This window comes from Providencia sp. PROV122 (assembly GCF_028482365.1).
GTDB classification, from domain to species: Bacteria; Pseudomonadota; Gammaproteobacteria; order Enterobacterales; family Enterobacteriaceae; genus Providencia; species Providencia stuartii.
This window is the reverse complement of record NZ_JAMPQI010000004.1, coordinates 1-115,343: the sequence shown is the minus strand read 5'-3', so window position 1 is coordinate 115,343 and position 115,343 is coordinate 1. Positions and strand designations below refer to the sequence as shown.

Sequence of the window (115,343 nt, the reverse complement as noted above, 5' to 3'; positions counted from 1 at the left end):
CTTATCAACACTTTTAGCTTTGAAAATACGATGCGCAACTTTGCGAATACACTCGACATTCGATTTTTTGGACGAAATGCCCTTAAATGAGGGGGATGTCAGAAAGCTAAGCCGCTATTATTGGTACTATTTTTTGTTGGTCGTAAGGTCATGAGCCGCCGCAGATGGATTAAGATCTTTGCCTTGCTCTGCTAACCATAACTGTAGTTGCTCAGTGGCAGGTATCAGGTTATAGGCTGAATGTGTGGGTTCAATATGCTTTTCACCATACTCTACCAATTTGTTATCAAGGAAAATAAAGTGTTGAACAGTATTTTGCATTTTAAGCATGGTGGGGCGCTTGGTATAGAGCAATAGGGTGGCATTTTCTATCGTTGCTGAATCAGAAGGTTCCCCCATAATAGAAACCACTTGTTGCGAAGTCATACCTGCAATAACTAAGGTTAACTTATTGTCAGCAGAGTATCCTATCACCGAAAATAGTAGGGAGAAGATACAAAATAGCGCTTGGATTGCTCGCATGATTAAACCTTAGTCATCTGTTCGAATATCAGATCATAGAATACAAAGTGATATTTAAGGAATTCATATTTTAGTTTCATACATATAACACAGATAATTGTGACCACTTTTCATTATACAACTGTATTGACGCTTTAACTAACATCTTGGCGTTTAGGTTATCGGTTTTACTGAGCTGTTTTAGCGGGGAAGCTGCATAATGGATGTTTACAGCTTTTACTTAGGAAGATAATTAGTTTTCTGGTTTTAATTCGTCCATACAGCCAAAGTTCTCTTGCGGGTTATTTATATACATCGGACCTATCATGCTACAAATAATAAAACAGAGCAGCATGACACACATTTGTCCAACCTTGACTCGGGATAGTTTACCATTAACATGGCATTTTTTACCTGTCTGATATCGATATCTAGATATAAGCTAAGACGTTATCATCGCAATAAATCAAACCTTAGTGTTGATATCAAGGGTCGACAACCATATAAAAACTGATAACGTTCAAGCTGAAAAGTCAGATTGGCTCGCGGCTAATACGGATAAATTTATCAGCCCAACGTTTAGGGTCGCTTTCTAACGCGATATCCAATGCGTGACTCAATGAATACAGTGTTGGTGTTGGAAGCACGGATTCCGGTTGTAAATCAGGGTGGTTAAGTACGGTTTCAGGCGGACCATCAGCAATGATTTTACCTGCTGATAGATGAATAACCCGCTTGAAATGGCGAGCAACAAAATCAAGATCATGGCTAATGGCGAGTAGCGTCGTGCCCATCGTACGCTGTAATGCCAACCAACGCTCAAAGCAAGCGAGCCAACGTGCATCAAAGTCACGAGTAGGTTCATCTAATAGCAGCACTTTGGGGGAAATCGCACTCAGGCTGGCGACAGCCACCATACGCCGTTGACCTGCATCTAAATCAAGAGGGTGACTATTGGCAACATCTTGCAAATGGCAACATTCAAGGGCTTCCAACGTCCGTTTTTCTATCTCTGATTGAGATAGCTTTTGTCGTTTAAGGCCGAACGCGACTTCATCTTTTACTCGACTATGGAAAACTTGTTTTTCGACCTCTTGGAATAAAACACCAATTTGACTGGCACGTTGTATAGCGTTCAGTGCGGCAAGTTTTTGGTGATTAAAGTGGATTTCACCTTGTGTTGGGCGCAATAGACCCGCAGCAAGCCGCAGGAGTGTCGATTTTCCAGCACCATTGTCACCAACTAATGCAACCCATTCGCCTGCTTCGAGACGCAAACAAAGCTGTGAAATGGTCTCTTGGGTACTTTTAGGCCAACGATAATCAATATGTTCAAAAAGTAGCATAATACTCCTTAAATGCCTTAAGCAATGCGTTGTTATCATTGGGAATGTCAGTAGGCCAAGCATTTTGATTGATTAAATAACCAAGTGCACGCCAAGCATCGGGCATATTAATGGTGGTTTGTGCCGCCGAAAAAAGTTTTTTTCTATCAGTACCTGTGGCGATGACGTTACCTGCATCTAATAACATCAGTTGCTCACAAAAACTCATCGCAGGAAGTAGTTGGCGCTCAAACAGGATCACACTGCAATTGGTACGTTGAGAATAGTGTTTCAACGCAAGTAGCAGGGTATGGGCGGCTTTTGGTGTGAGGCGACTAAATGCCTCATCCAATAATAATAACTTAGGCTGCATGGCGAGTGCGCTTGCGATGACAACGCGTTGGGCTTCTCCACCTGATAAGGTCGCGGGGTGTCGATGGCGTAAAGCTTCGCAGTCCGTAAGCGCAATGGCTTCGTTAACCCGCTGCCTGATTTGTGCTTCAGGTAACCCAAGGTTTTCAGGGCCAAAGGCAATTTCTTGTTCCACATTGAATGTGCAACCGGATAATTGTAATTGTGGTGATTGTTGGATCAGTTGGCGTTGCGCACTGAGTATTGCTAAGTGGCCTTGTGATATGGGTTGTGATAAAACCTCAGCGACACCACTAAATTCACCTGTAATCAATTCAGGTAACCAACCACAGAGCAGTTGAGCGAGTGTACTTTTACCGCTACCGTTGCCCCCTAAGATGGCAAGCCACTGTCCTGCTGCTAATTGTATATCAATAGGGCCTAAGGTGGTTGATCCCGCACCTTTGTGGGTAAAACATAGTCGTTGTAAATTTACCACCACCAGTCGATCCCTCCTTCAATGATGATAATGACTAAAATGGCATAACGACAAATGGCTTGAAAGAGGTTGTCTTTTGGGGCGCCCAACGTTGTTCGCTGACTCACGGCACGAAAACCACGCATATCCAAGGCAGCTCCACGGATAGCCAGTTCACTGAGTGCTTGGGTCGCGAGTGGCAGTATCAATGCCGGTAATGACATAAATCGTTGTAACAGATTGCCATCAAGGGGGACACCTCGTGCCAACTGTGCCTCTTTGATACTGCTGATTTGTTGCCGTAGTTGTTCAACAAACAAGAGTGGCCCAGCTAATAAATATGAAAAGCTGGTTGGTAAACGGCTAGCAAATAGCGCTCTAATCAATTTTTCAGTCGACACATACTGTAGCCACAGTTGTGCACTACTGATAATGGCTAAAAGCCGAAACCATAAAGCCAAGGCTTTTTGCTGCTGTGTTGCAACAGAAAACTCGCCTGTCAGCCAGTAGGTTAGCCAACCACTATGGATCAGCCATAGCCCTAATGCCATTGGTAGCATCAAGCCAATAACATAGCGATAGCGGTAACGTGCTTGGCGCCATGCGAGTAGCATAGCAAAAGTCACCAGGCTGACGACAATTAACGGCCAGTCAAATGGTAATAGAACAACAGTAAAGCTGAGCCAGAACCATAATGTCAGCGAGGTAAAAGGATGCATATTTATCTTACTCGCGCCATATTTGGAAAGTTTTGTTGTGCACGCAGCGGTAAGCGACGCACTAATAACCACGCAATGAGTGCCGACACTATTTTATCTGCAATGTTGGCTCCTAGTACGGTAATGGCAACAGATTCAAGTAGGTTTTCTCCCACAGCATGGAAGTAAGCGACGAAAAAATCGGCTCCGCTACCTGTTGTACCTGCAAATAAATAAGTACGGATAGGCACAGCAACTAACATCAATGCTAATGTAATGACGATGCCGGAAAAGATAACTCTAGGTAACGTCCGAAAAAATCCAGCATGAGCGAGTAACCCTGCACTGAGGCCTATCATCATCGCAACAGGGGCAAAAGCGGCGGCAATTGGGCCACTGAGTAATCCCCATAATAGATTGGTTAATAATCCGGTTAATGCAGCGATCCAAGGGCCGGCTAATAAAGCACAAATGATTGTGCCAATTGAATCAAGAAAAATTGGCAACTTAATGCTTGAGCTTATTTGCCCAACTAACATGTTAATAGCGATTGAAAAAACAATTAACGCTAAAGTACGGCTCGAAAGAGTAGATGATTTTGGCATGAATACACCGCTCCTTAGCGATGAACAGAAGAATGGGAGTTGTGGGGCGTGCGTTCAGAAACTGCTAATTCGTCATATCCAGATAATTCGCAATATTGACGAGTGAAAGTGATATGCTCTAATTCCCCAATAACAAGCTCTAACGTTGTTCTAACGGTACAGTCCAGCATCATATGCCCCCCTTGCACATGACCATTTTCATCTGAAATGGCTAAATGCAAATGTTCGCCTTCGCTATCTAATGTGCCGATAAGTGAAACAATTTCGTATCGACCAACAAATTGATCGGTTGTCTCTTTTCCTGCAAAACGCAAATTAACGCGAGTTAAGCTACCAACACAGCCAGCAATGAAAGCGGCTTTTAAGTGGTTCTGCTGAATAAAATGACGCAGTGTTGGAATAACATCCTCGCCGGGCCGTAATCGCAGGGCAAAATAGCGCGCATTGGAGGCGGGAGGGAAAGCTACATTCATATGAGTGATCCTAATTATATGACGACTTGAATATAAGGTGATTTGTCAACTCGGCGAAATACAGTGATATCGTCAGTGATAATAATTTTATATTGACCTCATATTATTATAAGTAACAATCAAGGAGATATCAGTAACGAAGTGTTTTCTATCGCTTATTTAATTGGAATTGCGATTAATTTGCGTTAAGTGAAAAACAATCAGTTAAAAAACAATATATCCACTTAATTAATAAGGTTAAAATGTTGAACATCTGTGTTAGTTCAGAGTGCTAAGCAGGCGATGACGTGGTATGAATAAAAATAATTAAGTCAATTGTAACGATTTTGAGTTTAAACTGTGACTAAACCGTTTATTTGCTGATTATAGAGGTGATTATGCGTTGGCAAGACCGTCGTCGTAGCGACAATATTGAAGATAGAAGATCAGAAAATTCATCAGGGGGTTTTCAAGGTAATGGTCGGGGGATGCGAATTCCATTACGAGGAAAAAGTGGCGTTGTTATTCTGATTGTTATTGTCGTAGCTGGCTATTATGGCGTTGATCTCACGGGGTTAATTACCGGAGAGCCTATCGGTAATCACTCTTCGCAACAAGCCCAAAATCGTACCATTAGCCCACAAGAGGCACAGTTAGCCGACTTTACGTCAGTGATGCTTGCTTCCACAGAAGATGTTTGGCAAACGGAATTTAAAAAGCTAGGCAAACAATACCAGCAGCCTAAATTAGTCATTTATCGCAATGGTACTTCGACAGCGTGTGGGCAAGGTAAAGCATTTATGGGGCCGTTTTATTGTCCAGCTGATAATAAAGTTTATATCGACCTGTCATTTTATAATGACATGAAAACCAAATTAGGGGCTGGTGGTGAATTTGCGCAAGGGTACGTCGTGGCTCATGAAATCGGCCATCATGTGCAGCACTTATTAGGCATTGAACAGCAAGTAAGAAAATTACAGCAAGGTGTAAGTACAAAAGAAGCCAATAAACTGTCGGTGAAACTTGAATTACAGGCCGATTGTTTTGCGGGTGTTTGGGGGCACAATATGGATAAAGAGGGCATCTTAGACGATGGCGACTTACAATCCGCGTTGAATGCGGCTCAGGCAATTGGTGACGACAGACTACAGCAGCAGAGCCAAGGTCGCGTGATCCCAGATAGTTTTACGCATGGCACCTCACAACAGCGCTATTTTTGGTTTAAAAAAGGGTTTGAGACGGGAGATATCAATAGCTGCAACACCTTTTCAGCGCAAAATACATTTTAAGGAGGCTCAGATGAAGCTCAGCCATAGCGTTAGTGGGGCGATTAGAACTTTCAGCTATTTTATGGCAAGTGGTTCACATTACATGCTCGAGGGGATTGATTATTTGTCGCTGTATGGCGAGGAGCCGAGTGCTATTGAACAAGCGTACGCAATATTTATCAATACACTGGAAATTGATGAGGCAGGGGAAGTATTGAATTTTACTCATGCGCAGAAAAGAGCAACGGATTATATTCGAAGTTACTGTGATGCTTCTTTTAACGTTGACCCTCCTTTTGAAGAGTGGGAAGTCGCTCTATATTAATGTATGACCTGCCCAAATATCATTTAAAGATAGAGGTTAAAGTGTTCCATTTGACGCGTACCATATTGATAACCACGCTTTTATTTTTCGGGTTGATAAATGCGTCAGCGAAAACCCATTATACCATTGATGATCTATCAACGGAGGGGATGTTAACGCTCTCCATGGATTTACCTAAATCCGAGCAGGAACAAAAATTGATCGTGAGAGGGGAAGCGTGGGGGTTAAAACCGCAAATTAACCATCCTCAGTGCCAAGGTACGTTGTTAAAGAAAAATACCGAAAATGAATGGATTGTGCCTATAGGTTGTGAACGGGTTTCGTGGCATGTCCTCCCTAATAAAGTTGCAAAAGGGCATGTTGACGCCTCGAAGCAAGCGACTATTTTCATTACCAGTGAATATCAAAACAAAAAACAGATATTGCTTTCTGAGCCTACGTCATTATTGCGCTTAGTCAATGATGAAGAAGGGATTATTCGTGCTGCCGATGGGATCGCTATCTATGGCGCGAAAGCTGAAAATACAAGCGCGTGGTCGGTTCCTGCCTATTATAAGGCGCCTGAATTTTATTTAGTGGGGGATATTCGATTGCAACAAGTGGACTTAACGAATATGAAAGTTCGCTATTTTAGTGACAACGTCACGTTAACCGATCAATATCAGCTAAATGGTTATCACCAACAAGCCTTAAAGTATTTAACCAAAGCGTTATCAATTTCACCTCAAGACAAGCGTGATAATACATTGTTGGTGATTTGGCTCGGCAGTAATGAAGAAAATGGCTTTATTGGTGGGGCGGCGGGTGGTCGCAGTTTCGTGGCTAACTATTTATACTCTGATAAAAAGGATGATAAAAACATTAACCTCAATAATGCAAAAACCCAACTTGTTATCGCCCATGAGCAATTTCATCAACTTATTGATATGGTAAGGGAAAATAAATCAACGCAGCCAGCTTGGGTTGAGGAAGGCCTTGCCCAATATTATGCTTTGAAAGCATTAAAACAGATGGAAAGCCAGCCACAAATTGTTTCGTCAATTGAATCTGCAATGATGCCATTAAATGCTCCAGTGACACATACTTTTATTGAACTAGATAAGCGATTTAAAGCAGGGGATCGCTCTGTTTATGCTGAGTTCTATTCTCAAGGCGCTACATTTTGGCGAAAATTAGATACTATTTTACAGAAGGTCGCCAATAATCCATCAGGATTAGACCCGTTCATTACTGAATTAATGACATTACCTTCCGAGTCGAATGGTGATTTACCCGCATCTTTCAAAAATAAAATGTTCGCTATCGGAGGAGAGCCTGTAAATATCTTATTTCAACAATATATCGGGCAATAATATGCCGTGACGTTTGCTTCTTATTCGGTGAGCCAATAACATAAGCCGTACTTTTTATCTTTCGCTAATTTTATAAGCAAAAGCAGCACGTTTTACAGGGAATACAATATGAGTCAAGTCGATCCTACCTTGATAATTTTACTGGTTTTAGCGGGTCTTGGGATCATCAGTCATAATATGACGGTGACATTAGCTATGTTATTTTTGCTGGTGGTGCGGATCACACCTTTAAATAATTTCTTTCCTTGGGTAGAGAAATATGGGTTAACGATTGGGATATTAATATTAACTATTGGTGTGATGGCTCCTATTGCTAGTGGTAAAATTTCAGCACAAGATGTATTAGGTTCCTTTTTAAATTGGAAATCACTGCTTGCTATTGTGATCGGGGTGTTAGTTTCTTGGTTGGGAAGCCGTGGTGTTACGTTAATGTCACATCAACCTTCAACAGTAGCAGGCCTACTTGTTGGCACGGTTATCGGCGTAGCACTCTTCCGTGGTGTTCCTGTTGGTCCTCTTATCGCAGCAGGGATCTTGTCATTATTGATCGGTAAATCTTAGCGGGTATATGAATTATTCACTTCCTAAAATCTGTGCTCAACTTAATGATTGTGGTCATCGGCGCTTGTTGGTGCTCTCTGGTGAGAGCTTGTGGATAGATAAACGATTAAATGAAATTCAATCAATTATCGCGGGTGATTGGCAGGCCCTTTCATCAACAATAACGGGGGCATTGCCCGTTAAAAATGCACATTTATTATTAGGCAGAGAGTTTTTACATGGGGTCTTTGATGCAAGAGAAGGTTTGCATAGCGAGGCTCTCGCTATGCTTGCTGGGGCATTAAAGGCTGGGAGCTTGCTGGTTTTATGTACGCCACCACAAGCTGAGTGGGCGTATTCATTGGATAACGATAGTATTCGATGGAATGAGCAAAATGGCATGATCGCCACGCCTAATTTTGTGCATCATTTACAGCAGTTGATACAGGCGCAATCTGACGTGCTGGTTTGGCAACAAGATAAGCCAGCGCATTTTTCTCTTTTACCCGAAAAAGAGCATTGGCAACCACCTTCGGGTGAGGCGACACCGGCTCAGCAATATGTACTGGAACAGTTGTTATCCGCAAATGACGGTGTTTGGGGGATCATCGCTCCCCGTGGGCGAGGGAAATCGACCCTTGCAGGAATGTTGATCCGCAACTGGCAAGGGGAGTGCTGGTGCTGTGCGCCTGCTAAAGTCGCGATACGAACACTAGAAAAATCAGCCGGTCAGTCGCTCAATTTTTGGGCGCCAGATGAATTATTACGTTACTGTAAGAAGAATGGTGACATAAAAGCTGACTGGTTGATTATTGATGAAGCGGCAGCGATTCCAAGTTATATTCTGCGCCAACTGGTCAATTATTTTCCACGTGTTTTATTAACGACAACGGTGGATGGCTATGAAGGAACAGGGCGAGGCTTTATCAATAAGTTTTGTGCGCAATTGGGCGGTTTTACTGCTCTCGATTTAGTCGAGCCTATCCGCTGGGCTAAGCATGATCCCCTTGAACATTGGCTCAATCAGGCATTATTACTAGAAGAGCCTGAAGGTGTAAACGATCACTCGCCATTACAGCTAATTGAGCCTATCAGCCAGCAACAATTAGTTGATGATCCTAAACAACTGAAAAGTTTTTATGGATTACTCACCAGTGCACATTATCGAACATCCCCTCTCGATCTTCGTCGGTTACTTGATGCAAGTCGCCAGCAATTTATGTTGGCCAAATCGGCGACGCAATTGATTGGAGCCTTATGGATGGTTGAAGAAGGTGGGTTAGATAGCCAACTAAGTTGGCAAATTTGGGCTGGTCTCCGCCGCCCTAGGGGGAGTTTAGTGGCCCAATCCCTTGCTGCTCATTATTACTTCCCTGAGGCGCCTCAGATGTCATCACTACGTGCAACGAGGATCGCGGTTGAGGCTGCTTATCGCCGACAAAAAATTGGCTCACAACTGCTTGACGCTCAAAAACAGCAGGCCGTTTACCAAGGCAAAGATTTTTTATCAGTGAGTTTTGGTCTGACACCGGAGTTATTACGTTTTTGGCAACAAGCGGGTTATCAATTAGTACGTGTTGGTGAACACCTTGAAGCAAGCAGTGGATGTTACACGGCGATGGCGATTTTACCACTGTCATCACAAGCACAACGCATGTGTGAGCAAGCCAAACACAACTTGCCAAGGGATCTCTTTTGGCGTCGTGACCTTGAGCTATTTCACTTGCCGACATGTGACAAACAGCATTTAACGCCCGAAGATTGGATTGAACTGGTTGGATTTGGCTTTTATCATCGTACGTTGGCAGCGAGTAGTGCGGCGATACAACGTTTATTAGCGCATCAAGAAGGTGGGTTGAAGCTGCTGCGTTTCTATTTTCAACTACAGTTATCTTTGGAAGAGATTTGCCAACAGCTATCATTAACGGGGCAAAAAGCGTGGTTACAACAAGCAAGGGCAGAAGTTAAAGACGTTGTGCAACGTGACCACCCTGAGCTTGTTAAAACGATAGCGCAAAAAATTAGCCCTTCTTATCTTTAGGCCAATCATCGTTATCATCCCAAAGATGATTGTTATCTTTATGAGGGGGAAGCTCGGGTTTATTATCAAGAAATTTTTTATGATCTACTCGCATCATCTCTTTGATAGAATTCCAGATGACGCCAACTAAAATCAGTAGGATCACCCACCAATAATCTGCTAACCAATGCATATGTCGCCTTTGTGCTTGCTAATAAGAGGTGATTAAAAAGGTGGATGAAAAGTTGAAACTTTTACAGGCACACATTTGGCATCACATTACTATTTGAATTTCGATAGGGTATACCCTAGTTATTGGGTTTATTTAATCATGTTTTTGAAGCCGTTGGGAGAGCCATTTTGAATATAAAAAAAGGATTGTTGATCCTAATAGGTTGGCTCGCGGTAATATTAGCATGCTTAGGCGTTGTATTGCCGGTACTGCCAACAACCCCCTTTCTCTTATTGGCGGCATGGTGCTTTTCTCGCTCATCACCGCGTTTTCATCACTGGTTACTTTATCGTTCATGGTTTGGTGGCTATATCCGACATTGGCAAACGTATAAAGGTTTGCCAAAAGGCGCTAAACCTAAAGCGATAGCCGTGATATTAGTTACGTTTACGATTTCAATTTGGGTTGTGAACTTTTGGTGGTTAAAGTTAGGTCTATTTGTCCTGTTATGCTGGCTAGTGATTTTTATGTATCGATTACCGGTGATAGATAAACCTGTACCGAATGATAATAAAGTATGATGGTGTTAAATGAAAAAGCGCCAAGAGATTTGGCGCTTTTTGAGGCTATTCTGGAATTTTAATGTAGCGATTAAAAACATATTCTAGATTCGCTAATAGCCAATCTTTGCCCAAGATAACTTCTTCTTGTAAAACAGATTGAACCACTTGAGGGGTCAACAGTTGCTCAGCGTCATGGGATAAGGGCCAATAGCTAATATGCCAAGGTTCATAGGCAACACCTGCATTTTTAGCGGTGAAAGGGCGGTAGAAGTCATATGTGGCCATATTGTCACTTAGCCACTGATTCAGCTCAGCAAAATAGCCGCCTTGTTCGTATTCCCATGGCTCAAGTTGCAGTGATTGCCCTTCAGGGAGACGCAATGGGTCATAGACGTCAATTTCCGTGCCCCAATGGTGGCGGCTTGCGCCCGGCAGGGCGGACCAATGCAAAATAGCTTCACATAATTCGCCTTCGCTTAATACGCTAATATCTAGCGGATTACTTTGTTTATCAAGAACGGGGCGCTTTCCGGTAAACTTCTCATTCCAAATCAGTTGCTGACGTGAAAAATCACGGAATGCACTGGCGGATTGGAGCTTGAAGCCAGCCTTCGCCGCCGCTTGTTGCATGGACAAAAATGCTTTTGTCGCATTAAATTGTAGGCGGTGATTACCGCCTAATGTCACGAGATGGTCGGTTGAACGGCCGGTGAGCATGGCGATGGTCATCATAGTAACAGTAGCTCCATTATGCGTTCATAAATCCGTGCCAGTTGCTGTAGGTCATGTACACTGACACACTCGTCAACTTTATGAATAGTGGCATTGAGTGGCCCTAATTCAATGACCTGTGCCCCCATTTGAGCAATAAAACGCCCATCAGATGTCCCACCACTCGTTGAGAGCTCTGTAGTGCGCCCCGTGAATTCATGAATGGCTTGCACGGTGGCGTCGACTAATTTCCCTGTACGGGTTAAGAAAGGCTGGCCCGAAAGCTTCCATTCAATTTCATAGCGTAATTGATGTCGTGCTAGCATCTCTTCAACACGCTCACGGATGATTTTGTCGGTTAATTCTGTGCTAAATCGGAAATTAAACTGAACGAAAAACTCACCCGGAATAACATTTGTCGCACCAGTACCCGCATGAAGATTGGCGATCTGCATACTGGTCGCGGGGAAAAATTCATTACCTTGATCCCACTGTGTTGATACAAGTTCTTGTAAAAAATTTGTCGCTCGATGTACTGGGTTATCGGCAAGGTGCGGATATGCGACATGCCCTTGCGTGCCTAAAATCGTTAAATTCGCCGTGATAGAGCCTCGGCGGCCATTTTTAACGATATCACCGAGTTGAGTTTGGCTAGAAGGCTCACCCACTAAACAGTAATCTAACCGCTCATTACGTTGCATCAACGTTTCAACGACCTTAACCGTACCATTTGTCGCCTTTGCCTCTTCATCGGACGTGATTAAAAAGGCTAACCGACCACGATGATCGGGATGTTTTTGTACAAAACGCTCGGCAGCGACGACCATAGCTGCAACGGAGCCTTTCATATCCGCTGCACCACGACCATAAAGGTGTTGGTTGATAATGGTTGGTATGAAAGGGGGCGTTTGCCATTTTGTCTCATCCCCAGCGGGAACGACATCCGTATGGCCTGCAAATGCTAAGGTCTCGCCGTCGGCACCTCGATAAGCCCAGAAATTAGCCGTATCATTAAATAACATTTTTTCAACGGTGAACCCTACTTTTTCGAGTCGTTCAATTAATAATGCCTGACACCCTTGGTCATCAGGGCTAATTGATGGGCGAGAGATGAGCTCTTGAGCGAGTTGTATAACAGGACAATCCATCACTGCGCTCCGGCTTATTGAGTAAATTGTTGATATTCATCAGCAGAAAAACCGACAAGATAGCGGTTGTCTGCTGAAACGAGAATTGGGCGCTTGATCATCGCAGGTTCAGCCAATAACACTTTTTTGGCGCTTTCAGCATCAACAACGGCATTTTTTTCAGCATCACTGAGTTTACGCCAAGTTGTGCCTCTTTTATTAACTAAAACTTCCCAACCGAGCTGAGCGATGAACGTCGATAATAAGGCATCATCAATCCCCTCAACACGGTAATCATGAAATTGATAATTAATGCCATTATCTTCCAAGTAGCGACGCGCCTTTTTGATCGTGTCACAATTTTTAATACCATACATAATGTAAGGGGAAGAAGTGCTGTTTGACATAAAATTTTCCTTTGATGATTTACTGTTAGCCCTACATAATGCGCGAAAATCTATTCAGGATCTAGCTTTCTGTGGGAAAGAAAAGTTAATCTAATGATTAAATTAATAGTTAATTAAATTATTTCATAATAAATTAATTATAGTAAATATATTATTTTGCTCTCATGTATATTAGACTTGCTTCTAATCGGGAGCGTACATTTAGTTTTTTAAGTAAATTACGGATGTGCACTTTTACTGTTTCTTCTGAAATAAAAAGTAATTGGGAAATTTCCCTATTTTTTAATCCAGCCGCCATTTCATGCAATATTTCGCATTCTCTGCGCGTTAATGATGATAATGGGTCATTAATTTTATGGCGATTAACGAGATATTGATAGACTTTTTCGCTAAATACATGGTGCCCAGCCGCTGCTTTTCGCATGCTATTCATCAGCATATCAAGTTCACTATTTTTAAGCAGATAGCCTTGTGCGCCTGCATCAATAGCATTGTAAATATCTGTTTTTAAAGCTGAAAATGATAAAACTAATAAATACGACTTAAGGCAGCGTTTACGTGATAAGCGAATTGTTTCGAATGTTTTAGTACCATAAATATTGATATCAGTTAGTATTATGTCAGGTTGTAGTTTGTCAGCAATATCAAGTGCTTCAGAGCAATTACAGCATTCAGCTGCGACAGTGAAATATGCATCTGAGTCGATAAGGTGCCGTAAACCATAGCGATAAATAGGATGTTCATCAATAATCATAACGGTTTGGGAAGACATAGTAGATTCCTTTTTATGCCTGACAATAATAAAAGAGGGCAGCTTAATAGCAAACACGCCATTACATTAAATATGTTATAGCCTTCAGTTTTCACCTTTATTACTATTTTTTAATGCTCATTGTATTTAATTATTAATTTATATAATTAATATTCAGAACTCCGAAATAGAAAACCAAAAAAATAATAACTCGATTTTTATATGATTAAAATTATCAAAAGTAATTATATCTATAATATATAATTGGCCTTCAAGTATATTGGTTGAGTGAGAGTTTGAGGTGATATTTTAGGCTAACTCGTATTACTAACTGATGTAACCGAAAGAATTTTCTGGAAATTGTCATCAAGATCATGATTTGCTTGTCTGAACTGTTTATACTGTTTACTGCTTTTACCCTACCTACTTTGAAAGGACTTGATGATGGATGATAAATTAAAACAAAGTGCTCTTGATTTTCATGAGTTTCCTCATCCAGGAAAAATAACTGTAACACCGACTAAACCATTAACGACTCAACGCGATTTGGCTCTTGCATACTCACCAGGGGTTGCGGTTCCATGTCTTGAAATCGCCTCAGAGCCACTATCAGCGTATCGTTATACCGCGAAAGGGAACCTTGTCGGTGTGATCTCAAACGGTACAGCGGTTTTGGGATTAGGTAATATTGGGGCCTTGGCGGGTAAACCCGTTATGGAAGGGAAAGGGGTGCTATTTAAGAAGTTTTCTGGCATTGATGTGTTCGACATCGAAGTTGATGAAACCGATCCCGATAAACTTGTTGATATTATTGCTTCTCTTGAGCCAACTTTTGGGGGTATCAACCTAGAAGATATTAAAGCGCCTGAATGTTTTTATATTGAGCAGAAGCTGCGCGAAAGAATGAATATCCCCGTGTTCCATGATGATCAGCACGGAACCGCAATTATTTGTACGGCGGCGGTGATCAACGGCCTTCGTATTGTTAAAAAAGATATCGGTGATGTTCGCCTAGTCGTTTCAGGTGCAGGTGCAGCGTCAATTGCATGTATGAACCTGCTTGTTGCACTAGGTTTAAAACACGAAAATATCACAGTCTGCGACTCCAAAGGGGTGATTTATAAAGGCCGTGATGAAAAAATGGATGTCACAAAAGCCGCCTATGCCATTGAAGATAATGGCGCAAGAACCCTTGCGGATGTGATCCCAAATGCAGATATTTTCTTAGGTTGTTCTGGTCCTGGTGTGCTGACCCAAGACATGGTGAAAACCATGGCGAAAGACCCGCTTATTTTAGCACTTGCTAACCCTGAACCTGAAATTTTACCGCCATTAGCAAAAGAAGTACGTCCAGATGCCATTATTTGTACAGGCCGCTCTGATTATCCTAACCAAGTGAACAACGTATTGTGTTTCCCGTTCATCTTCCGTGGCGCGTTGGATGTTGGCGCAACGACCATCAACGAAGAGATGAAACTCGCTTGTGTTTATGCAATTGCTGATTTAGCGTTGGCAGAGCAGAGTGAGGAAGTTGCTTCTGCTTATGGCAACCAAGACTTATTCTTCGGCCCTGAATACATTATTCCGAAGCCTTTTGATCCACGTTTGATAGTTAAAATTGCGCCAGCAGTGGCAAAAGCGGCGATGGATTCAGGGGTTGCTACACGTCCAATTGCAGACTTTGATGCTTATATCGAAAAACTGAACCAGTTTGTCTATAAAACAAACTTGTTTATGAAGCCTATCTTTTCACAAGCCAAAAAAGAGAAAAAACGTATTGTTTTGGCAGAAGGGGAAGAAGAGCGCGTATTACATGCGACACAAGAGTTGGTTTCCCTTGGCTTAGCATTCCCAATTCTAGTTGGACGCCCAAGTGTGATTGAGAAACGTATTCAAAAACTTGGCCTGCATATTGAGCTAGGGAAAGATTTTGAAGTGGTTAACAATGAAAACGACCCACGTTTCAAAGAGTACTGGCAAGAATATTACCAAATCATGAAACGCCGTGGTGTTTCACAAGAGATGGCACGTCGTGCGGTGATTGGTAACCCCACTTTAATCGGCGGTATCATGGTACTTCGTGGTGAAGCGGATGGTATGATCTGTGGAACCGTTGGTAGTTACAGCGAACACTATAGCGTAGTAAAAAATCTGTTCGGTTTCCGTGAAGGCGCTCATGCAGCAGGGGCGATGAACGCACTATTATTACCAACGGGTAACACGTTTGTTGCCGATACCTATGTGAACGAAGATCCAACACCAGAAGAGCTAGCGGAAATTACCTTAATGGCAGCCGATACGGTGCGCCGTTTTGGTATTGAACCGAAAGTGGCACTGTTATCCCGTTCCAGTTTCGGCTCTTCTGATTGTGCATCCGCACAAAAAATGCGTGATACATTAGCGCTGGTCAAGGCTCAAGCGCCGCATCTTGAAATCGATGGCGAAATGCATGCCGATGCTGCATTGATTGAATCTATCCGTAAAGATGTCATGCCTGATAGCCCACTAAAAGGGTCAGCAAACTTGTTGATCATGCCAAATATGGAAGCGGCACGTATTAGCTATAACTTATTACGTGTAACAAGCTCTGATGGTGTGACGGTAGGTCCGGTGTTAATGGGGGTTTCAAAACCTGTACACATTCTCACCGCGATAGCTTCTGTACGTCGTATTGTTAATATGGTGGCATTGGCTGCTGTTGAAGCACAAACACATCCACTATAATTTAACTTAATATCTAAAGGCCTCTAAATTTTAATATTTAGAGGCCTTTTTAATTGAAAATCATTCTCATTATCTGTATTTTGGGTAATCCTGTACTCAATAGATGGAAAAGATAATGATATCAGTAACATTGAAGGCAAAGTCCTCCCTTATCGCAATGGCGCTATTGTTGGTTGCGGGTTGTGCACAGCAAATAGAACAAAAGCCGGTAGAGCTAGATAGTCAGCTTACCGGGCAAGGGCAAATCATTGACTTACAATCAGGCCAATCCATTACACCTCAACAGCTTATTGAGCAGTTATCTCAATCATCTCGCGTTATTGTCGGTGAAAAACACGACAATATGTATCATCACCAAATAGAGCAGTGGCTGGCTCAAGAGATGCACAAAACGCGTCCACAAGGCTCAGTGTTACTTGAAATGCTCCAACCAGATCAGCAAAAAAGTATTAACTCAGTGAAAGCACAAATGCAGGGAGATCCGTATATTCGCGATGAAAAATTGCAGTCGTCGATTAAATGGAATAGTGGATGGCCGTGGGAGCAGTATGGCGAGTTGACTAAACAACTATTAAAAGCCCCGTACCCACTACTTTCAGCAAATTTGAATAAGGAAGAGGTCAAGGAAGCATACAAAAATCCACCAGTATTAAATGGCGTATATTCGACTCAACCTGTCGTGCAGGAGTTGATCAGTAAGACGATTGAAACCTCTCATGACGGCAAATTAACACCGGAGCAGGTTGAAAAGATGACGGTTATTCAGCAAATGCGTGATCGTCGTATGGCTAAATCACTGTTACAAGCACCAACCCCAGCCTTGTTGTTTGTGGGGGGGTATCATGCGACACGAGCTATTGGTGTACCGTTACATGTGCAAGATCTGGCTCCTGATGCTGAATTTACTGTGCTGATCATTTCAGAAAAAGGGAATGCTATCGATAATCTTCATGCGGATTATGTTTGGTATACGCCTAGTGTAAATCAAGCGGTTGAAAAATAATCATTTTATAATTATTTGTAATGTAATTGTGATAATGAAACAAATTTGAATAAAAATAGTTTTCATTTGCATATGTAATTGATTATCATTTGAGTTTTTAGCACAGCAAATAAGATTAAAATGAGTACGATTACATTTGAGCACTACCAGAACCAAAGTATGAAAATGGGTAGTGCGGTTATTGTTGCAATTGCATTACATTTTTTAGTTATTGGACTTTTTTTACGCAGCTCTGACGTTCAACAGTGGGATAATCCCGTGCCACCACCATCCGTTGTGGTGGAAGTTTCCATGGAAGCGGAAGCTAAACAGGTCACAGAAGTGAATATCGGCCAAGTGCAGGAGGTCTCTGTGGCAAGTAAAGCCCAAGAAGCTGAACCTGAGCAGTCTGAGCTACCTACCGCACCCGTAAATGAAAATGCTGAACTGTTAGTAACCAAAACCGAAAAGAAAAAGCCGCAACCGACGCCTAAAAAAGAGAAGAAAGAACCGCCTAAAAAGCCTATTAAAAAGCTTGAAAGTGATAACTCAAAATCAAATTCAGCGCCTGTGACTAGTGATGCTGCTGCATTGAAACAGAGCAATAAGATTGCGGCTGATTTCAATAGTCAATCACAATCGCAACTGGATGCAGAAAAAGCGTGGCAGGCTCTCGTTCTCGGCCAATTGAATAAATTTAAACGCTACCCTGATGATGCTCGGCGACGTAACCGCACAGGAATTCCTGTGGTTGAATTTGACGTTGATGCGCAGGGCTATGTTATTAAAAGCTCACTGATTAAAGGGTCAGGAACTCGCTCTCTTGATAGGGAAGCCGAAAAAGTCCTTTCTCGAGCACAACCACTTCCCATCCCTCCAGCCGAAATGCTTAGGAATGGCAAAGTTACGGTAAGAATGCCAATAGACTTCACACTTGAAAACTAACGGTTAATCAGGGTAACAGAATGATTATAAGAACAGATTTATTGTCAGTATCCACTCGAATCGCTAAATTCTGTCTAATAGCATTTATTGGACTACATGCAGGCCATGCCCTTGCGGAGGAACAGATGTCAGCACCAAAAGCGAAAAAGCAGCCATATACAATGACGACACACGGTGATGTGCGTGTCGATAACTACTATTGGATGAGAGACGACCATAGAAAATCACAAGAAGTTATTGATTATTTAGAAAAAGAAAATGCCTATAGTCAACAGCAACTGGCGTTGGGCCAGCCATTAAAAAAACAGATTTATGATGAATTACTTTCACGCATGAAACAAGATGATGAGTCTGTACCTTATGACTTTAATGGCTATACCTATCGTAGCCGATTTGAAGCAGGTAAAAACTATCCTATTTATGAACGCAGACCTGTGAATAGCGAAGGAGAGTGGCAAACACTGGTTGATGGTAATCAACGAGCGGAGGGGAGCGAGTACTACCGTTTAGGTGCGCTTACCGTTTCACCAGACAATAAAATCGTGGCGATTGCGGAAGATAGAGAGGGTCGTAATAACTATGCGGTCTCTTTCCGTTCATTAGACAGCCAAGCGTGGAAAAATGATGAGTTAACGAATACATCGGGCAATATTGTTTGGGCCAATGATAGCAACACTTTATTTTATGTAAATAAAGACCTACAAACCTTGTTACCATATCAAGTGTTCCGCCACCAAATCGGTGAACAACAGCATCAAGATGTCATGATGTATGAAGAAAAAGATGATACTTTTTATGTCAGCATCTCTAAATCAACTTCCAAAGATTATATTTTTATTGGAATCACAAGTACTGAGACGTCGGAATATCGCTTAATTGATGCAAACAAGCCACATAATGAGGCTAACGTTTTCCAACCTCGTAAAACGGGCGTTGAATATTATCCTGATCATTTTCGCGGTCAATTTTATATTCGTTCGAACCATCAACACCCATTGTTTGGTCTGTATATCACAAGTCATGATGGCAAAAGCGATTGGGAGACTTTAGTCGCTCCACGTGATGATGTGGATTTGGAAGATTTTGAGCTATTTAACCAATGGTTAGTACTGGAAGAGCGGCAAAACGGTTTGGTTAATCTCCGTCAAATTAATTGGCAAACCAAAGCTGAAAATTATGTCCGTTTTGATGATCCCGCTTATATGGCATGGATTGATAACAACCCAGAGTCTGATACCGATAAGTTGCGCTATGGCTATTCATCAATGACGACACCTTCTTCTGTGTATGAAATTAATATGCAGACACAAGAAAGGCAGTTATTAAAACAGCAAGAAGTGAAAGATTTTGATAAATCCAAATATCAAAGTGAACGTTTGTGGGTGACGGCACAAGATGGTGTGAAAGTTCCTGTTTCATTAGTTTACCGAAAAGATTTATTTAAAGAGGGGCAAAATCCATTATTAGTCTATGGCTACGGTGCGTATGGTTACAGCATTGATCCCTCATTCAGCTCTTCACGTCTGTCACTGCTAGATAGAGGCTTTGTGTATGCGATTGCCCATATTCGCGGTGGTGGTGAACTGGGTAAACGGTGGTATCTACAAGGGAAAACAGTGAATAAAATGAACTCATTCACTGACTTTGTTGACGTGACAAACGCACTGATAAATCAGGGTTATGGAAAACAAGGCCATGTCTATGCCATGGGAGGAAGTGCAGGTGGACTGTTAATGGGAGCCGTAGTGAATATGGCGCCTGAACTGTATGAAGGGGTTGTCGCTTCTGTTCCATTCGTTGATGTGGTGACGACAATGTTAGATCCATCAATTCCATTGACCACCGGTGAATATGACGAATGGGGTAATCCTGAAAATGAAGAGGCATATTGGCGTATTAAGGCTTATAGCCCTTATGATAATGTCAAAAAACAAAAATACCCTCATATGTTAGTGACAACGGGCTTACATGATTCTCAAGTGCAATATTGGGAGCCGGCAAAATGGGTGGCAAAATTGCGTGAATATAAACAAGGAGATTCATTATTATTGTTAGAGACAAATATGAATGCAGGGCATGGTGGTAAATCAGGCCGCTATAATGCATTGGATGATATTGCCCTAGATTACAGCTTTATTTTAATGCTGGAAGATAAAAAACATTATTTTCCACAATTGAAAAACGAATATACTAATAACTAATTATTGTAAAATGGTTCGGCTATTGTTTCTTAACGATAGCCGAACAGTTGCATGGCAAAATTAAAGCATTAAATTTTATTTGGATGCATGTGAGCGCATGTTTAATTATCGCGTTTACAGGAATGGTTTAATGAATAATAAATTAAAAATAGTAGGAGCCAGCTTATTATGTGCTGGGCTTCATAGTATTGCTTTTGCAGAAGATACACAGCAACAACAAAATAAAGGTATCGTACAATTTAGTAAATTAAAAATTTCAGGTACTGAGAAACAAACGCCATTAGTTAAAGCCTTGGAAAAGCCTGGGGCATTTAGTGCAGTAGGTACGCAAAATAAACTGGAAGGATTAGATAAAATTATTCGTACTATGCCGGGAACTTACACCCAAATGGACGCGAGCCAAGGTACAGTCAATGTCAATATCCGCGGTTTGAGTGGATTTGGTCGTGTTAATATGATGGTGGATGGTATTAGCCAAACATATTATGGCATTTCACCGAGTAACTACACCCATGGTCAACAACCAAATAATGATTTTGGGGCATTAATTGATCCCAATTTTATTGTTAAAGTTGAAGTTGAAAAAGGGCAGTTAAATGGTGGAGAGAGTGTCAATGCACTTGTAGGTAGCGCTAATTTTAGAACTATCGGTATTGACGATGTGATTTTTGATGACAACTTATATGGCTTAAGAAGCAAAGCCCGTTGGGGGGATAATGGATTAGGCTATAATGGCATGGTTGCCGTTGCAGGGAAAACGCCAGTTAATACCAATGATGGATATTTAGGTGGCTTAATTGCAGTCAGTGGTCATAATATCCCCGCGAATTATAAAAATGGAGCAGGTTATGATAGTGATGATTTTGCCACTGATCATACTTTTAAACAAAAACCCCAATCGCAACTCACCAAATTGAAATATAAACCTGATGATAGCCATGAATTAGAATTTAGTGGGCGTTTTTATCAAAATAAATTAACTCGCCGTAAAATAAATAGCGAGGATTATTATCTTAAATATAAATATACGCCACTTAATGAGTTAATTGATACTGAGCTTATTATTAGTCATGGAGAGAGTAAGCAGACATTTGAAGGGGATTCATTGGGTTGGGCATTACGTCAAGGTGAATCCAAAAATAATGCAGATGGGATCAATCTTGCCAATACGAGTCGTTTTTCTTATGGGGAGACGGACTATGAATGGAAAATAGGTTCTAAGCTGTTAAAAAATAAATATGAACGTAAAGTAAGTTCGGTATCTGACCAAAATACAATCATTTATAACCAGTTCTCACCCAGTGGCACATTAGACTTAATGAGTTTGTATACGCAATTCAATGCTAAATATGATATTTACTCAGCCACTTTTAATCTGAATTATGCACATTACAAGCTAAAAGGGTTTAAACCCGCTTGCGATGATGACGTTAAATGTTTTCCTCAAGGCGACGCATCAATAAACTTAAAAGAGGGAGGCTTCAACCCGGGGGTATTGCTTTCGGCAGAAATCATTCCTGAATTTCAACCTTTTGTAAGTTACGCACACTCAATGCGTGCACCAAATTCCCAAGAGGTATTTTTCTCTCAGAATGGCGGTAACTCAATGAACCCATTCTTAAAAGGAGAAAAAGCGCAAACATGGCAAATTGGTTTCAATAGCATGAGACCTGATCTCATCGTGCAAGATGACCAATTCACGATGAAAGCGCTTTGGTTCCATACTAGAATTAAGGATTATATTACCAGTAAGCCTTATTTGTTGTGTCGACCAAGATCATACGCTGAATTTACATGGTGTTTGATGAATGAAAGTGTCTGGGATAAAGAGTTCCCGGATTTTATGCAGAAAAGTTATATCTATATGAACGATCCACGCGAGGTCAACTTACGGGGTTATGAATTACAAGCTAATTATGATGCAGGCGTTTTTTATTCAACATTATCTTATACCAAAGAGACGGGTGACCAGCCTAATTCGATAGCCAGCGTTGCTGATTTTAGTGCGGGGGATTTTACTGAGTTACCAGACTATTATTTGACGCTAGATACAGGTGTTCGGTTATTAGATGAAAAGTTGACATTAGGCTCAGTCATTACCGTTACAGGGCCAGCAAAGCGTATTGGCGTTGAATCATTAGTTGATAATAATGGTGATGCATTGAAAGATAAATATGAAAAGCAACCGACAGTTATTGACTTGTATGCTGATTATGAAATCAATAAAAATGTCACATTGATGTTTACAGTGAATAATGTGACCAATGAGGTTTATTCTGACGCCTTGAACCGTTCAAATTCGACGGCCATTATGGAAGTGCGTGGTAATAATAACGCAACGGCAAGAGGGCGTTCATATATGCTAGGTGGTGTCGTTCGCTTCTAACTCGTAATCAATATCAGGGTATCAACGTGTTGATACCCTTTACGCCTATTTTAAAACAGAACGAGGTGCACGTTTCATTTTCATTTTAGTGATATCAGTGACTTCACTTTCTACCCACCCATCATTTAGGCGTGTTTTAAGCTTTTGGCCTAATTTCACCTGAGAAGTTTTTTTCAATACTGCACCGTCAGAGGTTTCACTAATACTAAAGCCACGAGCCAATGTAGCCAGTGGGCTGACCGTTTCCATTTTTGAACAAGCGACCGCAAAACGCTGCTTATAGCTATTCAGTAACTCGGTCATCATATTCTGTAAATGGTATTGTGTCTGTTGTAGCGACCGATGTTGCCGTTGTAATTGAGGCCGCAAGTCTTGTTGTGACAGCCGACGTTGTAATTGATCATGGCGTAGCTGAGCGGTTTGCAACCGCCTTGTGATAGTTTGGGTCAGTTTCTGATTAAGCAGGCTCAATTGATGTTGTTGCCTTGCTAAACGGAGTTGTGGATGTTGTTGCTGTAAGCGATGCTGTAAACGACTAAAACGTTGCTGCTGCCCTGCAAGGTAATAATCCATCGCCATTTCAAGACGCTGTTGAGCAGAATGTAATTGGCGAATTAATTCCACTTGGTTACGGCTAACCAATTCAGCGGCAGCCGAAGGCGTCGGAGCGCGAACATCGGCCACAAAATCGGCGATCGTGATATCCGTTTCATGACCTACCGCACTAACAATAGGTAATCGGCTAGCAAAAATAGCTCTAGCGACAATTTCTTCATTAAACGCCCATAAATCTTCTAATGAGCCACCACCACGCCCCACAATCAGTACATCACACTCACCTCGTTGATTGGCTAACTCAATCGCTCGGGCAATTTGTGCAGGAGCTTGATCTCCTTGAACGGCTGTTGGGTAGATCACAACTGGGAGTGATGGGTCACGGCGACGTAAAATATGCAGAATGTCGTGTAATGCAGCGCCTGTTGCTGAGGTAATAACACCAATGCATTTTGCAGGGGAGGGTAAGGGCTGCTTATGTGTTACATCAAATAAGCCTTCTGCGCCTAGCATTTGTTTGAGTAACTCAAAACGCTGCTGTAGCAGACCTTCGCCAGCCGGTTGCATGCTTTCAATGATAATTTGATAGTCACCACGAGGCTCATAAAGTGTGACACTTGCCCGTACTAAAACTTGTTGACCATTTTGTGGACGAAATGTGACGCGTGCATTTTGTCCGCGAAACATAGCCGCACGAACCTGAGCTTTGTCATCTTTTAATGTGAGATACCAATGACCAGAGCTAGGTTGCGAAAAGTTTGATATTTCGGCTGTCAGCCATATTTTACCCATTTGGCGGTCTAGAAGTTCACGGACAGCTTGATTGAGTTTGCTGACAGAATAAATTCCACTATTTTGTTGAGTCGACATGTGAGCTAGATCAAATTCTAAAACAATGACTTAATTGGTTGATACTAACCTAGTCAGAGGAGTTATCAAGTTTTTTTTCAAAAAAGGACTGGAGGCAATCGGTTTCGGTGTGTATAATGCCGCGGCAATATTTTATACCTTTCCATAACGCTGCCTGGTGAGATATTGCCTATGTTACGCATAAAAAAAGAAGCTCTAACTTTCGACGACGTATTGCTCGTTCCTGCACACTCAACCGTATTACCAAACACGGCCGATCTATCAACCCAACTGACTGCAACTATCCGCCTGAATATTCCTATGCTTTCTGCAGCGATGGATACAGTGACTGAATCTGATCTTGCGATTGCACTGGCTCAAGAGGGTGGCCTTGGTTTTATCCACAAAAACATGTCTATTGAGCGCCAAGCGGAAGAAGTTCGTCGCGTGAAAAAACATGAAAGTGGGGTTGTAACTGATCCGGTTACCGTTACCCCTGAGACAACGATCCGTGAAGTTCAAGAAATGGCAGAACGTAATGGTTTTGCTGGTTATCCTGTTGTGGCTGCGGATAAATCGCTCGTGGGGATCATTACAGGTCGTGACGTTCGTTTTGTTACCGATTTGGATCAACCTGTCACTGCGGTAATGACACCGAAAGAGCGTCTCGTTACGGTAAAAGAGGGCGAAGCTCGCGAAGTTGTACTGCAAAAAATGCACGAAAAACGCGTTGAAAAAGCCCTAGTGATCGATGATAACTTCCACCTGTTAGGCATGATCACAGTTAAAGATTTCCAAAAAGCAGAACGTAAACCAAATGCTTGTAAAGACGAACAAGGTCGTCTGCGTGTTGGTGCGGCAGTTGGTGCTGGCGCGGGCAACGAAGAACGTGTTGATGCGCTGGTGGCTGCGGGAATCGACGTATTATTGATCGACTCTTCACACGGTCACTCTGAAGGTGTATTGCAACGTATTCGTGAAACACGCAAAAAATACCCAGACTTACCGATTATCGGTGGTAACGTCGCAACGGCTGAGGGTGCAAAAGCACTAGCGGAAGCGGGTGTGAGTGCCGTTAAAGTGGGTATCGGCCCTGGTTCTATTTGTACTACGCGCATTGTGACGGGGGTCGGTGTACCGCAAATTACGGCAATTGCTGATGCTGTCGAGGCATTAGAAGGAACAGGTATCCCTGTCATTGCCGATGGCGGTATTCGTTTTTCTGGCGATATTTCTAAGGCGATTGCCGCAGGGGCAGCCTGTGTTATGGTTGGCTCCATGTTTGCAGGAACAGAAGAATCTCCGGGTGAAACTATCCTTTTCCAAGGACGTAGCTATAAAGCCTATCGTGGTATGGGCTCATTAGGCGCAATGTCTAAAGGCTCTTCAGACCGTTACTTCCAGTCTGATAATGCGGCTGACAAATTAGTTCCAGAAGGGATTGAAGGGCGCGTTGCTTATAAAGGCCGTCTAAAAGATATTATCCATCAACAAATGGGTGGATTACGTTCCTGTATGGGGCTGACAGGTTGTGGTACTATTGATGATCTTCGTACTAAAGCCGAGTTTGTCCGTATTAGTGGTGCGGGTATCCAAGAAAGCCACGTACATGATGTAACCATCACTAAAGAGTCCCCGAACTACCGTCTGGGACAATAACAGATAATGATTCAGGGTAGCTCCGTAGTTAATTACGGAGCTACCAATTTTTTATTTTTGACTTGAATTTTTGGAATTCTCCTCAAATGACAACAAATATCCATAAGCATCGCATTCTTATCCTTGATTTCGGCTCACAGTACTCACAACTGATTGCTCGCCGTGTTCGTGAAATTGGCGTTTATTGTGAACTCTGGGCGTGGGACGTTTCAGAAGAGCAAATCCGTGAATTCAATCCAAACGGTATCATCCTTTCTGGTGGCCCAGAAAGCACCACAGAAAATGATAGCCCACGCGCTCCTGAGTATGTATTTAATGCAGGTATACCCGTTTTAGGTATCTGCTATGGCATGCAAACCATGTCAATGCAACTTGGTGGTGCCGTCGAGGTTTCTGGTGAGCGTGAATTTGGTTACGCAAAAGTTGAAATCACTGAGCAATGCGATTTGTTCCGTGATATTCAAGACTCACTCAACGAAAATGGTACGCCAGTGCTGGATGTCTGGATGAGCCATGGCGATAAAGTGACTGCGATCCCCGCGGATTTTAAAACTATCGCAAGCACACCAAACTGCCCATTTGCAATCATGGCAAATGAAGAGAAAAAATTCTATGGTGTTCAATTCCACCCAGAAGTAACACACACTTACCAAGGCCTCAATATTCTGAAGCGCTTTGTGCAGGATATTTGCCAATGTGAAGCTCTGTGGACGCCAGCGGCGATTATTGATGATACTGTAGCACGCCTCAAAGAGCAGATTGGCGATGATCATGTGATTTTAGCACTGTCTGGCGGTGTCGATTCTTCTGTAACCGCTTTGTTGTTAAACCGTGCGATTGGTAAACGACTCACGTGTGTATTTGTTGATAACGGCTTGTTGCGTTTAAACGAAGCTGATCAAGTGATGGAGATGTTTGCAGGTAAATTTGACCTAAACATTATCCATGTGAAAGCAGAAGATCGTTTCCTGAGTGCATTAGCAGGTATTCACGACCCAGAAGCAAAACGTAAAGCGATTGGTCATGTATTTATCGATGTGTTTGATGAAGAAGCTTCAAAACAAACGCAAGTTAAATGGTTGGCACAAGGTACTATCTATCCAGATATTATTGAATCTGCGGCGTCAGCGACAGGTAAAGCGCATGTCATTAAATCTCACCATAACGTCGGTGGGTTACCAGAAGATATGAAGTTAGGCCTAGTTGAGCCATTGAAAGAGCTGTTCAAAGATGAAGTTCGTAAAATTGGTCTTGAACTTGGCTTGCCATACGACATGCTATATCGTCACCCATTCCCTGGTCCAGGCCTCGGCGTACGTGTTTTAGGTGAAGTGAAAAAAGAGTATTGTGATCTTCTGCGTCGTGCCGATGCTATCTTTATTGAAGAGCTACACAAAGCAGAGCTTTATCACAAGGTTAGCCAAGCATTTACGGTATTCCTGCCTGTGCGTTCTGTTGGTGTGATGGGTGATGGTCGTAAATACGATTGGGTTGTTTCTTTACGTGCAGTTGAGACAATTGACTTTATGACCGCACACTGGGCTCATTTACCATATGATTTCTTAGGCCGTGTTTCAAACCGCATTATCAATGAGGTCGATGGGATTTCAAGGGTCGTGTATGATATCAGCGGTAAGCCACCAGCAACGATCGAATGGGAGTAGGGCTGGCTATAAATAGCAAATTAAGCCTTTCCAACTAACTTTAATGCCAGTCAGTTTATTGACTGGCATTTTTTATTGAGTATATGACTTCTATTTTTAAGGCCGTAATTCTATAACATCGGCTATGTCCTAAAAATAAAAGCTATTACCAATAAAATGGCGGTATTCCAAAACAGTCTAGCCGGAAGTGCTTACAAGGGCATGATGAGGTCAATCTAATCGACAAATGAGATACTGGCCGTTGTAAGCGTCCGGCAACCGTAGAGGGCGAATTTAATGGCTTTGTTATGAGCCATTGGTAATCGCACCCATGACAGTTTGAAAGAGTTCTTCTGCCCGATTAGTGGAGCCAATTGCACCTCTTTCTCTTGCCATTCTCTTGTGCTCTGGTAAATCTGAGGACGCATAGATCATAAAAGGAGTTTTGTCTCCCATTGCGCGTAATCTTTCTAATAAGACATAACCTTCTTGCGCTCCTTCTTTGCGAGCCATATCCGAAATAATAGCTGCAAACTTATTTGTTTTTAACAATTCCAAGGCTTCGTTAGTTGAAAGAGCTAAAGCGAACTCTATTCCCTGTGCCTCAAATGCATGTCTTTCGTAAACATTATTTTCTGGTCGATCATCCACCCATAAAATACGATTTCGCCATTTTTCATGCTTATTCTGCCGTTTTGCATTGGATACAACATTGACGATTTTTTGCAGCTGGCTTTCAGTGACCTCTACACTATTTTCAGGCTGTTTTGCTGCGGCGGCAGCCAATGATGCTGCTGTAGCTATTTGTGCTCTTAAAAAATTATTTTCATCTTTGAAATCTGACGGACCGTAAAGCTTATTATGGTGTTTTGCAACAAGCCAGAGAAAGCCAAGAAACACAATGACAGGAAAGAAAACCATGAAATAAATAAGGAGAGCTATATGCTCTGATAAGCTATTACCAAAGCCAACGACGAAAGAGGCAAATCCATAAACGAGAACAATAAAAAGTGCAATGATACCAAGAGGGCTTTTGGTAAATCCTATTGCAGTTTCAGCAAATTTCTCTGGTTTCATATCCATCCTCGGTATTGCTTATTACACAGTTAAGTTGTATTAGATTAGGCATGATCTGACAATTACCAGCTATTTATAAAGGTATCTGTCAGATTACATCTGGATTAAGTTTTTCTCAGCCCAGATGTACTTTCCATCAAGTAACGTTTTCATCGGCGTCCGGCCACAGCACATTTTCCCCTAATGGGTTCGCTCATTATTATAGTGAACCAGCCATTCATCAAGAACCGATTGTGACACTTCAAGATTATCATATGACTTTTTGCAGAACGCCACCTGATAAATTTTGTGCCTCTGTCTGTATCCTCAGCATTGTCAGGCTCTGTGGAGTGAGTGACCTCGTTCCCATAGACGACTACGTTATCCACAAAAGCAGGGAAACACAGTGATAGCTGAAGGAAAAACCAAATTTCAGGGTGATTTATCAGTCAGTTTATTCACCATGGGCGATTCACGTTGAATGGCTCTGGCAAGCGTTACATGACACGATAACCGCAGTCATCAGTACTGTTCGATGAGGCAACTGCTGCAAAAGGTACGTGACTTTATGAAAACTGTTAGCCCATTTCCTAGAGGGAAAATATACTGGCAAAAGTATAGCGATATTAGACGCTGCTATTTAGAATCCTCTGCTTGGTCTAAAGCCTACTAAAATATCGACAAGTAGCAAAAAATAAAAAAATTCTGCGTATGGTATGGATGATGGTACTGAGAAAATCCACCTTTCTAACTAGCTGTTATGTTAATGAATATTCTTATCATTGATAATTGAGTGGGAATAATTTAGCTATTGTTGATAACAGTTTTTAGTTGTCGATAAATTCAAAGGCATCAGTTACTTACTGTTGCTTTTTTTGTTTTTAACAGTCTTTAATCGTTGATAATTACCGATAATTTTGACGCTATCAGAAATAATAATGGCTAAAAAGGGCGATCAAGCTATTGGTAGTATTAAAATTAAGAATCCAATTGAGCTTAGTTACTTAGAAAATTTAGCGAATAATGCTTTAATTATCTACGTAGTCAAAAAAACTCTTAGCCTTAATATATCGCCTATATTCTTATAGTTCATTGTTTAGACCATCAAAGTCGACTTCACCTGTTATTTTATCAATATCAAAAAAAGCAACAACGGGAGTGGTTGCTGGATCACCACCTCCTCCTCGACAGTGCGACGACTGGTGATCTTCACGTACTAATAAACGAAACCTATTATTATCATTTATACCTTCATAAAAGTGGCAGGAATATTCTACATTCATCCAGAGCGAAACAACTCTAATCGCTAAATCAAGGCTGGATGGATTAATATCATTGCGATAACTGTCACCATGATTTAACTGCCATAACCGCTCTTTTTTTATCCATCCTCTAACAATTTCACCCGTTGATGTATAATAATTAACAAGAATAAATGTACCTTCAGCATCTTCTTGACCTGAAACTTGGTCTCCAGGGATAACAAATACGTCGTCAACGATGCATGAGTCATCAGGTGCTGAGTAAAAATTCGCTTTTTTATTACCGATAATTTGATAGTGATTATTCTTTACAGGAAAACTAATACCGATTTGTTGTTCTTTTATATTCGCACACTTTTTAGAGGTTGTGATTTTACTTTTCAGACTTTGAAAAAATTGTGCTTGTACCCATCCTGTGACAAATTGATTATTTATATCTCGATAACGAATATATAAATACTCTACACCCTTTATTTCACCAATTTCACGGAAGACTTCTACTTGATCACCTGAAATAATAAATGTTGCTAATCGGCAATTCTTATCCGGTGCAGAATAAAAATAAGCTCTACTTCCGTCTTTGACTACCATTGTTTGGTAATTAAACCCGGCTTCAGCACCATATATAGAAGCGATAAGATCGCATTGCTCATTGGCATGTAATGATATTGAAAATAATAACAAAAAATATAAATAGAACCGTTTCATTTTATTCTTTGAAATTCAGAATAGGGAGTTTCCTTTTTATCAAACATATAATGAATTTGCTTTAGGATTATGATTAGTTATTGCTAAAGTACGCTAAACTCCCATCTGGGCTAGTTTTTCCATCTGGTGAATAATGTTCCTTATTTTCTACAGAGAAGGCTCTAAAACAGACGTATAAACTTTTGTGATCCAAGAAGAATAGACAACACGTCAGGCTAGGGGAGGTCTATTTCAATAAATACACCTGCCGCTATTGTACATAGAACAAAACAAGCAATCGTAGCGTAGAGATAATCGTGCTCACGTAAAAATAGCACTAGCATGAGTATGACTCGAGCAACAGGAAGAAAAATAAATAAAATAATACCTATTTTTATGATGGGATAACCGCCGAATGATAATGGGAAATAGGCAGCAAGTGCATTGATAATAACGCCGATGGCTATCAGTACTGTCGCAAACCATGTACCATACCAGAGCAAATTCGCAATAAGTTGATCTCGTATTTCTATATTTCTTGTGAGCTTCTTCATTCTACACAGACTCAGCCAAAAGTTGGATATCAAAAGCACTTAACAGCATTTGAACTGCCAATAGTGCGAGAATGATGACGAAAAAGATCCGCAATTTTTCCGCTGGTAACCACATCAGTAAGCGCGCGCCAATGAGCGCACCAATAACCGAGCCTAAAGTGATAGGCCCCGCAATATCAATATCGATATCACCACGAACAAAATAAGCGCAGGCACTGGCAGTCGCAGTAACACCGATCATAAAGTTTGATGTGGCAGAAGAAACTTTAAGAGGGAGTCGTAAAGCAGAATCCATCGCAGGAATTTTAAGAACACCAGAACCAATACCGAGTAGTGCGGAAAGTAAACCTGCACCGTACATAAGTAACATACCGAGTGGTAAATGCCCTATTTGATAACTGACTTCTTTTCCGACACGGTCAGGGTAGCTGGCGTGTAATTGTAATCGACTTGCCCAGCTTGTAGGTGGAGAGGTGACATGATGTGTTTGATGCCTTCGAGTCAACATTTGTTTAGCAGAAAGCCCAAGAATAATAGCGAATAGCCCATATAACACTGGCGTTGAAATTATTCCGATAAGAAACACACCCGTTAATGCTCCAATCGTTGTAGCCGTTTCAAGAACGATGGCCAATCTTACATTTGCAAGGCGTCTTTTAAGAAAGGGAGCAGCACTCACACATGAGCAAGCAATCACAGAAATAAGACTTGCTCCGATCGCAATATGAATATCAATACCAAAGATGAATATCAGGATGGGTACAATAAAGATACCACTTGCCATACCTAATACACCGCCAAGGGCGCTTGCGCTAAACGCAGCTAAAACTAGCCATAAAGATCCCATGACTTAATTTCCCTATCATGAACGGTCACGTGGACGTCGAACCAAGCGAGTCACAAAACGAATTAGATCGCCACGGTAATAGAGTTTTTCGTAATCAATAGGGCGATGCCCATGAGTATAGGATGTACGTTCAATCATAAAGACAGCACCCCCCGGCTGAATATTGAGAGCCTGTGCGACTTCAGCAGAAGCGGTAACCGCTTCAAGTCGATATTCTGCTTCGGTCAGTGGTAAGTGATATTTATCTTCCAGTAGAGAAAAAATTGGCTCAACATCAAGGTTATGCGTAGTGATTTTTTCACCAATCTCCTGTGGTAGGTACGTCTCATCAAAAGACATTGCGACACCATCGGCTAGACGGACGCGTTTAATTTGCATCACCAAGCTGCCTGTTGAAACTGAAAGCTGCTTAGCGACATCAGCTTTAGCGGGCACGACCTGTGTTCCGAGCAAACGAGCCGTTGGTGTACGGCCTAGAGCCAACATATCTTCAACAAAGCCTGTCAATTCGGTCAACTCTTGTGTGATTTTAGGCTCTGTGACGAAAGTGCCTTTGCCTCTTCGGATTTCGACTTGCCCACGAGAAACTAGGTTTTCAATAGCCTTACGGATAGTCGTGCGGCTGACATTGAACCTTTCGACCAATTGTTCTTCGGATGGGAGCTGACTACCGGGGGGTAAAATACCGGTAGAGATGTCAGCTGCTAAAGCCGCTTGGACTTGAGCATAAAGTGGTGTGTGTTCTTGTTCAATTTTCATTCGCTAATCATGACATCATGATGTCGTAATGTCAATTTACTAGGCGTAAGATAATTGAAGATTGAATTTTTTATTAGGTGATTAAGAACAAGGCTAAGCATCATTAAAGAGGCGATAAAATACAAAGCGTTAGCTAAGAGAGAGAGTATGGATAGATGGTTTTTACGCGTGAAGAAGTATTAATCGAATGGTCGGAAAGTGATTGCCGCCTTATTAAATGTTCAACCTTAAATTCGCGTTTACCTCGTCGATTAATGACTTTGGCACATCCCATTCCTTTGCTAACGTTGGCCATTTCGAGACATGTTCAATCGTTTCATCGATGACTGCATTACCGAAGTCATCGGGTAGGGAGTCTGCGATTAAACCAGAAAAGCCTTTAAAGGTGTTAAAGTCTAATTCTGGGAAGCGAAATATTGTTGAAGACAAAGGCATTTTTAAAGGGGATAGTTCAATCCCTTTTTTGAGAAAACTGGGTTCGTATTCAAAAGCACCAATCTTTCTCTCTGTATCAAAACTGAGTGCACCGATGGTTTGATTATGATAACTTCCATTACCATTCAATGTGCTCTTCTTCATTCTCTTGTCGCTGACCAGATGCTCTTTGGCGCTTTTTTCCTTGTAATTTAGCTAGTTGTATAGGTGAAATAGGTTGTGCAGGTAAAAATAAATCAAGTTGCTCCGTTAAATTTAAAGCCTGCATGATAGCGATAAAAATTTCTAGTTGCGCTTTACCTTTCTCAGCATTGATAACTGTTTTACGTGCGACACCAGCAAATTCTGCGACCTCAGATTGTGTTAGGTTTTGATTCAAGCGAGCCTGTTTTAATCGTTCTCCAAGTTGCTCTGCAAGTGCAATAGCACTTATTTTATTATTCATATAAAGACCCTATTTGGTGACTTTAAATGCAAAAATAACCGATAATGTAACTATTATGGTACTTTATTTTTATTAAGTAAAGGTTGCTGGTAGTGTAACCAAAAAAGAACTTTAGCATAAAAATACTCATTTAAAGTAACTAAAATGGAACTTTATAAAGATTAGTTTATTTGTTGTTGATAAACCGCGTAAAGGCAAACATGCTTGAAAGCCCCTTAATTGAAAAGGGGCGGATGGACTAGATAACTTTTACCGTGCAAAGGGGTAATTAAGTTATCGGCAGTGAACTATTCTGAGGAAATGCTTCACCAACCATTTGTTCGCTTTTTAGCCATAATGCTTTGGCGAGTTGTGGGTCGATAGCATAAGTGCGAAGACCGAAAAAACCCGGTCCATCATTAACTTGTGCAACTTGGCAATCTTCGCAATATTGACCACCAATTTCATCCGCATCAGCGACGGCAGCAGCCCATACGGTGGTTGCTGCACCTTGTGGGATTGTTTTAGTTTCTAAACTGGATAAACCGGCTTGCTGGTTAAGTGAATTGATCATGGTGCCAATTTCGGCTTGATCTTCAGCTGACATATTGCGGCTCAAGTTAGTAGCAATATTACCGGGGTGAATAGCGCAAGCGCGAATACCCAGGTTGCGATAACGGCGGTCAAATTCAACAGCAAATAAAATGTTGGCAGTCTTTGAACGACTATAGGCAAGTTGTGGCTGATAGTCAGTATAGGAGAAATTAAGATCGTTAATATCAAAATCGAATAAACGGTGTCCTGCTGAGGAAACGCTAATAACACGAGCGCCTGAATTTAATAAAGGTATTAGGCGATTAACAAGTACAAAATGACCTAAGTGGTTAATACCAAACTGAGTTTCAAAACCATCGGCAGTATGACCAAATGGTGTCGCCATCACACCAGCGTTATTAATGATAATATCAATTGGTTTTCCGGCTGCGAGTAGTTTGTCAGAGCATGTGCGTACAGAGGCAAGCGATGAAAGATCTAATTCAACGAGCTCGAAACTGCCTTGTGGGTTAGCGCCACGAATAGCGTGAGCTTGCTTTTCACTTTTAGCAGTATGGCGAACGGTACCAATAACATGAGCGCCACGTGCGGTTAATGCTCTAGCAATTTCAACGCCAAGACCAGAAGAAGTTCCTGTAACGAGAATACGTTTATGACTTAAATCGATGTTATTTAAAACGTCATCAGCGGTGGAGGTGGCACCGAATAGGTTCTTTTTCATGTAATTCTCCTTAATATATGAGCACTAAAAAAGCCCCGCGCTCTTAATTTCAATATGGAAAACAACTTACTACATGATGGTGATTGACTGATTTTTTAACAAATCGAAACGGGAGCTGTAAAACAGTCAACGAGTATTTTTGTGCGTTGAAATAATTCGGTGGTGGTTGGGTTATCTGCAAGTTGGCCATTTAATGCCAATAAAAAGACCTTTGCTGCCATCTCATCTTGTAAAATGACTGCAACACATTGCAGGATAAATTGCTGGTGCTGCTGCACAATACTAGGGGCAAGCTGCTCACAGATATCATAAAATTCTGCACCCATCGGTGCGCCTATCCTGTCAGCCCAAGGTTCGAGGATCAGTAATTGGCTAACTTGCATTAAACGCTCTTGTGAGGAGCGTTGTGAGTGAGCCACTTTTTTGGCGCTAGGTTGCCTTGATACCAACCATTCAACAAATACGTTGATGAAAATTTGCTCTTTATCTTTAAAATGTTTGTATAACAGTGTACGAGAAAGATGGGCTCTGTTCGCAATATCCTCAAGTGAGGTTTTTTTAAATCCAAAATTTAAGAAGCACCAACGAGCAGATTGTAAAATATGCGTTTGTCGTTGATTAATTTCTTCTTGGTGCATCTTTATTGGCACATCCACGCTCCATATAGGCTAATGCGAATTTGACATTATTAGACAATCTTATTTGGATGTTGACAAAGTTAACTAATATTGTCAATTCGTCAAAATAACTAGATGTAAAGCTCGCTTTATGGAAGTGACTAAATACGTTACTTCCATGATGGGCTAAATAACGTTGATAAATAGCATGATTAATCGGGTTTGTATGCGCGTCATAGAAACGTACTTTTAGCTAATGCCGATAGGAAAACCTTTTTTAATGTAAATTTATCAAATGGTTATGTTTGTTTTGTTGAATGGCTTGGTTATTATTCACCCTTAATCAAAATAATTAATTATTCACTTTTACTGCATTAATTGCTTGTTCAAAATATTCAACTTGATATTATTTCTATCCTATATGCATCAAATGTATATTTTCACTCTCCATAATTATAAAAATAATTTATTGGAGAATCTATTTCATTGATTACTAAGGATATAAAAGATGTCATTTCGGTTGAGATATCTTGCTTTACTTCCTCTATTGGTCGCAACAGCTTGCCAGCAACCTGCAAACACCAACACCAAAGCGATCCCTGACGCACAAGTCCAACCCATTATTGTGAATAATTCTTGGATAGAAATTTCTCGTAGTGCACTCGATTTCAATATTAAAAAAGTGCAGGCGTTGCTGGGGGATAAGTCATCGCTTTGTGCTGTATTGAAAGGGGATGCGTATGGTCATGATTTGACGCTGGTAACGCCTCTGATGATTGAAAATAATGTGCAATGTATTGGCTTAACAAATAATCAAGAATTTAAACAAGTCAGAGAGTTAGGTTTCAAAGGCCGTTTGATGAGAGTGCGTAATGCCACTGAACAAGAAATGGCACAAGCAACAGCCTATGACGTTGAAGAGCTTATCGGTAATCTCGATATGGCACAGCGTTTAAATGATATTGGTAAAAAGCAAAATAAAGTAATACCAATCCATTTAGCGTTGAATTCAGCGGGAATGTCACGTAATGGGCTAGAAGTGAGTCATGCGCAAGGCCTCAATGACGCAAAAATGATTGCTCAATTACCTCAGCTAAAAGTTGTTGGCATCATGTCGCATTATCCTGAAGAAGATGAGGCTCAAATCCGCAAAGATTTAGCGAAGTTTAAAAAGCAGTCACAACAAGTCCTTGATGTAACTGGATTGAAGCGTGAAGATGTCATTTTGCATGTGGCGAATACCTATGCAACCATCACTGTACCTGAGTCATGGCTTGATATGGTGCGTGTTGGCGGTATTTTCTATGGTGACACGGTAGCAACGAAAGACTATAAGCGTGTCATGACATTAAAATCGAATATTGCCTCGGTGAATCATTACCCTAAAGGAAACACGGTCGGTTATGACAGAACCTATACGCTAAAACGTGACTCTGTATTGGCTAATATTCCTGTCGGTTATGCTGACGGCTACCGCCGAGTATTCAGCAATGCGGGGCACGCATTAATTAATGGGCAGACGGTGCCTGTATTAGGAAAAACATCAATGAATACCGTGATGGTCGATGTGACTGACTTAAAGCAAGTCCAACCCGGAGATGAAGTTGTTTTCTTTGGTAAACAAGGTAATGGTGAAATCACTGCCGAAGAGGTTGAAGATATCAGTGGAGCATTATTTACTGAAATGTCAATTCTTTGGGGAGCGACCAACAAACGTATTCTTGTTGATTAAAGATAGCATTATAGTAGGAAAAGAGAGCGAGTAGATATTCGCTCTTTTTATTTGTCATTTAGGCGTGTCACTGCTGATATTGGCGTATCCATTAAAATATGAGTTATGGCATCGCTATCGTAATAACATCTTGATATGTTAGCTTGAATGATCATTTGATTATTTGATAGTGTCGGAAGGCACACAATAGAATTAGAAGGGTAGCATATGTATCAAGTTGATTTGCATGCGCATACTATTGCCAGCACACATGCCTATAGCACGGTTAATGAGTATTTTTCCGAGGCAGCACGTAGAGGGATAAAACTGTTTGCCATTACAGATCATGGCCCTGAAATGGACGATGCTCCACATCAGTGGCATTTTGCCAATATGCCTATTTTGCCACGTATTGTGAATGGCGTTGGTTTGCTCTACGGTATTGAAGCGAATATTAAAAATAAGCAAGGTGAAATCGACTGTAATGAAAAAATGAACAGGCAATTAGATATTATCTTAGCGGGCTTTCATGAACCAGTTCTTGCACCACAAAGTCAGGCAGATAATACAGAAGCGATGATTGCCACAATTCAAAGCGGCAAAGTACACATTATTACGCATCCGGGGAACCCTAAATACCCGATTGATATTCGTGCGGTTGCTCAAGCAGCAAAAGAGTGTAATGTCGCATTGGAAATGAATAACTCATCATTTTTGCATTCTCGCGTTGGCAGTGAATCAAATTGTCTGGCAATAGCTAAAGCAGTGAAAGAAGCGGGTGGCTGGGTTTCATTGGGCTCTGATTCACATTATGCGGGATATTTAGGTAATTTTGATAAAGTGGTTGAGATGTTAACCGCGATTGATTTTCCCCAAGAGCAGATCTTAAATGTCACTCCCCGCAGGGTATTGGATTTTCTTGAATCACATGGAAGAAAAGCCATTCCTGAATTTGCTGATTTTTAAATTATAAAGCCGTTTAGTCATCATTAAACGGCTGAAATAGGTTGCTAAAGCGATAAGGTCATATTAATACAAGGAAGATAGCTTTGAGCTAATGCAGAATAATATTGGCCTTTGTTTTGAGAAATAAACCCTTGCTTTTGATAAAACCGTTCGGCATTAGGTGTCGATTCTAAAGTGAGTTGTTTGATATGACGGAATTTAGCTTCTTGTTTGATCCTGTCCATAATTAAACGGGCTGCGCCTAAACCTGAATATTCAGGTAAAGTAAAAATAGCATCAACACTGTGCTGTTTAAGGTTTAAGAAACCTGTGGCGATTGGAATATTAAGCTCATTAACAACCACAAAAAATGGATTTTCTTCCACCATAGTTCGATAGCTTTCTGGCATTTTGCCTGGCGTCCACGCCATAATCACACTATGGCTAAAGCTTTGTTTACAAGAGTGACGAATCGCGTTATTTCTGATAAACCAAAGTTGTTCGGCTTCAGATGGTACAGCGAGTCTAATTTCCATTAAGCCCCCAGTTACATAATAAATTTCTGTGTTATCAAATCAGAAATCAGATTAATAAACAACTTAATCACCAAAGTACTGCTGAAGATTAAAAGTAATCCCATAAAAGAGCCGTATCCCTTCGTCTTTTTGGTCGATAGCGATAATAAAATCCAACGCTAAGATATTAATGACAATAAAAAGAGCTAGTTGTTATTATTATAAAAGGTCACCCTATGAAAAAATACAAAGTAAATGTATGTTTATTCTCGGCTTTATTCTTTACATCGCTCTATGGTTATGCAAATCAAACTGACAACGAATGTCATGTGCCTGCTTTATCGCAATGCCCTCAGCCTGTTGATAGTCACTACCCAAATGTTAAAGACATGCTGACATGGGATCAAAATGAACGATTGCTTGGTTTTCGTAATGATTACCGCTCTTACCCCGGAGATGTATTCCATGCAATTAATCCCAAACCGCTAGAAAGAGAAATTCAAAACTTAGTTGATGTCACTTACCAATTGAAAGGGATGACATATAACCTTGATGACTATATTAAGCGTAATGATGTTACCGCGTTAATGGTGATAAAACAGGGAAAAGTCGTCTTTGAATATTATGGTAAAGGAAACACGCCAAAAACGTTATGGACCTCGCGCTCGGTCGGAAAATCAGTTGTTTCAACTCTAGTTGGGATAGCACTACAGGAAGGTAAAATAGCCTCATTAGACGATGCCATCGTTAAATACAATCCAAGTGTTAAAGGAACCGCTTGGGAAGATGTGACAATAAGGCAGTTGTTACAACACACCTCTGGGGTTGAGTGGGGGGAAGATTATGAAAACCTAAACTCAGATTTTGCCAAAATGACCGAGTGTGAAGCAAACCCGAAAATCTATGAGTGTGTGCAACAGTTAGTTATCAATCCTAAACGAAAATCCTATGCAAAAGCTGGGGAAGTGTGGCAATACAATTCAGGCGGTGCGTGGTTATTAGGGGATACACTTGAAAAAGCAACGGGTGTATCGATAGCACAATATCTCGAAAATAAGATATGGCAACCTTTTGGTATGACGAGCGACGGGGTATGGCAAAGCTATGAATTAAATAAACATAATACAGGGGCACATGGTTTTAATGCCACGTTAGAGGATTGGGGTAAGTTTGGGCTATTTTTTGCAGGGAATGGAGTCTTGCCAGATGGTCACAAATCATTACCGGATAATTGGGTGAATGAGTCTAAAAGCTGGGTACAAGCGAAAAACTCGGTGAATCCAAGTTACCCAGAAGGGATCTATGGCTTTGAATGGTGGAACAATAGCGTTCCGCAAAAAATGCAAAATGCACAACCTAAAGAGGGCCTAGATGGGAACAATACATTGTGGGCATTGGGAATTTTTGGGCAAATTATTGTGGTCAATCCAAAAGAGCAGCTAGTCATTGTTCAGTGGTCCACATGGCCAGTTGCTCATCCAGCAGAAGATGGGCAGCCGTTAGAAGCCTCATTAGTTTTTAATGCAATTAATAACTATCTAAACAAATAATATACTTAATAAATATGAAACGATCGCTCAATTAAAACAAGCGATCGTTTTTATATGTAAAAAGAGTTAATTTGGAAAATAAAAAATAGATTGACTCCTTGTTGAGCTTTCATTGATATTTCACAGCCAATAGATGACGATTTTTTTTTGATTTTTTGCCTATCGGATAATTTAAAATGTTGTAATTTGTGTTATGTGGTTTTTTATATTTACTTTGAAGCGGTAAAATGGCTTCTTTATCATGATATTACTCAATAAATAAATTCAATTGGTTTTTATGAGTGTCTCGCCTTTTGTTATCTTATTGTTTTTGTTGGATAAATAAATCAATGAGTAATTGATGTTATTTTTTAATAAAAATGAATAGGTAAAGAAAATAAAGTTATCACTAAAAGGAATTTTCTATCATTAGACTCATTGTTAATAAAGTAAATAGAACATCAACAAATCGCATAAATATTACCTCATAAATAACCTATAAAAAATTTATAAATCTTTAAGTTTTTCCTATTGTAGTGTATTTAAAAAATATGATTTATTGATATCGCAAGAACATCCTTGTATACATAAATTTGAAGGTATTTAGAATGAAAAAGTTATTAGCAATTGCGACGGTATTGTCATTAGCCATTTCGGGTTCGGCACTCGCTGCAGGTACAGCAAAAGAGGGGAAAACATCGCCTACGGTGAAAACACAGCAAAGTAGCCAATCGCATTCATCGAGCAACAGCAAAGCTCATAATCAACCAGTAAAGAAAAAGACTCCAGACTCTACTAAAGGTTAATGAGCCACCACTAATGTCAATCCAGTCTCAGTGCCATGGGAAATATACAGCCCGTGGCGCTGAATCTATATGGTATACTGCTTTTTATTTATTAAGATATACCTGTTATGAGCTATCAATGCCCCCTGTGTTTTAGTCCTTTAAAGTTGAATAATAATAGTTGGCAGTGTTCCAATAACCATCAATTTGATCGTGCAAAAGAAGGTTATGTGAACTTACTGCCAGTACAACATAAGCGTTCTAAGGATCCTGGTGACAGTGCCGAAATGATGCAGTCTCGGCGGCAATTTTTAAATGCAGGTCATTATGATCCAATGCGTCAATGTGTGACTGAGAAATTAGCGCAATACCTTTCTGAGCAGAGTGAAAATGTATTAGATATTGGTTGTGGAGAAGGGTATTACACTGACTATTTTATGCAAAGCTTAATAAAACAGCGGGCAATTAAAGCTGTTTTTGGGTTAGATGTATCAAAAGCCGCTATTCGTTATGCAGCAAAACGCTATCCATCAGTCAATTTTTGTGTTGCCTCTAGTCACCGTTTGCCTTTCCCTGAACAAAGTATTGATGCAATTGTTCGTATTTATGCACCTTGCAAAGCGGAAGAATTAGCTAGAGTTCTGCAACGTTCGGGAATACTGATTACTGTAACACCGGCTCCTGAACACTTACAGGAATTGAAACAGTTGATTTATAGTGAGGTTAAATTACATCCAATTAAAGAAGAAGCCTTGCCGCAATTTAAATTAGTGGATGAAACCAATTTAAAGTACTCAATGCACTTAACAGGGGATGAAGCATTTGCATTATTACAAATGACCCCTTTTGCATGGCGAGCTTCTGTGGATGTTAAAAATACATTACAACAGTCAGAACCAAAAGATTATACGGCTGATTTTCTGATACGGGTGTATCAACTTATTGATTAACAAAATGAGATTACTCCCCCTACCAGTTCAGTAGGGGGGTATAAATTATGCGCTGTACATAAATACTTCGAGATGTTCGAAGAGGATATTAAAGCCAATAGCGATTAATACTATCCCACCGATAATTTCTGCTTTTTTTCCTAATAGTGGCCCCACATAACGACCAATCATCATACCTACCGTGGCCATGATCATGGTCATGAGGCCAATTGTCATTGCGGTATGCACAATATCAACTTGTAAAAATGCAAGACCAAGTCCGATAGCCATTGCATCAAGACTAGTGGCAATAGCAGAAAGTACTAAGCTAAGAGAGCTGTTGCGTGAAGGCGGTGTGCAGCAGTCATCATCGCTTTTGGCTTTAATACCTTGCCAAATCATACGAGAGCCAAGAATGAAGAGCAGGCCAAAAGCAATCCAATGATCCCAACGAATAACATATTGGCTTGCGAGAATACCAATTCCCCAGCCTATAATTGGGGTGAGTGCTTCAATAATACCGAAAATAAAACCAGTGCGGAGGATCTCTTTAAAGCGGGGTTTGTGCAGAACAGCACCTTTACAGATAGCGACAGCAAATGCGTCCATGGAAAGGGCGAGTGCTAAAATAAGCGTAGCGTAAAAGCTCATAATATAAACCTCGGTTGGGTGCATCCATATACACATGAATTACCCCCAACCAAAAGGCTTATTCATGTGTCTATGGTCTTGCCAACCAAGATGGCGTCCGCACCACGTTTAAAAAACAAACGAGTATGTTGATACGGACATTCTGGATATATTTCCAGAACAGGCTACTCCCCAATGACGTGGTTCGAAAGATATCATAAATTAATTGAAAGGCAACACTTAATTTTATGTGGATATTAAAATTTATTGAGAATAATTTTCATTTGCAGAAATAAAAAAATTGAGGTTAATTAAATTTGTTATTAACCTCAATCTTAATGTGAATATATATAACCATTATTTATGATTAATGAAAAATTCATATATTCTTTGTAAATCATCAAGTTGAGAAACTTGAATGTGGATTTTCTTATGCTCTAATCCGATAATTAGAATTCCGTCTTCTGATAAATTCATTGTTTTTATTCTGTCGTACAATATAAATGTGTTTGCAAAATAAAAACCTGTTTGTTTAAAAAATAGCTTTGGTGCTCGAATAAAAGCCAAATAGACTGACATTAAAATTGTAACCATTAATAAATAAGTGGTTAACATACTACCGTGTCGTGAAATATTGGTATAAATAACGATACAGATTAAGACAATAAAGATAATTGCATCGACACGATGTTTACGTCTGAGGTTAATTTTGAGTAGGGTTTTTCCCTTAAGTAAATGTTGAATAAACTCATCGTAAATTGCATACAGCAGCATCAGTAAAATAATAATGGCTAGTATGAAATCATTTAAGGTCATTTTCAGTGCCCTTGGCTAAGTAAACGTGCTAGAGAGCTTAAAAGTAAAAATGGGAGGCTGCAACCTCCCATTTCAGTTTATTACAGCAAATTATGGTGCTAAGAACTTCAACCAAGCACCTAAGATACCAAGGCCAAAGAAGCCAATGATGATCCACAGTGGGTTAACTTTACGGCGAAGTAGCCACATACATGCAAAAGTTAGTAATAATGGAACTAAACCAGGCATCAAATCATTCAAAATATCTTGAATGGTTTTGATTTCCATAACTTTTGTTGTTGGGTTCTCAATATTGGAAACAACGACGGGAATGTTGACCTTGGTCCATTTATTCACCAAGGCACCCATAACAAATAGCCCCAGTATTGATGCACCTTCAGTCAGTTTTTGTAAGAATCCGCCACCGATATCTTGAACAATATCAACCCCTTTTTTATAGCCATACGCAACGCCATAGTAGAGCGTTAATAGGCGAACAAGGTTGAATAGAACAAAGAAGAGGATTGGGCCGAGTAGGTTACCAGTCATTGCAATACCGGCGCCTAGGGCTGCAAATACAGGACGAACAGTACCCCAGAAGATTGGGTCACCAACCCCGGCAAGAGGTCCCATTAAACCCACCTTAATACCGTTGATGGCACCATCATCAATATCTGCACCATTCGCACGTTGCTCTTCCATCGCCATGGTGACACCTAAAACAGGCGCAGCAACGTAAGGGTGGGTGTTAAAGAACTCAAGATGGCGTTTGATTGCTTGTTTACGCTCATCGTTATTTTCAGGATACAGGCGACGGATCACCGGAACCATTGAATAACAGAAGCCCAGCGCTTGCATACGTTCAAAGTTCCAAGAACCTTGTAACAAGTTAGAACGCAAGAAGACGCCGCGAATATCGCTTTGTGTAAGCTTTTTCGCTGTTGGATTTGTTGTATCTACCATGGTTGCGCTCCTCCTAGTCTAATTCATTATCAAGGTTGTTGTTGCTATTATTTTGTGCGACAACAACTTGAGATTTATTGTATTTCGGGCTGAGTTGGATATACAGGATAGCCATAACCGCACCGATCACACCCAGCGCAACAAGGTTAAATTCGGTAAATGCCGCAGTAACAAAGCCTAAGTAGAAGAATGGCATTAGATAGCCTGCACGCATCATATTGATAACCATTGCATAACCGACAACAACGATCATACCACCAGCAATGTTCAGACCATCAGTAACGACCTGTGGAATTGAATCCAGTAGTTCTCTTACCTCAGAGGTACCAACAGAAACTGCAACGATAAGCGCTGGGATCGCAATACGCATTGCTTGAAGTAATAATGCAGAAACATGGATCCAACTGATAGCGGTTAAATTACCACTGACGGCAGCACGGTCAGCAGCATGTTGGAATGCAACGGTAACGGTACGCACAATAATGGTAAGGACTTGTCCAGCCGCCGCCAGTGGAATTGCGATGGCGATACCAGCCCCGATATTTTGTCCACCAGCAATGACCAGAATGGTTGAAATAATTGATGCAAGTGCGGCATCAGGTGCGACAGCAGCCCCAATGTTCATCCAACCTAATGCGATCATTTCCAGCGTACCACCGATGATGATACCGGTTTTCATATCTCCCAAAACGATACCGACAAGCGTACAGGCAACGAGTGGGCGATGGAACTGGAATTCATCGAGAATAGAACCCATACCAGCGATACAGGCCACGATGAAAACCAGTACTATTTGAACAACGGTGAGTTCCATTGTTTAATCTCCTGTAACCAAACAAGTTTGGTAAATCTGTTTTCGAGTAATGGTTAAAATTAAATAATATTAACGGTTTAACTAAGACTAATTTTTAAATTTTTTAATCAAATCCATCATCTGAACTTTGCTGTCAGAAGCGACTTTTCGTACTTCTAATTCAATATTTTTATCATTCAGATAGTTGAACGCTTCAATATCTTTTTGGTTGATAGAAACCGCATTCGTAACTTGAGTTTTTCCTTCATGGAACGCCATACCACCGATATTGACAGAGGTGATATCAACACCAGCTTCAACCAAACGTTGTACATCCGTTGGGTTTGTGAACAATAACATGACGCGTTCGCCTGCGTATTTTGGGTTGTTATAAACACGAATACACTTAGCAATATCAACGACATGTGCTGTTACGCCAGGAGGAGCAACTTGTTTTAGTAATGTTGAACGTACCTGATCTTTTGCCACCTCATCGCTGACGACAATAATGCGTTTAACGCGAGTTTCTTTTGTCCAGCGTGTAGCTACTTGACCATGGATTAATCGGTCATCAATACGCGCAAGTGCAATCACCATATGTTCGCCAGGGCCAGCAGTGACTGTTTGTACTGGAGCAGGTTGTTGAACGGGGGATGGAGTAGCAGCGGCTTCTGGCTCTTTAAATTTCAGTGCCCGAATACCACCACGGCCTGTTTCTAAAGCAACGGAGATTAATTCGTCTATTGAAGGGTTATCGTCACGACACATAAAAGTTTCAACTAACATAGGCACATTAACGCCAGTGACTATTTCATAGTTTTCATGCTCGTTTACGATACGGCTAGCTGCGTTAAAGGGACTACCTCCCCATGTATCAACTAAAAATATTACCCCCTGGGAGGTATCTAAATCAGCTAGTTTTGCTGTGTACTTATCAAATAGGGTGTCTGCGTTTTCCCCTGGTACAAAGTCAATAAACGAGACATTTTCTTGCTCGCCTATCAACATTTCGGTGGTTCGTAGAAGCTGCTCTGCCGCCACACCGTGTGTACCAATCATAATAGCTATACTCACTTGATTTCCCTCTTAACAGATATAGAACGGAATTTGTAAATCAGGTCAAAATTGAATCAGCTTAATTAAACCTCCTAATAGAAAATGATATTGATAATTTTAGCTGAATAAATTCACTCTATTTTATTCAGTTAGAAAACTGTTAATTTGCTAACCATTAGAGTCAATATCCGTAGCATAACATTTCGCATTAGTGTAAAAACTTGTTTTGCGTCAGAAAATTAAAAACATGTATTTTATTTCAAATAAAATACATATATTGTCTGAGTATATTGGTTTTATTAAATAAATAAACTATATATATGACAAAAACAGTGTATGTGACTGTTATCGGTAACAAAAAAATAGCAAAAAGAGTAAGGGATTTAAAATGTTGAGCAAAAAATAGACGAAAAATGACACGTTTCAGCAGTAGGAAGTTCTGAAAAACGTTTGTTTTGTAAACAAGGGATTTAAGTAACGATTTAATTAAGTTTTTGTTACAAATTAAAAATAGAAAAGCCAAGTAGGCGAAAAATGACGTATTAAAGATCACCCTAAACAATTAAGTCAGATAATAATCAACAATACTTGATAAAAAATGCCGCGTGTTTAATCAAAGTAAAATACGCGGCATCGGTGAAGTGATTCAATTAATGACTAGTGAATAAAGACCCTAGTCACATTGGACTTTTATTGCTAAACCTCCGCGAGAAGTTTCGCGGTATTTGGCATTCATGTCTTTGCCCGTCTCGTACATCGTTTCAATCACTTTATCGAGAGAAACACGTGGCTCACTCGTACGGCGGAGTGCCATACGTGTTGCGTTGACGGCTTTGACGGATGCAATCGCATTACGCTCAATACAAGGTACTTGAACTTGTCCTGCAACAGGGTCACAGGTTAAACCAAGGTTGTGCTCCATACCGATTTCAGCGGCAACACAAACTTGTTCAGGGCTTCCACCAAACAATTCAGCAAGACCTGCCGCTGCCATTGAGCAAGCAACACCAACTTCGCCTTGGCAACCCACTTCCGCACCAGAGATAGACGCATTCATTTTATAAAGAATACCAATAGCCCCCGATGCAAGGAAATAACGTGTGTATAATTCCGGCGTAACAGGCTCAATGCAGTGGTCGTAATAAGCCAAAACCGCAGGAACGATACCACAGGCACCGTTGGTTGGGGCAGTAACAACGCGACCACCTGCCGCATTTTCTTCGTTAACCGCTAATGCAAACATATTAATGAGATCAACGACATTCATCGGGTCATTGGACAGTTTGCTTGATGATGTGACAAGACGGTTCAATGCTGGCGCACGACGAGGTACGCGCAGTGGCCCCGGTAGAACTCCCTCGGTATTTAACCCGCGTTCAATACAAGCCTGCATGGTTTTCCACACATCGGCAAAATAGGCATCGATCTCTTCTTTCGTGTGAAGGTCAAGCTCATTCTTCATCATCAAGCTAGAGATGGATAACCCCGTTTTTTTGCAGTGAAGCAAAAGTTCTTCTGCTGAGTTAAATGGGTAGGAAACGGGTTTACTATCCAGAACAGATTGACCAAAATGTTCCTCATCAACAATAAAACCGCCACCAATTGAGTAGTAAGTTTTGGTATAAATTTCTTCTTCGCCTGCAAAGGCATGGATAGTCATACCATTTTCATGTAAAGGCAGATTATCTAGGCGGAAGTTCATTCCACCTTCCCGTGGGAAATCTACCGTGTGAGTGCCGTTAGCTAAGGGTAGCTTTTCAGTCTTTTCAACGTTTTCAATAAAGCCAGGAATAGATTCGATATCAACAGTAGCAGGTAAATTGCCAGCAAGGCCCATAATGATTGCAATATCAGTATGGTGGCCTTTTCCAGTGAGTGAAAGAGAGCCATAAACGTCGACCGCAATGCGTGTGACGCTTGGTAATAATTGTTTGCTTACCAAATCATCGACAAATTCTTTTCCCGCCTTCATTGGGCCGACGGTATGAGAGCTTGAAGGACCTATGCCCACTTTAAACATGTCGAATACGCTTATCACGCAGGACTCCTTAAAAAAAGTAGATATTTAGTGATTTATTTTAAAGGGCGCTACTTTACTGTTATTTAGTAGTGTTAACCAGTAAGTTTAAATTATTTTTTAAAATAAGGTAGTAACAAAAGGCCAATTGCTACAGAATAGCACAAAATGTATTCAATTACGGCACAAAATGACTACTTGAGTTGCAGAGCTAGCTGATGAAGGATGGCAGCAGTGAGACCCCAAACGAGATGTCCGTTATGCCAATAGAAGAAAATACGGTTACTTTGACCAGCACGTTTGATATCAACATATTTATGTTGATTCAGTGATAGCGCATCAAATAGCGGAACCTCGAATACAGAGGCCACTTCACTAGGATTAGGGCGATAATTAATGCCTTCGGGGAGCAGGCCGACGATTGGGGTGACTTCGTAGCCGCCAATACTTTGTTGTGGCGAGAGTTGCCCAAGTACTTGAACTTTCTCTGGGGGAATAGCCACTTCTTCATAGGCTTCTCGCAGCGCGGTAGTCACTAGAGAGCCATCTTCAGGGTCACGTGCCCCTCCAGGGAAAGCCACTTGTCCGGCATGTGAACGCAAAAAAGGGGAACGCTGCGTTAATAATAATGTGGGAGTGGTTTTATTGATAATGGGCAGAAGAACGGCAGCAGATTTGCTCGCCGTCCGTTGAGTTCGGCGAGTCACTGGCAGGGTAAACTGAAAGCGGTTTATAAACTCATTCAGTTTGGTCATCGTGCTCTACTTCTCCTAACACGGGTAATATCAGCCGTAACTTATCAAAGGTTTCTTGATACTCTTTATCCGCTTGGCTATCTGCCACAATACCACCGCCAGCCCAGCAAAAAATCCGTTTTTTATCTGTTAACAGTGTACGGATGGTAATGTTGGTATCCATTTTGCCACAAAAACTAATATAGCCTATAGCGCCACAATAGCCATGACGACGATGAGGTTCAAGCTCTTCAATGATTTGCATCGCCCGAATTTTAGGGGCACCAGTAATTGAGCCTCCCGGGAAACTTGCACGCAGAAGATCTGTTGCCGTATAGGGTTTATCAAGTGTTGCAGTAATTGTGCTAACTAAGTGATAAACCGCTGGGAAGGCTTCGACAGCGAATAATTCAGGGACCTTGACTGTTCCTGGTTGTGCAACTCGACCAATATCATTACGGAGTAAATCGACAATCATCAAGTTTTCAGCACGATCTTTAGGGGAATTCGCCAATTTTTCGACTTGCATGGCATCGGCGTGTTCATCCTCTAAACGAGGTAGTGTGCCTTTGATTGGACGTGTTTGTATCTCACCATCTTGTAACTGAATAAAGCGTTCAGGCGAGATGCTGATCACCGCATTATTAGGAAGACGAATGAAAGAAGAGAAAGGGGCGCGATTTGCTCGGGTTAATAATAAAAATGCATCCCATTCATTACCCTTATATTTTGCTTGAAAACGCTGCGCTAGATTTATTTGATAGCAATCACCGCTACGCAAGTATTCATGTATTTGGCCGATTTTCTCGTGATACTGCTCTTGTGACATATTTGAATGCCATGAACTGGTAAGGGCGAACTTGGTTTTACGTGAAGCTTTTTGTTTCTTCAACCAATCAAGGCGTTTATTGGTATCAGAATAACTGAATAAGGTGACCGTTTTTTCTTGATTATCGACAATCAACGCCCATTGATATATCCCAACGGCCATATCTGGAAACGATAAATCCGTAGTCGCTATGTGTGGCATTTTTTCGATACGACGACCTAAATCGTAGCTCCAAATACCGAGAGCACCGCCAGTGAAAGGAAGCGTATCATCACTAGCATGGTCAGGGGCGTAGTGTTCAATAGTTTGTTGAAGGAGGTTAAATGGGTCTGCGTCTGAACTCTCAACCGAATGCGGGTGGGTGATCGTCGTTTTATCGCCAATAGTGGTTAGCGTTGCAATAGGATCAGCCACAACAATATCGTATCTGTTATGCGAATGCTCGGCATTGCCTGAATGGAGCAGCATTGACCAAGGTTGATGGGCTAGTGGCGTAAAATAGTCAATAGCAACATCAGGATAATAGGGGAGTTGTATTTTATTGATAACCATTTGTATATACTAAACGCTAAGTCGATAAAAAAGAACTGATAACCAGATTAGCATATATCTTATCTTAAGAAGCCAAGAGCTGTTAAAATTAAGCTAAAATTTTTTATTTTCTCTCCGAACGATTTAAAACTAACCAGTTAAGAAGGGGTTTTGACATGTTTTCAGGTATGCCAGCGCTTAATCATCAACAACAGCAAGAAGCGGTTGAACGTATCCACCAATTAATGGCTGATGGGATGAGTAGCGGAGAAGCGATTGCGCTCGTTGCACAGGAAATCCGTGAAAGATACAAAGATAAAGAGCAGATCCAAGTACGTTTTGATGAAGAAAATGAACGTTAACAAAACAAACTATTAACATTTATGCTAAAATCTGATACATATTAGTTAAGTCATACCATTCTGGCAGTTTATAATTATTTCTACTATTTTAGTTATATTAGATAAATGTCGTATAAAATTAACTATGGTCACTGATATAATTTGTTACCCAACATTTTTATAGGGATCGGAGGAAGCATGAAGGCTGGTAAGAAAATTGGTTTTGCTTTAGGTGGCTGCGTACTGTTATTTAGTTCGATTGCATTCAGCGCCAACCAAGAAGAAGGTAAAGCGGCTCCGTTTATTAGTTGTGGAAAATTGGCAGAGCCTCAAATTGCTGCACAAGTTAAAAACGATTTTATGAATAATCGCTTGCCACGTTGGGCAGAAGAAAAGGCATTAGTTGGTAAAAAAGCCGTCGCATGGGTTAATAATCAAGATGTGACGAAAACAGAGACGGGTTACCAAGTGCCATTAACAGTCAGAGGCTCTAAGCAAGATCTGCAATATAATGTGACTGTTGATTGTGAAAAATCCACTATTACATATCACTCTGTAAAATAATCCATCTCGATTTGTAGCGATGTCCTAAAAAGGAGAAGTGATGCTTCTCCTTTTTAGTTATTCGTGCCTAAAAATCATACTTAGCGATTTTTGGGCTCGTAGGGTAGACGAGAAAAATGTTGTGAAAGCTGGCGGTAGTGGGCTAACCGTTCACGAAAATAGGCTCTAAGGTGCTCAGGTTGCTCCTGCTCGACAGCTTCTGCGATCACGGCAACATTATAGCGCTCTTTAAAGGCAACCCCCGAGGCTTGTAGGTCAACATTGACTTTATCCATTTCGTCTTTGGGTAACAATGCAAGGTTATGACTCATATCCACTCTCAATCACTTCAATGTAGAGGGGGTAGTGTAGCAATTTATCGGAAAAAATCACTAGCTGCCTCGTTACTTATGGCGTAAATATAGGGAAATAATATTTTGAATTGATTGAGGGAAATAATTATTTTCACGTAAGATTATATTTAATAACTCAACTATTGATTATAATGAGAATGTATTATTTTATTAAATAACAATGATAATTTTTTTCATTAAAACACAGGTAAATACCACTAAGGATAATGAGATTGATTATTATTAATTTTACAAAAAGTTATTAATTATCAGTAAATTGTATTTTTTTGTTTTATTATTGTTTTAGGGTTTTAATTATTTTTAGAATGTGCATAATAAAAGCATTAATCTTGATAACTAAGGAAAGAAAATATGTTAACGAATGACATGATCAATAAATTAAATGAGCAGTTAAACCTCGAGTTTTATTCTGCGAATTTATATTTACAGATGAGCGCATGGTGTAGCGATAAAGGTTTTGAAGGTGCTGCGGCATTTTTAAAAGCACATTCTCAAGAAGAAATGGAGCATATGCAGCGTTTATTTGACTATCTTAGCGATACTGGTGCACTGCCAAAATTAGGTCAAATCGCCGCGCCTCCTGTTGATTTTAAATCAATCGGTGATGTATTTACGCTGACTTATCAGCACGAGCAACAAATTACTGCGGAAATTAATAAACTGGCTCATTTAGCCATCACTACCCAAGATTATTCCACATTTAACTTCTTACAGTGGTATGTTGCTGAACAACACGAAGAAGAGAAATTGTTCAAATCAATCTTAGACAAATTGGATATGGTCGGTGAAAGTGGCAAAGCGCTATTCCTATTGGATAAAGATTTAAAAAATATGTCTACATCCGCCCACGTTTAATATAAAACATCAATAGGTTCATGATTTGTAGTGATTAATTTCAATGCTCATGAGCCTTTTTCTTTTCATTTTGTGTTGATAATCACATCTTCAACAGCCAAATTCATTTTTTGGCAGCGAAAGCTTGTTTCTTTCGTATAATGATTGCTAAATAATCCAAATTCACCTGCAAATTAAGGGGTTACTAATTATGGCAATCTATCAAATCAAATCATCTTGGCGTAAATTGAGTGCTGTTGCAGTCCTATTTTTAGGTATGTCATTTCAACAGGCATTCGCTCATGCGCACTTAAAAGATCAACTACCAGCAGAAGGTGCGGCGGTTGAAAAGGCTCCTGAATCAATCACCCTTAATTTCTCTGAAGGTATTGAGATTAATTTTGCAAAAGTGAAAGTGACGGGGCCTAATGACAGCGTCGTGAAAACAGGCAAGCCTGCGTTAGATTCAAACAATGACACCAAGGTTATCATTCCAATTGAAAGCAAATTAGAAGCAGGAAAGTATGATGTAAATTGGAGTGTGGTATCCGTTGATGGTCATAAAACGAAAGGCGAATATAGCTTTACTGTGAAATAATCATGTCTTTAGAGGCATTTTATACAGTTATACGCTTTTCCCATTTTATTGCTGCGATGTTGATGTGTGGAATGTCAATATTCGCAGCGATATTAAGTGTGGGTGCTTTTAGTCAAATCCTTCGTCGCTATCTTAATCGAGCGATTATCTTTAGTGCAGTAGTCACCGTGGTTACAGCCTTTGGCTGGATGGCTGCCCAAGCTGGGCTGATGGGGGATGGCTGGGAAGAAGCACTAGACTTTGATATTTGGTCAAGTGTATTTGGCACAACGTTTGGGCTGGTTTGGCGTTGGGAATTGGTGTTTGCTGTCATCACATTAGGTGTGATTTTTATCCGTTCACAAAATATCCGGCTTTATCTGTTATTACTACTTTCTATTGTGCTCCTCGGTTTACATGCCTTGATTGGCCATGCCGCGATGTATGGTGGTGTCATTGGGGCGTTAAACCGTTTAAATCAATTTCTTCATCTTATAAGTTCAGCCTATTGGTTTGGCGGATTATGGCCGTTTTTGATTTGCATTCAGTTCTTGCGAGATAAAAAAGAATTAGCGCCAGGCTTAGATAAGCAAATTTTTGCTAGTTTGATCCGTTTTTCTCGTGTAGGGCACGTTGCTGTCGTTATTGTTGTGGTGACAGGCATAATCAGCTCGATGACATTACTGCCAAATTGGCCGTTTAATTATACCGGTTCAGAATACCAATCGTGGCTTTGGTTAAAAATCAGCTTAGTTGCACTAATGGTCATTTTAGCCTTAGTGAACCGCTATATACTGGTCCCGAATATTAAAAGAAAAGGGCGGTTACAGTATTTGATTATTAATAGTTGGATTGAGCTACTGTTAGGTACTACGGCAATTTTAGCCGTTGCTATTTTTGCGACCTATCAACCTGTATAATCACCTGATAGTGAACTTGATGTTTTAACAAGGTAAGTTGTATGAAACTGAAATTAGCGCTGTGTTCTGTATTACTGGCAAGTACTAGCTTTACGGTGGCTGCGGCACCCATTGAGACAGTAAGTAAAAAGCAGTTTGGTGATGATTGGCCATTTACCCGAGAAGAAGTGATGCTGGAATGTAGAAGTAATGGTGCACTGATTGTCATCAACCCTGCCACACTCATGCAGTACCCACTCAATGATGTGGCACAGGCTCAAATGGAGAAAAAAGAGATCAAAGCACAGCCGATCGATATTTTATTAAAGCCAATTGAGACGGAAAAAAGCGCGGAAGAGCGCGTAGAACCACTCAAATTAGCGGCGAAGAAGCTGTGTAACAACTCGTAACCTCATCTTTATTAAAGAAGAACAATGCCATAGGTTATAGGCGATTATGCTTATAACTTGTGGCATTTTTTATTATCAACAAAAAGTTGAAAGGTTGTACTTATCATCGATATAGGGTGTACCTATCAATCAAATAGCTCGATATTGGAATATTAAGAAATAAATTGTGTTAATAACATGTAAAATAATTGATAATTAGTATGGTAAGAGTGCGTTTAGCAAGCTAGTATTAAATTGTACTTTGTTACGTCTCAATGGCAATTTTTAGCGCACGGCTCTGCCAGAGCCATTTCCCAAGGCCCGGTAATCGGAATCTACCAGGCCTCTTTTTTTGCCTGTTGTTTGTAGCCCACCAAATAGTGATTTCATCAATTAAGCCACTCTCATCACCCAATGATGATTATCTTTGTCATAACGATGACGGTATAACAGAACGGGTTTCTCATTGATGAGTGCAGGAATACTGGTATTTTCATCCCAACCATCTAATTGCATACAAAACTCAGTATCAGAGTCACAAGGTATACTGAGGGTATCACTTTTGTGATCTGACATGATGGCGTCATTGATTTCATAGGAAGATATTTTCAAATTAACTATGCGCATAATGTTACCTCTCGATTAATGTGTAGCTGTGGCGTTACGACTCAACAAAATTAAGCATAGTACAAATGGAATCGATTTCCAAAATGTTTTTTAAGGGCGAGTTAAAAGAAAGGTGCAATATTGTTAAAATATGCACCTTTCTAGTGATTACTGTTTAGGGATAGATGTTCCCCATTCTAACCAGTCTTTAGGAGGTTCTAATTTTAGAATGAAATGCTGATCTGGCTTCGCTTTCGGCGCGAGAGGCACCGTTGGTGGGGTCGCCAAGGAGATACCTCCCCGAACAAACTGCTTGAAGGTGCCACTCTTGATCATGCCGCCTGTGAGGCCAAAGGAGAGGTTATAACCTGAAGAGATCCAAAATTGGGTATTGTCGCGGATCAGGTATTGGAACTCTTTACCAATTCGAGTCGCAACATATACGCGGTCGGAAAGCTCTCCCAAATATAAACCAGTAACTGTACCAATTTCCATTCCCCTAAAGAGAAGAGGGGTTCCAACCTGAATAGAGCCAACTTCGGTGGCATCTAATATAATTGTTAAGCCATCTAAGTAACGCGAGTCTGTAATATTGGCCGTTTGTAGTTCAAATTGGTAACGATTTCTATTTCCTCGTCCTGGCTCGGCACTGATATAAGGTTGGATCAAGGTATCGAGGTTATTGACGCCAGAAGGAGAAAGCTCTGGTGTGACAATAGCAAAGCGACTGCCACTCTTCGTGAAAGCTTGCACATACTCTGGATAAAGGATCGCGCGTGCATTCACTTCGCGGTTATTTGGCGATAATTTCAATGAATCGATTTGTCCAATATCGATACCTAAATAGCGAATCGGCATCCCTTCTGACAATTTAGACGCATCAAAAGTGGTTAAAGTTACGACACTCCCAATGGCTTTTGCCGCAGTTTCGTTTGGATAGAGGGTATGTTGCCTTGCACTATCAAGTTTGGCCGTTGGAATATTATCAAAACTAATGGCACCTCTAATTGCTCGTGTAAGAGGAGCGGCCTGAACGGTTAACCCACTGCTATTGAGTTTGACTTTAGCGCCGCCTTCTGCCCAAAAGACGCTTTTATCTGTTAGTAGATGACGGTATTGACTAGAAATATGAATATTAACCGCGAAACCGTCTTTGGTTGGGTTAATTGAGACTATTTCACCGACAGTAAATTGGCGGTAAAGTACTACTGAACCTGCCTGAATATCAGGAAGGGTGTTAGTGTTTAATGTAATTGTGGTGGTGGGTGATGAACCTGTTATACCCGCCTTAGCATTATCATCACTTCGATATAATGGGAACGTTTCAGGCAATGGCTCTTTACCTTTTCCAACCAATAAATGAACTCCACCATCTAACCACTCTTGCGGCGTTGCACCTTGAAACTGGATCCCCGTTAAGCCAAGTTGGACATCAACGCGGCTATTGGCAACAAACTTGGTATCGTTACGGATAAGATGGCGGTACTCATCCAAAATCGCGACTTGGAAGGTAACTTTATCATCAAGTAAGTTACGCTGTAACACTCCACCTATTTTTATTCCACGATAAACGATAGGTTGTCCGGCATCGACGCCATAGGTGTCAGGAGACCATAATGAAACCACTAAACTATTTTTATTTTGCTGTTCATCCTGTCCAATATCATGCCTGTTTGGATGCAAAACAAATTGTTGCCCTTCCTGTGCTGGGGCACTATTAGTCGGTGAATCAAATGCAACAGCACCATTGATTACAGCAGAAAGGCTTTCCATTTTGACATTCACACCAGATTTTAAATCAAAACCGCCTTGGAAGCCTGAAACATTCCAAAATTGACTGTTTTCTCTCACTAATCGGGTATACCGTTTTTCTATTATGGCGGCGATAGAAACCCCTTGGTCATTAGGCAAAATCGTGTAGTCAGAAATATAACCAACGGGCACTTTGCGATAATAAATCGGTGAGTTTTCATGCAATGAGCCTAAGTCTTTAGCCGTGAGATAGATGAGTAATTGCCCCTCTTCGGTTTGTAGTTGTGGCGGGGAGTCTTGAGCGATAAAGTTGTGTTGCTCTTCACCAGCCCCAGGTTGCATACCGATGTAGTTACCGCCAACAAGTGCATCTAAGCCAGAAACACCGGCTAATGAGGCTTTAGGTGTGACGAGCCAAAATTTGGTGCCAGAGGTGAGTGCGGGCTTCATATCTTTATTGATACTGGCCTTAACAATAATTTTCTTCATATCTTGGCTAACGGTGACAGATTGCACCAATCCAACTTCGACACCTTGGTAGCGGATCGGTGTTCTACCTGAAACTACACCGGGAGCAGAGGAAAATTCAATTGTCACCTCAGTACCTTGTTCCAACCAATGTTGGAAAAGTAACCAACCTGCGATAAACACAGCGACAAGAGGCAATAGCCAAAAGGGTGATATACGTGCTCGTTTACGTAAAATCGCCTCTTGTTCTTGCTCTACAGGTTCATTTTGTTGATTTTGATTTTCCATAAGAATCCCAAATTAAACGACTATCAAGCCACTCGACAGCGAGTATGGTTAAAATTACAGCGATACCGAAAAACAATGCGGCAGGGCCCATAGTAAAAGACATTAGCTGATCACGGTTAATCAGCGTCATCATGAGTGCGATAACAAATAAATCCAGCATTGACCAACGGCCAATCCATGTCACAAATTTTAATAACTTCATCCTCAATACCGGATCCGTCTGACTGCAACGTTGAATGGAGCATAACAGTAAAATCATGATCAGGATCTTAATAAAAGGCACTAAAATACTGGCGATAAAAACAATGATAGCAATGGGCCAATTACCTGATTCAATTAATGAAACGACACCAGAGTAAATGGTGTCTTCCATGCGTTGCCCGTTAAGATAGACAACGGAAATTGGCATTAAGTTAGCAGGAAAAAGCAAGATCATCGCTGCAATCAGTGCGGCCCATGTTTTTTGTAGGCTATATGGCTCGCGGTAGTGTAAGGGGCGATGGCAGCGTTGGCAGACTCCTCGTGAATTTGCAGGCCCGGTATAGTGGCAAGCTTGGCATGTTAAAGCATGAGGGTCATTAGCTTGCTCTTTTTTAGGGTAGAAGAGCTGCCAAAGTTGTTCGACATTTAGGTGGATTAATATTAACAGACTAATTACTGTCATGGTAATAAAAGCGATTAAACCATTTCCCAAAAATACGCTGGCGTAATCTTGCATTTTGATTGCAGCAATCCCCAATCCAATAAGATAGACATCCAACATAACCCATTCTTTTAAACGACTTAGTATCAGTAGGACGGGGCGTAGATTTAGGCGAACACGCCTTCCTATATAGAGATAAACGATAGAAATAGGCAAAAGCAGAGGTGCGCCGATGGCACAGAAGGCGATAATGCTCGCAGTGAATGGGTCACCTTGAGAATTGATGAGCCTAATACCTTCGATCACGTTGGCATAGATTTGTGTTCCCAATAAATGGATTGATATCAATGGCTGCCAAAATGCGATAGGTGCCAACATTAATAATGTAATAGAAAGAATAAATAAGCGGTTTAGTGACCAAGAACGGCCATCGTCAAGCTGACTGTGGCAACGCGGGCATATCACAACCTGTTGAGTATCATGTGAAGGAATAGATAATTTAAGATTGCAATAGCAGCAGTGTTGCGAAATTATGTCACTATGATTAATGTGATTCATTGTTTTACTCATGGAGTTGTTAGCCGCGCGTGTAATCTAGTGTAAAAAAATTTACGGCTTAGTGACAACTTGCTAACCTACAGGGTGCACAAATTGTTTACTCTATTGCATCATTTAATTATTACAAGAAAATTTTATGGATAAAAACAAGTATTATCACGAACTTTCAGATAGTTTGTCTGCACTATTGGCAGGAGAATATGATTTAATTGCAAGTTTGGCGAATACAAGCGCGTTGTTGTATGAGCGCCTAGAAGGTATTAACTGGGTGGGTTTTTACTTAAGAAGTGGACAAGAGTTAGTGCTTGGTCCTTTTCAAGGAAAGATAGCCTGTGTCAGAATACCGTTTGGCAAAGGTGTCTGCGGTACGGCATATAGCCAAAATAAAATTCAGCGTGTTGATGATGTGCATGCTTTCTCTGGTCATATAGCCTGTGATTCGGCAAGTAATGCCGAAATCGTGCTTCCATTGGAAGTTAATGGTCAGGTTTTAGGCGTGCTGGATATTGATAGTCCAAATTTCAATCACTTTGATCAAAATGATGAAATTGGTTTAAAACATCTTGTAAGCCAGTTGTGTCAACATCTGGCAATGTGTTCGATGCCAAATTATCATTAAATATTGGTATGTTAACTTAATAGGAACGTGGCAATTGTCTGCAACGCTATTATAATGTCGGCTTGTTCATGCCCGTGCTGGTTGGCAAAATCGTTGTTATCAGGAAATTTCATGGAAAATCAACCTAAGTTGAATAGTAGTAAAGAAGTTATCGCGTTTTTGGCTGAGCGTTTTCCACGCTGTTTTATCGCTGAAGGCGAAGCACGTCCGTTAAAAGTCGGAATTTTTCAAGATATCGTAGGGCGTTTGACCGAAGAAGATGGTATTAGCAAAACGCAATTGCGTTCGGCATTGCGTATGTATACCTCTAGCTGGCGTTATCTCTACGGTGTTAAAGAAGGCGCTAAGCGCGTTGACTTAGATGGTAATGATTGTGGTGAATTAGAGGCGGAGCATATTACGCATGCTCGTCAACAATTGACTGAGGCAAAAGCTCGAGTTCAAGCGCAACGTGCAGAGCAAAAAGCGCAGAAACGACCAGCAGCCAAAAAATCAGGTGATAAAAACACCCGCAATCCGGCAGCAGCAAAAGACAAAGCGCCGCGCCATCGCCAGTCAGAAAATAAAGAACGCCCACAAAACTCTTCGACTAAACCTCAGCGCCGTAGTGGTGCAGCATCTCCAGAGCAAAAATTGAAATCAGTGACTGATATTAACGCACTTCAGGTCGGCCAGACTCTGAAAGTGAAAGTTGGTACAAGTCTGATGGATGCGTCTGTGCTGGAAATTGCTAAAGATGGTGTCAGAGTTCAGTTGCCAACAGGAATGGCAATGATTGTGCGCGCGGAACATTTAAAGTTCTGATACGGAGGTCAATCAGGGCATGAACAAACTTTTAAAGATTGCATTAGTCGTTAGTGTTGCCACTTTTGGTAGTGCAATTGCGAATCCTCAAGCAGTGACACAGTTCACTGCTGCTCAGTTACCTGTATTAAAACAGGATACTCAGCATGGCACAGTAAGTGAAAGGGTAACATCTAGGTTTACCCGCTCTCATTATCGCCAATTTGATTTGGATAAAGCGTTTTCCGGTAAAATTTTTGATCGTTATCTGAATATGTTGGATTACGGTCATAACGTTTTGCTTCAGTCAGATGTTGATGAGTATGCAAAAGATAAAGCTAAAGTCGGTGAATGGCTGGAAAATGGAAAACTAGATACGTTCTATGACCTGTACAACCTTTCTCAGAAAAGACGCTTTGAACGCTTCCAATATGCATTAGCTCGTCTTGAGCAACCAATGAATTTTGATGCGAATGACTTTATTGAAGTCGATCGTAGTAAAATGCCTTGGCCAAAGGATAAGCAAGAATTAGATAAGCTTTGGGATCAAAAGGTCAGGTATGATTGGCTGAACCTGAAGCTATCAGGCAAAGATGATAAAGAGATTAAGGAAAAACTCACTAAGCGTTATAACTTTGCTTTAAGACGTTTGACGCAAGGGCAAAGTGAAGATGTTTTCCAATTAATCATGAATGCTTTTGCTCGTGAAATCGACCCTCATACCAGCTACCTTTCTCCGCGCAATACTGAACAGTTTAATTCTGAAATGAGTTTGTCGTTAGAAGGGATTGGTGCAGTCTTGCAGCAAGACGATGAAAATACAGTGATTAATTCATTGGTTGCGGGTGGACCGGCAGCAAAAAGTAAAGAATTAAAAGTAGGCGATAAAATTATCGGTGTAGGCCAAACTGGTAAGCCTATGGTTGATGTGGTTGGTTGGCGACTCGATGATGTGGTCGCACTGATCAAAGGGCCTAAAGGAAGTAAGGTCCGTTTGGAAGTGGTATCTGACACAAAAGGGGCTAAGCCCCATGTGGTCACTATCGTTCGTGAACAAATTCGTTTAGAAGATCGTGCCGTTAAACTGAACATTAAAAAAGTCGGGAATGAAAAAGTCGCCGTACTAGATATTCCGGGTTTCTATGTTGGTTTAACCAATGACGTTAAAACGCAACTACAGAAAATCGCGAAAGATAACGTTTCTGCCCTAGTTATTGACCTGCGAGGTAATGGCGGTGGTGCATTGACAGAGGCCGTTTCATTATCTGGTTTGTTTATTCCTAAAGGGCCAATTGTGCAAGTCCGTGATAATAATGGGCAAGTGCGTCAGGATGCAGATGATGACGATGTCATTTACTACAAAGGGCCGTTAGTTGTTCTTGTTGACCGCTTTAGTGCTTCCGCCTCTGAAATTTTTGCGGCGGCAATGCAAGATTATGGTCGGGCGCTGATTGTCGGCGAACCAACTTTTGGTAAAGGGACTGTTCAACAACATAGAAGTTTGAGTCGTGTTTATGACCAAATGCTGAAGCCTGATTGGCCTGCATTAGGCTCAGTGCAATACACCATTCAAAAATTCTACCGTGTTAATGGTGGCAGTACTCAGCGTAAAGGGGTAACACCGGATATTGTTATGCCTACAGGGCAAGATCCTGCTGAAACGGGGGAAAGCTTTGAAGATAACGCATTGCCATGGGATAGTATTCCGCCTGCCAATTATAGTAAGGTCGGGGATGTGACTTCCGATTTATCAGACTTAAAAACTAAACACTTAGCACGTATTAGCCAAGATACAGAGTTTAAGTATATCGATGAGGACATTGCACATTATAAAGCGAATAAAGAGAGTAAAAATCTTATTTCGTTAAATTATGCACAACGTCTGAAGGAAGATAATGAAATTGAAGCAACGAAACTAAAACGTATCAATGAGCGTAATGCAAAAGAAGGTAAGCCTCTATTGAAGTCAATTGATGATTTACCTAAGGATTACGAAGGGCCTGACCCGTATTTGGACGAAACAGTTAAAATTGCTATTGATCTTGCTAATCCTGATACCCATTTATTGCCAAATAAAAAATAATTTGGTTAAACAGTAAATTAAATTAGGGCCAGCAATCGCTGGCCTTTTTCATAGCCTGTGTAAAGTTATGTTAATTTTTGGTTTTTTCGTGTTAAAACACTTGAAAAAGTATGAAAAAACCTTATTTATACCCTAAATTCTTCGTGATATTTATTTTTACCAAGGAATCAAAAAAAGATGATGCGAATTGCCTTATTCTTACTCACAAACTTAGCCGTTATGTTTGTGTTTGGGATAATTTTAAGCTTAACAGGTGTTAAAGGGAGCAGTGTTCAAGGCCTGATGATTATGGCTGGCCTATTTGGTTTTGGTGGCGCGTTTATTTCGCTGTTAATGTCAAAATGGATGGCACTTAAATCGGTTGGTGGGGAAGTGATTGAATCGCCCCGCAATGAAACTGAGCAATGGTTAATCAATACGGTAAGCCGCCAAGCTCAGCAAGTGGGTATTCAAATGCCACAGGTTGCGATTTATCATGCGCCGGATATTAACGCATTTGCTACAGGAGCACGTCGTGACGCATCATTAGTAGCGGTTAGCACGGGTTTACTAGAAAATATGAGCCGTGATGAAGCAGAAGCGGTTATTGCTCATGAGATCAGTCATATCGCAAATGGCGATATGGTGACAATGACGCTATTACAGGGTGTTGTGAACACGTTTGTGATCTTTATTTCCCGTATCATCGCTCAATTCGTTTCTGGCTTTATGTCGAGCAATGATGAAGAAAGCGAAAGCAGTAACGGTAACCCAATGGTTTACTTTGCCGTTTCAATGGTATTAGAAATTGTATTCGGTATCTTAGCGAGCATTATTACCATGTGGTTCTCTCGTTATCGTGAATTCCATGCAGATGCTGGTTCAGCGAAGTTGGTCGGTAAAGAAAAAATGATTGCTGCGCTGCAACGTTTGAAAACCAGTTATGAACCACAAGAAGAAGGCCGTTTAATGGCGTTTTGTATCAATGGTCGTGGCAAAGCATTTAGTGAACTTTTCTTGTCACACCCGCCATTAGATAAACGTATTGAAGCGCTACGTTCTGGCGAATATTTGAAATAGTTAAGTTGGCTAATTAGCCATAAAAATTGATGAAAACCCATGGTAGTGAAAAATCTATCATGGGTTTTTTATTATGGGCAAAAATTAATTTAATGCAGATCAAATTAGTGTATTCTTTAAGTGGAATTTCGTAGATTTTCTTTGGGGTCAGGTAGATGAAGGGTCTATGATGAACGAAGAAATGATGAAAATGAGCCTTAACAGAATTAGATAATATTAAGGATATAAAATGGACATACTTGTAAAAACGTTGGTTTTTGGCAATGAGTTTATGACGGTAGAAAATCCAGCGCGCTTAGTTCCCTTTAAATTTGAAATTTACCAATCTCCAACGGGTTTTTATCACCGCATGTATAAAGAAGTAGGAATGTCCGGTGCTAATTTAGGTCAGGCTTTTACTGTATGGGCTTTTGAAGAACAAAAAGCGCACCGTGACCCATCTGGCGAAATAACGTTGGAAAAATATATCCAACATTGCCAAGATATTTATAACGGAAAAGTCAAAGATTAATCTAGAATAAAAAAAGCCCCCTTCATAGAGATTTGAAGGGGGAGCTAAATGAATAAAGAATGGTTTAATTCGAGAGCAAAGATAAATTATTTCGATAAAGGATATTTAGTTATTTGTGCAGTTTTAAGTGTAATTGAACAACAAAGCCCCTTAAATAGCACTTATCGTTAAAATAATCTATTGGCGAAAACCTGCTTTGATCTGTTCAAGCGTATTACGATAAGTCTCAGCTTGTTTTTCATCTTCCATCGATGCAATTTCACGCTCCATTTTAATCAGAATTTTACCTGCATCAGCTTGACCAATTGCTTTGAGCATATGTGCAAGCAGGTTTTTTATACAGGTCACTTCTGCTGCTAATTCATTCACATCAGGTTGAGTTGGAAAATGTGCTTTCATTAATAAAGTATCCTTTAAAAATTCGTGAGTTTGCTAATATTATATCATAGAAAGGTTATAGATTGCGCCATAACATGATGAATTAAGATGAAGAATTCAGATAGGAATTAAAAGGTCGTAATGCAATATCAAAAGGATTAGTGATGTTAACTTCAATAGAAAAACAGTGGCTAGCAGAGCAATTCCCTCTATTTGTTAAGCCTCGACCAGAGCAGAGTCACAAAGGCACGTTTGGAACGCTAAATATTATTGGTGGTAGTGCAGGAATGACCGGCTCTTGCGTACTTGCTGGCGTTGCCGCGCTCAAAAGTGGCTGTGGCAAAGTGATTATTGGGTTTAATCAATCGCCACTCACATTGCAACTTATAGAGCATGCCCCCGAATTAATGTTGCGCCAAGCCAATGAAGTGATAAATGGTGAAACACCAACAGCATGGGTTATTGGTTGTGGTTTAGGTGTATCTTCAGATGCGCAATTATTGATAAATAGAGCATTATCATTTGTTGAACAGCAGCAAAGCGTGTTAATTGATGCTGATGGACTGAATCTACTTGCTCAGATGCCCCTATCTCAAACCTTATCATCACAAACAGTACTCACGCCGCACCCTAAAGAAGCCGCAAGGTTGTTACAAACAACAGTCACGGCGATACAAGCGGATAGGTTGAGTGCCGCGCAACATCTCAGCCAGCGGTTTGGTTGCTGGGCAGTGTTAAAAGGTCACCATACAATAATTTCTGCCCCCAATGGCCAAACTTGGCGCAATGAAACGGGTAATAGTGGGTTAGCTACAGCGGGGAGTGGGGATGTGTTATCAGGGATTATCGGCAGTTTATTGGCGCAATCATTACCCATTGAAGAAGCGGTGAGAGCCGGCGTTTGGTTGCATGGTAAAGCGGCAGACTTACTAATAGAAAAAGGTATAGGCCCTATTGGGTTAACGGCTCATGAAATCATTGATGAGGCGCGAGCTATCAGAAATAGAGCAACTTTTTATTGATGTTCTCGCATTGACTCACTTTAAATACCTGAGAAAAATGTGATACCATTCACATAAATTAGATTGCTTTTCAATCCTTGAAACGAAGCAATATCAAACCTCAGCTTAAATCCAATAACGTGGCTTCTATACCGATCAGCTTTTGATTGGGGGATGGGTTTTTGCTGATATCAACAAAGGCGCAAGCAAAGACAATGACACAGGTTTCTAGAAAAACAGCTTGGATCCGAGTTGTGGCACTAGCGGTCGCCGCATTTGTTTTCAATACCACCGAATTCGTTCCCGTTGCATTACTGAGTGATATTGCGGCGAGTTTTAACATGACAGTAGCCCATACCGGGTTGATGATCACCATTTATGCGTGGGTAGTGGCCATTATGTCATTGCCGCTGATGCTACTTACGAGCAAAATTGAACGGCGTAAGTTATTAGCATTACTATTTATTGTCTTTGTTTTAAGTCATATCCTTTCTGGTTTTGCATGGAATTTTGAAGTTTTGATTGTGGCGAGAGTAGGGGTTGCATTGTCGCATGCGATATTTTGGTCGATCACCGCCTCGTTAGCTATCCGCGTTGCACCTGCGGGTAAAAAGGCTCAAGCGTTAGGTTTATTAGCGACAGGTACTGCGTTAGCAACGGTGTTAGGTTTACCAATAGGGCGTGTTATTGGTCAGTTATTAGGGTGGCGTGTCACTTTCTTATGTATTGGTGCTATCGCATTATTAACCATGATTGCATTGATTCGCTTTTTACCTAAATTGCCGAGTGAGCATTCAGGTTCATTAAAAAGCTTGCCAGTACTTTTTAAACGCCAAGCGTTAGTCGGATTGTTTGTTCTGACGGTCGTGGTCGTCACAGCGCATTTTGCCGCCTACAGCTATATCGAACCTTTTGTTCGCGATATCGCGCTACAGAGCCAAAATTTTGCAACCCTATTATTGCTGATTTTTGGTGTGGCGGGGATTGCGGGGAGTATGATCTTTAGCCGTTATAGTGGTAAATATACACTATCATTTCTACCTGTGGCGATTGCTGTTTTGACGATATGTTTATTATTGTTAATGCCAATCAGTGGTCATGTAAGCTGGCTGGTTATCTTAAGCATATTCTGGGGGATCGCCATCATGTGCGTGGGCTTGGGTATGCAGGTGAAGGTGATTGATCTTGCACCGGATGCCACTGACCTTGCAATGGCAATCTATTCGGGGATCTTCAATATTGGTATCGGTGGTGGTGCTTTGCTCGGTAACCAAGTGATTGTGCATATGGGGATGGCAAGTATCGGTTATGTGGGGGCGATATTTGGCTTGATCTCATTAATTTGGTGTACTTTTATATTTAGACGCTATAGCGCGTCATTTCGCGAACAAGTTAAAACAGCGCCAATGGCACACTAAATAAACTAATTAACATGTTTAATCCCCTGTAATAGTAATGATTCTATTGCAGGGTATTTTTTTATATTTGGTCATTACAGCAATTGATAACTATGCTAAATTTCTTAGCATTTTGATAAAGTTAGATAATAAAAAGGTGACTTAATGAAGGGGCTAGGTTTTTTATTGATGTCTATAGTCGCAGAAGTGATTGCTACAACGACATTAAAGGCATCAGATGGTTTTAGTCGTTTTTGGCCATCGTTGATTGTCGTCATTGGGTATGCGGTCTCTTTTTGGGGATTATCCCAAGTGGTTAAATTGATCCCTTTAGGGATAGCTTATGCAATTTGGTCCGGTTTAGGCATTGTACTCGTTTCGGTCGCTGCAATATTTATTTATCAACAGAAACTCGATTTACCTGCAATTATTGGTATGCTATTAATCATAGTCGGTGTTTTGGTCATCAATCTGTTTTCTAAAAGCAGTGTTCACTGATTCAGGGAACAGAAACAGTTATGGATGGGGATTAGGATGAATCGAAAAAAAAGCAGTCTGCTTAAGGTTACTTTTTGGAATAGCCTATTCGTTGGTAGTCTGTTTGTTTTAGCAGGTTGTGGGAGTTCAGAAACCATAAATACGGCACATCATGTCGATCGCTCAGCTTCCCAATATGCGCAACAGGTGGTTAATTTAGGGCCTCAAGCGCAAGAAGCGTGTGTTTCTGCGGGTGGATTACCTTCATTAAACCTAGAATTGAATGGTGCCCAAACCGCCGTTTGTCAATTTGCTAATGGTAAACGTTGTGCCGCTGATGTCATACTTACAGGCAGTTGTATTTAGTTAAATTCCCTCAGATAAAAAGTCCATCACGCATCATGTTGGGCTTTTTTATATCAATTTTGTAGTTAACCCATTTGTTGAGTTTATTTCCACGTTTCGCTTCCTTGCTTTTCATTTAAATGATAAAGCGCACGCAATTATCTAAATAATGCGGGTAATTTCGGCTGTTATTTATTTAAAAATCGTTGGCAGTAGGTCGGCTATTTTTAGCTAGGGGGATGAATGCAGCGCATGAGTGGATAAAACAGAATGAGTTTTTATTTTTTAATCTAGATGCCATGATAAGAAGTGGCTCCCAATGGCATTCATCGGGAGCCATCGCATTAGCGCCTGCCAATGCGCTTTATAGGACGCGAATTGTACTATTTACGCTATGCTTTTTTGTGTGATGGAAAAAATTGGCTGATAGCGACAATGATAGCCACTAAAAGATAAGCTGCATAAATACCAATTAGCCATTGTGGCATATCTAACCCTAAGAAATCCCATTGCCTAACCGTACAGTCACCCGTTGCTTCAAAGACAGCAGGCGCCCATTTATCTAATGGTAACCACTCGGGGAAATTGACGAAGAAATCACATGATGCAAATGGTGAAGGGTTGAGTTGCAGCATGGTATGCTCCCAAGCAAGATCTAAACCGCGCCATGCAGCGTAGCCCCAAATAATGATGGCAACCCAACGTAAAGCGATTTTGCGTGGCGCTATTGCGCCAATTAACCCTGCAATCATAATGCCAAACAGTGCAACACGTTCATAGATGCACATGACACAAGGCTGCAATTTCATAATGTGCTGAAAATAGAGCGCTGCACATTCAAGCATAAACGCAATAAAGGCCATTAACAGCCAAGCGCCTCGTCCTTGTGAGCAGTAGTTAAAGAATCTGAACATACTTTACTTCCCTAAATTAATGGTACGCACATTTTGCCCCTATTGGTAAGACAAAAAAAGGTGCCAGAGAATAATTATGCGATTTTAAATAAGCCTTTACCTAACATTACAAACTAAACCATTTTATTTGTAATTTCAAATAAGGAGTAATGCCGAATTAGGGGGATAGAGTAAACAAAAGCTACTCCATCTGACGATGTGAGTAGCTTTGAATATAGGTGAGTTGGTGGTGATTAAACTTAAGGTAGGCTAATCCAACCTAAGCTTTCTAACCAGTGTGTGACAGGTATTAACCAAAACTCAACACCGATTAACCCAACCACAGTCATGACGACGGTATAAGGTAAAGCCATCCATACCATGCGGCCATAGGAGAGGCGAATTAATGGCGATAATGCAGACGTCAGCAGGAATAGGAAAGCCGCTTGCCCATTTGGCGTGGCAACCGACGGAAGGTTGGTTCCCGTATTAATGGCAACGGCGAGTAACTCGTACTGATGGTGTGAAATTAGCCCTTCACTTGATGCCTTTAATGCCTCGGTAATATAGACAGTACCGACGAAGACGTTATCTGAAACAGCGGAAAGAAGACCGTTGAATAGATAGAACAAGGAGAGTTGTGATGATTCAGACGATTGCAATACAAATTGAATAAATGGTGTAAATAGCTGCTGGTCGATGATCACCGCTACGACGGAGAAAAAGACGGTCAGTAGTGCGGTAAAGGGCAATGCTTCCTCAAACGCCTTACCTAAGGCATGCTCTTCTGTAATGCCACAGAAGGCGGTGGTTAATACGATGACGGATAAACCGATAAGCCCGACCTCAGCGAGGTGGAAGGCAAGGGCGACGATTAACCAAATACCAATCAAGCCTTGCACAATAAGTTGTGCTTTCTCTTTTTGTGTCCGTTTAGTGCTATTTTTTTGGTCATGATCAGTCAGGACTTGGCGAACGGTTGCAGGTAATTCCGCCCCATATCCAAATAATTTAAATTTTTCGACCAAAAAACACACAATTAAACCACACGCAAAAACAGGTAATGTAATGGGGGCCATACGTATAAAGAAAGTCACGAAATCCCAATCGACATGCTTAGCAATAATCAGGTTTTGGGGTTCACCAACCATAGTCATGACTCCCCCTAATGCTGTACCGATACCGGCATGCATCATGAGGCTGCGCAAGAAAGCTCTAAATTGCTCAAGTGTTTGTTTCTTCTCAGCCGTATCGATATAACTGTCATTTTGTAGATCAGTATTGCTGTGTTGGCTAGAAGCGTATTGATGATAGATAGAATAGAAACCGATGGAGACGCTAATCACAACGGCGATAACAGTGAGTGCATCTAAAAAAGCAGATAAGAAGGCACTTGCTAAGCAGAAAGCTAATGACAACGTACGTTTAGAACGAACATTCAGTAACAGTTTGGTGAAGACGAACAACAACAGTTGTTTCATAAAATAGATACCGGCGACCATAAAGATCAGCAGCAGTATGACTTCCAAATTGTTACTGATCTCATGAGAGATCTGTTTTGGGGTTGTCATGCCAATGATGACGGCTTCAATGGCTAAAAGCCCACCGGGTTGCAGCGGATAGCATTTGAGTGCCATGGCGAGGGTAAAGATAAATTCTACTACAAGTAACCACCCGGCGATGAACGGGCTGACAAAATAAAATACCAGTGGATTGATAATTAGAAATATTATTATTGCGAGCTTATACCAATCTGGAGAATTCCCTAGAAAATTTTTTAAAAAAGCTCTTTTTACACTAAAATCCATTATGAATTGTTTTCCTCTTACTTGATGTATTGTACAGTAAATTCACATACTACTCTTATCTTTTACATAAATTAAGTCTGATCAGTAATAGATAATATATTCATTATATGGGAGTTTATGATTGGTTTTGTTGTTTATGTGGGGTCTAACTATCTCAATTTACGACAATCTGGTATGATTTCTATAATAATCCGTCTGAAAATGTTTGGAATAATAAAAATATGGTCATAAAAGCTCAAAGTCCTGCAGGGTTTGCGGAAGAGTATATTATTGAGAGCATCTGGAACAATCGCTTTCCACCAGGGTCGATTTTACCTGCTGAACGGGAACTCTCGGAGTTAATTGGTGTAACACGTACGACGCTTCGTGAAGTATTACAGCGTTTAGCGCGTGATGGTTGGTTGACGATACAACATGGCAAACCAACCAAAGTGAACAATTATTGGGAGACTTCAGGCCTGAATATTCTTGAAACCTTAGCAAGGTTAGATCATGACCGTGTGCCACAACTGATTGATAATTTGCTAGCGGTGAGAACCAATATCGCTGCTATTTTTATCCGTACTGCTTTTCGTCAAAACCCTGAAAAATCATTGGAAGTTTTGTCTGAGCGTGAGAAGGTCGAAGATAACGCAGATGCGTTTAGTGCCTTAGATTACAATATATTCCGCGGGTTGGCTTTCGCGTCGGGTAACCCTATTTATGGCTTGATTATTAATGGCTTAAAAGGGCTTTATACCCGTGTTGGTCGTTACTATTTCTCTAACCCGGAAGCACGACGCCTTGCGCTCAATTTCTATCAACAATTGTCAAACTTATGCCGCGAACAAGCGTACGATCGTATTATGGAATCCGTTAGAAATTACGGTAAAGAAAGTGGTACGATTTGGCATAGTATGCAAGGGAATATGCCTAACGACCTCGCAAATGCGCGCTAACCATTCCGCGCATCCTAATTTTAACTCACGTTACTGTATGATGTCTGAAGCCAGTTTGTGCTATTAACCAACTGGCCTTTTGGCTGTCAGAAAACCAGAAATTGCAAGTGACTTGGTCAGCTACTGAATATTGCCTGACGCTTTTTTGGGCACACATGATATGGGGTATTCAATATTGAGAGCAATATTTTCTGCTTGAGTGATCATTTCGGGTGATTGTGGCTTTATATCAGGATAATAACATTGAAATAGTACTTTGCTATGGATTGTTTCGACAGCCTCACATTCAGTATGGCAAGTGAGCAGAGGGCGAATGCTAAAACAAATTTTTCCCTCGTGCTCCACTTTAAAATGTTTAAATGATATGCAATCTGAATCTGCTACACTGCGATTGGTCATTAAACAGGATATTACGATTAAAATAAGAAATGGTCGTTTTTTTATCATGCTCCCTCCGTCAGATTTTATTAATTGACTGCTGACTTTAGCAGCTAATTTCACGTGGTAACATTTTGATTTATAGTAATAATTAACGTTTATTAACGTTCGTTTCTATATTGTTTTATACATTGTGGATTCAATAAGATAGAGAAAGAGGCGTTTTCAGCAGACTGAGACCCAGAAGGCTTATACTTTGTAAATCTGATTCATCCAATACGAGAAAAGAGCAAAAACCATTTTTGCGATAAAAATGGGTAATTGTTTTTGTGCTTGAAATCACTAAATTATCTACAATTCTGAAATAAAAAAATCAACAAGATTATAATTCATTTTAAGGTAAATTTGTGCATTTATTTCCTATGTTATTGCATGGAAATAACATATATTAAAAAATAGGTCATCAAAATAATATACCAACAAGATAGTATAAAACTCTAAATTAACGTATGAAAAAATAATTCAATCGAAATTAATTTTCTATTAATTGTCTGTTTTTATTCTATTTTTAACTATTCAATTAGAAATGGGTACTAGCATTTAAATCTGAGGTGTAAAGTAATTGTAACTGTTTTTGAATTAATTGTCTGAATTGTTAAAAGTGTTAATTAACCATATTGGAAAATGAATACTAGAATATTATTCTAATGAAAATATTCGTGCTAAGCAGCAGGGGGAGTGATGAAAGTTTTGGTCTTAGGTGCGGGGGTCATCGGTGTTACTACAGCTTGGTATTTAGCACAAGAAGGGCATGAAGTGACCGTATTAGATAGGCAAATGGATGTTGCTGAAGAGACGAGTGCGGGTAATGCTGGACAAATTTCCCCGGGCTATGCGACTCCATGGGGTGCCCCAGGGATCCCATTAAAAGCGGTTAAATGGATGTTCGAAAAGCACGCTCCATTAGCCATCAGGCCTGACGGCACATTATTCCAATTACGTTGGATGTGGCAAATGCTTAAAAATTGCGATATTCAACATTATGCGATGAATAAGAGCCGTATGGTGCGGATAGCGGAGTATAGCCGTGATTGTATTCGCCAATTACGTGCAGATACAGGGATTAGTTATGAAGGCCGTCAAGGTGGAACATTGCAACTGTTTAGGACCGAAAAGCAGTTTGATAATGCCGCCAATGATATCGCTGTCTTACAGAAAGAAGGCGTACCATACGAGCTGTTGACCGCCAATGAGTTAGCGAAAGCGGAGCCTGCACTTGAATATGTGAAGGATAAATTGACGGGGGGATTACGTTTACCTAATGACGAAACGGGTGATTGCCAACAATTTACTAAGAAACTGGCGAAAATGGCCCAAGATGCGGGGGTTAAATTCCAGTTTGGTCGTCATGTTGAACAGATCCTGACGGATGGCAATAAAGTGAGTGGTATTCGTTGTGATGGTGAAATATTACAAGCGGATCGCTATGTAGTTGCGATGGGCTCATATTCCACATCATTACTGCATAATTTAGTGAAAATACCCGTTTATCCATTAAAAGGGTATTCATTAACAATGCCAATTATTAATGCTGAGCGCGCACCGACATCAACAGTTTTGGATGAAACTTATAAGATCGCAGTAACGCGCTTTGATGACCGCATTCGTGTTGGGGGCATGGCAGAAGTGGTTGGCTTTAATTTGGATGTGCTGAAAAAACGCTGCGAAACATTGAAGATGGTAGTACAAGATCTCTATCAAGGTGGCGGTGATATTTCTCAAGCGACGTTTTGGACGGGGCTTAGACCTATGACGCCAGATGGAACGCCGATAGTCGGCCCAACGGCTTATAGCAATTTATATTTAAATACGGGACATGGAACGCTAGGTTGGACGATGGCATGTGGTTCAGGTAAGTTATTAGCTGATCTGATTTCAGGGAATAAGCCTGACATTGCATCCGACGATTTATCGGTATTTAGATATATTGATGGCTTTAATACAAAATTAACCCATAGTGGTGATTTATCGCCTGCGCGTTGAGCAATTGGCTGAAAAATATTCGGATAGTATAAAAAGAAGGAAGAGATATGCCTCGCCCAATCAGTGCGGTAATTCATCTGCAAAATTTTACTCATAATTTGTCCGTAGTTCGTCAGCACGTTGGGCATGCAAAAATATGGTCTGTCATGAAGGCAGACGCTTATGGTCACAGTATTAAACATGTGTGGAAAGCACTGGCGGCATCGGATGGCTTCGCGATTTTAGATCTAAATGAAGCCATTTTATTGCGTGAACAAGGTTGGAAGGGGCCTATTTTGTTATTGGAGGGCTTTTTCCAGCCTGATGATTTAAAAGTCATAGATCAATACCAATTGACTACGGCGGTGCACAGTTATTGGCAATTGGATGCGATTGAAAATAGGCACTTTCAAAATCCCATCTCCGTGTATGTCAAACTAAATAGCGGAATGAATCGCTTAGGTTTTGAGCCGCCGGAATATGCTCAAGTGGTGCATAGATTGTCTGCAATGGAAAATGTAGAGACGGTCACCTTAATGACACATTTTGCGAATTCGGATTTATCGACAGGCACAGATAAACCTCATGCGATAATTAAACAGTTTATCGATGGTCAGTTTCCTGTCTGTATTGCCAATTCAGGGGCGACGTTATGGCACCCAAAGACCCATTATGATTGGGTTCGCTCTGGTGTGATCTTATATGGCGCATCGCCAAGTGGTCGTTGGCAAGACATTGCGGATAAAGATTTACGTGCGACAATGACATTGCAATCACAAATTATTGCAACACATGAGATTGCAGCTGGGGAATCTATTGGTTATGGCAGTAAATTTACAGCACCTTACCCAATGAAGATAGCCACGGTCGCCTGTGGTTATGCGGATGGCTATCCACGTCATGCGCCAACAGGCACCCCCATTTGGTTAAATGGAACGCGTTGTCCTCTATTAGGAACTGTTTCAATGGATATGCTAACAATAGATGTTAGCGAATGCCCAACTGCTAAGATTGGTGATCGCGTTGAGCTATGGGGTAAAAACTTACCGATAGACGACGTTGCTCAGGCGGCAGGCACTATTGGTTATGAATTGATGTGCGCGTTGGCGAAAAGAGTACCAGTCGTATATGAAAATTAGAATGATTGTGTAAACAGTATTAGACATGGTTATAAATTTAACTAAAAATGTGATCAGTCGTGGGAGTGTTTTGGCTAAAGAGCACATCAAGGTATGATGCGCACTATTGTTCAATCTTCTAATATTTCAGGTTAATATGCGTAAAACAATCAAATTAACATCACTTGCTGTCGCATTAGGTTTATTATCCTCCGCAACTATGGCTGGAACTTGGTCTGTAGGGGGTTCGGTTTTGGCGCAATCAACACCTTATAAAGGTATAAAATCGAAAGACTATGTTACGCCAGTACCGATTGTTAACTATGAAGGTGAAAACTTCTATTTTCGTACGTTAGCAGTAGGTTACTACTTGTGGAATGACCAAGAGGATCAACTTTCGCTTGATGCTTATTATTACCCTCAATTCTTCAAACCGAAAGATAACGACGACCGTGATATGCGTGAGCTTGATCGTCGCCGCGATACGGTAATGGGGGGCTTGACGTACAAACACAAAGCCGATTGGGGAACAATCCGTACCGTTGCGTCGGGGGATATGTTAGGGATCAGTAATGGTTTGCGTGCAGAAGTTGCTTACCTTTATGGTTTCTATGGCGACAATTGGTCGTTAGTTCCAGGTGTAGGTATCAAGTGGGATAGCAAAAATCAAAACCGCTATGAGTATGGTGTCTCTTCAAAAGAGTCGCGTAATAGTGGTTTAGCTCGCTATCGTCCGGGTGATAGCTGGACTCCATATGTTGAATTATCAGGTAACTATAAGTTCAATGATAATTGGAGTGCCTTTGCAATGGGGCGTATTGACCGTCTGCCAAATGAAGTGAAAGATAGTCCAATGGTTAATAAATCAGTTTCTGCAATTGTTTGGAGTGGGGTAACTTATACCTTCTAATTGCTAGCCATGACTTGACAAAAAATCCCAAAATGCGCTTTGTGCTTTTGGGATTTTTTATTGGTATTTGAACAGGGCACGAATAGTTGCTGACATGGTTGATTATGGCGAACTTGCTGGTGGTAGATGGCTATTTTAGTCAGGATCTTTATAAATATCGCAAGGATAATCGGGGAGGTAGGATAAGACGTGAGCGATCTTGGCTTTTGCAAAATACTCATAAGCTTTTGCATAATCTTTGGTAACCCCCATGCCATTTTCGTACATTCGGCCTAAATAGAGATAGGCATCTTCATTATGTTGTGCAGCCGCTTTATGGTACAGCTCTAGAGCTATTGTATAATTTTGGCCAATTGCATGACCATGTTGATACATGAAACCAAGCATAGCCTGAGCATCGGGAATCCCATTATCAGCCGCTTTTTTAATCCAAGCAAACGCTTTAAGCCAATCTGTATCAACAACTTTTCCGTCATAATAGTGCAGTCCTAAAACATACTGTGATTTAGCACAACCTTGTTCTGCTGACATCTTTATCCAGCGATAAGTTTCTTCAGGTTGCCTTAGATACCGTGTGTTCCATGACGCGACGCTAAATTGTGCTTCGGCATCACCATTAACCGCATCTTCGCATACCTGTTTTGGCATATCTCTCATCCAACTATTACTATATTTTTTATATAAGTCGTCACAGTAGTTGGCAGAGACGGCAATAGGGGCAGACAATAATAATAACAAGGTGTACTTATTCATTGAGTTCATTTTTTAGTGGGATAGAAATCAATACTTATCTTAAATTTAATTATTGATGCTTTACAATGTGTAGACGGTTTTTATATCACGTACTATTTCGTTGGAGAGAAAAGGTATATGAAGAAGTGCTGCTTGCGCATCCTTAGTGACGTAACAGCATGATGAGGCGAGAAAAGAGCCCGCCTCATCGCGGAGGTCACTATCAGTCTTGTGGCTTATTATCGCGTGTCATCATAACGAGAGAAAGGCGAGCGGGGTGCTGATTTTCACTTTTCATCGGTTGATTAATGCGCGCCGTTTCAACACAAACCATCTGTTTGTAGCCATTGTTTGGCATATCTTGCATGCTACATGACAATTCAGCCCATGGGTTCCAACATACAACGTCAGAGTTATGGTAATGGTGTATTTCAATGGTTCGTGACCAGCTATCATCACGGATCAAACTATATTCCTCTGGCTCAGAGTAAATTCTGTCGGTATGGCTATTAATTTTTAGCGGCTTATCTTCATAAACTTCACGGTCACTGACTTTATCAAAGTAGTGGCCACCTAAACCGTATACCGTGGTTTTTTGGATATCACCAATATTGAGGTAAGTGTGCATTGCGGCTGTGGTTTCAAAATCACCATAGCTTTCTAATTCTAACTCACAGGTCTCACCGAGTTTCATTCGCAATATCAATGTAAACTCATGTGGCCATAGTTTGCGTGTATATTCGTTATCTGTCAGAGTGAAGGTGAGGATCACGCCATCTTCATGTTCATTATGTGCAGTAAATTGCCACGGTAAAATGCGGGCGAAACCATGACTTGGGCTACCTGCGGGGCCAAACCAAGGCCAGCAAATAGGGATACCCCCACGAATGGCTGTACCTGCTTTGAAAGCACTTTCACTGCTTAGCCAGATGCACGGTTTTTGACCACAAGGTTGCCAATCGATTAATTGTGCACCTTGAATACTAACGGCACCACGCACTTTAGGATGCGAAACAATAATTAAGGGTAATTCACCCAATTGGCGTTGGCTAATGTAGGCTGAAAGTTGCTTAATCACCGGTAAAGCAAAGAGTTTATCGTGCATAATTATTTGCCTGTGAATAGAGAAACAGTGAATACAAATAGGTTAGCAGAACTTAGGAAAACCGTCATTCACTCTAAGAGGTAAGTGAGGGGCTCCTGACAATTTAGGAGCGAATAAAAGCAAAAGAGCCGCCTAAAGGCGGCTCAAATTAACCATAAAACGCTAATAACTCTTATTTAGAGATGTGAGCGATCAGGTCTAGAACTTTGTTTGAATAACCTGTTTCGTTGTCATACCAAGAAACCAGTTTTACAAAGTTGTCGTTCAGTGCGATACCTGCTTTAGCATCGAATACTGAAGTCAGTTTTTCACCGTTGAAGTCAGTTGATACAACGTCATCTTCAGTGTAACCCAGAACACCTTTCAGCTCGCCCGCAGCCGCTTCTTTGATAGCGTCACAGATTTGAGCGTAAGTGGCTGGTTTTTCCATACGTACAGTTAAGTCAACAACTGAAACGTTTGGAGTAGGAACACGGAAAGACATACCAGTCAGTTTGCCATTCAACTCAGGAATAACTTTACCTACCGCTTTAGCAGCACCAGTTGAAGATGGGATGATGTTTTGAGAAGCACCACGACCACCACGCCAGTCTTTGTGAGAAGGACCATCAACAGTTTTTTGAGTTGCTGTTGTTGCGTGAACAGTCGTCATCAGACCTTCGATAATGCCGAATTTGTCATTGATAACTTTAGCCAGAGGTGCCAAGCAGTTAGTTGTACAAGAAGCGTTAGAAACGATTTCTTGACCTGCATAGCTCTTATGGTTAACACCCATAACGAACATTGGCGTGTCGTCTTTTGAAGGGCCAGTCAGAACAACTTTTTTCGCGCCTGCTTGGATGTGTTTACGTGCAGTTTCATCAGTTAAGAAGATACCTGTTGCTTCTGCAACAACGTCAACACCAACTTCGTTCCACTTCAGGTTTGCAGGATCTTTCTCTGCAGTGACGCGAATTTTTTTGCCATTTACAACTAGGTGACCATCTTTAACTTCAACAGTACCGTTGAAACGACCGTGAGTAGAGTCATATTTCAGCATGTATGCCATATAGTCTGCATCGAGCAGGTCGTTGATAGCAACGATTTCGATATCAGAACGCTCTTGTGCAGCACGGAAAACGATACGGCCAATACGACCAAAACCATTAATACCTACTTTGATAGTCATAGTATTTCCACCAGCTATTTATTCGTGAATTAAGTTGTAGTTAAAGTTACCAAAACCTTGCCAGCCGTCAAGCGGAATCGTGTCAATTATTGAAAAAAATCAAAACAACTCGCACTAATTGCTTACTTGTCAGCCACTTTAGAGGCAAATACATCCGCACGTATTATCGGGATTGTGCGGGATAATGAAACCTGCTATCAGTGATATATGTGAAACTCGTCACAAATCAAAACACAAAGCACTATGTTAATTAGTTTAGAATATCTTTATAAAACGTGTTGTTAATTTTTTGTTGCACCGAATGGGGGTATTCTTAGCTTAATACCACTCAGTTATTTCAATATTTGGGTTTGATATGACAGATAAAAGTAAGCAACCGATTGATATCTCGGAGCTAAATGATATTCAGCAATATGTCACTCAGCAGGCAGGGACCGAGCGTCCGTTCACTGGCGTGTTATTGCATAATCGTAAAGATGGGGTGTATGAATGCCTGTGTTGTGGTACACCACTTTTTCTATCAGACACTAAATTTGATGCGGGGTGCGGGTGGCCGAGTTTTTATCAACCAATGACTGAAGATGCGATTAAGTATATCGAAGATTTCTCCCATGGAATGCATCGGATTGAAGTGCGTTGTCAAAATTGTAATGCCCACTTAGGACATGTGTTTCCTGATGGTCCACAACCAACGGGGCAACGTTACTGCATTAATTCAGCATCATTAAGTTTTATCGATGAGAAAACTGGCGAAAAGACCCGTGGATAGGGTGCTGAAGCTAGCTGACGCTGAAAACTAAATTAAGCAATATCGATTCAGCTAAGTTGAAATAGATAATATGTCAAATGAACTACTAACTGGGTCTCTTTGAAGGAGTTGTGAAGTGAGTGTAAATTTAGAGCCAGAGCAATTAGAGCAACTGTTATCAGTGATGACCCCTGAAATTTATCAGCGTTTGGTGACAGCCGTTGAATTAGGAAAATGGCCTGATGGTGTCGCATTAACCCCTGAGCAAAAAGAGCATAGCTTACAGATGGTGATGTTATGGCAGTCTCGTCATAATCATGATCCTGAACATATGACCATTGGTACGGATGGGCAGATCACGATGAAAAGTAAGCAGGAACTTAAATCGATGTTTCAAGGGGAAATGTTGGCAACCTTGAAGCCACAAAATAAAGACGAATAATCGCAATTAGAGGCAGGCGACAGGCGAAATAACACGCTAGGCATACAGAAAAACGAAATGAACAGTGTGCCTTGTCGCCGTGGTTGAAAATGGCGCAATCAGCGTTGATAAAACATGGATATGGGGGAGAGGTACTCGCGTGTGCTTTTTATTCAATCTATGTCAAACAACCAATAGTGTTAGCGACTAGCCAATACCTTGCCTTAAAAGGGCAAGGTACGTCGTTGTTAATTATTGCAGAGAATCGGTGGTGAGTAGGGTCGCCCCTTTTTGTGACATCTCGGCTAATGCGAGTTCACTATCCATTGCGGATAAATTTACGCCTCGGCAACCATCGGTAAGTACATCAACGTTATATCCCAGCTTTAACGCATCAAGTACCGTGAATTTGACACAATAATCGGTCGCTATCCCCATAATGAATAATTGGGTAATTTGTTGCTCTTGTAACCAAGCGTGTAATCGCGTCTGGCTTACTTTATCATTGTCGAAAAAAGCACTGTAGCTGTCTACTTGCGGATTTTCACCCTTCGTAAAAACTTCACAAATGGCATCTCGGTTGAGTTCCGGATGAAACTCAGCGCCAACTTCCCCTTGAACGCAATGAACGGGCCACCACACTTGGGGAATGCCATTAAGCGTACCAATGTCACCAACTTGTGTTCCTGAATTAACAGCAAAGCTCAGGTGATTAGCGGGGTGCCAGTCTTGACTAGCGATAATCGGAATATTTTGTCGTTGGCATAGCTCTATCGCCTTATTCGCTGTTTTTATTACCGTTTCACTATCGGCGACAGCAAGGGCACCACCTGTACAAAAATCATTTTGTAGATCAACTAACAGTAAAGCGGATTTAACTAAATCCTCATTTGGCTTATTCATCGGCATAGCTGAGTTCACCTCTAAGATTATGTTGCATTAATTCCCGAACATGTGCCGGTGTATATTCTTGACTAAGTAAGTAATGTAACTTACTCAATGCAGCTTCAAATGTCATATCAAATCCACTGATAACGCCTGCCTCGGCAAGTGCATGTCCTGTCGCATAGCCTTCCATATTGACTCGACCTGAAATGCACTGTGTCAGATTTACCACAATAATGCCTCGGTTTGTAGCATCATGGAGAATTTTCAGTAATTCAGGGCGTTGTGGGGCATTTCCGACACCATAGGAGCGTAAAATCAGAGCTTTTACAGGTTGTTGGAGTATGTTACGTACAATTTCAATAGACAGTCCGGGATAGAGCATAACGACACCAATCGGTTGTGGTGTGATCCGGTGGCAGATTAATGGGCCAACACCGATTGGGGCTGGGCAGGTATTAAAAGTACGAATATGAATACCTGCTTCCATTAATGGTGGACAGTTGGGGGAAGTGAACGCATCGAAACCATCGGCATGCGATTTTACGGTGCGGTTTCCTCGATACAGTTTATTGTTAAAGAACAAACCGACCTCATTAATGGGGTAATTCGCAGCGAGATATAAGGCATTAAGTAGATTAGTTTGGCCGTCTGAACGCAATGCCTCTAAGGGGATTTGTGACCCTGTCACAATTACAGGCTTACGTAGGTTCTCTAGCATAAATGATAATGCTGATGCCGTATAAGCCATTGTGTCAGTGCCATGTAAGATAACAAAGCCATCATACAGCGCATAGTTTTCACTGATATCATCGGCAATGATTTGCCAATCTTCTGGCGTAATATCAGAGGAGTCGATTAAAGGCTGGTGTTCTTTGATGGTAAACTCAGGCATTTCAGGGCGATGGAACTCGGGCATTTTAGCTAATTGGGCCTGAAGGTGCCCTGAAACTGGAATATAACCTTGTGGGGAGTGGCGCATACCAATGGTTCCGCCAGTATACACAACATAAATCGATTTCTTCTGCATTGAGTTACCTAATGTTCGACGAATAGCATGAATAACAATATAAGCAGCTATTACTATCCTTTGTTTTATATGAAGATATAACAATTTTGACTCATTTAATTATTGTTATCTACTGTTTAAGTGGGATTTGCGAGAGGAGAGGCAAGATAAATAGAGGGTTCCCCTTTAGGTGTGCTAAAGGGGATCAGGGAAGTTAGTTAATTTCGGCGCAATTTAAACAGAATGCGTAACGATTTTGAGGATCGTTCATTTTTAAGAAGAATTGTGCCTGTTGACGAATGTCGGTAGCAACAGCTTCTGGTAAGAAGACCTGTAGAACGTCAGGCATCACTGCTTGGGCAGTGCTACTGAGTTCTAAAATTAACTGATCCATAAATGACAACTCAGGTTGCATCCAATCTAATGAGACGTCATTGAGTTTGGCTAATTCAGCCGCTTTAGTCACGGCATCATCGAAATCCCCTAATTGGTCGACTAAGCCAATTTTTTTCGCGTCACTGCCAATCCAAACACGGCCTTGGGCGATTTTATCAATTTCTTCTGGCGTTTTATTACGTGACTTCGCGACTAAACCTATAAAGGTTTTATAACCATTTTCGATAGTAATTTGCATCATATCGGAAAATTCAGGGCTAATTCCTTTGGTTGCAGAGATATCGGCAAGTGGGGTGGTTGATACACCGTCAGTATACACTCCGACAGAATCTAAGGCATTTTCAAAGGTATTGATTACGCCAAAGATGCCTATCGAACCCGTAATCGTATTCGGGCTTGCCACAATATAGTTCGCAGGGGTTGAAACCCAATAGCCGCCAGATGCAGCCATGCCGCCCATTGAAACGACGACGGGTTTACCCGCAGCACGTGCAGACGCGAGTTCGTTGCGGATAAGATCAGAAGCCGTTACGCTACCTCCAGGGCTATTAACGCGTAAGATGATTGCTTTAATATTTTCGTTCAAACGGGCTTCGCGAATTTGTGAGCTAATTAAATCACCACTTGCAATACCCGGAGATTGAGGGCCATCCATGATAGCGCCCTGAACGATGATAACGGCAATATTACCCGCTGTGGCTGATGTTTCAGAGCCAGTTGTGCTGGTCAGCTTACCTGAATAATCATAAATACTGATGTAATTGAAATGCTTCTCTTGTTTATTCCAGCCAAATTGATTCTTAAGCACATTTTCTGCTTGCTCACGCGTATAAATCTTATCAACTAATTTTTGATTTAATGCGTATTTTGCGTTATCACCACCGGAGGCACGTAACTTACTAAGTAACACATCTGCCCCAGGGAAGATACCTTTCGCAGTGGTTTGGCGGTTTTTGGCTAGTGTATCAAGATAGTTATTCCATAACGCATCTAGCCACTGTTTAGTCGCTTGGCGTGCTTCTGGTGACATATTGTCTCGCATTAGCGGTTCAACAGCAGATTTATAAGTCCCCACACGGAAAATATGGCTACTGACTTTTAATTTTTCTAACAAGGATTTGTAGTAAAGGGTGTTTGTTGAAAAGCCTTGGATCCCCACCATACCTTGAGGGGATAGAAAAATATGATCAGCGTAACTGGCTAAATAATATTGAGACTGACTAAAACTATCGCCAACAGCATAGATAGGTTTTCCAGACTCTTTGAATTCAGTAATCGCTTTCCCGATAAAGTTTAGGGAAGGCTGATCTGCACTAACGAGGTTATCTAAACGTAATACCATGCCAGTAATACGATCATCGGTTGCTGCACTACGAATGGTATCGACAATGTCAAATAGTGAGTTTTCTTGCATGCGGTTGTTAGGGGTTCCCAATAACTCACGACTCATGCGGCCAAAAGGATCGGGGGTTGAGACCTGATCAACGACAATACCCTGTAAGTCAACATAAAGTGCACCAAAATAGTTTTGGTCAGGTTTAGAATCGGATTGATATAGCGCTATCGAACCAATAACTAAAAAACACAATATAAGAAAAATAGTGTTGAAAACCAATTCCCGAATAAAATTTAGTATTCGCCAACTGAATTTAAATACAGTGGCGATGATTTTCCATGTTTGACGCATAATTTCTCCGACACACGAATTTGCACTTGTTATCTTAACGAAATAAAAACAGTTGTCTGCAAATGAATAATATTTTTATTCATAACAATACGCTTTGGAGCGTTGTACAATGTCGTGATGATATTTTTCAACATACACAAATGATATAATTCAATCAATTAATCAATATAACACCATGGTACTCGTTAGCGAATAAGATGAATGATAAGTTTTTAAGCTGAGTACCTAACCCTGGTTGGGGTATTTAATCATTAATCAGCGCAATAATGATTGCTTGTTTGAATGACTATTATATCAGTTTACTCTGAATCGGAGAGGAATATGGATGCTTTAACCCTTTTATTGAACCGCCGTTCAGCTTCACGGCTAACAACCCCAGCACCACAAGGCGATGAATTGCAAAATATTTTAGCGGCAGGTATGCGTGCTCCTGATCATGGTGCTTTACGGCCTTGGCATTTTATTGTGATGCAAGGCGAAGGGTTAAATCACTTTAGCCAATTACTTGAAAAAGCAGCGAAAGAGGGCAACTTAGGGCCGGAAGTGGAAGAGAAAGCGCGTAATGCCCCGTTTAGAGCACCTTTGATTATTACAGTTATCGCGAAGACTCAAGCACACCCTAAAGTACCTGAGTGGGAACAAGTTGTTGCTGCTGGTTGTACGGTACAAGCGATGCAAATGGCGGCGGTTGCCCAAGGGTTTGGGGGAATTTGGCGTTCAGGTTCTTGGACGGAAGATGCGGTTGTGCGTGAAGGATTAGGTTGTGCACCGACAGATCGCATTGTGGGCTTTTTATATTTAGGTACGCCTGAACTGAAAGCACCTGCAAAAGTACAGATCCCTGATATGCAAGAATTTGTTTCTTACTTTTAATTGATAAGGCCGAGCGTAATGGAAAAAATTAGATTAACACAGTATAGCCATGGTGCAGGTTGTGGTTGCAAAATTGCCCCAAAAGTTTTGGAACAAATCCTTCATACAGAGCAGGCCAAATTTCATGATCCTCATCTGCTTGTAGGTAACGAAACAAAAGATGATGCGGCTGTTTATGATTTAGGCAATGGCATAGGGATTATCAGTACGACAGATTTTTTTATGCCCATTGTTGATTCACCATATGAATTTGGTCGTATCGCGGCGACTAATGCGATTAGTGATGTGTTTGCTATGGGCGGTAAACCCATTATGGCAATTGCTATTTTAGGGTGGCCTATTGCGAAACTATCTCCCGAAGTGGCAAGAGAAGTCATTGAAGGAGGGAGAGCGGCTTGTGCCGATGCAGGGATTACGCTTGCAGGTGGTCACTCTATTGACGCACCAGAACCGATTTTTGGTTTAGCGGTAACTGGGGTGGTAAATACAGAGCATGTGAAGAAAAATAGTGCAGCAACAGCAGGTTGTGAACTTTTTCTGACTAAGCCGCTGGGCATTGGCGTATTAACGACCGCAGAGAAAAAAGGGTTATTAGCCGAAGAGCACCAAAATCTTGCGGCACAAACAATGTGTCAGTTGAATAAACTGGGAGCTGTTGTTGCACCGTTACCGGGCGTGACTGCAATGACTGATGTGACGGGTTTTGGTCTACTTGGGCATTTGAGTGAAATTTGTGAAGGCTCAAAGGTACGAGCAGAAATATCCTTTAGCCGAGTACCGAAACTTGCAAATGTTGAACATTATATCGATGCCGGTTGTGTGCCTGGGGGAACCCAACGCAACTTTGAAAGTTATGGGCATCTTATTGGGCCGATGACAGAGGCTCAACGCAAATTATTATGCGATCCACAAACATCGGGTGGTTTACTGATAGCAGTAGAACCTTCTGAGGTCGCTAAAATTAAAGACATTGCACAGCAGCAAGGTGTTTTGTTACAGTCTATCGGCAAATTATTACCCCATCGGGAAAATGTACCTTTAATTGAAGTGATAGATTAATTCATGCGTTTGTTTATTGCGGAAAAGCCCAGCCTCGCTAGGGCAATAGCGGATGTGTTGCCAAAACCTCATAAGAGAGGGGATGGTTTTATCCAGTGCGGTGATGACCAAATAGTGACATGGTGTATAGGCCACTTATTGGAACAAGCTGAGCCAGATGCGTATGAGCCTCGGTATGCTCGCTGGAATCTGCAAGATCTGCCGATCATTCCTGAAAAGTGGTTGTTAAAACCACGTTCCGCAGTGACAAAGCAGCTTAAAACGATTGATTCCCTTCTCAAACAGGCAACGGAAGTCGTTCATGCCGGAGACCCTGATAGAGAAGGGCAACTGCTGGTGGATGAGGTATTAGATTTTTTGAAGCTTTCTGATGAGAAAAGAAAGCAAGTCAAACGTTGTTTAATCAATGACCTTAACCCTCAAGCCGTTGAAAGAGCCATCGAACGGTTACGTGAAAACCGAGAGTTTATTCCTTTATGCGTTTCGGCATTAGCAAGAGCAAGAGCGGATTGGCTATACGGTATTAACATGACGCGTGCCTACACATTGTTGGGGCAACGTGGCGGGTATCAAGGCGTATTATCAGTAGGGAGAGTACAGACCCCTGTATTAGGCCTTGTTGTTCGCCGTGATGAAGATATTGAAAACTTTGTACCTAAAGATTATTTTGAGGTACGCGCCCATATTGTGACGCCAGAAAATGAACGTTTTGTGGCTACTTGGCAACCAAGTGAATCTTGTATTGATTATCAGGATGAAGAAGGGCGTTTATTTCATCGTCCTCTTGCTGAACATGTGGTGTCGCGTATTACAGGGAAGCCTGCTTTTGTTACGCAGTATCAGGACAAACGCGAATCTGAAATTGCGCCATTACCATTCTCCCTTTCTGCACTACAAATTGAAGCTGCTAAAAAGTTTGGGCTAAGCGCTCAAGAAGTCTTAGATATCTGCCAGCGTTTATACGAAACTCATAAATTGATCACGTATCCACGTTCAGATAGCCGTTATTTACCGGATGAGCATTTTGCTGGACGTCATTCTGTGTTGAATGCGATTTCAGTACATCAACCTGAATTAACCCAGTTTGAATTACCTGAATTAGATAAAAAAAATCGCTGCTGGGACGATAAAAAAGTGGATGCTCACCATGCTATTATTCCAACCGCAAAAGCCGTATCAGTAAAACTAACGGAGCATGAAGCCAATATTTATCAACTGATCGCCCGTCAATATATCATTCAATTTATGTCGGATGCCGTTTACCGTAAATGTACGATTGAGCTTGACATTGAAAAGGGCAAGTTTATTGCGAAAGCGCGTTTTTTAGCGGAAGCGGGTTGGCGAGTCGTATTAGGCAGTAAAGAGCGCGATGCTGAAAATGACGGTAGCCCATTACCGGTTGTTGCTAAGGGGGATGAGTTACTGTGTGAAAAAGGCGAAGTGCTTGAAAAACAAACGCAACCCCCAAGGCCTTTTACGGATGCGACACTATTATCCGCGATGACGGGGATTGCGCGTTTTGTTCAAGATAAAGCCTTAAAAAAGGTATTGCGTGAAACTGATGGGTTAGGCACTGAAGCGACGCGAGCAGGTATTATTGATCTGCTATTTAAGCGTCAGTTTTTATATAAAAAAGGTCGCTATATTCACTCAACTCCAGCGGGCAGAGCGTTAATTCATGTATTGCCTGATATGGCCACATTGCCAGATATGACGGCGCATTGGGAATCTATTTTGACGCAAATCAGTGAAAAACAAACGCGTTATATTGATTTTATGAATCCGCTTAGTGCGACATTAACGCAGCTTATTCATCACGCCCGTCAGTTTACTAACTTACGAGCATTTCGAGAGTTACCGCTTGTCACAAAGAATAAAACGACTAAAAAGCCCGCAAAATCGGCGAAAAAACCGAAAAAAAGTGAGCAAGAGTAGTCTACTAGTGAGTGTGAGCCATTTGATGGTTATCGGAGAGGTCGATAGGGAAAATCTTCCCTATCGAACAAAAAAGAGCAGTTAGCCTTTGGTTAAATCAAACTCGGCCCAAACGGGGGCATGATCTGAAGGTTTTTCCATTCCCCGTATTTCGTAGTCAATCCCTGTTGCCACACAACGTGTAGAAAGAGCCGTAGACGCTAAGAGTAAATCTATACGTAAGCCTCTGTTATCATCAAAACCTTTTGAACGGTAGTCGAACCACGAGTAACAATCATCCACGTCAGGGTTCATTGCGCGATAAGTATCGACAAGCCCCCAATTTAGCAGTCGTTCCATCCATGCGCGCTCTTCGGGTAAAAATGAGCATTTACCTGTTTTTAGCCAGCGTTTACGATTCGCTTCGCCAATACCAATATCCAGATCAGTTGGACTAATATTCATATCACCCATGATCAATAGCTGTGATTGAGGGGTCTGGGTTGATGTAATATAGTCTTGTAAGTCTTGGTAAAATTTCTCTTTAGCAGGGAATTTTACTGGGTGTTCACGGCTTTCGCCTTGAGGAAAATAGCCATTTACGACAGTTAATAAACCATGATTGGTTTCAATATCTGCCATGATGATCCGGCGTTGTGCATCATCATCGTCGGTAGGAAAGCCTTTTCGAACTGCAACAGGCTTATTTTTAGTCAGGAGAGCGACGCCATAGTGTGCTTTTTGACCATGATAAAATACATGATAGCCTAACTTGCTAACGTCATCGTAAGGAAACATTTCGTCGTGAACTTTGGTTTCCTGTAGACCTATCACCTCTGGCTGATGCTTATCAATGATAGCTGCCAATTGGTGTGGGCGAGCGCGGAGGCCATTTATGTTGAAAGAGATAAATTTCATGGTCTTTTATCACCTATTAGATTTTTGTCTGTACATCGAGATTCTAACAGATGATGACTAGACTGTAACTATTAAATAACTATTTAAATATAAATTGAATTATGCTTAATGAATATTTATAGCTCTAATTATAATCGTAATGTTTTATCTTAAAATTTAAATAAGATTATTAGTTATACAATTAATGAAAAATATGTTCACTGATTTCAAATTGGTGATTTATATTTAATGTGATTTAATAGTCGAGTCATAAAAAATAATGAAATGAAACAGTATAATATATTGCTTTGCATTGTTGGAAAATATAAAAATAGTTTTATGAAAAATTGTTACTCATTCAATGAAAAATTAAATTAAAATTTTCATCTGATATGTCAAGTGATGGGCTATTCAACATATTGTTTTTAATGATTAATAATGTTGAATTTTGCATGTTTAATAAACAGAATGGGGTCATAGATATGTTCTTTTCAAGAAAATTAGAGGCATTTATGGCAGTTGTTGAAAATGGCTCATTGAGTAAGGCTGCTAGGGTAATGAACCGAACGACGCCACCAATTGCTAAGTCAATTAAAGACTTTGAAACAAGCTTAGGAAAACGCCTATTTAAACGAGAAAAGTTTGGTATGACTTTAACTAAGGATGGTCAAGAGTTATATAATGACTTACGTGATCTTTACTTACAAGAGAAGGAAATAACTAAGAAACATTTTACAGGTTATATTGTCAATGAAGCCAATATTTATTATGACTGGGGGAAAGAAAATTTTCTTATTCACCTTTATCAGGCAGCAAATAAAAATAATGTTCAAATTAATATATTGAGGTTTAATTATGAGGAGGTTGATGAAATTGTTGATTACGATGGTAATACGGTTATTTTAAGTTCTCAACCTGTCGTCAGTGAGCGTTTTTCCTTACAAAGAAAAATAGAGAATGCATCATTAGGGATTTATTGTCGTAATGAATTATATGAAAAATATCATTACAATATTATGGCGCTATTAAGGCAATGCACATGGCTGTGTGATCCTGCATTTTATAAGAGCAGTTTAATGGGGGAGCTGCTTAATCAGGTTGAACTAGAAGGTAATAAGGCCAGTATTCGGCAAATGGATAATATTGGTAACTGCCAGAGTTTTCTTCAAGTTGGTGATTTTATTGCAATTATTGATTACTACCCTGAAAATGACGTGAATGATAAGTTGCTTAACTATATTCCGTTAAATTCAATTATTGGGGATTGCTGCTGCTATGTTTATAAGTCTAAGTCACACTCTAGTGTGTTAAATCGATTTATAGACACAATTGATACTTTAGGTGAAGGGAACGCTTGAATGGTGGTGGGAGAAGGATTCGAACCTTCGAAGTCTGTGACGGCAGATTTACAGTCTGCTCCCTTTGGCCGCTTGGGTATCCCACCAGATTTTGAGTTGCTGTATTTGTTGACAGCGGGCGGCATCATATCAAATGACGCGCCCCTGTAAAGTATTAATTTTTTAAAAGCTGTTCAAATGCTGTTTTTTTGCGCTTCATGCATATTTAAACAGCAAATATTCGTATTACAAGATAATAGTACGGTTTCCGTAAACAAAAACACGTTGAGCTAATACCCAATATAATGCGTGGCTAAGGACATTTTTTTCAACATCCCTACCTGCGCGCATCATATCATCTGCTGTGAAGGTGTGGTCTACATTAATAACGTTTTGCGTAATGATAGGGCCTTCATCAAGATTATCATTAACAAAATGAGCCGTCGCACCAATGATCTTAACGCCCCGTTCATATGCCTGATGATATGGACGGGCACCAATGAATGCAGGCAAGAATGAGTGGTGAATATTAATGATTTGGTTCGGATAATGCTGTACAAACGCTGGGGTTAATACACGCATGTATTTTGCTAAGACCACATAATCAGGCTGATATTGGTCAATTTGCGCAATCATTTTTTCATCATGCTGTTCACGCGTTAGACCTTCATGGCTAATATGGTGGAAAGGAATACCGAATTGTTCGACAAGGCCTTTCAATGTGTCATGGTTACCGATAACCGCCGCAATTTCTACATCTAAACCATCGTATGCACTCTTCATCAATAAGTCACCTAGACAGTGAGCTTCCTTGGTGACCATAACGACAATACGGCGACGGCCTGATGAATTTAATTCACGTTTTGAACCTGCCGGTAGGGCGTCATCGAGATCAGCGAGTAGGGTTTCATCATTAAAAATCCCCTCAAGCTCTGTACGCATAAAGAAGCGACCAGTGCGGTGATCAACAAATTCATTATTCTGTACGATATTGAGCTGGTGTTTGTAACAAATATTGGTGATTTTTGCGATCAAGCCTTTTGCATCAGGACAAATGGTGCGAAGGACTTTTTTTTGTACATTCTTTTGTTGCATGGAAGTGTCTGATCCTTAACTTACAAAGCTTACATACTCATCATACTTCAAGTGACTGTAAATAGCGCAAACAGGGCTTGCATCTATCCGATAAATAGATGTTTTCGCGCATCGTTTTAGCAGTAGCTTGAAGGGTTTAGAGCGCACATAAGCAAACGATACATTATGCATTTCCGTTACGATGGGTAAAACATGACCACTAATGATTGTTACAGCATTTTTTGAATTTTTTGCCGGAACCACATGGACATAGATCATTTCGACCTGTTTTAGGTGTAATACCATCTATGTAATACCAACGTTTTTCTATACGCAGAAAACGGGAACGTTCATGAATAAGCTGTTTATGATCAGCTTTTTCATCAATAAAGCAAGTTGAAAATTCCACATAACCTTCATCGCTATTTTTAGCATAAGAAGAACTAATGACACGAAGAGAAAGCCATTGTGTCTGTAAGAAGCTTTGTTCTATTTCTTCACGCCAGTTATTGGCATGACAATCAGGATGCCAAGTTGCGATAAGGTAATCGGCATTTTTTGTCACATAAGCACTATAGCGAGAGCGCATCAATTGCTCGGGTGTTTCAGGGATTGCCTGATTATCGAGATAAGGTTGGCAGCATTGGCTAAAAGGGAGTGAATTGCCACAAAAACAACAGTTGTTTAGGGATTGTTCCATCTTCTACTCTATAAAAATAAGTATAAGGTATAAAAATAACTATACTTTAAAAATGACAGTACAATGATTTTGTCATATGAATAATAGTATTGGTAGTAAATAACCGATGAAAGCTAGAAGTAGGTTAAATATGAAAAATAAAAAGATACTCATCGTTGAAGATGAAAAAGTTTTTCGTTCAATGTTAGAAGGGTACTTACATGCTCAGGGGATGCAAGTCTTTGTCGCGGATAATGGTCAGAGTGCATTAATACGTCTCACCGAAGAAAACCTTAACCCTGATGTGATTTTGTGTGACTTGAATATGCCTGTCATGAGTGGTGAAGATTTTATGGCAGAGTTGGTCACACGAAATATTCACATCCCTGTTATTGTCATCTCTGCAACAACAGATTTCACGCAGCTTGACCGTATGCTACGGTTAGGTGCAAAAGATGCTTTATTGAAACCAATAAAAAATTTAGAGGAGTTGAAAGTTACTATTCAGAGTAACCTGTATCCTGAGCAATACAACGATCAAGTTGTTAATAGGTTACAACCCACACTGATAAACTATGATAACCAAGATATCACGCCAGTGTTAAAGCAATTGCAGCCACCTATAAATCAAGTGATTAATGGCTATCGCGTTAATTACCGTCAATTAAATGAAATTAACCGGTTCGGGCTACTTCTTGATCTCGCACCAATATCAGATACTCAAATTGGTTTTTATTGCCTTGATATAGAACGCTCTCCACAGGAGGGAATTATGGCAGCGTTCTTGATCCGTGTTGTATTTAACGATTTATTAAAAAATGCGGTAAGTTTTCCAGATAAAAAACTACCTAATATCGATAAAATTATTAATCAAATAAATTATTTATTAGAGGATTCCGGATTTAGTGGGCAATTTCCGATATTACTGGGGTACTTCAATACGCGTAATAAAGCGATTATTCTGGCTAGTGGAGGGTTAGAAGCGGAAGTTGCAACAGAGAATGCTCAATATAGCTTATCTAGGAGTGTTCCATTGGGAACTTTAAAACATCAACCCTCCAATCATCTCGATGTACGAGGGACATTTTGGCAATGTCGAATTTGGAATAACCACCAAAATATTAAATTAATGTTTAATCCTGAATCTTAAGTTTTGTTTAAATTTACTCCAGTAAGTGTCATATTGGCTCTAATTAGGGCTTTGTACTATTTATCCAAAAATTATTCCTGTTATACTGCCTCGCACTAAAAACGCACCTTTATTACCGTTGATTATATAAAGAGTTTGGGTGCTTAGGAGAATTCTGGAGTTATGACTAAAATGACAAATAGAAAGGTACGCAAGGCAGTAATCCCTGTCGCAGGTCTTGGCACTCGTATGTTACCCGCGACTAAAGCAATTCCCAAAGAGATGTTACCACTCGTTGATAAACCTTTAATTCAGTATGTTGTTAATGAGTGTATCGCTGCTGGTATTAATGAAATTGTTTTAGTGACTCATTCATCAAAAAACTCGATTGAAAACCACTTCGATACGAGTTTCGAGCTTGAGGCAATTTTAGAAGCTCGTGTTAAGCGTCAATTACTTGATGAAGTGCAATCTATCTGCCCAAGTCACGTAACTATCATGCAAACGCGTCAAGGTATTGCTAAAGGCTTAGGTCATGCGATTTTATGTGCTAAGCCTCTTGTGGGGAATGAGCCTTTTGCGGTTATTCTGCCCGATGTTATTTTAGATCGTTATAGCACCGATTTAACCAAGTTTAATTTGAGCGAAATGCTGGCCCATTTTGAAGAAACGGGAGCAAGCCAAATTTTGGTTGAGCCCGTTCCTGAAGATGAAGTTTCTAATTATGGGATTGTAGATTGTAATGGTGCAACGTTGCTTCCTGGTGAAAGCAAACCGATTAGCCGCATGGTAGAAAAACCGAAGAAAGAAGAAGCACCATCAAATCTGTCGATTGTTGGCCGCTATGTATTATCGGAAAAAATTTGGGATGCACTAGCAAAAACAGCACCAGGGGCAGGGGATGAAATTCAATTAACCGATGCTATTGCGATTATGATGGAAAATAAGTCTCCTGTAGAGGCGTACCATCTATGTGGTAAAAGTCATGACTGTGGTAATAAGCTAGGTTATATGAAAGCATTCGTAGAATATGGTATGCAACATGATTCATTAGGGGAAGATTTTTCTGAGTGGATCCAAACCATATCGAATAAATTGAACAGTTCTAAAGCAGAAAAATAAACAGTTTCTTCTTATGATGATTTATAAAAGCTAACTCTAGATGTTAGCTTTTTTTGTTTGTGCGCCTTGTAGCTTTTCAATAGTTAAGTATCAATTAATGTAAATTATTGCTTAATTTAATTTACGTATTTAGAAGAAAAATACATCAATTTTTTTTGTATCGTATAAGTTTTATTATTCAATCGTATGCTTAAAAAGTTTGAGTAGGATTACATAACTTTACTTTTAGCGATGGCTTAAATTTAAATAATATTAATAAATGACTAGCAGATAAAAGGATGACTAAAACGAGCGAAAGAGGATTGCTTATCCTTGGAGCAGGAGAGGATTAACAATTTAATGGCTAATAGCGGCATAAGTGATAATAAAACTTAAACGTAGGATAAAAAAACACCCTTATATAAGGGTGTTTTTGGGGAATAAGGTTATGGATCTTAGATTAGGAAATCGTCTAAAGATTTACCTTGTTCTTCAATGGCGGTTTTGATAACTGCTGGGGTACGACCCTGGCCAGTCCAAGTTTTAGTTTCGCCATTTTCATCAACGTATTTATATTTAGCTGGGCGAGCAGCACGTTTAGCACGAGTGCTTGAGCCTTTACCTGTATCTAAAATTTGAACCAGTTCGTTCAGATCAATACCTTGCTCTTCTGCCATTTGACGGAAGTTTTCTAGCTTACGGTTCTTTTCTTCTTGCTCTGCACGAACTTGATTTTCTTCTTCACGACGTTCTTCAACAACGACAGTTAATTTTTCCAGCATTTCTTCCAGTGATTCTAAAGCAATTTCTCTTGCTTGAGCACGAAGAGTACGGATGTTATTTAATGCTTTTAAAGATTCGCTCATTTTCCTGGTCTCAAATTTAATTGTTGGCCTGTGTACACTAATAATAGAATGCTATTTTATTTTCTGCAATAGCTAATTTGCACTATTAGTTTAAAAGTTATCTTTAGTAAAAGCAATTTTTTTACAAAAGAAATATTAACTTTTCACTGATATATATATACCACTATTATCAATATCCAAACTAATGAAAAACGGATTCAATTAGCTGGAAATTTTTTTGATTATAATTTGAAGGGCGCATCGAGAATACGTCAGGTTATTAGTGGCATGATAATGAAGCAAATAAGAGAGACTAAACGTAAATTTTCTTTTTTTGATACAGTAAATTAGTACTATGTTTTAGGGAGCACGCTATATTTTTACCAATGATAGTTCGATATTTTACCTGTTTTAAGAGGGAAAAGAGTGATTACTATTGGTAAGCTTTAGCAAAATCAATGGCGATATCTCTATTTGATGCCTGTATTTTTAAGTGCTTCCAGATGATGACTGTTAATCTAATGACATGTTTTATGGTAAAATTATCTTGTTTATTAATTTAGAGGAACTAGGCTGATGGCTCAGCTATATTTTTACTATTCTGCGATGAATGCAGGGAAATCGACATCCTTGTTGCAATCTTCTTATAACTATAATGAGCGGGGGATGCGTACTCTGATTTTCACGGCAGAAATCGATAATCGCTTTGCGCAGGGTAAAGTTTCATCGCGTATTGGGTTGTCTGCGGATGCACTTTTATTTACGCCAACCACAAATATGGCGGAAGTCATTAAAAATGAAAATAGCACAAAAAAGGTACATTGTGTCTTAATTGATGAGTGTCAATTTTTAACAAAACAGCAAGTTGAAGAGTTATGCGATATTGTCGATAACAGTGATATACCTGTTTTATGCTATGGGCTGAGAACTGATTTTTCAGGTGAACTATTTGTCGGAAGCCAATATTTATTAGCTTGGGCTGATAAATTAGTTGAATTAAAAACCGTGTGTTATTGCGGCCGTAAGGCCAATAAAGTATTAAGGATAGGGAGTGATGGTATTCCTCTTTACGAAGGGGCACAGGTCGATATAGGCGGTAATGAGAAGTATATTTCTGTCTGCCGTAAGCATTATACAGAAGCCATCGAACAGGCTAAGTTAATGAACCAAGGCATTATTCCCAAAAAAGCGATTCACTTTAATTAATTGCGTATAACAATTAAAAGTAGATTTAAGTTAATCGTGTAATAGGGAAAGTCACTTTCCCATAAAAATTATAAGGATAATAATCATTTATTATCCTTATTAAAAAAGAGAGGCACTGAGTTTTAAATCAGTGCCTCTCTTATTAATTAGCTACCTAACTATTTTTTTGAACTTTTCTTTTCCACTTTTGCTGCTGTTGCTGTGGATGTTTGTTCAGTGAATTCGCGTCCATAATAGGAATCCAGTAATAGCTGTTTCAATTCAGAAATTAATGGATAGCGAGGGTTTGCACCGGTACATTGGTCGTCAAATGCATCCTCAGAGAGCTTATCAACGCGTGCTAAGAAGTCTGCTTCAGGCACACCCGCTTCACGTATGGATTTAGGGATACCTAAATCTGCTTTGATTTCCTCAAGCCATGCTAATAGTTTTTCAATTTTAGCATCGGTACGGTCGCTAGATTTTGTTAAACCTAAATGATCGGCTATTTCAGCATAACGGCGTCGTGCTTGTGGACGGTCATATTGGCTAAATGCCGTTTGTTTAGTTGGGTTATCGTTAGCATTATAACGAACGACGTTACTAATTAATAAGGCATTCGCTAATCCATGTGGTATGTGGAACTCAGAGCCTAATTTATGGGCCATTGAGTGACAAACCCCTAAGAATGCGTTTGCAAATGCAATCCCAGCGATGGTTGCAGCGTTATGGACACGCTCTCTTGCAACAGGATTGGTTGCCCCTTCATGATAACTCGTCGGTAGGTACTCTTTTAATAAGCTAAGCGCTTGTAATGCTTGACCATCAGAGTATTCATTCGCTAATACAGAAACATAGGCTTCCATCGCATGAGTCACAGCATCCAGACCACCAAATGCGGTCAGTGATTTCGGCATATTCATCACAAGGTTTGCATCGACGATAGCCATATTTGGAGTCAGTGCATAGTCCGCTAATGGGTATTTTTGACCTGTTTTATCATCCGTTACCACTGCAAATGGGGTAACTTCAGAGCCTGTTCCTGAGGTCGTTGTAATCGCAACTAATTTTGCTTTTACTCCCATTTTAGGGAAACGGTGAATACGTTTACGGATATCCATAAAGCGTAGTGCTAATTCTTCAAAATGCGTTTCTGGATGTTCGTACATAACCCACATAATTTTGGCCGCGTCCATTGGGGAGCCACCACCTAATGCAATAATGACATCAGGTTTAAAGGCGTTCATTTGAGCGGCACCTTTACGGACGACCGTTAATGTAGGATCAGCTTCAACCTCAAAGAAAACGTCGGTTTCAATATGGTGTTTTTTCAGTACATTTACCACTTCTTCAACATAGCCATTGTTAAATAAATAGCCATCAGTGACGATAAATGCACGTTTTGCGCCATCCGTTGCGATCTCTTCAAGTGCAATAGGGAGACAACCGCGACGGAAATAGATTGAGTTAGGAAGTTTATGCCACAACATATTTTCAGCTCTTTTCGCCACGGTTTTAGTATTGATCAAATGTTTTGGTCCAACGTTTTCAGAGATTGAGTTACCACCCCATGAACCGCAACCAAGTGTGAGAGAAGGCGCTAATTTAAAGTTATAGAGGTCACCGATACCCCCTTGTGAAGCGGGCGTATTAATGAGGATACGCGCGGTTTTCATTTTGACGCCGAAGTAATTAACACGTTCAGCTTGGTTATCTTGGTCTGTATATAGACAAGAGGTGTGACCGATACCCCCCATTTCGACTAATTGCTCGGCTTTGTCTACAGCCTCTTCAAAGTTTTTAGCGCGATACATGGCGAGGAGTGGCGATAATTTTTCGTGGGCAAATGGCTCTGAATCTGCAATCACCTTGACTTCGCCAATAAGTATTTTCGTGGTTACAGGTACAGTAACACCGGCCATTTCAGCGATTTTATATGCAGTTTGACCAACAATTGCTGCGTTCAGACTACCATTTTTCAAAATAACATCTTGAACGGCTTTAAGCTCTTTACCTTGCAGTATATAGCCACCGTGGGTCGCGAAGCGTTCACGAACCTGATTATAAATTTCATCGACGACAACAACGGATTGCTCGGATGCACAGATGACGCCATTATCGAAGGTTTTTGACATCAAGATAGACGCCACAGCACGTTTGATATCGGCTGTTTCATCGATAACAACCGGTGTATTACCTGCGCCTACACCAATAGCAGGTTTACCGGAGCTGTATGCCGCTTTCACCATACCAGGACCACCTGTTGCTAAAATCAGGTTGATATCCTCGTGATGCATCAATGCATTAGATAATTCGACCGATGGTGCATCGATCCAACCGATAATATCTTTCGGTGCACCAGCTTCGATAGCTGCTTTAAGAACAATTTCTGCCGCTTTATTGGTTGCATTTTTAGCGCGAGGGTGCGGAGAAAAAATAATTGCATTACGCGTTTTTAAACTAATTAAAGATTTAAAAATGGCGGTTGAGGTTGGGTTAGTGGTTGGAACGATACCACAGATAATACCGATAGGTTCAGCGATAGTAATTGTTCCAAAAGTTGGGTCTTCAGAAAGCACGCCACAGGTTTTTTCGTCTTTATAGGCATTATAAATATATTCAGAGGCAAAGTGATTTTTGATCACCTTATCTTCAACAATACCCATACCTGATTCTTCTACAGCAAGTTTAGCGAGCGGGATCCGTGCGTCTGCTGCTGCAAGCGCTGCTGCGCGGAAAATGCGGTCAACTTGCTCTTGAGAGAAGTTAGCGAATTCACGCTGAGCTTTTTTGACACGAGCAACGAGGTCATTGAGTTCGGTAACATTAGTTACTGACATAGAGATTACTCCTGATAAATGTTAAACTTTTTAAGCCAATGAGCAGTGCTTCTTGAAACATTAAAACGCTAAAAACTGAGTAGATAAATTATAGTTTATATTTATTAACATATTTTATTTATCCGCTTATTGGCTTAAAAAGCTTTTAGTACAAGGTGAAAAGCGTACTTTTCTTAAATTAACTCCCTCTATCAGTTAAGAATAGATTAGCATTATTTGTGTTTATTAATGTGATCTAGATCACAAAAATCCAAAGCTGACTCCTTTCAGCAAGCCTATTTTGAGGGAATGCATGTTTTTTGTTGAAATTAGACACAATATTTTTTGATAACGAATAAAAAGAGCTAAAAAATCATATTATTTGCATGAAGTTTAAGCGAATAACTAACAGTAACCGCTAAAATAAAACTTAGCAGAATCTATTTTATTTATTTAGTGATAAACTTTAACTATCTGTGATTTTCTTAAATCTGATTATTTAAAGGTGCTGATGCGTGAGTGCAGGATTACTTGATTTATCAGGCTATATAAAATTTTTTATTGGTCTTTTTGCGTTAGTAAACCCAGTGGGAATTCTGCCTGTGTTTATTAGCATGACTAATTATCAAAGTAGCGCTGGGCGTAACAAAACAAATACGATAGCGAATACTTCTGTCGCTATCATTTTATGTACATCATTATTAATCGGCGATTCAATTCTGCAAGTATTTGGTATTTCTATCGATTCATTCCGCATTGCGGGTGGAATATTAATTGTAACGATTGCAATGTCGATGATCAGTGGGAAAATCGGTGAAGACAAACAAAATAAACAAGAGAAAACAGAAACAGCAGTGCGAGATAGTATCGGGGTAGTACCACTTGCATTACCGCTAATGGCAGGACCGGGGGCAATTAGCTCTTGTATCGTTTGGTCATCTCGGTGGCATGGTTGGCAAAACTTTATCGGTCTGGCGCTGACAAGTATTGTGTTTGCATTTTGCTGTTGGTTACTGTTCCGCTCGGCATCATTGCTTGTTCGCTACTTAGGGCAAACAGGGATTAACGTGGTGACGCGAATTATGGGACTGCTTCTGATGTCTCTGGGGATAGAGTTTATTGTTACAGGGGTTAAAGCATTATTTCCCGGTCTTCTATAATCATTTTTTGACATACTAATTCTCTTGCTCATAGATCACTATTATATGGTGATCTATAAGTGTCTATTACATTAGTAATAATATTCCGATTAAAAAAACGCCAAACAAATAAACACCATTATCGTTTTTTACCTTATAGGTATCACTAATAAAAAATGATGGTGTTATTCTATTAAATGATAGTCATAAATAGATTATCTTTTGCCTGCTAATCTGCTGTTATTTTGTGCTGATTTCAATTCCCTTTTCTTATAATAATATGTCGCATTTTTTGCTAAATAAGGCATAAAAAGTAAGGAAATGTGAGCCAAGTAAATTTTTGCGCTATTTAATTTATTCAATGTTAATGATATGTTTAAACAAGTCTCAATTGTGCGAATAGATGAATAACAGAATAATCATCTATTTATACAATAAAATCATAACGCTTTTAGTTTAATACAGGCTTGTCTAGCTTGCGGGTGATTACACAATTTTAACATTTTGTAACAAAAATGTGAGAGGCCAAAAGTGGATTATTAAAACTAATCCAAAGGGAAATACTCTAAGTTTCAGGGTATGACGCGAAACAAAATAACCAGATAGGATGCTGAAGTTTGTTGTAGCAACCAAATAACCGTTGAGGGTGATAATGAATTTTTTTACCAAGAGTTTGTATTCACTACCTATATTTTTAGTTGCATTACACACTAATGCAGATCCAGTGTCTGCGTCGATTAAGCAAGCGATTACCATTAATAACGGCACAGAGGTTTCGTCATTAGACCCCCATAAAGTCGAAGGGATCCCTGAGAGCAATATTATTCTTAATCTTCTTGAAGGGCTCGTTTATACGGATGTGGATGGTAAGGTGACACCCGGTGTTGCCGAAAGTTGGACTAATGATAATTATACTACATGGGTGTTTACTCTCAGAGATAATGCCAAGTGGAGCGATGGTACACCAGTGACTGCACAAGACTTTGTGTATAGCTGGCAGCGGTTAGCCGACCCTAAAACAGGCTCTCCTTATTCAAGTTACTTGCAAAATGCCTATATTGAGAATGCTTCTGAAATTTTAAAAGGTAAAAAGCCAATTGAGTCTCTTGGTGTGAAAGCGTTGGATGAGAAACATTTGCAAGTCACGTTGACCCATCCAGTACCTTATTTTATCGATATGCTTAATCACACGGCGATGAAGCCCGTAAACAGAAAGGCGATTGAAAAATATGGCGATAAATGGACTCAGCCCAAAAATTTTATCGGCAATGGAGCCTATGTATTAGATAAATGGGTTGTCAATGAACGGATTGTTTTGAAGCGTAATCCACAGTATTGGAATAATCAAAACAGTAAAATTGATGAAGCGACATTTTTAGCTATTTCTTCAGAAGTGAGTGATGTAAACCGTTATCGTAGCGGTGAAATTGATATCAGTAATTCAGCAATTCCGCCTGTTCTTTATAAAAAAATGCAAATAGAACGGCCGAACGAATTATATATTCGTCCTTACCTATGTACGTTCTACTACGAGATTAATAATAGCAAACCACCATTTACCGATCCGAGAGTACGAGAGGCGATAAAGCTCGGGTTAGATAGGGAAACCATTACGAATAAAATAATGGCACAAGGGCAAATTGTTGCTTATGGTTTTACACCTACTTTCATTAATAATGGCGATTTTTCCCCACCAGAGTGGGCAAATTGGAGTAATGAAAAACGCTACCAGCGTGCAAAGGCTCTTTTGGAAGAAGCGGGTTACAATGCGCAAAATCCACTGAAATTCTCACTTCTGTATAACACATCCGATCAAAATAAACAGCAGGCTATCGTCGCAGCTTCAATGTGGAAAAAAAATATTGGGGCCGAGGTAAGTTTACAAAATCAAGAATGGAAGACATCGTTACAGAGTCGCCATGATGGTAACTATGATGTTGTGCGTGCGACTTGGTGCGCTGATTATAATGAACCATCGGCATTTTTAAATATTATGTCGTCAGATAGCAGTAATAACACCGCATTTTATAAAAACTCAGAATTCGATGCTTTGTTAGAAAAGGCATTGAGCGCGCCAGATGACGCCAGTCGTAAACAAATCTATCAGCAGGCGGAAGCACTACTCGATCAAGATTCAGCGATTATTCCCGTCTATTATCGGGTCAGTGTGCGTTTAATTAAACCTTCGGTTGGTGGATTCAAAGGAAAAGACCCTCTTGATAATATGGATATTAAACGGTTATATATAAATCAAGATAATAAATAGTAATTAAATAATTAAAAAAACAGTTTACCGAATGGGTAAACATATTAATCCACAATGTCACCATAATATATGGTATGGGAGTAACGGATAAAATGAGTAAACACATTCATAAAACCATGATTGCTTTAGGTGTTGCCGCTGGATTGATGACAGGGGGGATAGCGAGCAGCTTTGCCGCTACAGTGCCTGCTGGTGTTGAACTTGCAGAAAAACAAACGTTAGTCCGTAATAATGGCTCTGAACCTCAATCCCTAGATCCACATAAAATTGAAGGTGTTCCTGAATCGGCTTTAGCGCGTGATCTCTTTGAAGGTTTAACGGTCGTAGGTCCTAATGGTGAAATCTTACCTGGCTCAGCTGTAAGTTGGGAAAATAAAGATTTTAAAGAGTGGACGTTTAAAATTCGTGAAGGGGCTAAATGGTCAAACGGTGACCCTGTAACAGCACAAGACTTCGTTTATAGTTTCCAACGTATCGTTGACCCTGATACCGCTTCTCCTTATGCGAGCTATCTACAATATGCACACATTAAGAATGTCGATGATATTATTACCGGAAAGAAAAAACCCGAAGAGCTGGGTGTTAAAGCATTAGATGATCATACTCTTGTGCTGGAGTTAAGTGAGGCGGTTCCTTATATCCCCAAATTGATGATCCACTCATCAATGTCACCAGTTAATAAAAAAGTGGTTGAGAAATATGGCGCTAAATGGACGCAACCACAAAACTTTGTAGGCAATGGTGCTTATAAACTAAAAGATTGGACCGTTAACGAACGTATCGTTCTTGAGCGTAGTCCAACATATTGGGATAACGCTAATACCATTATCGATCAAGTGACCTACCTGCCGATTTCTTCAGAGGTGACTGACGTTAACCGCTACCGCAGCGGTGAAATTGATATGACCTATAGCAATTTACCAATTGAGCAATTTAAGAGCCTACAAAAAAGCATGCCTAATGAGTTACGCGTGAACCCATATCTGTGCATTTATTACTACGAAATTAATAACGAAAAACCGCCATTTAATGACCCTCGAGTCAGAGAGGCATTGAAGCTATCAATGGATAGGGATGTGATCACCTATAAAGTGAAGGCTCAAGGGGATATTCCGGCATATGGTTTCACACCGCCATTTACCAGTGGCATGAAAACTGAAAAACCGGATTGGTATACCAACATGACGCAAGAGCAACGCAATGAAAAAGCGAAACAGCTACTTGAAGAGGCTGGTTATAATAAATCAAATCCGTTGAAATTTAACCTGCTGTATAACACCTCCGATTTACATAAACGTATTGCCATTGCTGCATCATCAATGTGGAAGAAAAATATCGGCGCAGAAGTGAAATTGGAAAACCAAGAGTGGAAAACCTTCTTAGATAGCCGACACCAAGGTGCTTATGATGTCGCACGTGCAGGATGGTGTGCTGACTATAATGAACCGTCTTCCTTCCTCAATATGTTACTGTCTAATAGTAGTAATAATACGGTTCACTATAAGAACAAAGAATTTGATGCGGTGATGAAGCAGACTTTGCAAGTGAAAACAGATGAAGAACGTTCTGATTTGTACAATAAAGCAGAAAAAATCCTAGATAAAGACTCCGCTGTTGTGCCTCTTTATTACTATGTTAATACTCGTTTAGTTAAGCCGTATGTAGGTGGGTATACAGGAAAAGACCCGCTAGACAACCTGCATACAAAAGACCTTTATATTATCAAGCACTAACAATAATAATCCGGCTCTTCGGAGCCGGATAACAATATGATTATTGGTCCGACTAAGCAACGGAAGTAGGAAAGGGCAATGTTAAAATTTATTTTACGGCGTTTACTTGAAGCGATCCCGACACTTTTTATTCTTATTACAATTTCATTTTTTATGATGCGTTTAGCACCAGGCAGCCCTTTTACGGGGGAACGTAAATTACCACCTGAAGTTATGGCAAATATTGAAGCGAAATACCATCTGAATGACCCTATGTATAAACAGTATTTCAGCTATTTAGTTCAATTATCTAAAGGTGACTTTGGTCCATCATTTAAATATAAAGACTACAGCGTTAACGACTTAGTGGCGAAAGCCTTCCCAGTGTCTGCGAAATTAGGTGCAACTGCTTTTATCGTCGCCGTCTTCTTTGGTGTGACAGCGGGGGTTATTGCCGCATTGAATCAAAATAGCAAATGGGATTTTACAGTCATGGGGTTCGCCATGACGGGGGTTGTCATCCCAAGCTTTGTTGTGGCACCGTTATTGGTGCTGATATTCGCCATTCATTTGAAATGGCTCCCCGGTGGTGGCTGGGATGGTGGTAACCTCAAACATATGATTTTGCCGATGGTGGCATTATCACTAGCTTATATTGCAAGTATTTCGCGTATTACGCGTGGCTCCATGATTGAAATCATGCACTCCAACTTTATTCGTACAGCACGCGCAAAAGGCTTACCACTGCGTACGATCATTTTACGACATGCTTTAAAACCAGCATTACTCCCTGTGCTTTCTTATATGGGGCCTGCTTTTGTGGGGATTATTACGGGTTCGATGGTTATTGAAACTATCTTTGGTTTACCAGGTATAGGGCAATTGTTTGTTAATGGCGCGTTGAACCGTGATTACTCTTTGGTGCTTAGCCTAACAATCTTAGTTGGCGTATTAACGATTACCTTTAACGCTATTGTCGATGTGCTGTATGCCGTTATCGACCCGAAAATTCGCTATTAGTCCGGAGAGAACGCTATGTTATTAAATCAAAAAAATAGTGAAGCTCCGGAAAAGCTTTCTGAGCAATTAGATATTGAAGGGCGCAGTTTATGGCAGGATGCACGACGTCGGTTTATGCATAACCGAGCGGCAATTTTTAGCCTCTTTATCCTATTTTTGATCACCTTATTTGTCATCTTTGCCCCCATGTTATCTCCCTTTTTATATGATGATACTGATTGGGAAATGATGTCGATGCCTCCTGATTTGGCAAGTGGTCACTATTTTGGCACCGACGCCTCTGGCCGTGATCTTTTGGTGAGGGTAGCGATTGGTGGACGAATTTCTCTGATGGTAGGGGTGGCTGCTGCATTGGTTGCCGTGGTTGTTGGTACCTTATATGGCTCTATTGCAGGTTATGTTGGCGGGAAAGTGGACTCCATCATGATGCGTTTGTTGGAGATCTTAAACTCATTTCCATTTATGTTTTTTGTGATCTTGTTGGTAACACTCTTCGGTACAAATATCTTATTGATATTTGTTGCGATAGGGATGGTTTCTTGGCTGGATATGGCGCGTATCGTTCGTGGGCAAACTTTAGGACTGAAACGCAAAGAGTTTATTGAGGCTGCTTTAGTTTGTGGGGTGAGTACGCGTCATATTATTTTGCGCCATATCGTTCCTAATGTATTAGGTGTGGTTGTGGTGTATGCGTCATTACTGGTGCCAAGTATGATCCTATTTGAATCATTTTTAAGCTTTCTAGGGTTAGGGACACAAGAGCCGCTTAGTAGCTGGGGAGCGTTATTGAGTGATGGGGCAAACTCAATGGAAGTGACGCCATGGCTATTACTGATCCCCGCGGGTTTTCTAGTAGTAACTCTGTTTTGTTTTAACTTTATCGGCGATGGTTTACGTGATGCCCTCGACCCGAAAGACCGTTAGAGGGAGCTATTATGTCTAATATTCAATCATCTAACCCTCTCTTGAGTGTAAAAGATCTCAATGTGACCTTTTCAACTCCTGATGGTGATGTCACCGCAGTCAACAAGTTGAATTTTGAACTACGTGCTGGCGAAACACTGGGTATTGTCGGTGAGTCAGGCTCAGGAAAATCACAAACAGCATTTGCATTAATGGGGCTGTTAGCGCGTAACGGCAAAATAGGTGGCTCAGCGATATTTAACGGGCGTGAAATTTTAAATTTAAAAGAAAAAGCGTTAAATAAGATGCGTGCGGAAGAAATCTCTATCATCTTCCAAGACCCGATGACCTCTCTCAATCCATATTTAAAGATTGGCACACAATTATCTGAAGTGTTAATGCTACATAAAGGGATGAGTAAGCAAGAGGCATTTGAGGAATCTGTTCGCATGTTAGATGCCGTTAAAATGCCAGAAGCACGTAAACGAATGAATATGTATCCCCATGAGTTTTCTGGGGGGATGCGTCAACGGGTTATGATTGCGATGGCGTTATTGTGTCAGCCTAAGTTATTGATTGCCGATGAGCCGACAACCGCGTTAGATGTCACGGTTCAAGCACAAATCATGACTCTGTTAAATGAACTGAAAAAAGAGTTTGATACCGCTATTATCTTGATCACCCATGATTTAGGGGTCGTCGCTGGCGTGTGTGACAAAGTGTTAGTGATGTATGCGGGGCGCACTATGGAGTATGGCTCAGCCCGAGATATTTTCTATCAACCCTCTCATCCTTATTCATTAGGGCTACTTGCCGCAGTGCCGCGTTTGGATGGCGATGATGAAAGCCTAGCGACCATAGCGGGTAACCCTCCTAACTTATTGCGCTTACCAAAAGGCTGCCCATTCTCGCCACGTTGCCAATATGCGAATGCACAATGTATTGAACAAGAGCCTGAGCTGAATGCATTTTCAGCGGGTCGATTAAGAGCTTGCTTTAAGCCGGTGGAGGAGCTGGTATGACACAACATGAAAATAGGCCAGTTTTGCTCGAGGTCAATGATTTAAAAGTGCATTTCTCTATTCGAGATAAAAAACAGTGGTTCTGGCAGCCTGATAAAAGCTTAAAAGCTGTTGATGGCGTGACGTTACGTCTGTATGAAGGCGAAACATTAGGTGTTGTTGGGGAGTCAGGGTGCGGGAAATCAACTTTCGCACGTGCCATTATTGGCTTAGTAAAATCGACAGGCGGCTCTGTGAGCTGGCTGGGGAATAATTTATTAGGATTAAATGAAAAACAGTGGCGGGATATACGTAGCGATATTCAAATGATTTTCCAAGATCCTTTGGCATCGCTGAACCCTCGCATGACGATAGGCGACATTATTGCCGAGCCACTGAAAACGTATAATCCAAAAATGCCGCAATCTGAAGTGATCGAAAAGGTCAGAAAAATGATGATGCGGGTAGGGTTATTACCTAATCTGATTAACCGTTATCCCCATGAATTTTCAGGGGGGCAGTGCCAGCGTATTGGGATAGCAAGGGCATTGATCCTTGAGCCTAAACTGGTCATTTGTGATGAGCCTGTCTCTGCACTTGATGTCTCTATTCAAGCGCAAGTCGTTAACTTATTACAAGAGCTTCAAAGGGAAATGGGCCTATCCTTAATATTTATTGCCCATGACCTCGCGGTCGTCAAACATATCTCTGACCGTGTATTAGTGATGTATTTGGGAAATGCCGTTGAATTAGGCACCTATGATGAAGTGTATAACAATCCACTTCATCCTTATACCAAAGCACTAATGTCTGCGGTACCCGTTCCTGATCCTGACAAGGAAAAAAATAAAACCATTGAATTACTTGAAGGGGAACTGCCGTCACCGATTAATCCGCCTTCAGGTTGTGTATTTAGAACTCGCTGTCCACTTGCTGATGAAGGCTGTGCTAAAACAAAACCTTTATTAGAAGGGAGCTTTAAACATGCGGTATCTTGTTTAAAAGTTGATCCACTATAACGGATTTGTATGCCTAGTTAGAATGCCAGTTAGTGATGCTGACTGGCATTTTTCTTGGGATCATTTATTGATATTGACCATAAAAATCGCGCCCTAACTTAAAAGCTAGGGCGCGTTTAGCGAATTTAAATTCACGATTACTTTTAATAGCAGGTTGCTATATCCTCATTGCGGCATGTTTAACGAAACTAGCGCTTCCATAAAATATGGTGAAAAGGTTGGGCTGGATGGCGGCTAATTAAAATGCGGGCAAAAATGTCAGCAATTTCATCGTCATCGGATTGCGCCAACCCAATAATCACTTCACTCAATGTATCTAAATCAAAATCAGGCTGAATAACATCCTGCCAATGTTGGCTGAGAGGAACAATTTCAGCCGCGCCACACTCTTCAAATTGCAATGCAAAAATAACCTGATCGGCTGGCTCTAAATTATCCATTGCTTGCTCAAGGAACAGGTCATAGGCTATCTCAATGATTTCGTCTTCATCAATAAGTTTAATGGATTGTGGCTTAGTCATGACAGTTCCTAAAATAAAAAATTACAATAACGGGCTAAAGAAATAGCATAAACGTTCAACAACTCGGTTCCAGAAAGGCCGTTGCTCCCACTCTTCTATCTCAAGGCGTGTGGAACGTGCGATATAATCATATTGAACAAGAGTAAGGTCACTACCAAAGTTTTTATCATCAATCACAACAGTTATTTCAAAATTCAGCCATAAGCTTCGCATATCTAAGTTAACTGAACCAACGAGGCTTAGTTCACCATCGACCAGAACACTCTTAGTGTGTAGCAGGCCATCTTCAAATTGATAAATTTTCACGCCAGCTTCAAGTAGTTCAGTATAAAACGAACGGCTTGCCCAGCGCACGAGAAATGAATCATTTTGCCTTGGCATAACAATACTGACATCAACTCCGCGCATGGCAGCAGTACAAATCGCGTGCAATAGATCATCACTCGGCACGAAATAAGGGGTCGTCATGATAAGCTGTTTGCGGGCAGAGAAAATAGCCGTCATCAGTGATTGTTGGATCAACTCATCAGGGAACCCTGGCCCAGATGCAATCATTTGAGTGGTGTGACCGTTAGCTTGCTCAAATGGCATAATATTCGTGTCTGGGGGGGGTGGCAAAATACGTTGCCCCGTTTCCATTTCCCAGTCAAAGGCGTAGACAATACCTAATGTCGTGCTGACAGGGCCTTCCATGCGCACAAGGATATCCACCCATTCACCGACCCCTGCATCCTGTTTAAAGTAGCGAGGGTCAACCATATTCATACTTCCAGTATATGAAATATAATTATCAATCACGATAATTTTGCGGTGCTGACGCAAGTCCATGCGGCGTAAGAAAAAACGCATTAAATTGACTTTTAAGGATTCGATAAACTCAATACCTGCCGCACGCATTTTATCGGGGTAATCGCTACGGAAGAAATGCCAGCTACCCGCCGAGTCAACCATAATACGGCATTTGACACCTCGCTTAGCGGCATTGAGTAGGGCTTCAGTGACACCATCTACCAATCCCCCGGGTTGCCAGATATAAAATACCATCTCGATTGAGTGCTGTGCATTATTGATATCATTGACAATCGATTTTAATGACTCTTCACAAGTGGTCATCAATTGAATTCGATTGCCTTTAACGCCAGCAATACCTTGCCGTTTCTCACACAATTGAAACAGTGGCTCGGCAACAGGACTATTTTCAGTGGCAAAAATGTGTTTAGAGTGACGTAAATTCTCGAGCCAAGTTGCCACAGAGGGCCACATCTGTTGCGCTTTATCAACCCGCCGTTTACCTAAATGCAACTCACCGAAGGCAATATAAGCAATGATACCGACCAATGGCAGAATGTAGATGATCAGTAACCAGGTCATCGCTGAAGTGACAGGGCGTCGTTTAACAAGGATTCGAACGGTAATTGCTGCAATGACTAGCCAATAGACGAAAAATAATAACCAGCTCAATAGCGTATACACAGTTGCCATAATCGATTACATGCCTCACAAATTGGAGAGTGTAAAAATAGTCAAAAAATGAAACAGATTTGATAAAAAATAAAAATTGATGCTAACACTGATAGAATTTAGCAAACATTCATCGTAAAAGCTTTGCTAAATCTTATAGATTAATGGTGAAAAAACAATTAATTCTATTTATAAGTTCCCCTTTAGCATCATGAACATCGTTATTCGAACGGTTTTTTTATCAAATGACAGGTATTTCTTGGCTAGCGTGACCAAAGGTCTATAATATTTTGCCAATTTCATATGTAGTTAAACTCAGTAATAAAAGGATAGAAAAATGAGACGTAGTAGGCATGAAGTTGGTCGCTGGCGGATGTTGAGACAATCATTACGTCGCCGTCGTCGCTGGCTTGAAGGGCACTCAAGGCGCAATATGACTATTTACGCGATAAGAAAATTTGATATCTACAAACGCCGTCGCTCCTTGCTATTTACCCAGTGGAGTGAGTGAAAAGATTGAGGTCCGGTTTCACAATTTTCGCTTTGAGTGACAAACCTTATTGAATATGATTGCTATTTGCATTTAAACTATCAGTCATATTCTTAAGGTTTAAAGTCGTAGGGTAGAAAATTCTTATGCGTTGGATCCGTTGGCCTCTTATTATTATCATTTCATTGTCTATTCACGCAGGGCTTGCTATGGCATGGATTTTCAATCAACCGAAAATGCCCCCTGTGGTGGAGCCAATAACGGTTGCCATGGTCTCGTTTGAATCAGATGAACCAGCGGAGGTGCCTGCCGCTGAACCTCAACCTGCACCCGAACCGGAACCCGAGCCGATTGTTGAGCCTGAGCCTGTTGTAAAACCTGCGATCGCGCTAGAAAAGAAACCTGAAGTTAAGAAAAAACCAAAACCTAAGAAAGAAGAAAAGCGTGAAATCAAAAAGGATGTTAAACCTGTTGAGAAACAGTTAGCGAAAAATGATCTGAAACCGTTATCTAATCTTAACGCAGGGGCACCTAAATCGAATACCAACGTCATGGCGAATAACAAAGGGGCAACGAACAGTGCTCAATCGTCAGAGCGTCGTGGCCCTAAAGCGCTACGCAAGCAGGCACCTGCATACCCAGACCGCGCTCGTCGCTTAGGTAAAGATGGCTATGTTAAAGTACGTTATGACATCACTGAAGATGGCCGCGTTACGAATATTGAATTTGTAGAATCTTCACCTAAAGGTTTATTTGAACGTGATGTAAAACGCGCGATGAACCGTTGGGTTTTTGAAAAACTTCCAGCAAAAGGTTATGTCACAGAAATCTACTTTAAAATTGATGGTACGGTGAGCCAAGTTTAAAGCAATAATCAAAATAGACTCTAAATAAACCCCCATAACAGAGAGTGTTGTGGGGGTTTTATCGTTAAGGGCGATAGATATGCAGGCGCTATTCAGTGCTTTCTAACTGAAAATGCTGTTTCTCTTTTGGCAGTTCACGAGGTGTATTATCATCATTAACGGCAACATAGGTAAAAACGGCATCGGTTGCACGATAACGATGGCCTACAGGCTCCGTTGCCACTTTTTTAACCCATACTTCGATATTAATGGTAATGGAGCTTTTGCCCGTTTTTAAGCAACGAGCGTAACAACATACCACATCACCTACGGCGACGGGCTTTTGAAATTTAATACCATTCACCGCCACAGTAACCACACGACCCAGCGCGATCTCTTTGGCTAATATCGCGCCACCTATATCCATTTGAGACATTAGCCAGCCGCCAAAAATATCCCCATTTGCATTTGTATCGGCAGGCATAGCTAAAGTACGTAGAACTAATTCCCCGTTTGGTAATTGCATATCAAACTCTTTATCAAAATATAAAACGATTCAAATTCGTTTTTTATCATAAACTAGAATCAGAGTATTCGTCACGATGAATCATGTTTCGACGACTTCATTGCTGCCAAAAACAGCAAAGGGGAGCTTTAATTGTTTATTATGCAGGGTAAACCATAAACATAATCAATGTAATAGACTAAAAAAATGCAAAGAAACTGCAAGAAGTGTTTTTTATATTTCATATTGAAAGTTGACTGTCTACAATGGCGATATCCTAGGTTTTTAAGTCTGTAGTGGAGAGGTGACATGAGATTAATATTGGCAATTTTGCTACCGTGGCTGCAATTTTTTACTATTGGTCGCCCATTTGCAGGTATTATTTGTCTGATCTTACAAATTACTTTAATCGGTTGGCTTCCAGCAGCGATTTGGTCAGTGTATGCATTATCGCAATACAATACAGATAAGAAAATCGAACAAGCATTAGGTAAAGGACGTTAAAGACAAAAAAAACCTGCTTTTGCAGGTTTTTTTATTTAATACGTTTATTTTTCTTCTTTAGTTTGTTCTGTTGGCTGCTCTCTAGGCTCTTTGGACATATTTTTATAAATATAAATCACACTGAGCACAGTAAAAATCAGAGTACCAGCGGTTAAACCGAACACCTTAAAATTCATCCAAACATCTAAAGGCAACCAAAATGCGATATAAACATTCAGCGCAGCACATGCAATAAAGAAAATCACCCATGCACTATTTAACTTGACCCAAATGTTGTCTGGCAGCCTAATTTCTTGATTATTGCCTAACATACGTTGAATTAATGGTTTTTCAGTAAACCATTGGCTAATCAATAATGCCAGTGCAAACAGTGCATAGATAATGGTCACCTTCCACTTTATAAAAGAATCCGTGTGGAAAATAAGAGTGAGAGAAGCAAAAATCATCACAATCAGACAGGTGATTTTGGCCACTTTTTCGACGTGCTTATAAATTAAATAAGTTGCGAGTAACGCAAGAGGCGTCGCTACTAATAGAGCACCACTGGCATAATAGATACCATAAATTTTATAGACAATAAAAAATATCACCAGAGGGATAAAATCAATAAGTTGTTTCATAACCGTGGTTACCGAAGCCTTGCATAAAAAATAATGAGGTAGTTTAACTGATTTTTGCGCTAATTGTTAAAAATTTGCTTCTTTTTACCAATAAACATGCTTTGTTACCAATCATATTTGCACTATTTTACTTTTATTTGAGATAAGTGATAGATAATCTTTAATATATCGGATATATATAGTATTTATAATAATTTAACTCATTAATTTTTAGAGAGTTTTCCGACAATGATAAAGGCGAGACTGTTTGTCTGGATGCCTGGCTTAGAAACGTTATTTAATTATCGTTTTGCTGATTTTGGTCCTGATATAAAAGCGGGGTTATCGGTTGCTGCAGTCGCTTTGCCTGTTGCAATTGCGTACGCCGAACTCATGGGAATAAATGCGATTATAGGGTTATATGCCTGTGTTTTTCCAATGATTATCTACGCATTATTTGGCACATCTAAACAGTTAATTATTGGTCCCGATGCGGCGACTTGTGCGGTAATCGCTGCGGCGGTCAGTCCTTTAGCTATGGGGGATGATGCGACGCGATGGCAATTGATAATTGTCATGAGTTTGATGACAGGGATTTGGTGTTTAATTGCCGCACGATTTAGGTTAGGAACTTTTGCTGATTTTTTATCACGACCTATTTTGCAAGGGTTATTAAATGGAGTCGCATTAACTATTATTGTCAGCCAGATAGGGAAAATATTTGGTATTACTCAGTTACCGAGCGGTTTTATTGAACGTTTGGTGGCGTTTCCTACCGCGCTATTAGATAGTCATATTCCTACGTTACTGATGTCAGTTGCGACGCTCGCGGTTATCATTGTGATCAAAAAAGTACGTAATCTGTGGCCATCACTATTAATTGCAATGGTTTTGGCAACCTTGGTCAGTTATGTATTTAATATTGAAAAATATGGTATCAGTATTGTAGGGGATTTAGGTGAGGGGTTACCTTTTATTCCAATGCCGCAGTTTGATCCTGGTTTAATGCGTGACCTGATCACTCCGTCACTTAACTTAGCCGTTATTAGCTTTGTTAGTTTTATGATGACGGCAAGAAGTTTTGCAAGTAAAAATGGCTATTCTGTCGATGCCGATCAAGAGTTACGAGCATTGGGAATGGCAAATCTCGCCTCAGCGTTGTCACAAGGATTTGCTGTAAGTGCCGCCAGCAGCCGTACTGCCGTTAATGATATGATGGGGGGTAAAACCCAACTCGTCTCTATTGTTGCGGCGTTAGCTATTTTAATCGTACTTTTATTTTCGGTTGATCTATTAGAGTACATCCCAATGCCAGCGTTGGGAATGGTACTGGTTGTATCGACATGGTCACTACTTAGTTTTCGTAATATTTTATCGATGCGTAAACGTAATAAGCAAGCCTTTACACTGAGCATTTTTACGTTAGGTGCAGTGCTGGTGGCAGGGTTGATTAACGGCGTGGGATTGGCAGTTTTACTGGGGTTATTACAATTTATCAGAGTTATTTTTCGCCCAACAGACCAATTGTTAGGGGTCGATGACCAAGGAATGTTGCATTCGATTTCTAAAGATAATGGCGTTCAACCTGTTGAAGACGTGCTTATCTACCGGTTTAACTCTCCATTGACCTATTTTAACGTTAACTATTTTAAAGAGCGTTTAAATAAGCATTTGGATAACCAGCCTAAACGTCCTGCATGGGTGATTGTCGATGCTGCTGTTAGTTTCACTCATAATGATGTGAGTGTTTTTTCGGCCTTGAACGATATCGTGACTGGATTAAAGGCAAAAGGAGTGACGTTAGTACTCGCGGGGAGAAGAACATCAATCAACAGTTGGCTAGAGAAAAATAAAATTAGTCGCTCAGATGATGATCTGTTAGTCGTACCTGATATCTATTTTGCTATCCGTTTGATCCAAAGTAAGCAACAAAAACAGATAAAAGAGATGGAAGAACAAGTTACGCTCTAGTTTCGATTTAAAATGAAAAACTGCACCTAATAATAACTAGGTGCAGTTTTTTTATGGTGCCAGTGAACAACACTATTTGAGATTCACCAGCATATATAGGCGGAAAAAATAAAGCAGGACAAAGGCTGCAATCAGGTTATTGACAAAAAATGAAATCCCGTTAGATACGATATAATTCAGTTCAAACATATTAAAAAGTAAAGCGACCAGCATTTGTGATGCTAGCCAAATCATAATCATAGGTAAGATGATACGCCAATTTGCATAGGCTATTTTCCAGCTTTTACCTATTGCGCTAAATGGACTCACATTTTCGCTGATTAGCACGGCAGGGGCTAAGGAAAAGCCAATTGCAAGAAGAACCCCAGGAACGATAAACAAGTTAATCCCTATCTGCACAAGCAAAGAGCAAATGAGGACGAGTAAAAAAATAGAAGGGATTTTTGGCAATGATGAGGATAGGGCTTGCATAGCAGTAATATCTTCACCACGTGAAAGACGGTTGATATAGGATAAAACCCCACAAATTAATATGGTGCTACCTAAGATAGTGGGGAGGAGTGTACCAAAGAAAACATGGATGATCGCATTTTTTTCTTTATCTGTCATATTTTCCAACCAGTATTGGGCGCCCTGACTCCCTACTTCAGTGAGTTTTTTAAGAGATTCAAGATAAGTCACAAAAAGTTGTGGATCGGGTATCAATATAGCGTAAATAATAACGCTCACAACAGCTGCTAACAGCGCTATTGTGAATAGGCCACCTAACTGATTTTTGAAAAAATTCACACTATCATTGATGAGTGAGTTGGCCGAAATGGACATGTAACTGCTCCTATCTACAAACGGGATAAAATTTTAGCTGATTGTAACTGAGTATCTATCGCATAGGTAGAGAAAGATCAGAAAAGACTGGGGGTGAGCAAAAAAGGAGCAGTCAGCGTGAAGGCTGATTAGCAAAGGCGATTTCATTTATTTTTACTATCTTTATTAAGGGATATTTTAAATACAACTTTAAGTGGTGTATTAAATTTAAAAGCGAGGTAATCAATTCTTATTTTAA

General features: G+C 40.6%; 112 protein-coding genes, 1 tRNA gene, 2 pseudogenes and 1 riboswitch. Of the genes and pseudogenes, 59 read left to right on the top strand and 56 right to left on the bottom strand.

All coding sequences use genetic code 11. From position 1 onward, the window contains the following. Positions 1-126: 126 nt before the first annotated feature. The 6 genes from PSE69_RS03765 to PSE69_RS03740 form a co-directional block, all read right to left on the bottom strand. The gene (locus tag PSE69_RS03765; RefSeq protein ID WP_004920590.1) at positions 127-522 is read right to left on the bottom strand and encodes a hypothetical protein; all 396 of its coding nucleotides are present in this window, start codon (positions 520-522) and stop codon (positions 127-129) included. Between the two features lie 512 nt (positions 523-1,034). Beyond that, complete coding sequence (locus PSE69_RS03760; protein WP_004920586.1) at positions 1,035-1,847, bottom strand: energy-coupling factor ABC transporter ATP-binding protein; 813 nt, start codon at positions 1,845-1,847, stop codon at positions 1,035-1,037. Then, positions 1,834-2,679: an energy-coupling factor ABC transporter ATP-binding protein gene (locus tag PSE69_RS03755; RefSeq protein WP_121874713.1), complete on the bottom strand. Its 846-nt coding sequence runs from the start codon at positions 2,677-2,679 to the stop codon at positions 1,834-1,836. Before PSE69_RS03755 ends, PSE69_RS03760 begins: the two co-directional genes overlap by 14 nt. Continuing rightward, a complete protein-coding gene (locus PSE69_RS03750; RefSeq protein WP_036940535.1) occupies positions 2,670-3,374 on the bottom strand; it encodes an energy-coupling factor transporter transmembrane component T in 705 nt (234 codons plus the stop codon). The genes PSE69_RS03755 and PSE69_RS03750 overlap by 10 nt, the downstream gene beginning before the upstream one ends. Positions 3,375-3,376: 2 nt before the next feature. Then, positions 3,377-3,958, bottom strand: coding sequence for a membrane protein (locus tag PSE69_RS03745; protein WP_014656118.1), 582 nt, complete (start codon positions 3,956-3,958; stop codon positions 3,377-3,379). A gap of 14 nt (positions 3,959-3,972) precedes the next feature. Then, entirely contained in the window at positions 3,973-4,431 is a 459-nt protein-coding gene (locus PSE69_RS03740) for a PPC domain-containing DNA-binding protein (RefSeq protein WP_014656117.1), read from the bottom strand. A 377-nt stretch (positions 4,432-4,808) separates the two neighbouring features. On the opposite strand from PSE69_RS03740, the gene ypfJ reads away from it, so the two are divergent. From ypfJ to PSE69_RS03715, 5 genes are all read left to right on the top strand, one after another. Further along, a complete protein-coding gene (gene ypfJ, locus PSE69_RS03735; protein WP_014656116.1) occupies positions 4,809-5,699 on the top strand; it encodes a KPN_02809 family neutral zinc metallopeptidase in 891 nt (296 codons plus the stop codon). Positions 5,700-5,709: 10 nt separating this feature from the next. Continuing rightward, positions 5,710-6,003: a DUF7677 family protein gene (locus PSE69_RS03730; protein WP_004920570.1), complete on the top strand. Its 294-nt coding sequence runs from the start codon at positions 5,710-5,712 to the stop codon at positions 6,001-6,003. 41 nt (positions 6,004-6,044) lie between these two features. After that, positions 6,045-7,355 carry a hypothetical protein gene (locus PSE69_RS03725; RefSeq protein ID WP_272675027.1) on the top strand — a complete coding sequence of 437 codons (1,311 nt, stop codon included), beginning with the start codon at positions 6,045-6,047 and terminating at the stop codon, positions 7,353-7,355. 108 nt (positions 7,356-7,463) lie between these two features. Continuing rightward, on the top strand, positions 7,464-7,916 hold the full coding sequence (locus PSE69_RS03720; protein WP_004920564.1) for a DUF441 domain-containing protein: 453 nt from the start codon (positions 7,464-7,466) through the stop codon (positions 7,914-7,916). A 7-nt stretch (positions 7,917-7,923) separates the two neighbouring features. After that, on the top strand, positions 7,924-9,936 hold the full coding sequence (locus tag PSE69_RS03715; protein WP_121874715.1) for a tRNA(Met) cytidine acetyltransferase TmcA: 2,013 nt from the start codon (positions 7,924-7,926) through the stop codon (positions 9,934-9,936). Here PSE69_RS03715 and PSE69_RS03710 read toward each other — a convergent pair. Beyond that, on the bottom strand, positions 9,917-10,108 hold the full coding sequence (locus PSE69_RS03710) for a YpfN family protein (RefSeq protein ID WP_004920559.1): 192 nt from the start codon (positions 10,106-10,108) through the stop codon (positions 9,917-9,919). The genes PSE69_RS03715 and PSE69_RS03710 overlap by 20 nt on opposite strands. A gap of 173 nt (positions 10,109-10,281) precedes the next feature. Here PSE69_RS03710 and PSE69_RS03705 point away from each other — a divergent pair, with 173 nt between their 5' ends. Continuing rightward, complete coding sequence (locus tag PSE69_RS03705; protein ID WP_171830834.1) at positions 10,282-10,668, top strand: DUF454 family protein; 387 nt, start codon at positions 10,282-10,284, stop codon at positions 10,666-10,668. A 45-nt stretch (positions 10,669-10,713) separates the two neighbouring features. Here the strand turns inward: PSE69_RS03705 and PSE69_RS03700 are convergent, their stop codons facing one another. The 4 genes from PSE69_RS03700 to PSE69_RS03685 form a co-directional block, all read right to left on the bottom strand. Continuing rightward, entirely contained in the window at positions 10,714-11,382 is a 669-nt protein-coding gene (locus PSE69_RS03700; RefSeq protein WP_004920553.1) for a M15 family metallopeptidase, read from the bottom strand. Then, positions 11,379-12,509 carry a succinyl-diaminopimelate desuccinylase gene (dapE, locus tag PSE69_RS03695; RefSeq protein WP_121874716.1) on the bottom strand — a complete coding sequence of 377 codons (1,131 nt, stop codon included), beginning with the start codon at positions 12,507-12,509 and terminating at the stop codon, positions 11,379-11,381. The genes PSE69_RS03700 and dapE overlap by 4 nt, the downstream gene beginning before the upstream one ends. A 14-nt stretch (positions 12,510-12,523) precedes the next feature. Next, on the bottom strand, positions 12,524-12,895 hold the full coding sequence (locus tag PSE69_RS03690) for an ArsC family reductase (RefSeq protein ID WP_014656111.1): 372 nt from the start codon (positions 12,893-12,895) through the stop codon (positions 12,524-12,526). Between the two features lie 151 nt (positions 12,896-13,046). Continuing rightward, positions 13,047-13,667: a LuxR C-terminal-related transcriptional regulator gene (locus PSE69_RS03685; protein WP_272675023.1), complete on the bottom strand. Its 621-nt coding sequence runs from the start codon at positions 13,665-13,667 to the stop codon at positions 13,047-13,049. 423 nt (positions 13,668-14,090) lie between these two features. On the opposite strand from PSE69_RS03685, the gene maeB reads away from it, so the two are divergent. The 5 genes from maeB (at position 14,091) to PSE69_RS03660 (ending at position 22,884) form a co-directional block, all read left to right on the top strand. After that, entirely contained in the window at positions 14,091-16,370 is a 2,280-nt protein-coding gene (maeB, locus tag PSE69_RS03680) for an NADP-dependent oxaloacetate-decarboxylating malate dehydrogenase (protein ID WP_014656109.1), read from the top strand. Between the two features lie 115 nt (positions 16,371-16,485). Then, positions 16,486-17,373, top strand: coding sequence for a ChaN family lipoprotein (locus PSE69_RS03675; protein ID WP_041704990.1), 888 nt, complete (start codon positions 16,486-16,488; stop codon positions 17,371-17,373). Positions 17,374-17,493: 120 nt separating this feature from the next. Then, entirely contained in the window at positions 17,494-18,297 is an 804-nt protein-coding gene (locus tag PSE69_RS03670; protein WP_272675021.1) for an energy transducer TonB, read from the top strand. A gap of 20 nt (positions 18,298-18,317) precedes the next feature. Continuing rightward, the gene (locus PSE69_RS03665) at positions 18,318-20,498 is read left to right on the top strand and encodes a S9 family peptidase (RefSeq protein WP_080739767.1); all 2,181 of its coding nucleotides are present in this window, start codon (positions 18,318-18,320) and stop codon (positions 20,496-20,498) included. A 130-nt stretch (positions 20,499-20,628) separates the two neighbouring features. After that, positions 20,629-22,884 carry a TonB-dependent receptor domain-containing protein gene (locus tag PSE69_RS03660; RefSeq protein WP_121874717.1) on the top strand — a complete coding sequence of 752 codons (2,256 nt, stop codon included), beginning with the start codon at positions 20,629-20,631 and terminating at the stop codon, positions 22,882-22,884. Between the two features lie 45 nt (positions 22,885-22,929). Here the strand turns inward: PSE69_RS03660 and xseA are convergent, their stop codons facing one another. After that, positions 22,930-24,309 carry an exodeoxyribonuclease VII large subunit gene (gene xseA / locus PSE69_RS03655; protein ID WP_121874718.1) on the bottom strand — a complete coding sequence of 460 codons (1,380 nt, stop codon included), beginning with the start codon at positions 24,307-24,309 and terminating at the stop codon, positions 22,930-22,932. 171 nt (positions 24,310-24,480) lie between these two features. Here xseA and guaB point away from each other — a divergent pair, with 171 nt between their 5' ends. Further along, complete coding sequence (gene guaB, locus PSE69_RS03650) at positions 24,481-25,947, top strand: IMP dehydrogenase (protein WP_004920523.1); 1,467 nt, start codon at positions 24,481-24,483, stop codon at positions 25,945-25,947. 86 nt (positions 25,948-26,033) lie between these two features. Next, the gene (guaA, locus tag PSE69_RS03645) at positions 26,034-27,611 is read left to right on the top strand and encodes a glutamine-hydrolyzing GMP synthase (protein ID WP_004920518.1); all 1,578 of its coding nucleotides are present in this window, start codon (positions 26,034-26,036) and stop codon (positions 27,609-27,611) included. Between the two features lie 285 nt (positions 27,612-27,896). Here the strand turns inward: guaA and PSE69_RS03640 are convergent, their stop codons facing one another. Both PSE69_RS03640 and PSE69_RS03635 read right to left on the bottom strand, forming a co-directional pair. After that, positions 27,897-28,667 (bottom strand): response regulator, encoded by a 771-nt coding sequence (locus PSE69_RS03640; protein ID WP_060561062.1) that lies wholly within the window; start codon positions 28,665-28,667, stop codon positions 27,897-27,899. Positions 28,668-28,760: 93 nt separating this feature from the next. Beyond that, positions 28,761-28,958: pseudogene (locus PSE69_RS03635) on the bottom strand (IS481 family transposase); the annotation flags it as partial. Positions 28,959-29,014: 56 nt separating this feature from the next. On the opposite strand from PSE69_RS03635, the pseudogene PSE69_RS03630 reads away from it, so the two are divergent. After that, a pseudogene (locus PSE69_RS03630) lies at positions 29,015-29,319 on the top strand (hypothetical protein); the annotation flags it as partial. A gap of 409 nt (positions 29,320-29,728) precedes the next feature. Here the strand turns inward: PSE69_RS03630 and PSE69_RS03625 are convergent. The 8 genes from PSE69_RS03625 to PSE69_RS03590 all read right to left on the bottom strand — a co-directional run bounded on the left by PSE69_RS03625 (position 29,729) and on the right by PSE69_RS03590 (position 35,540). Continuing rightward, positions 29,729-30,616, bottom strand: coding sequence for a hypothetical protein (locus PSE69_RS03625; RefSeq protein ID WP_014656099.1), 888 nt, complete (start codon positions 30,614-30,616; stop codon positions 29,729-29,731). Between the two features lie 215 nt (positions 30,617-30,831). Continuing rightward, positions 30,832-31,149: a DUF1634 domain-containing protein gene (locus tag PSE69_RS03620; protein ID WP_004920497.1), complete on the bottom strand. Its 318-nt coding sequence runs from the start codon at positions 31,147-31,149 to the stop codon at positions 30,832-30,834. 1 nt (position 31,150) lies between these two features. Continuing rightward, the gene (locus tag PSE69_RS03615) at positions 31,151-31,996 is read right to left on the bottom strand and encodes a sulfite exporter TauE/SafE family protein (RefSeq protein ID WP_061063999.1); all 846 of its coding nucleotides are present in this window, start codon (positions 31,994-31,996) and stop codon (positions 31,151-31,153) included. Between the two features lie 15 nt (positions 31,997-32,011). Next, entirely contained in the window at positions 32,012-32,755 is a 744-nt protein-coding gene (locus tag PSE69_RS03610) for a GntR family transcriptional regulator (RefSeq protein WP_014656098.1), read from the bottom strand. Between the two features lie 213 nt (positions 32,756-32,968). Continuing rightward, positions 32,969-33,334, bottom strand: a complete 366-nt coding sequence (locus PSE69_RS03605; protein WP_076914042.1) for a HipA N-terminal domain-containing protein — start codon at positions 33,332-33,334, stop codon at positions 32,969-32,971. Then, positions 33,309-33,635, bottom strand: coding sequence for a helix-turn-helix transcriptional regulator (locus tag PSE69_RS03600; RefSeq protein WP_004920481.1), 327 nt, complete (start codon positions 33,633-33,635; stop codon positions 33,309-33,311). The genes PSE69_RS03605 and PSE69_RS03600 overlap by 26 nt, the downstream gene beginning before the upstream one ends. 268 nt (positions 33,636-33,903) lie before the next feature. Next, positions 33,904-34,890 carry an SDR family NAD(P)-dependent oxidoreductase gene (locus PSE69_RS03595; protein WP_060561057.1) on the bottom strand — a complete coding sequence of 329 codons (987 nt, stop codon included), beginning with the start codon at positions 34,888-34,890 and terminating at the stop codon, positions 33,904-33,906. A 95-nt stretch (positions 34,891-34,985) separates the two neighbouring features. Continuing rightward, complete coding sequence (locus PSE69_RS03590) at positions 34,986-35,540, bottom strand: TetR/AcrR family transcriptional regulator (RefSeq protein WP_223854793.1); 555 nt, start codon at positions 35,538-35,540, stop codon at positions 34,986-34,988. A 475-nt stretch (positions 35,541-36,015) separates the two neighbouring features. Here PSE69_RS03590 and alr (PSE69_RS03585) point away from each other — a divergent pair, with 475 nt between their 5' ends. Together alr (PSE69_RS03585) and PSE69_RS03580 are read left to right on the top strand one after the other, a co-directional pair. Further along, a complete protein-coding gene (gene alr, locus PSE69_RS03585) occupies positions 36,016-37,239 on the top strand; it encodes an alanine racemase (protein ID WP_004920471.1) in 1,224 nt (407 codons plus the stop codon). Between the two features lie 207 nt (positions 37,240-37,446). Then, positions 37,447-38,184 carry a phosphatase gene (locus PSE69_RS03580; protein ID WP_036940444.1) on the top strand — a complete coding sequence of 246 codons (738 nt, stop codon included), beginning with the start codon at positions 37,447-37,449 and terminating at the stop codon, positions 38,182-38,184. A 44-nt stretch (positions 38,185-38,228) separates the two neighbouring features. On the opposite strand, the gene PSE69_RS03575 is transcribed toward PSE69_RS03580, so the two are convergent. Beyond that, the gene (locus PSE69_RS03575) at positions 38,229-38,699 is read right to left on the bottom strand and encodes a GNAT family N-acetyltransferase (RefSeq protein WP_076914040.1); all 471 of its coding nucleotides are present in this window, start codon (positions 38,697-38,699) and stop codon (positions 38,229-38,231) included. Positions 38,700-38,914: 215 nt separating this feature from the next. On the opposite strand from PSE69_RS03575, the gene PSE69_RS03570 reads away from it, so the two are divergent. The 3 genes from PSE69_RS03570 to rlmA all read left to right on the top strand — a co-directional run bounded on the left by PSE69_RS03570 (position 38,915) and on the right by rlmA (position 41,942). After that, positions 38,915-40,228, top strand: coding sequence for a serine hydrolase domain-containing protein (locus PSE69_RS03570; protein ID WP_004920462.1), 1,314 nt, complete (start codon positions 38,915-38,917; stop codon positions 40,226-40,228). A 587-nt stretch (positions 40,229-40,815) separates the two neighbouring features. Continuing rightward, positions 40,816-41,013 (top strand): hypothetical protein, encoded by a 198-nt coding sequence (locus PSE69_RS03565; protein ID WP_004920458.1) that lies wholly within the window; start codon positions 40,816-40,818, stop codon positions 41,011-41,013. 107 nt (positions 41,014-41,120) lie between these two features. Further along, entirely contained in the window at positions 41,121-41,942 is an 822-nt protein-coding gene (gene rlmA / locus PSE69_RS03560) for a 23S rRNA (guanine(745)-N(1))-methyltransferase (protein WP_040133482.1), read from the top strand. Between the two features lie 45 nt (positions 41,943-41,987). Here the strand turns inward: rlmA and mntP are convergent, their stop codons facing one another. The 8 genes from mntP to pabB all read right to left on the bottom strand — a co-directional run bounded on the left by mntP (position 41,988) and on the right by pabB (position 50,290). Then, entirely contained in the window at positions 41,988-42,572 is a 585-nt protein-coding gene (gene mntP / locus PSE69_RS03555; protein ID WP_014656091.1) for a manganese efflux pump MntP, read from the bottom strand. A gap of 6 nt (positions 42,573-42,578) precedes the next feature. Beyond that, positions 42,579-42,757: riboswitch (yybP-ykoY riboswitch) on the bottom strand. Positions 42,758-42,908: 151 nt separating this feature from the next. Beyond that, positions 42,909-43,367 (bottom strand): DUF986 family protein, encoded by a 459-nt coding sequence (locus PSE69_RS03550; protein ID WP_004920450.1) that lies wholly within the window; start codon positions 43,365-43,367, stop codon positions 42,909-42,911. A gap of 90 nt (positions 43,368-43,457) precedes the next feature. Continuing rightward, complete coding sequence (locus tag PSE69_RS03545) at positions 43,458-44,309, bottom strand: PTS mannose transporter subunit IID (RefSeq protein WP_004920447.1); 852 nt, start codon at positions 44,307-44,309, stop codon at positions 43,458-43,460. A gap of 13 nt (positions 44,310-44,322) precedes the next feature. Next, positions 44,323-45,123, bottom strand: coding sequence for a PTS mannose/fructose/sorbose transporter subunit IIC (locus PSE69_RS03540; RefSeq protein ID WP_004920443.1), 801 nt, complete (start codon positions 45,121-45,123; stop codon positions 44,323-44,325). Between the two features lie 87 nt (positions 45,124-45,210). After that, positions 45,211-46,176, bottom strand: a complete 966-nt coding sequence (manX, locus tag PSE69_RS03535) for a PTS mannose transporter subunit IIAB (protein ID WP_179078391.1) — start codon at positions 46,174-46,176, stop codon at positions 45,211-45,213. A gap of 655 nt (positions 46,177-46,831) precedes the next feature. Beyond that, entirely contained in the window at positions 46,832-48,196 is a 1,365-nt protein-coding gene (locus tag PSE69_RS03530) for an L-serine ammonia-lyase (RefSeq protein ID WP_014656089.1), read from the bottom strand. Positions 48,197-48,369: 173 nt separating this feature from the next. After that, complete coding sequence (locus PSE69_RS03525; RefSeq protein ID WP_004920428.1) at positions 48,370-48,930, bottom strand: CoA pyrophosphatase; 561 nt, start codon at positions 48,928-48,930, stop codon at positions 48,370-48,372. Then, positions 48,914-50,290 carry an aminodeoxychorismate synthase component 1 gene (gene pabB, locus PSE69_RS03520; RefSeq protein WP_014656088.1) on the bottom strand — a complete coding sequence of 459 codons (1,377 nt, stop codon included), beginning with the start codon at positions 50,288-50,290 and terminating at the stop codon, positions 48,914-48,916. The genes PSE69_RS03525 and pabB overlap by 17 nt, the downstream gene beginning before the upstream one ends. 155 nt (positions 50,291-50,445) lie before the next feature. Between pabB and PSE69_RS03515 the strand changes: the two genes are divergently transcribed. Then, positions 50,446-50,631: a YoaH family protein gene (locus PSE69_RS03515; RefSeq protein WP_004920422.1), complete on the top strand. Its 186-nt coding sequence runs from the start codon at positions 50,446-50,448 to the stop codon at positions 50,629-50,631. Positions 50,632-50,808: 177 nt separating this feature from the next. Further along, complete coding sequence (gene yebF / locus PSE69_RS03510; protein ID WP_272675016.1) at positions 50,809-51,174, top strand: protein YebF; 366 nt, start codon at positions 50,809-50,811, stop codon at positions 51,172-51,174. 80 nt (positions 51,175-51,254) lie between these two features. On the opposite strand, the gene PSE69_RS03505 is transcribed toward yebF, so the two are convergent. Further along, on the bottom strand, positions 51,255-51,485 hold the full coding sequence (locus tag PSE69_RS03505; protein ID WP_014656087.1) for a DNA polymerase III subunit theta: 231 nt from the start codon (positions 51,483-51,485) through the stop codon (positions 51,255-51,257). A gap of 393 nt (positions 51,486-51,878) precedes the next feature. Between PSE69_RS03505 and ftnA the strand changes: the two genes are divergently transcribed. From ftnA to PSE69_RS03485, 4 genes are all read left to right on the top strand, one after another. After that, complete coding sequence (gene ftnA, locus PSE69_RS03500) at positions 51,879-52,382, top strand: non-heme ferritin (protein ID WP_004920416.1); 504 nt, start codon at positions 51,879-51,881, stop codon at positions 52,380-52,382. A 190-nt stretch (positions 52,383-52,572) separates the two neighbouring features. After that, on the top strand, positions 52,573-52,959 hold the full coding sequence (gene copC, locus PSE69_RS03495) for a copper homeostasis periplasmic binding protein CopC (protein WP_004920415.1): 387 nt from the start codon (positions 52,573-52,575) through the stop codon (positions 52,957-52,959). Between the two features lie 2 nt (positions 52,960-52,961). Next, positions 52,962-53,858, top strand: a complete 897-nt coding sequence (gene copD, locus PSE69_RS03490; protein ID WP_004920413.1) for a copper homeostasis membrane protein CopD — start codon at positions 52,962-52,964, stop codon at positions 53,856-53,858. Between the two features lie 41 nt (positions 53,859-53,899). After that, complete coding sequence (locus PSE69_RS03485; RefSeq protein ID WP_004920411.1) at positions 53,900-54,247, top strand: DUF2511 domain-containing protein; 348 nt, start codon at positions 53,900-53,902, stop codon at positions 54,245-54,247. A 372-nt stretch (positions 54,248-54,619) separates the two neighbouring features. Here PSE69_RS03485 and PSE69_RS03480 read toward each other — a convergent pair whose 3' ends face one another. The 3 genes from PSE69_RS03480 to yebS all read right to left on the bottom strand — a co-directional run bounded on the left by PSE69_RS03480 (position 54,620) and on the right by yebS (position 58,541). Next, the gene (locus PSE69_RS03480) at positions 54,620-54,853 is read right to left on the bottom strand and encodes a DUF1480 family protein (RefSeq protein WP_004920410.1); all 234 of its coding nucleotides are present in this window, start codon (positions 54,851-54,853) and stop codon (positions 54,620-54,622) included. A gap of 147 nt (positions 54,854-55,000) precedes the next feature. Further along, positions 55,001-57,340 (bottom strand): MlaD family protein, encoded by a 2,340-nt coding sequence (locus PSE69_RS03475; RefSeq protein ID WP_272675013.1) that lies wholly within the window; start codon positions 57,338-57,340, stop codon positions 55,001-55,003. Then, positions 57,315-58,541 carry a membrane integrity lipid transport subunit YebS gene (yebS, locus tag PSE69_RS03470; protein ID WP_014656085.1) on the bottom strand — a complete coding sequence of 409 codons (1,227 nt, stop codon included), beginning with the start codon at positions 58,539-58,541 and terminating at the stop codon, positions 57,315-57,317. Before yebS ends, PSE69_RS03475 begins: the two co-directional genes overlap by 26 nt. Before the next feature lie 136 nt (positions 58,542-58,677). Here yebS and PSE69_RS03465 point away from each other — a divergent pair, with 136 nt between their 5' ends. The 6 genes from PSE69_RS03465 (at position 58,678) to PSE69_RS03440 (ending at position 63,767) form a co-directional block, all read left to right on the top strand. After that, entirely contained in the window at positions 58,678-59,160 is a 483-nt protein-coding gene (locus tag PSE69_RS03465) for a GAF domain-containing protein (RefSeq protein WP_004920404.1), read from the top strand. A gap of 111 nt (positions 59,161-59,271) precedes the next feature. Continuing rightward, complete coding sequence (proQ, locus tag PSE69_RS03460; RefSeq protein WP_004920399.1) at positions 59,272-59,964, top strand: RNA chaperone ProQ; 693 nt, start codon at positions 59,272-59,274, stop codon at positions 59,962-59,964. A 19-nt stretch (positions 59,965-59,983) separates the two neighbouring features. Beyond that, positions 59,984-62,026, top strand: coding sequence for a carboxy terminal-processing peptidase (prc, locus tag PSE69_RS03455; RefSeq protein WP_004920397.1), 2,043 nt, complete (start codon positions 59,984-59,986; stop codon positions 62,024-62,026). Between the two features lie 177 nt (positions 62,027-62,203). Beyond that, positions 62,204-63,085, top strand: a complete 882-nt coding sequence (htpX, locus tag PSE69_RS03450; RefSeq protein ID WP_004920393.1) for a protease HtpX — start codon at positions 62,204-62,206, stop codon at positions 63,083-63,085. Positions 63,086-63,314: 229 nt separating this feature from the next. Continuing rightward, on the top strand, positions 63,315-63,596 hold the full coding sequence (locus PSE69_RS03445) for a hypothetical protein (RefSeq protein ID WP_004920390.1): 282 nt from the start codon (positions 63,315-63,317) through the stop codon (positions 63,594-63,596). A gap of 48 nt (positions 63,597-63,644) precedes the next feature. Beyond that, on the top strand, positions 63,645-63,767 hold the full coding sequence (locus tag PSE69_RS03440) for a hypothetical protein (RefSeq protein WP_004920387.1): 123 nt from the start codon (positions 63,645-63,647) through the stop codon (positions 63,765-63,767). A gap of 6 nt (positions 63,768-63,773) precedes the next feature. Here PSE69_RS03440 and PSE69_RS03435 read toward each other — a convergent pair whose 3' ends face one another. Further along, positions 63,774-63,995, bottom strand: coding sequence for a DUF2594 family protein (locus PSE69_RS03435; protein WP_014656083.1), 222 nt, complete (start codon positions 63,993-63,995; stop codon positions 63,774-63,776). 143 nt (positions 63,996-64,138) lie between these two features. On the opposite strand from PSE69_RS03435, the gene PSE69_RS03430 reads away from it, so the two are divergent. Then, positions 64,139-64,996, top strand: a complete 858-nt coding sequence (locus tag PSE69_RS03430; protein WP_060561055.1) for an NAD(P)H-hydrate dehydratase — start codon at positions 64,139-64,141, stop codon at positions 64,994-64,996. Positions 64,997-65,096: 100 nt separating this feature from the next. Here PSE69_RS03430 and PSE69_RS03425 read toward each other — a convergent pair whose 3' ends face one another. Continuing rightward, positions 65,097-65,318 (bottom strand): hypothetical protein, encoded by a 222-nt coding sequence (locus PSE69_RS03425; RefSeq protein ID WP_223854892.1) that lies wholly within the window; start codon positions 65,316-65,318, stop codon positions 65,097-65,099. On the opposite strand from PSE69_RS03425, the gene PSE69_RS03420 reads away from it, so the two are divergent. The 3 genes from PSE69_RS03420 to PSE69_RS03410 all read left to right on the top strand — a co-directional run bounded on the left by PSE69_RS03420 (position 65,230) and on the right by PSE69_RS03410 (position 67,215). Beyond that, entirely contained in the window at positions 65,230-66,393 is a 1,164-nt protein-coding gene (locus PSE69_RS03420) for a sugar transporter (RefSeq protein ID WP_230494553.1), read from the top strand. The genes PSE69_RS03425 and PSE69_RS03420 overlap by 89 nt on opposite strands. A 144-nt stretch (positions 66,394-66,537) precedes the next feature. Continuing rightward, positions 66,538-66,870 (top strand): SMR family transporter, encoded by a 333-nt coding sequence (locus PSE69_RS03415; protein WP_004920375.1) that lies wholly within the window; start codon positions 66,538-66,540, stop codon positions 66,868-66,870. 36 nt (positions 66,871-66,906) lie between these two features. Further along, positions 66,907-67,215 (top strand): DUF333 domain-containing protein, encoded by a 309-nt coding sequence (locus PSE69_RS03410; protein ID WP_053109997.1) that lies wholly within the window; start codon positions 66,907-66,909, stop codon positions 67,213-67,215. 371 nt (positions 67,216-67,586) lie between these two features. Here the strand turns inward: PSE69_RS03410 and dsbB are convergent, their stop codons facing one another. Together dsbB and nhaB are read right to left on the bottom strand one after the other, a co-directional pair. After that, positions 67,587-68,108, bottom strand: a complete 522-nt coding sequence (dsbB, locus tag PSE69_RS03405; RefSeq protein WP_036940423.1) for a disulfide bond formation protein DsbB — start codon at positions 68,106-68,108, stop codon at positions 67,587-67,589. A 239-nt stretch (positions 68,109-68,347) separates the two neighbouring features. Next, a complete protein-coding gene (gene nhaB, locus PSE69_RS03400) occupies positions 68,348-69,895 on the bottom strand; it encodes a sodium/proton antiporter NhaB (protein WP_004920360.1) in 1,548 nt (515 codons plus the stop codon). A 221-nt stretch (positions 69,896-70,116) separates the two neighbouring features. On the opposite strand from nhaB, the gene fadR reads away from it, so the two are divergent. From fadR to PSE69_RS03380, 4 genes are all read left to right on the top strand, one after another. Continuing rightward, on the top strand, positions 70,117-70,833 hold the full coding sequence (fadR, locus tag PSE69_RS03395; protein WP_004920358.1) for a fatty acid metabolism transcriptional regulator FadR: 717 nt from the start codon (positions 70,117-70,119) through the stop codon (positions 70,831-70,833). A gap of 1,119 nt (positions 70,834-71,952) precedes the next feature. Beyond that, positions 71,953-73,254 carry a D-amino acid dehydrogenase gene (locus tag PSE69_RS03390; RefSeq protein WP_004920353.1) on the top strand — a complete coding sequence of 434 codons (1,302 nt, stop codon included), beginning with the start codon at positions 71,953-71,955 and terminating at the stop codon, positions 73,252-73,254. 47 nt (positions 73,255-73,301) lie between these two features. Next, positions 73,302-74,372 (top strand): alanine racemase, encoded by a 1,071-nt coding sequence (gene alr / locus PSE69_RS03385; RefSeq protein WP_004920349.1) that lies wholly within the window; start codon positions 73,302-73,304, stop codon positions 74,370-74,372. A gap of 136 nt (positions 74,373-74,508) precedes the next feature. Next, positions 74,509-75,261 (top strand): MipA/OmpV family protein, encoded by a 753-nt coding sequence (locus PSE69_RS03380; RefSeq protein WP_014656076.1) that lies wholly within the window; start codon positions 74,509-74,511, stop codon positions 75,259-75,261. A gap of 135 nt (positions 75,262-75,396) precedes the next feature. On the opposite strand, the gene PSE69_RS03375 is transcribed toward PSE69_RS03380, so the two are convergent. The 3 genes from PSE69_RS03375 to gapA all read right to left on the bottom strand — a co-directional run bounded on the left by PSE69_RS03375 (position 75,397) and on the right by gapA (position 78,266). Further along, positions 75,397-76,014, bottom strand: coding sequence for a tetratricopeptide repeat protein (locus PSE69_RS03375; RefSeq protein WP_014656075.1), 618 nt, complete (start codon positions 76,012-76,014; stop codon positions 75,397-75,399). A 202-nt stretch (positions 76,015-76,216) separates the two neighbouring features. Next, complete coding sequence (locus PSE69_RS03370) at positions 76,217-77,098, bottom strand: D-hexose-6-phosphate mutarotase (RefSeq protein WP_004920336.1); 882 nt, start codon at positions 77,096-77,098, stop codon at positions 76,217-76,219. 172 nt (positions 77,099-77,270) lie between these two features. After that, positions 77,271-78,266 carry a glyceraldehyde-3-phosphate dehydrogenase gene (gene gapA / locus PSE69_RS03365; protein ID WP_004920333.1) on the bottom strand — a complete coding sequence of 332 codons (996 nt, stop codon included), beginning with the start codon at positions 78,264-78,266 and terminating at the stop codon, positions 77,271-77,273. Positions 78,267-78,621: 355 nt separating this feature from the next. Between gapA and msrB the strand changes: the two genes are divergently transcribed. Together msrB and PSE69_RS03355 are read left to right on the top strand one after the other, a co-directional pair. Further along, positions 78,622-79,035, top strand: coding sequence for a peptide-methionine (R)-S-oxide reductase MsrB (msrB, locus tag PSE69_RS03360; protein ID WP_004920330.1), 414 nt, complete (start codon positions 78,622-78,624; stop codon positions 79,033-79,035). 115 nt (positions 79,036-79,150) lie between these two features. Continuing rightward, positions 79,151-79,456: a YeaC family protein gene (locus PSE69_RS03355; protein WP_004920326.1), complete on the top strand. Its 306-nt coding sequence runs from the start codon at positions 79,151-79,153 to the stop codon at positions 79,454-79,456. Between the two features lie 231 nt (positions 79,457-79,687). Here PSE69_RS03355 and pncA read toward each other — a convergent pair whose 3' ends face one another. The 3 genes from pncA to sppA form a co-directional block, all read right to left on the bottom strand. Next, the gene (gene pncA, locus PSE69_RS03350; protein WP_014656074.1) at positions 79,688-80,344 is read right to left on the bottom strand and encodes a bifunctional nicotinamidase/pyrazinamidase; all 657 of its coding nucleotides are present in this window, start codon (positions 80,342-80,344) and stop codon (positions 79,688-79,690) included. Beyond that, positions 80,331-81,350 carry an asparaginase gene (gene ansA / locus PSE69_RS03345; protein WP_004920319.1) on the bottom strand — a complete coding sequence of 340 codons (1,020 nt, stop codon included), beginning with the start codon at positions 81,348-81,350 and terminating at the stop codon, positions 80,331-80,333. The genes pncA and ansA overlap by 14 nt, the downstream gene beginning before the upstream one ends. Before the next feature lie 193 nt (positions 81,351-81,543). Then, positions 81,544-83,412 (bottom strand): signal peptide peptidase SppA, encoded by a 1,869-nt coding sequence (gene sppA / locus PSE69_RS03340; RefSeq protein ID WP_014656073.1) that lies wholly within the window; start codon positions 83,410-83,412, stop codon positions 81,544-81,546. Between the two features lie 321 nt (positions 83,413-83,733). Between sppA and PSE69_RS03335 the strand changes: the two genes are divergently transcribed. The 3 genes from PSE69_RS03335 to PSE69_RS03325 are packed head-to-tail and all read left to right on the top strand — an operon-like array spanning position 83,734 to position 87,279. Next, a complete protein-coding gene (locus tag PSE69_RS03335) occupies positions 83,734-84,285 on the top strand; it encodes an NAD(P)H nitroreductase (protein ID WP_042116627.1) in 552 nt (183 codons plus the stop codon). 18 nt (positions 84,286-84,303) lie between these two features. Next, a complete protein-coding gene (gene selD / locus PSE69_RS03330) occupies positions 84,304-85,344 on the top strand; it encodes a selenide, water dikinase SelD (RefSeq protein ID WP_004920307.1) in 1,041 nt (346 codons plus the stop codon). A 3-nt stretch (positions 85,345-85,347) separates the two neighbouring features. Further along, positions 85,348-87,279 (top strand): DNA topoisomerase III, encoded by a 1,932-nt coding sequence (locus PSE69_RS03325; protein WP_121875029.1) that lies wholly within the window; start codon positions 85,348-85,350, stop codon positions 87,277-87,279. Positions 87,280-87,360: 81 nt separating this feature from the next. On the opposite strand, the gene xthA is transcribed toward PSE69_RS03325, so the two are convergent. After that, positions 87,361-88,176 (bottom strand): exodeoxyribonuclease III, encoded by an 816-nt coding sequence (xthA, locus tag PSE69_RS03320; protein ID WP_004920298.1) that lies wholly within the window; start codon positions 88,174-88,176, stop codon positions 87,361-87,363. Between the two features lie 461 nt (positions 88,177-88,637). On the opposite strand from xthA, the gene PSE69_RS03315 reads away from it, so the two are divergent. Then, complete coding sequence (locus PSE69_RS03315; protein ID WP_121874650.1) at positions 88,638-89,513, top strand: LysR family transcriptional regulator; 876 nt, start codon at positions 88,638-88,640, stop codon at positions 89,511-89,513. A 1-nt stretch (position 89,514) separates the two neighbouring features. Here PSE69_RS03315 and PSE69_RS03310 read toward each other — a convergent pair. The 3 genes from PSE69_RS03310 to PSE69_RS03300 all read right to left on the bottom strand — a co-directional run bounded on the left by PSE69_RS03310 (position 89,515) and on the right by PSE69_RS03300 (position 91,266). After that, positions 89,515-89,599 (bottom strand) — tRNA-Tyr (locus PSE69_RS03310). A gap of 139 nt (positions 89,600-89,738) precedes the next feature. After that, positions 89,739-90,587 carry a formyltetrahydrofolate deformylase gene (purU, locus tag PSE69_RS03305; protein ID WP_004920291.1) on the bottom strand — a complete coding sequence of 283 codons (849 nt, stop codon included), beginning with the start codon at positions 90,585-90,587 and terminating at the stop codon, positions 89,739-89,741. Between the two features lie 199 nt (positions 90,588-90,786). Next, positions 90,787-91,266, bottom strand: coding sequence for a YchJ family protein (locus PSE69_RS03300; protein ID WP_014656068.1), 480 nt, complete (start codon positions 91,264-91,266; stop codon positions 90,787-90,789). Between the two features lie 130 nt (positions 91,267-91,396). On the opposite strand from PSE69_RS03300, the gene rssB reads away from it, so the two are divergent. Together rssB and galU are read left to right on the top strand one after the other, a co-directional pair. Next, positions 91,397-92,395 carry a two-component system response regulator RssB gene (rssB, locus tag PSE69_RS03295; protein WP_014656067.1) on the top strand — a complete coding sequence of 333 codons (999 nt, stop codon included), beginning with the start codon at positions 91,397-91,399 and terminating at the stop codon, positions 92,393-92,395. A 171-nt stretch (positions 92,396-92,566) separates the two neighbouring features. After that, positions 92,567-93,496: a UTP--glucose-1-phosphate uridylyltransferase GalU gene (galU, locus tag PSE69_RS03290; protein ID WP_169342231.1), complete on the top strand. Its 930-nt coding sequence runs from the start codon at positions 92,567-92,569 to the stop codon at positions 93,494-93,496. Between the two features lie 434 nt (positions 93,497-93,930). Here galU and PSE69_RS03285 read toward each other — a convergent pair whose 3' ends face one another. Next, a complete protein-coding gene (locus tag PSE69_RS03285) occupies positions 93,931-94,341 on the bottom strand; it encodes an H-NS family histone-like protein (RefSeq protein ID WP_004920278.1) in 411 nt (136 codons plus the stop codon). A gap of 555 nt (positions 94,342-94,896) precedes the next feature. On the opposite strand from PSE69_RS03285, the gene PSE69_RS03280 reads away from it, so the two are divergent. Continuing rightward, positions 94,897-95,526: a thymidine kinase gene (locus tag PSE69_RS03280; RefSeq protein ID WP_004920273.1), complete on the top strand. Its 630-nt coding sequence runs from the start codon at positions 94,897-94,899 to the stop codon at positions 95,524-95,526. Positions 95,527-95,684: 158 nt separating this feature from the next. Here PSE69_RS03280 and adhE read toward each other — a convergent pair whose 3' ends face one another. Continuing rightward, positions 95,685-98,345, bottom strand: coding sequence for a bifunctional acetaldehyde-CoA/alcohol dehydrogenase (adhE, locus tag PSE69_RS03275; RefSeq protein WP_004920270.1), 2,661 nt, complete (start codon positions 98,343-98,345; stop codon positions 95,685-95,687). 494 nt (positions 98,346-98,839) lie between these two features. On the opposite strand from adhE, the gene PSE69_RS03270 reads away from it, so the two are divergent. The 7 genes from PSE69_RS03270 (at position 98,840) to oppF (ending at position 107,384) form a co-directional block, all read left to right on the top strand. Then, positions 98,840-99,484 (top strand): YchE family NAAT transporter, encoded by a 645-nt coding sequence (locus tag PSE69_RS03270; protein WP_104873511.1) that lies wholly within the window; start codon positions 98,840-98,842, stop codon positions 99,482-99,484. 631 nt (positions 99,485-100,115) lie between these two features. Further along, entirely contained in the window at positions 100,116-101,729 is a 1,614-nt protein-coding gene (locus PSE69_RS03265) for an ABC transporter substrate-binding protein (RefSeq protein WP_014656064.1), read from the top strand. A 92-nt stretch (positions 101,730-101,821) separates the two neighbouring features. Next, complete coding sequence (gene oppA, locus PSE69_RS03260; protein ID WP_014656063.1) at positions 101,822-103,462, top strand: oligopeptide ABC transporter substrate-binding protein OppA; 1,641 nt, start codon at positions 101,822-101,824, stop codon at positions 103,460-103,462. Between the two features lie 78 nt (positions 103,463-103,540). Next, complete coding sequence (gene oppB / locus PSE69_RS03255) at positions 103,541-104,461, top strand: oligopeptide ABC transporter permease OppB (protein WP_004920256.1); 921 nt, start codon at positions 103,541-103,543, stop codon at positions 104,459-104,461. 15 nt (positions 104,462-104,476) lie between these two features. Beyond that, a complete protein-coding gene (gene oppC / locus PSE69_RS03250) occupies positions 104,477-105,385 on the top strand; it encodes an oligopeptide ABC transporter permease OppC (RefSeq protein WP_121874634.1) in 909 nt (302 codons plus the stop codon). A gap of 11 nt (positions 105,386-105,396) precedes the next feature. Next, positions 105,397-106,386, top strand: a complete 990-nt coding sequence (locus PSE69_RS03245; protein ID WP_004920252.1) for an ABC transporter ATP-binding protein — start codon at positions 105,397-105,399, stop codon at positions 106,384-106,386. Beyond that, entirely contained in the window at positions 106,383-107,384 is a 1,002-nt protein-coding gene (gene oppF / locus PSE69_RS03240; RefSeq protein ID WP_004920250.1) for a murein tripeptide/oligopeptide ABC transporter ATP binding protein OppF, read from the top strand. The genes PSE69_RS03245 and oppF overlap by 4 nt, the downstream gene beginning before the upstream one ends. A 188-nt stretch (positions 107,385-107,572) precedes the next feature. Here the strand turns inward: oppF and PSE69_RS03235 are convergent, their stop codons facing one another. Together PSE69_RS03235 and cls are read right to left on the bottom strand one after the other, a co-directional pair. Continuing rightward, a complete protein-coding gene (locus PSE69_RS03235) occupies positions 107,573-107,905 on the bottom strand; it encodes an HI1450 family dsDNA-mimic protein (RefSeq protein WP_004920246.1) in 333 nt (110 codons plus the stop codon). A gap of 21 nt (positions 107,906-107,926) precedes the next feature. Beyond that, entirely contained in the window at positions 107,927-109,387 is a 1,461-nt protein-coding gene (cls, locus tag PSE69_RS03230) for a cardiolipin synthase (protein WP_004920244.1), read from the bottom strand. Positions 109,388-109,703: 316 nt separating this feature from the next. Here cls and PSE69_RS03225 point away from each other — a divergent pair, with 316 nt between their 5' ends. Continuing rightward, positions 109,704-109,877, top strand: coding sequence for a YciY family protein (locus tag PSE69_RS03225; RefSeq protein WP_004920240.1), 174 nt, complete (start codon positions 109,704-109,706; stop codon positions 109,875-109,877). Positions 109,878-110,002: 125 nt separating this feature from the next. Further along, the gene (locus PSE69_RS03220) at positions 110,003-110,722 is read left to right on the top strand and encodes a TonB family protein (RefSeq protein WP_272675007.1); all 720 of its coding nucleotides are present in this window, start codon (positions 110,003-110,005) and stop codon (positions 110,720-110,722) included. A gap of 88 nt (positions 110,723-110,810) precedes the next feature. Here PSE69_RS03220 and yciA read toward each other — a convergent pair whose 3' ends face one another. Further along, positions 110,811-111,227, bottom strand: coding sequence for an acyl-CoA thioester hydrolase YciA (yciA, locus tag PSE69_RS03215; protein ID WP_004920237.1), 417 nt, complete (start codon positions 111,225-111,227; stop codon positions 110,811-110,813). A gap of 288 nt (positions 111,228-111,515) precedes the next feature. On the opposite strand from yciA, the gene PSE69_RS03210 reads away from it, so the two are divergent. Further along, positions 111,516-111,710: a YqaE/Pmp3 family membrane protein gene (locus PSE69_RS03210; protein ID WP_004920230.1), complete on the top strand. Its 195-nt coding sequence runs from the start codon at positions 111,516-111,518 to the stop codon at positions 111,708-111,710. Positions 111,711-111,754: 44 nt separating this feature from the next. Here the strand turns inward: PSE69_RS03210 and PSE69_RS03205 are convergent, their stop codons facing one another. Then, positions 111,755-112,330 carry a septation protein A gene (locus PSE69_RS03205; RefSeq protein ID WP_060561050.1) on the bottom strand — a complete coding sequence of 192 codons (576 nt, stop codon included), beginning with the start codon at positions 112,328-112,330 and terminating at the stop codon, positions 111,755-111,757. A 228-nt stretch (positions 112,331-112,558) separates the two neighbouring features. On the opposite strand from PSE69_RS03205, the gene PSE69_RS03200 reads away from it, so the two are divergent. Beyond that, positions 112,559-114,280 carry a SulP family inorganic anion transporter gene (locus PSE69_RS03200; RefSeq protein WP_041704982.1) on the top strand — a complete coding sequence of 574 codons (1,722 nt, stop codon included), beginning with the start codon at positions 112,559-112,561 and terminating at the stop codon, positions 114,278-114,280. A gap of 72 nt (positions 114,281-114,352) precedes the next feature. Here the strand turns inward: PSE69_RS03200 and PSE69_RS03195 are convergent, their stop codons facing one another. Further along, positions 114,353-115,105: a YciC family protein gene (locus PSE69_RS03195; protein WP_072502289.1), complete on the bottom strand. Its 753-nt coding sequence runs from the start codon at positions 115,103-115,105 to the stop codon at positions 114,353-114,355. Positions 115,106-115,343 lie beyond the last annotated feature (238 nt).

Coding starts and splice junctions, on each gene's coding strand:
- maeB (WP_014656109.1), top strand. CDS start 14,091: ATGGATGATAAATTAAAACAAAGTGCTCTTGATTTTCATGAGTTTCCT.
- PSE69_RS03370 (WP_004920336.1), bottom strand. CDS start 77,098: ATGCACGATAAACTCTTTGCTTTACCGGTGATTAAGCAACTTTCAGCC.
- proQ (WP_004920399.1), top strand. CDS start 59,272: ATGGAAAATCAACCTAAGTTGAATAGTAGTAAAGAAGTTATCGCGTTT.
- PSE69_RS03235 (WP_004920246.1), bottom strand. CDS start 107,905: ATGACTAAGCCACAATCCATTAAACTTATTGATGAAGACGAAATCATT.
- PSE69_RS03750 (WP_036940535.1), bottom strand. CDS start 3,374: ATGCATCCTTTTACCTCGCTGACATTATGGTTCTGGCTCAGCTTTACT.
- PSE69_RS03690 (WP_014656111.1), bottom strand. CDS start 12,895: ATGTCAAACAGCACTTCTTCCCCTTACATTATGTATGGTATTAAAAAT.
- mntP (WP_014656091.1), bottom strand. CDS start 42,572: ATGAGCTTTTACGCTACGCTTATTTTAGCACTCGCCCTTTCCATGGAC.
- PSE69_RS03545 (WP_004920447.1), bottom strand. CDS start 44,309: ATGGTAGATACAACAAATCCAACAGCGAAAAAGCTTACACAAAGCGAT.
- yebS (WP_014656085.1), bottom strand. CDS start 58,541: ATGAATCACATTAATCATAGTGACATAATTTCGCAACACTGCTGCTAT.
- oppA (WP_014656063.1), top strand. CDS start 101,822: ATGAGTAAACACATTCATAAAACCATGATTGCTTTAGGTGTTGCCGCT.
- PSE69_RS03225 (WP_004920240.1), top strand. CDS start 109,704: ATGAGACGTAGTAGGCATGAAGTTGGTCGCTGGCGGATGTTGAGACAA.
- fadR (WP_004920358.1), top strand. CDS start 70,117: ATGGTCATAAAAGCTCAAAGTCCTGCAGGGTTTGCGGAAGAGTATATT.
- PSE69_RS03550 (WP_004920450.1), bottom strand. CDS start 43,367: ATGACCTTAAATGATTTCATACTAGCCATTATTATTTTACTGATGCTG.
- PSE69_RS03515 (WP_004920422.1), top strand. CDS start 50,446: ATGTTTTCAGGTATGCCAGCGCTTAATCATCAACAACAGCAAGAAGCG.
- PSE69_RS03440 (WP_004920387.1), top strand. CDS start 63,645: ATGAATAAAGAATGGTTTAATTCGAGAGCAAAGATAAATTATTTCGAT.
- PSE69_RS03765 (WP_004920590.1), bottom strand. CDS start 522: ATGCGAGCAATCCAAGCGCTATTTTGTATCTTCTCCCTACTATTTTCG.
- dapE (WP_121874716.1), bottom strand. CDS start 12,509: ATGGATTGTCCTGTTATACAACTCGCTCAAGAGCTCATCTCTCGCCCA.
- PSE69_RS03205 (WP_060561050.1), bottom strand. CDS start 112,330: ATGAAACAACTTATTGATTTTATCCCTCTGGTGATATTTTTTATTGTC.
- alr (WP_004920349.1), top strand. CDS start 73,302: ATGCCTCGCCCAATCAGTGCGGTAATTCATCTGCAAAATTTTACTCAT.
- PSE69_RS03315 (WP_121874650.1), top strand. CDS start 88,638: ATGTTCTTTTCAAGAAAATTAGAGGCATTTATGGCAGTTGTTGAAAAT.
- PSE69_RS03575 (WP_076914040.1), bottom strand. CDS start 38,699: ATGGAAATTAGACTCGCTGTACCATCTGAAGCCGAACAACTTTGGTTT.
- rssB (WP_014656067.1), top strand. CDS start 91,397: ATGAAAAATAAAAAGATACTCATCGTTGAAGATGAAAAAGTTTTTCGT.
- selD (WP_004920307.1), top strand. CDS start 84,304: ATGGAAAAAATTAGATTAACACAGTATAGCCATGGTGCAGGTTGTGGT.
- PSE69_RS03280 (WP_004920273.1), top strand. CDS start 94,897: ATGGCTCAGCTATATTTTTACTATTCTGCGATGAATGCAGGGAAATCG.
- dsbB (WP_036940423.1), bottom strand. CDS start 68,108: ATGTTCAGATTCTTTAACTACTGCTCACAAGGACGAGGCGCTTGGCTG.
- PSE69_RS03485 (WP_004920411.1), top strand. CDS start 53,900: ATGAAACTGAAATTAGCGCTGTGTTCTGTATTACTGGCAAGTACTAGC.
- pabB (WP_014656088.1), bottom strand. CDS start 50,290: ATGGTTATCAATAAAATACAACTCCCCTATTATCCTGATGTTGCTATT.
- PSE69_RS03480 (WP_004920410.1), bottom strand. CDS start 54,853: ATGCGCATAGTTAATTTGAAAATATCTTCCTATGAAATCAATGACGCC.
- PSE69_RS03220 (WP_272675007.1), top strand. CDS start 110,003: ATGCGTTGGATCCGTTGGCCTCTTATTATTATCATTTCATTGTCTATT.
- PSE69_RS03200 (WP_041704982.1), top strand. CDS start 112,559: ATGATAAAGGCGAGACTGTTTGTCTGGATGCCTGGCTTAGAAACGTTA.
- PSE69_RS03445 (WP_004920390.1), top strand. CDS start 63,315: ATGGACATACTTGTAAAAACGTTGGTTTTTGGCAATGAGTTTATGACG.
- gapA (WP_004920333.1), bottom strand. CDS start 78,266: ATGACTATCAAAGTAGGTATTAATGGTTTTGGTCGTATTGGCCGTATC.
- PSE69_RS03740 (WP_014656117.1), bottom strand. CDS start 4,431: ATGAATGTAGCTTTCCCTCCCGCCTCCAATGCGCGCTATTTTGCCCTG.
- pncA (WP_014656074.1), bottom strand. CDS start 80,344: ATGCCGATGAATAAGCCAAATGAGGATTTAGTTAAATCCGCTTTACTG.
- PSE69_RS03425 (WP_223854892.1), bottom strand. CDS start 65,318: ATGTTAAAACTCGCCGCAATATCACTCAGTAATGCAACGGGAACGAAT.
- PSE69_RS03610 (WP_014656098.1), bottom strand. CDS start 32,755: ATGAAAATTGAACAAGAACACACACCACTTTATGCTCAAGTCCAAGCG.
- sppA (WP_014656073.1), bottom strand. CDS start 83,412: ATGCGTCAAACATGGAAAATCATCGCCACTGTATTTAAATTCAGTTGG.
- ansA (WP_004920319.1), bottom strand. CDS start 81,350: ATGCAGAAGAAATCGATTTATGTTGTGTATACTGGCGGAACCATTGGT.
- PSE69_RS03565 (WP_004920458.1), top strand. CDS start 40,816: ATGAAAAAGTTATTAGCAATTGCGACGGTATTGTCATTAGCCATTTCG.
- PSE69_RS03335 (WP_042116627.1), top strand. CDS start 83,734: ATGGATGCTTTAACCCTTTTATTGAACCGCCGTTCAGCTTCACGGCTA.
- PSE69_RS03720 (WP_004920564.1), top strand. CDS start 7,464: ATGAGTCAAGTCGATCCTACCTTGATAATTTTACTGGTTTTAGCGGGT.
- PSE69_RS03410 (WP_053109997.1), top strand. CDS start 66,907: ATGAATCGAAAAAAAAGCAGTCTGCTTAAGGTTACTTTTTGGAATAGC.
- PSE69_RS03620 (WP_004920497.1), bottom strand. CDS start 31,149: ATGAAGAAGCTCACAAGAAATATAGAAATACGAGATCAACTTATTGCG.
- copC (WP_004920415.1), top strand. CDS start 52,573: ATGGCAATCTATCAAATCAAATCATCTTGGCGTAAATTGAGTGCTGTT.
- PSE69_RS03745 (WP_014656118.1), bottom strand. CDS start 3,958: ATGCCAAAATCATCTACTCTTTCGAGCCGTACTTTAGCGTTAATTGTT.
- xthA (WP_004920298.1), bottom strand. CDS start 88,176: ATGAAATTTATCTCTTTCAACATAAATGGCCTCCGCGCTCGCCCACAC.
- adhE (WP_004920270.1), bottom strand. CDS start 98,345: ATGTCAGTAACTAATGTTACCGAACTCAATGACCTCGTTGCTCGTGTC.
- PSE69_RS03600 (WP_004920481.1), bottom strand. CDS start 33,635: ATGAATAATAAAATAAGTGCTATTGCACTTGCAGAGCAACTTGGAGAA.
- PSE69_RS03640 (WP_060561062.1), bottom strand. CDS start 28,667: ATGAAACCAGAGAAATTTGCTGAAACTGCAATAGGATTTACCAAAAGC.
- msrB (WP_004920330.1), top strand. CDS start 78,622: ATGACAGATAAAAGTAAGCAACCGATTGATATCTCGGAGCTAAATGAT.
- PSE69_RS03375 (WP_014656075.1), bottom strand. CDS start 76,014: ATGAATAAGTACACCTTGTTATTATTATTGTCTGCCCCTATTGCCGTC.
- prc (WP_004920397.1), top strand. CDS start 59,984: ATGAACAAACTTTTAAAGATTGCATTAGTCGTTAGTGTTGCCACTTTT.
- PSE69_RS03430 (WP_060561055.1), top strand. CDS start 64,139: ATGTTAACTTCAATAGAAAAACAGTGGCTAGCAGAGCAATTCCCTCTA.
- copD (WP_004920413.1), top strand. CDS start 52,962: ATGTCTTTAGAGGCATTTTATACAGTTATACGCTTTTCCCATTTTATT.
- PSE69_RS03580 (WP_036940444.1), top strand. CDS start 37,447: ATGTATCAAGTTGATTTGCATGCGCATACTATTGCCAGCACACATGCC.
- yebF (WP_272675016.1), top strand. CDS start 50,809: ATGAAGGCTGGTAAGAAAATTGGTTTTGCTTTAGGTGGCTGCGTACTG.
- ftnA (WP_004920416.1), top strand. CDS start 51,879: ATGTTAACGAATGACATGATCAATAAATTAAATGAGCAGTTAAACCTC.
- PSE69_RS03685 (WP_272675023.1), bottom strand. CDS start 13,667: ATGTCTTCCCAAACCGTTATGATTATTGATGAACATCCTATTTATCGC.
- PSE69_RS03625 (WP_014656099.1), bottom strand. CDS start 30,616: ATGAAACGGTTCTATTTATATTTTTTGTTATTATTTTCAATATCATTA.
- PSE69_RS03390 (WP_004920353.1), top strand. CDS start 71,953: ATGAAAGTTTTGGTCTTAGGTGCGGGGGTCATCGGTGTTACTACAGCT.
- guaB (WP_004920523.1), top strand. CDS start 24,481: ATGTTACGCATAAAAAAAGAAGCTCTAACTTTCGACGACGTATTGCTC.
- PSE69_RS03505 (WP_014656087.1), bottom strand. CDS start 51,485: ATGAGTCATAACCTTGCATTGTTACCCAAAGACGAAATGGATAAAGTC.
- alr (WP_004920471.1), top strand. CDS start 36,016: ATGTCATTTCGGTTGAGATATCTTGCTTTACTTCCTCTATTGGTCGCA.
- PSE69_RS03380 (WP_014656076.1), top strand. CDS start 74,509: ATGCGTAAAACAATCAAATTAACATCACTTGCTGTCGCATTAGGTTTA.
- PSE69_RS03570 (WP_004920462.1), top strand. CDS start 38,915: ATGAAAAAATACAAAGTAAATGTATGTTTATTCTCGGCTTTATTCTTT.
- PSE69_RS03715 (WP_121874715.1), top strand. CDS start 7,924: ATGAATTATTCACTTCCTAAAATCTGTGCTCAACTTAATGATTGTGGT.
- PSE69_RS03475 (WP_272675013.1), bottom strand. CDS start 57,340: ATGGAAAATCAAAATCAACAAAATGAACCTGTAGAGCAAGAACAAGAG.
- PSE69_RS03325 (WP_121875029.1), top strand. CDS start 85,348: ATGCGTTTGTTTATTGCGGAAAAGCCCAGCCTCGCTAGGGCAATAGCG.
- PSE69_RS03265 (WP_014656064.1), top strand. CDS start 100,116: ATGAATTTTTTTACCAAGAGTTTGTATTCACTACCTATATTTTTAGTT.
- PSE69_RS03660 (WP_121874717.1), top strand. CDS start 20,629: ATGAATAATAAATTAAAAATAGTAGGAGCCAGCTTATTATGTGCTGGG.
- PSE69_RS03300 (WP_014656068.1), bottom strand. CDS start 91,266: ATGGAACAATCCCTAAACAACTGTTGTTTTTGTGGCAATTCACTCCCT.
- PSE69_RS03435 (WP_014656083.1), bottom strand. CDS start 63,995: ATGAAAGCACATTTTCCAACTCAACCTGATGTGAATGAATTAGCAGCA.
- xseA (WP_121874718.1), bottom strand. CDS start 24,309: ATGTCGACTCAACAAAATAGTGGAATTTATTCTGTCAGCAAACTCAAT.
- oppF (WP_004920250.1), top strand. CDS start 106,383: ATGACACAACATGAAAATAGGCCAGTTTTGCTCGAGGTCAATGATTTA.
- rlmA (WP_040133482.1), top strand. CDS start 41,121: ATGAGCTATCAATGCCCCCTGTGTTTTAGTCCTTTAAAGTTGAATAAT.
- htpX (WP_004920393.1), top strand. CDS start 62,204: ATGATGCGAATTGCCTTATTCTTACTCACAAACTTAGCCGTTATGTTT.
- yciA (WP_004920237.1), bottom strand. CDS start 111,227: ATGCAATTACCAAACGGGGAATTAGTTCTACGTACTTTAGCTATGCCT.
- PSE69_RS03415 (WP_004920375.1), top strand. CDS start 66,538: ATGAAGGGGCTAGGTTTTTTATTGATGTCTATAGTCGCAGAAGTGATT.
- PSE69_RS03540 (WP_004920443.1), bottom strand. CDS start 45,123: ATGGAACTCACCGTTGTTCAAATAGTACTGGTTTTCATCGTGGCCTGT.
- PSE69_RS03465 (WP_004920404.1), top strand. CDS start 58,678: ATGGATAAAAACAAGTATTATCACGAACTTTCAGATAGTTTGTCTGCA.
- oppB (WP_004920256.1), top strand. CDS start 103,541: ATGTTAAAATTTATTTTACGGCGTTTACTTGAAGCGATCCCGACACTT.
- PSE69_RS03730 (WP_004920570.1), top strand. CDS start 5,710: ATGAAGCTCAGCCATAGCGTTAGTGGGGCGATTAGAACTTTCAGCTAT.
- PSE69_RS03615 (WP_061063999.1), bottom strand. CDS start 31,996: ATGGGATCTTTATGGCTAGTTTTAGCTGCGTTTAGCGCAAGCGCCCTT.
- PSE69_RS03700 (WP_004920553.1), bottom strand. CDS start 11,382: ATGATGACCATCGCCATGCTCACCGGCCGTTCAACCGACCATCTCGTG.
- PSE69_RS03210 (WP_004920230.1), top strand. CDS start 111,516: ATGAGATTAATATTGGCAATTTTGCTACCGTGGCTGCAATTTTTTACT.
- PSE69_RS03285 (WP_004920278.1), bottom strand. CDS start 94,341: ATGAGCGAATCTTTAAAAGCATTAAATAACATCCGTACTCTTCGTGCT.
- PSE69_RS03760 (WP_004920586.1), bottom strand. CDS start 1,847: ATGCTACTTTTTGAACATATTGATTATCGTTGGCCTAAAAGTACCCAA.
- PSE69_RS03675 (WP_041704990.1), top strand. CDS start 16,486: ATGATATCAGTAACATTGAAGGCAAAGTCCTCCCTTATCGCAATGGCG.
- PSE69_RS03195 (WP_072502289.1), bottom strand. CDS start 115,105: ATGTCCATTTCGGCCAACTCACTCATCAATGATAGTGTGAATTTTTTC.
- nhaB (WP_004920360.1), bottom strand. CDS start 69,895: ATGGATTTTAGTGTAAAAAGAGCTTTTTTAAAAAATTTTCTAGGGAAT.
- galU (WP_169342231.1), top strand. CDS start 92,567: ATGACAAATAGAAAGGTACGCAAGGCAGTAATCCCTGTCGCAGGTCTT.
- PSE69_RS03665 (WP_080739767.1), top strand. CDS start 18,318: ATGATTATAAGAACAGATTTATTGTCAGTATCCACTCGAATCGCTAAA.
- oppC (WP_121874634.1), top strand. CDS start 104,477: ATGTTATTAAATCAAAAAAATAGTGAAGCTCCGGAAAAGCTTTCTGAG.
- PSE69_RS03525 (WP_004920428.1), bottom strand. CDS start 48,930: ATGACCAAACTGAATGAGTTTATAAACCGCTTTCAGTTTACCCTGCCA.
- purU (WP_004920291.1), bottom strand. CDS start 90,587: ATGCAACAAAAGAATGTACAAAAAAAAGTCCTTCGCACCATTTGTCCT.
- guaA (WP_004920518.1), top strand. CDS start 26,034: ATGACAACAAATATCCATAAGCATCGCATTCTTATCCTTGATTTCGGC.
- PSE69_RS03605 (WP_076914042.1), bottom strand. CDS start 33,334: ATGAAGAAGAGCACATTGAATGGTAATGGAAGTTATCATAATCAAACC.
- ypfJ (WP_014656116.1), top strand. CDS start 4,809: ATGCGTTGGCAAGACCGTCGTCGTAGCGACAATATTGAAGATAGAAGA.
- PSE69_RS03245 (WP_004920252.1), top strand. CDS start 105,397: ATGTCTAATATTCAATCATCTAACCCTCTCTTGAGTGTAAAAGATCTC.
- PSE69_RS03710 (WP_004920559.1), bottom strand. CDS start 10,108: ATGCATTGGTTAGCAGATTATTGGTGGGTGATCCTACTGATTTTAGTT.
- PSE69_RS03595 (WP_060561057.1), bottom strand. CDS start 34,890: ATGAAAAAGAACCTATTCGGTGCCACCTCCACCGCTGATGACGTTTTA.
- PSE69_RS03670 (WP_272675021.1), top strand. CDS start 17,494: ATGAGTACGATTACATTTGAGCACTACCAGAACCAAAGTATGAAAATG.
- cls (WP_004920244.1), bottom strand. CDS start 109,387: ATGGCAACTGTGTATACGCTATTGAGCTGGTTATTATTTTTCGTCTAT.